This is a genomic window from Nocardioides iriomotensis (genome assembly GCF_004168035.1).
GTDB lineage: Bacteria > Actinomycetota > Actinomycetes > Propionibacteriales > Nocardioidaceae > Nocardioides_B > Nocardioides_B iriomotensis.
On sequence record NZ_SDPU01000028.1, the window covers coordinates 1 to 110,726 of the forward strand.

At 72.2% G+C, this 110,726-nt stretch carries 115 protein-coding genes and 1 tRNA gene (1 of these 116 running past the window's edge); 47 read left to right on the top strand and 69 right to left on the bottom strand.

Annotated features, from left to right (window positions below; genetic code table 11):
- Nucleotides 1-110: 110 nt before the first annotated feature.
- Nucleotides 111-539 carry a D-aminoacyl-tRNA deacylase gene (gene dtd, locus ETU37_RS15125; protein WP_129988187.1) on the top strand — a complete coding sequence of 143 codons (429 nt, stop codon included), beginning with the start codon at nt 111-113 and terminating at the stop codon, nt 537-539.
- A 12-nt stretch (nt 540-551) separates the two neighbouring features.
- On the opposite strand, the gene ETU37_RS15130 is transcribed toward dtd, so the two are convergent.
- The 6 genes from ETU37_RS15130 to ETU37_RS15155 all read right to left on the bottom strand — a co-directional run bounded on the left by ETU37_RS15130 (nt 552) and on the right by ETU37_RS15155 (nt 5,381).
- A complete protein-coding gene (locus ETU37_RS15130; RefSeq protein ID WP_129988188.1) occupies nt 552-1,796 on the bottom strand; it encodes an NADase-type glycan-binding domain-containing protein in 1,245 nt (414 codons plus the stop codon).
- Nucleotides 1,797-1,926: 130 nt separating this feature from the next.
- Entirely contained in the window at nt 1,927-2,223 is a 297-nt protein-coding gene (locus tag ETU37_RS15135; RefSeq protein WP_129988189.1) for a DUF1416 domain-containing protein, read from the bottom strand.
- Entirely contained in the window at nt 2,223-3,071 is an 849-nt protein-coding gene (locus ETU37_RS15140; RefSeq protein ID WP_129988190.1) for a sulfurtransferase, read from the bottom strand. Before ETU37_RS15140 ends, ETU37_RS15135 begins: the two co-directional genes overlap by 1 nt.
- A 62-nt stretch (nt 3,072-3,133) precedes the next feature.
- A complete protein-coding gene (locus ETU37_RS15145) occupies nt 3,134-3,628 on the bottom strand; it encodes a DUF4395 domain-containing protein (RefSeq protein ID WP_129988191.1) in 495 nt (164 codons plus the stop codon).
- 293 nt (nt 3,629-3,921) lie between these two features.
- Nucleotides 3,922-4,884, bottom strand: coding sequence for a CAF17-like 4Fe-4S cluster assembly/insertion protein YgfZ (ygfZ, locus tag ETU37_RS15150; RefSeq protein WP_129988192.1), 963 nt, complete (start codon nt 4,882-4,884; stop codon nt 3,922-3,924).
- On the bottom strand, nt 4,881-5,381 hold the full coding sequence (locus ETU37_RS15155; protein ID WP_129988193.1) for a TlpA family protein disulfide reductase: 501 nt from the start codon (nt 5,379-5,381) through the stop codon (nt 4,881-4,883). The genes ygfZ and ETU37_RS15155 overlap by 4 nt, the downstream gene beginning before the upstream one ends.
- Before the next feature lie 54 nt (nt 5,382-5,435).
- On the opposite strand from ETU37_RS15155, the gene ETU37_RS15160 reads away from it, so the two are divergent.
- Nucleotides 5,436-5,687: a hypothetical protein gene (locus ETU37_RS15160; RefSeq protein WP_129988194.1), complete on the top strand. Its 252-nt coding sequence runs from the start codon at nt 5,436-5,438 to the stop codon at nt 5,685-5,687.
- A gap of 54 nt (nt 5,688-5,741) precedes the next feature.
- On the opposite strand, the gene ETU37_RS15165 is transcribed toward ETU37_RS15160, so the two are convergent.
- Nucleotides 5,742-6,002 carry a MoaD/ThiS family protein gene (locus ETU37_RS15165; RefSeq protein ID WP_240755758.1) on the bottom strand — a complete coding sequence of 87 codons (261 nt, stop codon included), beginning with the start codon at nt 6,000-6,002 and terminating at the stop codon, nt 5,742-5,744.
- Nucleotides 6,003-6,145: 143 nt separating this feature from the next.
- Here ETU37_RS15165 and ETU37_RS15170 point away from each other — a divergent pair, with 143 nt between their 5' ends.
- A complete protein-coding gene (locus ETU37_RS15170; RefSeq protein ID WP_129988196.1) occupies nt 6,146-6,862 on the top strand; it encodes a winged helix-turn-helix transcriptional regulator in 717 nt (238 codons plus the stop codon).
- Here the strand turns inward: ETU37_RS15170 and ETU37_RS15175 are convergent.
- Nucleotides 6,802-7,143: a hypothetical protein gene (locus ETU37_RS15175; protein ID WP_129988197.1), complete on the bottom strand. Its 342-nt coding sequence runs from the start codon at nt 7,141-7,143 to the stop codon at nt 6,802-6,804. The genes ETU37_RS15170 and ETU37_RS15175 overlap by 61 nt on opposite strands.
- 71 nt (nt 7,144-7,214) lie before the next feature.
- Here ETU37_RS15175 and mshD point away from each other — a divergent pair, with 71 nt between their 5' ends.
- Nucleotides 7,215-8,099: a mycothiol synthase gene (gene mshD / locus ETU37_RS15180; protein ID WP_206053964.1), complete on the top strand. Its 885-nt coding sequence runs from the start codon at nt 7,215-7,217 to the stop codon at nt 8,097-8,099.
- Here the strand turns inward: mshD and ETU37_RS15185 are convergent.
- Complete coding sequence (locus ETU37_RS15185; RefSeq protein ID WP_129988199.1) at nt 8,080-9,129, bottom strand: alpha/beta hydrolase; 1,050 nt, start codon at nt 9,127-9,129, stop codon at nt 8,080-8,082. The genes mshD and ETU37_RS15185 overlap by 20 nt on opposite strands.
- A 70-nt stretch (nt 9,130-9,199) precedes the next feature.
- Between ETU37_RS15185 and ETU37_RS15190 the strand changes: the two genes are divergently transcribed.
- Nucleotides 9,200-11,374 carry an RNA degradosome polyphosphate kinase gene (locus tag ETU37_RS15190; protein ID WP_420819113.1) on the top strand — a complete coding sequence of 725 codons (2,175 nt, stop codon included), beginning with the start codon at nt 9,200-9,202 and terminating at the stop codon, nt 11,372-11,374.
- A gap of 3 nt (nt 11,375-11,377) precedes the next feature.
- Here ETU37_RS15190 and ETU37_RS15195 read toward each other — a convergent pair whose 3' ends face one another.
- On the bottom strand, nt 11,378-12,436 hold the full coding sequence (locus ETU37_RS15195) for a hypothetical protein (protein ID WP_129988201.1): 1,059 nt from the start codon (nt 12,434-12,436) through the stop codon (nt 11,378-11,380).
- Between the two features lie 55 nt (nt 12,437-12,491).
- On the opposite strand from ETU37_RS15195, the gene ETU37_RS15200 reads away from it, so the two are divergent.
- The 5 genes from ETU37_RS15200 to pstB all read left to right on the top strand — a co-directional run bounded on the left by ETU37_RS15200 (nt 12,492) and on the right by pstB (nt 17,676).
- Nucleotides 12,492-13,358, top strand: a complete 867-nt coding sequence (locus ETU37_RS15200) for an NUDIX hydrolase (protein WP_129988202.1) — start codon at nt 12,492-12,494, stop codon at nt 13,356-13,358.
- Nucleotides 13,359-13,601: 243 nt separating this feature from the next.
- A complete protein-coding gene (pstS, locus tag ETU37_RS15205; RefSeq protein WP_206053965.1) occupies nt 13,602-14,726 on the top strand; it encodes a phosphate ABC transporter substrate-binding protein PstS in 1,125 nt (374 codons plus the stop codon).
- Between the two features lie 108 nt (nt 14,727-14,834).
- Nucleotides 14,835-15,776, top strand: coding sequence for a phosphate ABC transporter permease subunit PstC (gene pstC / locus ETU37_RS15210; RefSeq protein WP_129988203.1), 942 nt, complete (start codon nt 14,835-14,837; stop codon nt 15,774-15,776).
- The gene (pstA, locus tag ETU37_RS15215; RefSeq protein WP_129988204.1) at nt 15,773-16,870 is read left to right on the top strand and encodes a phosphate ABC transporter permease PstA; all 1,098 of its coding nucleotides are present in this window, start codon (nt 15,773-15,775) and stop codon (nt 16,868-16,870) included. Before pstC ends, pstA begins: the two co-directional genes overlap by 4 nt.
- 26 nt (nt 16,871-16,896) lie before the next feature.
- On the top strand, nt 16,897-17,676 hold the full coding sequence (gene pstB / locus ETU37_RS15220; RefSeq protein ID WP_129988205.1) for a phosphate ABC transporter ATP-binding protein PstB: 780 nt from the start codon (nt 16,897-16,899) through the stop codon (nt 17,674-17,676).
- A gap of 111 nt (nt 17,677-17,787) precedes the next feature.
- On the opposite strand, the gene ETU37_RS15225 is transcribed toward pstB, so the two are convergent.
- The 4 genes from ETU37_RS15225 to ETU37_RS15240 form a co-directional block, all read right to left on the bottom strand.
- Nucleotides 17,788-18,789 carry an inorganic phosphate transporter gene (locus ETU37_RS15225; RefSeq protein WP_129988206.1) on the bottom strand — a complete coding sequence of 334 codons (1,002 nt, stop codon included), beginning with the start codon at nt 18,787-18,789 and terminating at the stop codon, nt 17,788-17,790.
- 3 nt (nt 18,790-18,792) lie between these two features.
- Nucleotides 18,793-19,410 (bottom strand): DUF47 domain-containing protein, encoded by a 618-nt coding sequence (locus tag ETU37_RS15230; protein ID WP_240755759.1) that lies wholly within the window; start codon nt 19,408-19,410, stop codon nt 18,793-18,795.
- 139 nt (nt 19,411-19,549) lie between these two features.
- Nucleotides 19,550-19,729, bottom strand: coding sequence for a hypothetical protein (locus tag ETU37_RS15235; RefSeq protein ID WP_129988207.1), 180 nt, complete (start codon nt 19,727-19,729; stop codon nt 19,550-19,552).
- A gap of 188 nt (nt 19,730-19,917) precedes the next feature.
- Complete coding sequence (locus tag ETU37_RS15240) at nt 19,918-20,121, bottom strand: cold-shock protein (protein ID WP_056863399.1); 204 nt, start codon at nt 20,119-20,121, stop codon at nt 19,918-19,920.
- 307 nt (nt 20,122-20,428) lie between these two features.
- Here ETU37_RS15240 and ETU37_RS15245 point away from each other — a divergent pair, with 307 nt between their 5' ends.
- Nucleotides 20,429-20,962 carry an AMIN-like domain-containing (lipo)protein gene (locus tag ETU37_RS15245; protein ID WP_129988208.1) on the top strand — a complete coding sequence of 178 codons (534 nt, stop codon included), beginning with the start codon at nt 20,429-20,431 and terminating at the stop codon, nt 20,960-20,962.
- A 27-nt stretch (nt 20,963-20,989) separates the two neighbouring features.
- Here the strand turns inward: ETU37_RS15245 and ETU37_RS15250 are convergent, their stop codons facing one another.
- Together ETU37_RS15250 and ETU37_RS15255 are read right to left on the bottom strand one after the other, a co-directional pair.
- The gene (locus tag ETU37_RS15250) at nt 20,990-22,279 is read right to left on the bottom strand and encodes a DUF1501 domain-containing protein (protein WP_129988209.1); all 1,290 of its coding nucleotides are present in this window, start codon (nt 22,277-22,279) and stop codon (nt 20,990-20,992) included.
- 20 nt (nt 22,280-22,299) lie between these two features.
- Nucleotides 22,300-23,787, bottom strand: coding sequence for a DUF1800 domain-containing protein (locus ETU37_RS15255; protein WP_129988210.1), 1,488 nt, complete (start codon nt 23,785-23,787; stop codon nt 22,300-22,302).
- Nucleotides 23,788-23,991: 204 nt separating this feature from the next.
- On the opposite strand from ETU37_RS15255, the gene ETU37_RS15260 reads away from it, so the two are divergent.
- The 6 genes from ETU37_RS15260 (at nt 23,992) to ETU37_RS15285 (ending at nt 28,120) form a co-directional block, all read left to right on the top strand.
- On the top strand, nt 23,992-24,750 hold the full coding sequence (locus ETU37_RS15260) for a hypothetical protein (protein ID WP_129988211.1): 759 nt from the start codon (nt 23,992-23,994) through the stop codon (nt 24,748-24,750).
- A 248-nt stretch (nt 24,751-24,998) separates the two neighbouring features.
- Complete coding sequence (locus ETU37_RS15265; protein WP_129988212.1) at nt 24,999-25,982, top strand: aminoglycoside phosphotransferase family protein; 984 nt, start codon at nt 24,999-25,001, stop codon at nt 25,980-25,982.
- Between the two features lie 155 nt (nt 25,983-26,137).
- Nucleotides 26,138-26,554, top strand: a complete 417-nt coding sequence (locus ETU37_RS15270) for a hypothetical protein (protein WP_129988213.1) — start codon at nt 26,138-26,140, stop codon at nt 26,552-26,554.
- Nucleotides 26,555-26,626: 72 nt separating this feature from the next.
- On the top strand, nt 26,627-26,998 hold the full coding sequence (locus tag ETU37_RS15275; protein ID WP_129988214.1) for a hypothetical protein: 372 nt from the start codon (nt 26,627-26,629) through the stop codon (nt 26,996-26,998).
- Nucleotides 26,995-27,609, top strand: coding sequence for a hypothetical protein (locus ETU37_RS15280; protein ID WP_129988215.1), 615 nt, complete (start codon nt 26,995-26,997; stop codon nt 27,607-27,609). The genes ETU37_RS15275 and ETU37_RS15280 overlap by 4 nt, the downstream gene beginning before the upstream one ends.
- A gap of 1 nt (nt 27,610) precedes the next feature.
- The gene (locus tag ETU37_RS15285; RefSeq protein ID WP_129988216.1) at nt 27,611-28,120 is read left to right on the top strand and encodes a roadblock/LC7 domain-containing protein; all 510 of its coding nucleotides are present in this window, start codon (nt 27,611-27,613) and stop codon (nt 28,118-28,120) included.
- Here the strand turns inward: ETU37_RS15285 and ETU37_RS15290 are convergent.
- The 3 genes from ETU37_RS15290 to ETU37_RS15300 all read right to left on the bottom strand — a co-directional run bounded on the left by ETU37_RS15290 (nt 28,104) and on the right by ETU37_RS15300 (nt 31,574).
- On the bottom strand, nt 28,104-29,210 hold the full coding sequence (locus tag ETU37_RS15290; protein WP_129988217.1) for a glycoside hydrolase family 43 protein: 1,107 nt from the start codon (nt 29,208-29,210) through the stop codon (nt 28,104-28,106). The genes ETU37_RS15285 and ETU37_RS15290 overlap by 17 nt on opposite strands.
- Before the next feature lie 24 nt (nt 29,211-29,234).
- Entirely contained in the window at nt 29,235-31,211 is a 1,977-nt protein-coding gene (locus tag ETU37_RS15295) for an Ig-like domain-containing protein (protein ID WP_129988218.1), read from the bottom strand.
- Between the two features lie 111 nt (nt 31,212-31,322).
- Nucleotides 31,323-31,574, bottom strand: coding sequence for a hypothetical protein (locus ETU37_RS15300; protein WP_129988219.1), 252 nt, complete (start codon nt 31,572-31,574; stop codon nt 31,323-31,325).
- A 103-nt stretch (nt 31,575-31,677) separates the two neighbouring features.
- On the opposite strand from ETU37_RS15300, the gene ETU37_RS15305 reads away from it, so the two are divergent.
- The 5 genes from ETU37_RS15305 (at nt 31,678) to ETU37_RS15325 (ending at nt 36,542) form a co-directional block, all read left to right on the top strand.
- A complete protein-coding gene (locus ETU37_RS15305; protein ID WP_129988220.1) occupies nt 31,678-34,362 on the top strand; it encodes a winged helix-turn-helix domain-containing protein in 2,685 nt (894 codons plus the stop codon).
- 128 nt (nt 34,363-34,490) lie between these two features.
- Nucleotides 34,491-35,177: a hypothetical protein gene (locus ETU37_RS15310; protein WP_129988221.1), complete on the top strand. Its 687-nt coding sequence runs from the start codon at nt 34,491-34,493 to the stop codon at nt 35,175-35,177.
- Complete coding sequence (locus tag ETU37_RS15315) at nt 35,177-35,860, top strand: DUF2306 domain-containing protein (protein WP_129988222.1); 684 nt, start codon at nt 35,177-35,179, stop codon at nt 35,858-35,860. The genes ETU37_RS15310 and ETU37_RS15315 overlap by 1 nt, the downstream gene beginning before the upstream one ends.
- Nucleotides 35,857-36,090 carry a hypothetical protein gene (locus ETU37_RS15320; RefSeq protein ID WP_129988223.1) on the top strand — a complete coding sequence of 78 codons (234 nt, stop codon included), beginning with the start codon at nt 35,857-35,859 and terminating at the stop codon, nt 36,088-36,090. The genes ETU37_RS15315 and ETU37_RS15320 overlap by 4 nt, the downstream gene beginning before the upstream one ends.
- Nucleotides 36,091-36,113: 23 nt before the next feature.
- Entirely contained in the window at nt 36,114-36,542 is a 429-nt protein-coding gene (locus tag ETU37_RS15325) for a hypothetical protein (protein ID WP_129988224.1), read from the top strand.
- Between the two features lie 3 nt (nt 36,543-36,545).
- Here ETU37_RS15325 and ETU37_RS15330 read toward each other — a convergent pair whose 3' ends face one another.
- From ETU37_RS15330 to ETU37_RS15340, 3 genes are all read right to left on the bottom strand, one after another.
- Nucleotides 36,546-37,076 carry a DUF2231 domain-containing protein gene (locus ETU37_RS15330; protein ID WP_129988225.1) on the bottom strand — a complete coding sequence of 177 codons (531 nt, stop codon included), beginning with the start codon at nt 37,074-37,076 and terminating at the stop codon, nt 36,546-36,548.
- A 199-nt stretch (nt 37,077-37,275) separates the two neighbouring features.
- Nucleotides 37,276-38,715, bottom strand: a complete 1,440-nt coding sequence (locus ETU37_RS15335; RefSeq protein ID WP_240755760.1) for a sensor histidine kinase — start codon at nt 38,713-38,715, stop codon at nt 37,276-37,278.
- Nucleotides 38,712-39,419, bottom strand: coding sequence for a response regulator transcription factor (locus tag ETU37_RS15340; RefSeq protein WP_129988226.1), 708 nt, complete (start codon nt 39,417-39,419; stop codon nt 38,712-38,714). Before ETU37_RS15340 ends, ETU37_RS15335 begins: the two co-directional genes overlap by 4 nt.
- A gap of 99 nt (nt 39,420-39,518) precedes the next feature.
- Here ETU37_RS15340 and ETU37_RS15345 point away from each other — a divergent pair, with 99 nt between their 5' ends.
- A complete protein-coding gene (locus tag ETU37_RS15345; protein WP_129988227.1) occupies nt 39,519-40,148 on the top strand; it encodes a DedA family protein in 630 nt (209 codons plus the stop codon).
- Between the two features lie 50 nt (nt 40,149-40,198).
- Here the strand turns inward: ETU37_RS15345 and ETU37_RS15350 are convergent, their stop codons facing one another.
- Both ETU37_RS15350 and ETU37_RS15355 read right to left on the bottom strand, forming a co-directional pair.
- The gene (locus ETU37_RS15350) at nt 40,199-41,974 is read right to left on the bottom strand and encodes an ABC transporter substrate-binding protein (RefSeq protein WP_129988228.1); all 1,776 of its coding nucleotides are present in this window, start codon (nt 41,972-41,974) and stop codon (nt 40,199-40,201) included.
- 182 nt (nt 41,975-42,156) lie between these two features.
- Nucleotides 42,157-42,651, bottom strand: a complete 495-nt coding sequence (locus ETU37_RS15355; RefSeq protein WP_165372544.1) for a DUF2510 domain-containing protein — start codon at nt 42,649-42,651, stop codon at nt 42,157-42,159.
- Between the two features lie 315 nt (nt 42,652-42,966).
- Between ETU37_RS15355 and ETU37_RS15360 the strand changes: the two genes are divergently transcribed.
- Nucleotides 42,967-44,229 carry a sulfatase family protein gene (locus tag ETU37_RS15360; protein WP_165372545.1) on the top strand — a complete coding sequence of 421 codons (1,263 nt, stop codon included), beginning with the start codon at nt 42,967-42,969 and terminating at the stop codon, nt 44,227-44,229.
- Between the two features lie 485 nt (nt 44,230-44,714).
- Here ETU37_RS15360 and ETU37_RS15365 read toward each other — a convergent pair whose 3' ends face one another.
- The 7 genes from ETU37_RS15365 to ETU37_RS23270 all read right to left on the bottom strand — a co-directional run bounded on the left by ETU37_RS15365 (nt 44,715) and on the right by ETU37_RS23270 (nt 53,962).
- Nucleotides 44,715-45,548 (bottom strand): phosphotransferase, encoded by an 834-nt coding sequence (locus ETU37_RS15365; RefSeq protein WP_165372546.1) that lies wholly within the window; start codon nt 45,546-45,548, stop codon nt 44,715-44,717.
- 531 nt (nt 45,549-46,079) lie between these two features.
- On the bottom strand, nt 46,080-47,252 hold the full coding sequence (locus ETU37_RS15370) for a glycosyltransferase family protein (protein WP_129988232.1): 1,173 nt from the start codon (nt 47,250-47,252) through the stop codon (nt 46,080-46,082).
- On the bottom strand, nt 47,249-48,538 hold the full coding sequence (locus ETU37_RS15375; protein ID WP_129988233.1) for a phosphotransferase: 1,290 nt from the start codon (nt 48,536-48,538) through the stop codon (nt 47,249-47,251). The genes ETU37_RS15370 and ETU37_RS15375 overlap by 4 nt, the downstream gene beginning before the upstream one ends.
- Nucleotides 48,535-49,863: a glycosyltransferase family 4 protein gene (locus tag ETU37_RS15380; protein ID WP_129988234.1), complete on the bottom strand. Its 1,329-nt coding sequence runs from the start codon at nt 49,861-49,863 to the stop codon at nt 48,535-48,537. Before ETU37_RS15380 ends, ETU37_RS15375 begins: the two co-directional genes overlap by 4 nt.
- The gene (locus ETU37_RS15385) at nt 49,856-50,968 is read right to left on the bottom strand and encodes a glycosyltransferase family 4 protein (RefSeq protein WP_129988235.1); all 1,113 of its coding nucleotides are present in this window, start codon (nt 50,966-50,968) and stop codon (nt 49,856-49,858) included. The genes ETU37_RS15380 and ETU37_RS15385 overlap by 8 nt, the downstream gene beginning before the upstream one ends.
- A 16-nt stretch (nt 50,969-50,984) precedes the next feature.
- A complete protein-coding gene (locus ETU37_RS15390) occupies nt 50,985-52,844 on the bottom strand; it encodes an ABC transporter ATP-binding protein (protein ID WP_129988236.1) in 1,860 nt (619 codons plus the stop codon).
- A complete protein-coding gene (locus ETU37_RS23270) occupies nt 52,841-53,962 on the bottom strand; it encodes a glycosyltransferase family protein (protein ID WP_165372547.1) in 1,122 nt (373 codons plus the stop codon). The genes ETU37_RS15390 and ETU37_RS23270 overlap by 4 nt, the downstream gene beginning before the upstream one ends.
- A 244-nt stretch (nt 53,963-54,206) precedes the next feature.
- On the opposite strand from ETU37_RS23270, the gene ETU37_RS15400 reads away from it, so the two are divergent.
- The 3 genes from ETU37_RS15400 (at nt 54,207) to ETU37_RS15410 (ending at nt 57,091) form a co-directional block, all read left to right on the top strand.
- Complete coding sequence (locus tag ETU37_RS15400) at nt 54,207-55,400, top strand: phosphotransferase (RefSeq protein ID WP_129988237.1); 1,194 nt, start codon at nt 54,207-54,209, stop codon at nt 55,398-55,400.
- A gap of 223 nt (nt 55,401-55,623) precedes the next feature.
- Complete coding sequence (locus tag ETU37_RS15405; RefSeq protein WP_240755761.1) at nt 55,624-56,418, top strand: alkaline phosphatase family protein; 795 nt, start codon at nt 55,624-55,626, stop codon at nt 56,416-56,418.
- Between the two features lie 600 nt (nt 56,419-57,018).
- A tRNA-Lys gene (locus tag ETU37_RS15410) sits at nt 57,019-57,091 on the top strand.
- Nucleotides 57,092-57,162: 71 nt separating this feature from the next.
- Here ETU37_RS15410 and ETU37_RS15415 read toward each other — a convergent pair.
- The gene (locus ETU37_RS15415) at nt 57,163-57,594 is read right to left on the bottom strand and encodes a hypothetical protein (protein WP_129988239.1); all 432 of its coding nucleotides are present in this window, start codon (nt 57,592-57,594) and stop codon (nt 57,163-57,165) included.
- A 250-nt stretch (nt 57,595-57,844) separates the two neighbouring features.
- Here ETU37_RS15415 and ETU37_RS15420 point away from each other — a divergent pair, with 250 nt between their 5' ends.
- Entirely contained in the window at nt 57,845-59,803 is a 1,959-nt protein-coding gene (locus ETU37_RS15420) for an Ig-like domain-containing protein (protein WP_129988240.1), read from the top strand.
- Nucleotides 59,804-59,817: 14 nt separating this feature from the next.
- Here the strand turns inward: ETU37_RS15420 and ETU37_RS15425 are convergent, their stop codons facing one another.
- The 5 genes from ETU37_RS15425 to ETU37_RS15445 form a co-directional block, all read right to left on the bottom strand.
- Complete coding sequence (locus tag ETU37_RS15425; RefSeq protein WP_129988241.1) at nt 59,818-60,087, bottom strand: hypothetical protein; 270 nt, start codon at nt 60,085-60,087, stop codon at nt 59,818-59,820.
- Between the two features lie 62 nt (nt 60,088-60,149).
- On the bottom strand, nt 60,150-61,391 hold the full coding sequence (locus tag ETU37_RS15430) for an arginine deiminase (protein WP_420819114.1): 1,242 nt from the start codon (nt 61,389-61,391) through the stop codon (nt 60,150-60,152).
- Between the two features lie 21 nt (nt 61,392-61,412).
- Nucleotides 61,413-62,867, bottom strand: coding sequence for a basic amino acid/polyamine antiporter (locus ETU37_RS15435; RefSeq protein ID WP_240755762.1), 1,455 nt, complete (start codon nt 62,865-62,867; stop codon nt 61,413-61,415).
- A gap of 154 nt (nt 62,868-63,021) precedes the next feature.
- Nucleotides 63,022-63,942 carry an ornithine cyclodeaminase family protein gene (locus tag ETU37_RS15440; RefSeq protein WP_129988243.1) on the bottom strand — a complete coding sequence of 307 codons (921 nt, stop codon included), beginning with the start codon at nt 63,940-63,942 and terminating at the stop codon, nt 63,022-63,024.
- Entirely contained in the window at nt 63,939-64,955 is a 1,017-nt protein-coding gene (locus tag ETU37_RS15445; RefSeq protein ID WP_240755763.1) for a proline racemase family protein, read from the bottom strand. Before ETU37_RS15445 ends, ETU37_RS15440 begins: the two co-directional genes overlap by 4 nt.
- An 85-nt stretch (nt 64,956-65,040) precedes the next feature.
- Between ETU37_RS15445 and ETU37_RS15450 the strand changes: the two genes are divergently transcribed.
- The 6 genes from ETU37_RS15450 to ETU37_RS15475 all read left to right on the top strand — a co-directional run bounded on the left by ETU37_RS15450 (nt 65,041) and on the right by ETU37_RS15475 (nt 68,977).
- The gene (locus ETU37_RS15450; RefSeq protein ID WP_129988245.1) at nt 65,041-65,259 is read left to right on the top strand and encodes a three-helix bundle dimerization domain-containing protein; all 219 of its coding nucleotides are present in this window, start codon (nt 65,041-65,043) and stop codon (nt 65,257-65,259) included.
- A gap of 139 nt (nt 65,260-65,398) precedes the next feature.
- Nucleotides 65,399-65,908 (top strand): hypothetical protein, encoded by a 510-nt coding sequence (locus tag ETU37_RS15455; protein ID WP_129988246.1) that lies wholly within the window; start codon nt 65,399-65,401, stop codon nt 65,906-65,908.
- Between the two features lie 10 nt (nt 65,909-65,918).
- On the top strand, nt 65,919-66,380 hold the full coding sequence (locus tag ETU37_RS15460; RefSeq protein WP_129988247.1) for a MerR family transcriptional regulator: 462 nt from the start codon (nt 65,919-65,921) through the stop codon (nt 66,378-66,380).
- Between the two features lie 85 nt (nt 66,381-66,465).
- The gene (locus tag ETU37_RS15465) at nt 66,466-67,512 is read left to right on the top strand and encodes an NAD(P)-dependent alcohol dehydrogenase (RefSeq protein ID WP_420819115.1); all 1,047 of its coding nucleotides are present in this window, start codon (nt 66,466-66,468) and stop codon (nt 67,510-67,512) included.
- A gap of 169 nt (nt 67,513-67,681) precedes the next feature.
- On the top strand, nt 67,682-68,536 hold the full coding sequence (locus tag ETU37_RS15470) for a sigma-70 family RNA polymerase sigma factor (RefSeq protein ID WP_129988249.1): 855 nt from the start codon (nt 67,682-67,684) through the stop codon (nt 68,534-68,536).
- 99 nt (nt 68,537-68,635) lie between these two features.
- A complete protein-coding gene (locus ETU37_RS15475; protein ID WP_129988250.1) occupies nt 68,636-68,977 on the top strand; it encodes an STAS domain-containing protein in 342 nt (113 codons plus the stop codon).
- 18 nt (nt 68,978-68,995) lie between these two features.
- On the opposite strand, the gene ETU37_RS15480 is transcribed toward ETU37_RS15475, so the two are convergent.
- From ETU37_RS15480 to ETU37_RS15495, 4 genes are all read right to left on the bottom strand, one after another.
- Nucleotides 68,996-70,588, bottom strand: coding sequence for a phytoene desaturase family protein (locus tag ETU37_RS15480; RefSeq protein ID WP_129988251.1), 1,593 nt, complete (start codon nt 70,586-70,588; stop codon nt 68,996-68,998).
- Complete coding sequence (locus tag ETU37_RS15485) at nt 70,585-71,031, bottom strand: SRPBCC family protein (RefSeq protein WP_129988252.1); 447 nt, start codon at nt 71,029-71,031, stop codon at nt 70,585-70,587. Before ETU37_RS15485 ends, ETU37_RS15480 begins: the two co-directional genes overlap by 4 nt.
- 177 nt (nt 71,032-71,208) lie before the next feature.
- Nucleotides 71,209-72,234: a YihY/virulence factor BrkB family protein gene (locus ETU37_RS15490; protein ID WP_129988253.1), complete on the bottom strand. Its 1,026-nt coding sequence runs from the start codon at nt 72,232-72,234 to the stop codon at nt 71,209-71,211.
- Between the two features lie 126 nt (nt 72,235-72,360).
- The gene (locus ETU37_RS15495; RefSeq protein WP_129988254.1) at nt 72,361-72,990 is read right to left on the bottom strand and encodes a hypothetical protein; all 630 of its coding nucleotides are present in this window, start codon (nt 72,988-72,990) and stop codon (nt 72,361-72,363) included.
- A gap of 187 nt (nt 72,991-73,177) precedes the next feature.
- Between ETU37_RS15495 and ETU37_RS15500 the strand changes: the two genes are divergently transcribed.
- Both ETU37_RS15500 and ETU37_RS15505 read left to right on the top strand, forming a co-directional pair.
- Nucleotides 73,178-73,420: a hypothetical protein gene (locus ETU37_RS15500; protein WP_129988255.1), complete on the top strand. Its 243-nt coding sequence runs from the start codon at nt 73,178-73,180 to the stop codon at nt 73,418-73,420.
- 278 nt (nt 73,421-73,698) lie between these two features.
- Nucleotides 73,699-75,003 (top strand): HNH endonuclease signature motif containing protein, encoded by a 1,305-nt coding sequence (locus ETU37_RS15505; protein ID WP_129988256.1) that lies wholly within the window; start codon nt 73,699-73,701, stop codon nt 75,001-75,003.
- Between the two features lie 58 nt (nt 75,004-75,061).
- Here the strand turns inward: ETU37_RS15505 and ETU37_RS15510 are convergent, their stop codons facing one another.
- The 10 genes from ETU37_RS15510 to ETU37_RS15555 are packed head-to-tail and all read right to left on the bottom strand — an operon-like array spanning nt 75,062 to nt 80,717.
- Nucleotides 75,062-75,364 carry a gas vesicle protein K gene (locus tag ETU37_RS15510; RefSeq protein ID WP_129988257.1) on the bottom strand — a complete coding sequence of 101 codons (303 nt, stop codon included), beginning with the start codon at nt 75,362-75,364 and terminating at the stop codon, nt 75,062-75,064.
- Nucleotides 75,354-75,593 (bottom strand): gas vesicle protein, encoded by a 240-nt coding sequence (locus ETU37_RS15515; RefSeq protein WP_206053967.1) that lies wholly within the window; start codon nt 75,591-75,593, stop codon nt 75,354-75,356. The genes ETU37_RS15510 and ETU37_RS15515 overlap by 11 nt, the downstream gene beginning before the upstream one ends.
- Nucleotides 75,590-76,363: a GvpL/GvpF family gas vesicle protein gene (locus ETU37_RS15520; protein WP_129988259.1), complete on the bottom strand. Its 774-nt coding sequence runs from the start codon at nt 76,361-76,363 to the stop codon at nt 75,590-75,592. Before ETU37_RS15520 ends, ETU37_RS15515 begins: the two co-directional genes overlap by 4 nt.
- Complete coding sequence (locus tag ETU37_RS15525) at nt 76,356-76,748, bottom strand: gas vesicle protein (RefSeq protein ID WP_129988260.1); 393 nt, start codon at nt 76,746-76,748, stop codon at nt 76,356-76,358. The genes ETU37_RS15520 and ETU37_RS15525 overlap by 8 nt, the downstream gene beginning before the upstream one ends.
- Nucleotides 76,748-77,203 (bottom strand): gas vesicle protein GvpO, encoded by a 456-nt coding sequence (locus ETU37_RS15530; protein WP_129988261.1) that lies wholly within the window; start codon nt 77,201-77,203, stop codon nt 76,748-76,750. Before ETU37_RS15530 ends, ETU37_RS15525 begins: the two co-directional genes overlap by 1 nt.
- A 3-nt stretch (nt 77,204-77,206) precedes the next feature.
- A complete protein-coding gene (locus ETU37_RS15535; protein WP_129988262.1) occupies nt 77,207-77,455 on the bottom strand; it encodes a gas vesicle protein GvpG in 249 nt (82 codons plus the stop codon).
- A complete protein-coding gene (locus ETU37_RS15540) occupies nt 77,446-78,231 on the bottom strand; it encodes a GvpL/GvpF family gas vesicle protein (RefSeq protein WP_129988263.1) in 786 nt (261 codons plus the stop codon). Before ETU37_RS15540 ends, ETU37_RS15535 begins: the two co-directional genes overlap by 10 nt.
- On the bottom strand, nt 78,228-78,632 hold the full coding sequence (gvpJ, locus tag ETU37_RS24035; RefSeq protein WP_129988264.1) for a gas vesicle protein GvpJ: 405 nt from the start codon (nt 78,630-78,632) through the stop codon (nt 78,228-78,230). Before gvpJ ends, ETU37_RS15540 begins: the two co-directional genes overlap by 4 nt.
- A gap of 36 nt (nt 78,633-78,668) precedes the next feature.
- A complete protein-coding gene (locus ETU37_RS15550; RefSeq protein ID WP_129988265.1) occupies nt 78,669-79,856 on the bottom strand; it encodes an SRPBCC family protein in 1,188 nt (395 codons plus the stop codon).
- 6 nt (nt 79,857-79,862) lie between these two features.
- Nucleotides 79,863-80,717, bottom strand: a complete 855-nt coding sequence (locus tag ETU37_RS15555; protein WP_129988266.1) for a histone protein — start codon at nt 80,715-80,717, stop codon at nt 79,863-79,865.
- A gap of 174 nt (nt 80,718-80,891) precedes the next feature.
- Between ETU37_RS15555 and ETU37_RS15560 the strand changes: the two genes are divergently transcribed.
- A complete protein-coding gene (locus ETU37_RS15560) occupies nt 80,892-81,392 on the top strand; it encodes a hemerythrin domain-containing protein (protein ID WP_129988267.1) in 501 nt (166 codons plus the stop codon).
- A 59-nt stretch (nt 81,393-81,451) separates the two neighbouring features.
- Here the strand turns inward: ETU37_RS15560 and narI are convergent, their stop codons facing one another.
- The 5 genes from narI to ETU37_RS15585 are packed head-to-tail and all read right to left on the bottom strand — an operon-like array spanning nt 81,452 to nt 89,567.
- On the bottom strand, nt 81,452-82,177 hold the full coding sequence (narI, locus tag ETU37_RS15565) for a respiratory nitrate reductase subunit gamma (protein WP_129988268.1): 726 nt from the start codon (nt 82,175-82,177) through the stop codon (nt 81,452-81,454).
- A complete protein-coding gene (gene narJ, locus ETU37_RS15570) occupies nt 82,177-82,902 on the bottom strand; it encodes a nitrate reductase molybdenum cofactor assembly chaperone (protein ID WP_129988269.1) in 726 nt (241 codons plus the stop codon). The genes narI and narJ overlap by 1 nt, the downstream gene beginning before the upstream one ends.
- Nucleotides 82,899-84,587: a nitrate reductase subunit beta gene (gene narH / locus ETU37_RS15575; RefSeq protein WP_129988270.1), complete on the bottom strand. Its 1,689-nt coding sequence runs from the start codon at nt 84,585-84,587 to the stop codon at nt 82,899-82,901. Before narH ends, narJ begins: the two co-directional genes overlap by 4 nt.
- Before the next feature lie 46 nt (nt 84,588-84,633).
- Entirely contained in the window at nt 84,634-88,305 is a 3,672-nt protein-coding gene (locus tag ETU37_RS15580; protein WP_129988443.1) for a nitrate reductase subunit alpha, read from the bottom strand.
- 14 nt (nt 88,306-88,319) lie between these two features.
- Nucleotides 88,320-89,567, bottom strand: coding sequence for an MFS transporter (locus tag ETU37_RS15585; protein ID WP_129988271.1), 1,248 nt, complete (start codon nt 89,565-89,567; stop codon nt 88,320-88,322).
- A 162-nt stretch (nt 89,568-89,729) separates the two neighbouring features.
- On the opposite strand from ETU37_RS15585, the gene ETU37_RS23275 reads away from it, so the two are divergent.
- Both ETU37_RS23275 and ETU37_RS15590 read left to right on the top strand, forming a co-directional pair.
- Complete coding sequence (locus ETU37_RS23275; protein WP_165372549.1) at nt 89,730-89,888, top strand: hypothetical protein; 159 nt, start codon at nt 89,730-89,732, stop codon at nt 89,886-89,888.
- 14 nt (nt 89,889-89,902) lie between these two features.
- Nucleotides 89,903-92,365 (top strand): phosphoketolase family protein, encoded by a 2,463-nt coding sequence (locus tag ETU37_RS15590; RefSeq protein WP_129988272.1) that lies wholly within the window; start codon nt 89,903-89,905, stop codon nt 92,363-92,365.
- A gap of 76 nt (nt 92,366-92,441) precedes the next feature.
- Here ETU37_RS15590 and ETU37_RS15595 read toward each other — a convergent pair whose 3' ends face one another.
- Both ETU37_RS15595 and ETU37_RS15600 read right to left on the bottom strand, forming a co-directional pair.
- On the bottom strand, nt 92,442-93,863 hold the full coding sequence (locus tag ETU37_RS15595; RefSeq protein ID WP_129988273.1) for a GntP family permease: 1,422 nt from the start codon (nt 93,861-93,863) through the stop codon (nt 92,442-92,444).
- On the bottom strand, nt 93,860-94,393 hold the full coding sequence (locus tag ETU37_RS15600; RefSeq protein WP_129988274.1) for a gluconokinase: 534 nt from the start codon (nt 94,391-94,393) through the stop codon (nt 93,860-93,862). The genes ETU37_RS15595 and ETU37_RS15600 overlap by 4 nt, the downstream gene beginning before the upstream one ends.
- 185 nt (nt 94,394-94,578) lie before the next feature.
- Here ETU37_RS15600 and ETU37_RS15605 point away from each other — a divergent pair, with 185 nt between their 5' ends.
- Together ETU37_RS15605 and ETU37_RS15610 are read left to right on the top strand one after the other, a co-directional pair.
- Nucleotides 94,579-95,328, top strand: coding sequence for a FadR/GntR family transcriptional regulator (locus ETU37_RS15605; protein ID WP_129988275.1), 750 nt, complete (start codon nt 94,579-94,581; stop codon nt 95,326-95,328).
- Between the two features lie 200 nt (nt 95,329-95,528).
- Nucleotides 95,529-96,125 carry a hypothetical protein gene (locus tag ETU37_RS15610; RefSeq protein WP_129988276.1) on the top strand — a complete coding sequence of 199 codons (597 nt, stop codon included), beginning with the start codon at nt 95,529-95,531 and terminating at the stop codon, nt 96,123-96,125.
- Nucleotides 96,126-96,139: 14 nt separating this feature from the next.
- On the opposite strand, the gene ETU37_RS15615 is transcribed toward ETU37_RS15610, so the two are convergent.
- A complete protein-coding gene (locus ETU37_RS15615; protein ID WP_165372550.1) occupies nt 96,140-96,628 on the bottom strand; it encodes a MarR family winged helix-turn-helix transcriptional regulator in 489 nt (162 codons plus the stop codon).
- A 41-nt stretch (nt 96,629-96,669) separates the two neighbouring features.
- Here ETU37_RS15615 and ETU37_RS23280 point away from each other — a divergent pair, with 41 nt between their 5' ends.
- Nucleotides 96,670-96,819 (top strand): hypothetical protein, encoded by a 150-nt coding sequence (locus tag ETU37_RS23280; protein WP_165372551.1) that lies wholly within the window; start codon nt 96,670-96,672, stop codon nt 96,817-96,819.
- Between the two features lies 1 nt (nt 96,820).
- On the opposite strand, the gene ETU37_RS15620 is transcribed toward ETU37_RS23280, so the two are convergent.
- The 5 genes from ETU37_RS15620 to ETU37_RS15640 form a co-directional block, all read right to left on the bottom strand.
- Nucleotides 96,821-97,567: a sulfite exporter TauE/SafE family protein gene (locus ETU37_RS15620; protein ID WP_129988278.1), complete on the bottom strand. Its 747-nt coding sequence runs from the start codon at nt 97,565-97,567 to the stop codon at nt 96,821-96,823.
- 62 nt (nt 97,568-97,629) lie between these two features.
- Nucleotides 97,630-98,685 (bottom strand): sulfate/molybdate ABC transporter ATP-binding protein, encoded by a 1,056-nt coding sequence (locus tag ETU37_RS15625; RefSeq protein WP_129988279.1) that lies wholly within the window; start codon nt 98,683-98,685, stop codon nt 97,630-97,632.
- On the bottom strand, nt 98,682-99,467 hold the full coding sequence (locus ETU37_RS15630) for an ABC transporter permease (protein WP_129988280.1): 786 nt from the start codon (nt 99,465-99,467) through the stop codon (nt 98,682-98,684). Before ETU37_RS15630 ends, ETU37_RS15625 begins: the two co-directional genes overlap by 4 nt.
- Before the next feature lie 22 nt (nt 99,468-99,489).
- The gene (modA, locus tag ETU37_RS15635) at nt 99,490-100,305 is read right to left on the bottom strand and encodes a molybdate ABC transporter substrate-binding protein (protein WP_129988281.1); all 816 of its coding nucleotides are present in this window, start codon (nt 100,303-100,305) and stop codon (nt 99,490-99,492) included.
- Nucleotides 100,302-100,697 carry a TOBE domain-containing protein gene (locus ETU37_RS15640; protein WP_476703575.1) on the bottom strand — a complete coding sequence of 132 codons (396 nt, stop codon included), beginning with the start codon at nt 100,695-100,697 and terminating at the stop codon, nt 100,302-100,304. The genes modA and ETU37_RS15640 overlap by 4 nt, the downstream gene beginning before the upstream one ends.
- Before the next feature lie 68 nt (nt 100,698-100,765).
- Here ETU37_RS15640 and ETU37_RS15645 point away from each other — a divergent pair, with 68 nt between their 5' ends.
- The 4 genes from ETU37_RS15645 to ETU37_RS15660 all read left to right on the top strand — a co-directional run bounded on the left by ETU37_RS15645 (nt 100,766) and on the right by ETU37_RS15660 (nt 104,955).
- The gene (locus ETU37_RS15645; protein WP_129988283.1) at nt 100,766-101,896 is read left to right on the top strand and encodes a glutamate--cysteine ligase; all 1,131 of its coding nucleotides are present in this window, start codon (nt 100,766-100,768) and stop codon (nt 101,894-101,896) included.
- Nucleotides 101,897-101,967: 71 nt separating this feature from the next.
- Nucleotides 101,968-102,501: a hypothetical protein gene (locus ETU37_RS15650; RefSeq protein WP_129988284.1), complete on the top strand. Its 534-nt coding sequence runs from the start codon at nt 101,968-101,970 to the stop codon at nt 102,499-102,501.
- A 70-nt stretch (nt 102,502-102,571) separates the two neighbouring features.
- Nucleotides 102,572-103,288 (top strand): YcnI family protein, encoded by a 717-nt coding sequence (locus tag ETU37_RS15655; RefSeq protein WP_129988285.1) that lies wholly within the window; start codon nt 102,572-102,574, stop codon nt 103,286-103,288.
- Nucleotides 103,285-104,955 carry a copper resistance CopC/CopD family protein gene (locus ETU37_RS15660; RefSeq protein WP_129988286.1) on the top strand — a complete coding sequence of 557 codons (1,671 nt, stop codon included), beginning with the start codon at nt 103,285-103,287 and terminating at the stop codon, nt 104,953-104,955. Before ETU37_RS15655 ends, ETU37_RS15660 begins: the two co-directional genes overlap by 4 nt.
- Here the strand turns inward: ETU37_RS15660 and ETU37_RS15665 are convergent.
- The 5 genes from ETU37_RS15665 to ETU37_RS15680 all read right to left on the bottom strand — a co-directional run bounded on the left by ETU37_RS15665 (nt 104,952) and on the right by ETU37_RS15680 (nt 110,450).
- Nucleotides 104,952-105,812, bottom strand: a complete 861-nt coding sequence (locus ETU37_RS15665) for a hypothetical protein (protein WP_129988287.1) — start codon at nt 105,810-105,812, stop codon at nt 104,952-104,954. The genes ETU37_RS15660 and ETU37_RS15665 overlap by 4 nt on opposite strands.
- The gene (locus ETU37_RS15670; RefSeq protein WP_129988288.1) at nt 105,809-106,867 is read right to left on the bottom strand and encodes a hemolysin family protein; all 1,059 of its coding nucleotides are present in this window, start codon (nt 106,865-106,867) and stop codon (nt 105,809-105,811) included. The genes ETU37_RS15665 and ETU37_RS15670 overlap by 4 nt, the downstream gene beginning before the upstream one ends.
- Nucleotides 106,864-108,228, bottom strand: coding sequence for a hemolysin family protein (locus ETU37_RS15675; protein WP_129988289.1), 1,365 nt, complete (start codon nt 108,226-108,228; stop codon nt 106,864-106,866). The genes ETU37_RS15670 and ETU37_RS15675 overlap by 4 nt, the downstream gene beginning before the upstream one ends.
- 129 nt (nt 108,229-108,357) lie before the next feature.
- The gene (locus tag ETU37_RS23285) at nt 108,358-108,501 is read right to left on the bottom strand and encodes a hypothetical protein (protein ID WP_165372552.1); all 144 of its coding nucleotides are present in this window, start codon (nt 108,499-108,501) and stop codon (nt 108,358-108,360) included.
- Nucleotides 108,502-108,602: 101 nt separating this feature from the next.
- The gene (locus ETU37_RS15680) at nt 108,603-110,450 is read right to left on the bottom strand and encodes a sensor domain-containing protein (RefSeq protein WP_129988290.1); all 1,848 of its coding nucleotides are present in this window, start codon (nt 110,448-110,450) and stop codon (nt 108,603-108,605) included.
- Between the two features lie 168 nt (nt 110,451-110,618).
- On the opposite strand from ETU37_RS15680, the gene ETU37_RS15685 reads away from it, so the two are divergent.
- Nucleotides 110,619-110,726, top strand: partial view of a DUF5709 domain-containing protein gene (locus ETU37_RS15685; RefSeq protein WP_240755764.1) — the 5' portion only. The gene runs 345 nt beyond the window's last position; only the first 108 of its 453 coding nucleotides appear in the window; its start codon is at nt 110,619-110,621; its stop codon lies beyond the right edge, outside the window.

The window sequence follows — 110,726 nt, forward strand, 5'->3', positions numbered from 1 at the left end:
CGGGTGGGAGTGGGCCTTAGACAAGCCACATCCCATTCGGGGGTTCTCGTTCGTTCAAGCAGGCGCGCTGCTACCAACCTCGTGGCCGGGTACAACTAGCGTCGGGCAGCGTGCGAGCCGTCGTCCAGCGTGCCCTGAGCGCCTCCGTCACCGTCGCCGGCGAGGTCGTCGGCGCGATAGACGGCCCCGGGCTGGTGGTACTGCTCGGAGTGACGCACGAGGACGGTCCGGAGCAGGTGGCGTGGATGGCGCGGAAGATCTGGGGGCTTCGGATCCTGCGCGAGGAGCAGTCGGCGTCCGACCTGGGGGCGCCGGTGCTGGCGGTCTCCCAGTTCACGCTGTACGGCGACGCGCGGAAGGGGCGACGGCCGACCTGGAACGCGGCGGCGCCGGGCGAGGTGTCGCAGCCGCTCTACGAGGCGTTCTGCACCGAGCTCGAGCAGCTCGGGGCAGAGGTGGCGCGCGGGGCGTTCGGCGCGGACATGCAGGTGGCGCTGGTCAACGACGGTCCGGTGACGCTCGTGCTGGACAGCCCGTAGCCGTACCGCCGCTTAGCCTGCGACGCGGCCGATCTGGACCTCGCTGACCGCGATGGTGTTGCGGGGACCGCGGGCGGAGGCGAGCACCTCCATCGTCACCGAGTCGGCCTGGACGGGCTTGATCCGCATCGTCTGCAGCGTGCGGTTGGTGGGGGCGCCGTCGAGCTTCTGCACCACGGTGGTGCCGTCGGGGAACGTCCAGCGGACGCGGGTGATCCGGTTGTTCTCGGCGTACCGGTCGACGCCGCTGCGCGGGTCGGTCTTCGCGTAGCCGGGGACCAGGGCAAGCTCGCCGATCTCCTCGGGCTCGACGAAGGTGAGCGAGAGGGTCTGGCCGACGCCGGTGCCGTTGCACCGCCAGGCCGTGGTCAGGTCGCCGTCGTAGGCGCTGGTCGGCGGGTAGCCGATCTCGTTGCCGGCGGCGTCGACGCTGGAGGGCGCCTGGCACGAGGCGCTGGCGCCGCCGATCGGGGTGATCTCGACCGCGCCCTGGTAGGCGTCCGGCGCCTGGTTCGCGGAGCTGTCGGAGCCGCCGCTGCCGCCGCCCTGGCCGGCGGCGTCGTCGACGCCGTCCTCGACCAGGACGCCGTCGGGCTTGTCGGCGGAGACGTCGGTGTCGCCGAAGGAGCTGGAGACCACCCGGCCGATCAGGTACGCCCCCAGCACCAGCGCGAGCACGAGCCCGCCGAGCAGGGCGGGTGCGAACCAGCCGGGACGCGGCGGGCGGGGCTCCTCGGCGTGCGTCGGCGCATAGGGGACGTCGTCGTCGGACCGGGATCCGCGCCAGATCGGTCCGGTGTCGAAGCCGGGCTCCGGCTCGGGTTCGTAGCGGGCGACGGGGACCAGTTCGGGCTCGGGCTCCGGCTCGGGCTCCCACGCAGCCTCAGGCTCCGCGGGTACGGCGTCCAGCGGGACGACCTGGGTGGGCTCGACGTCGCCGTCGTCCCAGGCGTCGTCGGCGAAGAGCCAGCCGCGCACGGTGGCGTGGGGGTGCTCCGGCTCGGGCTCCGGCTCCGTCCCGGGCTCGCCCAGGAGCTCCGTGGCGAGGTCGACCTCCGGCTCGTCGTCCGGCTCCCACTCGTCCTCGGGCTCGGGATCCGGATCGGGATCGGCGAGCAGCCGGTGCGCGGGTTCGCGCTGCTCCGGCACGTGCCCGGAGGCCTCGAGGAAGGCGCGTTCGTACCCCCGGCGGTACGCCTCGGCGTACTCCGGTGGCAGGTCCGGCGGCAGTCCGCCGGGGACGTGGGGGTCGGACACAGCAGACCAGACTACGAAGGGGCGACGAAGGGGCCAAAACAGTGGTCTACCCGCAGACCGGGACAGCCAACCCCCGCGCGGACGCACGAGACCCCGGTCCGCGCGCGGCGGACCGGGGTCCCGGGGATGCTCAGATCGGGATGGCGACCTCGGCGACGACGCCCTTCTGGGCGACGACCTGCTTGTCGACGGTCTCCGCCTGCGGGGCCAGGGTGCGCAGCGTCCACTCCCCCGGCGCCGCGAAGAACCGGAAGTGGCCGGTCGCCGAGGTGGGCACCTCGGCGGTGAACTCGCCAGTGCGGTCGAGCAGCCGCACGTAGGCGTTGCCGACCGGCTCGTCACCGCGCAGGACCTGGCCCTGGATCACCGACTCCTTGGCCACGTCGATCCCGTCGAGGGACAGGCCGCCCTTGGTCGCGCCGCACATCAGGCCTCACCCGCCTCGTCACCGAGGGCGACCGGGACGCCCACGAGGGAGCCGTACTCGGTCCAGGAGCCGTCGTAGTTCTTCACCTTCTGCTGGCCGAGCAGCTCGCGCAGCACGAACCAGGTGTGGCTCGAGCGCTCGCCGATGCGGCAGTAGGCGATGGTGTCCTTGCCCCAGTCGACGCCGGCCTCGGTGTAGAGCTGCTTGAGCTCGTCGTCGGACTTGAACGTGCCGTCGTCGTTGGCCGCCTTGCTCCACGGCACGTTGGCCGCGGTCGGGATGTGGCCGGCGCGCTGGGCCTGCTCCTGCGGGAGGTGGGCCGGGGCGAGGAGGCGGCCGGCGTACTCGTCGGGGCTGCGGACGTCGACGAGGTTCTGCACGCCGATGGACTCCACGACCTCGTCGCGGAACGCGCGGATCGACTTGTCCTGCTCCTGGGCGGTGTACGTCGTGGCCTCGCGCTTGGGCAGCTCGTCGGTGAGCTCGCGGCTGTCGAGCTCCCACTTCTTGCGGCCGCCGTCGAGGAGCTTGACGTCCTGGTGGCCGTAGAGCTTGAAGTACCAGTAGGCGTACGCGGCGAACCAGTTGTTGTTGCCGCCGTACAGCACGACGGTGTTGTCGTTGCCGACCCCCTTGCCGGAGAGCAGGGCCTCGAACTGCTGCTTGTTGACGAAGTCGCGGCGGACCTGGTCCTGCAGCTCGGTGGTCCAGTCGAGCTTGATGGCGCCCTTGATGTGGCCCTTGTCGTAGGAGGTGGTGTCCTCGTCGACCTCCACCAGCACCACCTTGGGGTCGTCCAGGTGCTCCTGGACCCAGTCGGCGGTGACGAGTGCGGTATCGCGGCTCATGTCTTTCCTTCCTAGCGCCGACCCTCGTCGGCAGTTCTTCTTCTGGTCGTGAGATGTGGTGGTCAGTTGGCCCGGGCCGGCGCCAGCCGCCGACCCAGCAGATAGAGCTCGCAGCCCAGGCAGAAGCCGAAGACCGCGTTGAGGAACGCCGCCGCGAGCGCGAACCCGGTGGCGACCGAGCCGAGGAGCGTGGCGCCCGTGACGTAGCCGACGAGCGCCACGAGCGCGAAGCCGAGACCGACGCCCTGGGCGAATCGCGGCGGGGCCGGGTCCTCGAGCTCGGCCGGGGGCGCGAGGCGCGGACGGACGAGCGTGCGGAACACCCAGGAGTACGGCGTGCGCTGGATGCCGAGCCCGGCGCCGATCGCGAACACGACCGCCTGCGCGGCGACGAGCACGACCGTCAGCGTGGACGGGGCCGCCACCAGGGCGACCGCGAGCACGAGCAGGGTCACGCTCGCGACGAAGCGCGGCCCGCGCGGGTCGATGCCGCCGGAGCGTGACGCATCGCGCGCCGAGCCGGTTGTGCCGGGCGTGCTCGAGGTGCTCACGGTCATGGTCGATCTCCTGCGCCAGTCGGGAGGGCAGGCCCGGGCGGCGGGCCTGCAGGGGGCACGGGCACGGCAACCCCACGACTCATTCTCTAGTGAGTCGCTAGAAAAAGAAAGGTTGCGACGTTCCCGTCAGCGCATTCGACACAGCGCCGAGCGCACGCGGCAGTGGTCGACTGCGCGCCGCTTGGTCAGCATGGTCGTGGACATGACGACAACAGTAGGGCGACCCCGGACCAGCCCACCAACGCTCGTCTCACATCATGGATAGGGGGTCCACTTTGTGGACGTCGGGAGACTCAGCGCAGCTGCGGCCGCACGTGCAGCCCGACCTCGGGGTCGACGACGACCTCCTGCCCCGCGGGCAGCCCGTCGGCGTCGAGGACGGCGTCGACCGGGACGTTGCGCTTGACCATCGCCAGCGCGATCGGGCCCAGCTCGTGGTGCCGGGCGGAGGTGCCGACGAAGCCGACCTGCTTGCCGTCGAGCAGCAGCGGCGCGCCGCGCGCGGGCAGCCGGTTGGCGGAACCGTCGAGGTGCAGCAGGGTCAGCCGGCGGGGCGGGCGGCCCAGCGTGTGCACGCGGGCGACGGTCTCCTGCCCGCGGTAGCAGCCCTTGTCGAGATGCACGGCGGGACCGACCCAGCCGGCCTCGTTGGGGATGGTGCGGTGGTCGGTGTCGAGGCCCAGCCGCGGCTCGCCCCGCGCGATCCGCAGCGCCTCGAACGCCCAGAGCCCGCAGGCCGGTCCCGCGGCCTCGGCGAAGGCGGTGAGCTCGTCGCGGGGGACCAGCACGTAGCCGGAGTACGGCGCGCCGTCGACCCGGGCCTGCGGCCGCCAGACGACCGCGAGCTCGTCGGTCACGTCGGTCACCTCGACGCGCATCATGAAGCGCATCCGGTCCAGCCACTCCACCAGCGCGGGTGCCTCGCCCGGCTCGACGTGCGCGGTGAAGGCCTCGCCGTCGTCGGCGCCGTACAGCGCGTGCTCGACGTGGCCCTGCGGGCTGAGCACCAGCGTGCCGGTCACCTGACCGGGCGCCAGGGCCTCGACGTGCTGCGAGGTCAGCGAGTGCAGCCAGGTCAGCCGGTCGGGGCCGCTGACCCGGACCACGCCACGGTGGGACAGGTCGACGAAGCCCTCGCCCGACTCGAGCGTGCGCTGCTCGACGTTGAACGAGCCGTAGTGCGCGGCGACCGGCGCGTCGGGGCCGTCGCCGGCGACGGCGCCGGGCAGGTCGAGGAGCGGGCTGCGGTAGGTCATCTCGTCTCCATGGTGCCAGGAGGGTCGACCACGCGGGCCAGCGTGGCGAGGACGGCGTCCTTGGTGGGGGCGCCCGCGGCGCGGGACACCTCGCGCCCGCCGTGGTCGAGGATCAGCGTGGTGGGCGTGCGCAGCACGCCGAGCCGCCGGACCAGCTCGAGGTGGTGCTCGGCGTCGATCTCGACGTGCTCGACGCCGGGGACGAGCTGCGCGACGTCGGCGAGCACGCGGCGGGTGGCGCGACACGGCGCGCAGAACGCCGACGAGAACTGCAGCAGGGTGGCCCGCTCGCCGAGCTGGTGCTGCAGGTCGGAGCCGTCGAGCACGCTCGGCTCGCCGGGATCGGACCCGGCGGGCGCGGTGGTCTCGACAGGCGCCGCCGGCCGAGGGCGGATCTGGTGCGTGCCGCGGAAGCGCCCGTCGCGGGCGGCCCGGAGCAGGCCGAACCCGGTCGCGAGCACGAGCACCACGACCAGGACCCACACGCCTTGGCTCATGACGGCGACAACACCGGGCGCGGGCGGGACATTCCGGACCGTAGGCTTCGCCGCATGCTCGCCGACGTCGCCCCGCTCGTCGTGCTGACCGCGCTGGTGGTCGCCGCCGGGACCGCGGACCGCACCGGCCGTGCCGGGGCCGTGGCGCTGGCGCTGCTGTCGGTGGCGTGGCTGCTGGTGAACGGCCCGGTCGAGGGGCTGGTGCTGCTGCGGTTCACCCCGGACCACGGGCTGACCGGGGCGGACCTCGCCGGGCTGGCGGGCCTCGCGCTCGCGGCGTGGCGGTGGCGCTCGACGGGCCTGTAGGTCACCGGGGTCCCCGCGGCGGTGCGAGCGGAGCGAGCAGCGTCGTGGGGTGGATCATCCGCCGGCGAACGGCGGCAGCAGCTCGACGGTGTCTCCGGCGCGGACCTCGACCTCGGTCGGGTCGTGCGCCCCGACCGGGCGGTCCCCCACCAGGACCGAGCACACCCCGACGACGTCGGCCAGCCGCGGCCGGTCGGCGTGCCGGTCGCGGACCTGCTTCAGCAGCACGTCGAGCGTCGTACCGGGGCCGACGTCGAACCGGTCGGACTCCACCCCGGCGGCGGCGCGCGCGGCCGCCCAGTAGCGCACCGTCACCTGCCCGCCCCCGGGGACCGAGGCGGGTGAGGTTCCGGACAGTTCCGGCTGCGGCCCACCCATGTCCGATATCCTGCCGTATCACTGCTCAACGGCGAGCGGGTGCCAGTCCTCTGCCCGGGGCGACACCACTGGGAGGTGCCATGAGCGCACTGCTGCTGTTGACCAGCACGACGCAGCCCTCGGCCGACGTGCTGCCCGCCCTCGCCCTGCTGCCGCACCAGGTCCGCATCCTGCCCGCCGAGGGCAGCGCCCTGCTCGAGGCGCCCGACGTCGACGTCGTCCTCGTCGACGGCCGCAAGGAGCTCGCCCACGCCCGCGACCTGTGCCGGCTGATCCGGACCACCGGCTCCGACTCCCCCGTGCTGCTCATCGTCACCGAGGGCGGCCTGTCCGTGGTGAGCGCCGACTGGGGCATGGACGACGTGCTGCTGCACACCGCCGGCCCCGCCGAGGTCGAGGCCCGGCTCCGACTCGCGGTCGGCCGGCTGGCCGCGCAGCGCGACACCGACGACCCCGAGGCGCACATCATCCGCTCCGGCGAGGTCACCGTCGACGACGCGACCTACACCGCGAAGCTGGGTGGCCGGCCGCTGGACCTGACGTTCAAGGAGTTCGAGCTCCTCAAGTACCTCGCGCAGCACCCCGGCCGGGTCTTCACCCGCGAGCAGCTGCTGCAGGAGGTGTGGGGCTACGACTACTTCGGCGGCACCCGCACCGTCGACGTGCACGTGCGCCGGCTGCGCGCGAAGCTCGGCCCCGACAACGAGACGCTGATCGGCACCGTCCGCAACGTCGGCTACAGGTTCGTGCTGCCGCCCAAGGAGGGCTCGGTCGACAGGGAGACCACGGACGCCTGAGCCGCCTGAGCCGGCTGAGGCGCCTCAGCCGGCTGAGCGGCCTCCGGTGCCTGGCGCTGCTCGGGTACGGCGAGCGCCGGCGGCGCCTCCGGCGAGACCGCAGCGACCGGCGCAACGGGGGCGACCGGGATCGCCAGGATCGGCTCGGGGTCGGGCGTCCGCCCCGTCCGCCGTACCGCCGCCGGCAGGGTGTCCTCCAGCCACGCCATCCACAGCAGGAACCCCAGGCACAGCCACGGGAAGACCAGGACCCCCACGAACATGGTCAGCAGGTCGAGCATCGGTGGCTCCTAGAGTTCGTGCCATGACGGAGGCAGTACGACGAGTCGAGCCTGACGAGTTCCGTTGGTCCATGCCCTCGCCCGTCGCGGGTGAGGTGCACGCGATCGTCGAGGCGGCGGAGCGGGCCGACGGGGCCGCACCGCTCGACGAGGCGGTGCTGCTGCGGCTGCGCAACCACGGCATCGCCGGCGGCGCACTGCTCGTTTCCGACGACCCGCCGGTCGGCTTCGCCTGGGTGCACGACGGCGATCTCGCCGTGGTGGTGCACCCCGACGCCCGGCGGGAGGGCCGCGGGCGCGACCTGGTGGAGATGGCGCTCGAGTCGGCCGACGTGGCCACGGCCTGGTCGCACGGCAACCACCCCGGCGCGGCCCGGCTGGCCGAGGCGTTCGGGTTCACGCGCGAGCGCGACCTGTGGGTGATGCGCCGCTCGCCGCGCGACCTTCCGGAGCTGCCCGCAGCGCCGGACGGCGTCGCCGTGCGGGCGTTCGAGCCGGGCCGGGACGAGGACGCGTTCCTCGCGCTGAACGCGGAGGCGTTCGCGCACCACCCCGAGCAGGGCCGGATGACGCGGGTGGACCTCGACGAGCGGATGGCCGAGGCGTGGTTCGACCCGGAGGGGTTCTTCGTCGCGGAGTCCACGCAGCTCGACCCCGGGCGCCTCGTGGGCTTCCACTGGACCAAGGTGCACGACGGCCCGCCGCCGACCGGGGAGGTCTACGTCGTCGGTGTGTCGCCGACGGTGCAGGGGTCGGGCCTGGGCCGGCTGCTGACCCTCGCCGGGCTGCACCACCTGGCGGGGCGCGGGCTCGGCGAGGTGTTGCTGTACGTCGAGTCGGACAACGCGCCGGCCATCGCGGTGTACTCACGGCTGGGGTTCACCCACGCCGACGCCGACACCCACGTGCAGTACCGGCGCGGACCGGCGGCGACCGTCAGCCCAGCGCCTGCCTGACCAGCGCGGCGATCTCGGCGACCGCGGCGCGCTGGCTGCGGCCGGCCCCGACCACGCAGAAGAAGCCGTGCACGAACCCGCCGTAGCGGCGCAGCGTCACCTCGACCCCGGCGTCGGCGAGCATCCGGGCGTACTCCTCGCCCTCGTCGCGCAGCGGGTCGAACCCGGCGGTGACCACGACGGCCGGGGCGAGCCCGTCGGGGACCTTCTCGGTGAACGCGACCGACACCTCCGGGTCGCGGCGGTCGCCGTCGGCGACGTAGGTGCGGTCGGCGAGGTCGATGAACCGCTCGGTCAGGTAGTAGCCGTCGGCGAACAGGGCCCGGCTCTCCGAGGGGTCGGCCGCGTTGGTGATCGGGTAGACCAGCAGCTGCGCCGCGCAGGGCACCCCGGCCTCGGCGGCCCGTCGGGCGACCACCGCGGCCAGGCAGCCGCCGGCGGAGTCACCGGCCACGCCGATCCGCTGCGGGTCGGCGCCGAACCGGTCGGCGTGCTCGGCCGCCCACTGGTACGACGCCCACGCGTCGTCGACCGCGGCCGGGTAGACGTGCTCGGGTGCGAGCCGGTAGTCGACGGCGAGGACCCGGACCCCGGCCCGCTCGGCGAGCAGCCGGCAGGTGGCGTCGTGCGAGTCCAGCCCGCCGTACATGAAGCCACCGCCGTGGAAGAACACCAGCAGCGGCGTCGTCGCGGGCGCCGCCGGGACGTCGCGCGGGACGTACAGCCGCGCCGGCACCGGGCCGTCACCGCCCGGGACGTCGAGGTCACGGACCTCGCCGATCGGCTGCCGACCACCGCTGATCCGGGTCTGCCGGTCGATCAGCGCCCGCGCCTCGGGGAACGGCAGCGCCTCGGCCTCGGGCTCGCGGAGCAGCGCGCGGATCCGCAGCAGCCACTGCGTCTCGACGTCGAGGGTCTGCCCGTCGACGACGACGGGGCGGCCGGCGAGGAGGCGCATGACGGGCCGCGGCAGCGCCATCAGTCCGCGGAAGGCCGCGGCCTCGGCCCGAGCCAGGAGGGCGTGTGACATAGCGGGCAAACTAGTGGACAGTCGCCGTGATCGTTACCCCTCGTTCACCTGGTGGTGCCACGATGACGAGGTGACCCTGGACAGCCCGAGCCGGCCCCTGAGCGTGGTCCCCGAGGAGACCTTCGACGTCGAGCCGCCGTACGACGCCGTGGTCGGCGACCTGCCGGCCGACCGGTTCCTCGACCGGGAGGTGTCCTGGCTGCACTTCAACCAGCGGGTGCTCGAGCTGGCCGAGGACCCCAACGTGCCACTGCTGGAGCGGGTGCGGTTCCTGGCGATCTTCGCCTCGAACCTCGACGAGTTCTTCATGGTCCGGGTGGCCGGCCTGAAGCGACGGATCGCCGCCGGCGTCGCCGTACCGTCCGCGGCCGGGCTGATGCCACGCGACGTGCTCGAGCACATCTGGGCGACGACCAGCGATCTGATGCAGCGGCACGCGGCGCTGTTCCGCGACCAGATCGTGCCGGCGCTGGCCAAGCAGGACATCGAGCTGCTGCGCTGGTCGGAGCTGACCCCCGAGGAGCAGAAGACCTGCAAGAAGATGTTCAAGGACCGGGTGTTCCCGGTGCTGACGCCGCTGGCGGTCGACCCGGCGCACCCGTTCCCCTACATCAGCGGCCTGTCGCTGAACATCGCGGTGCTGGTGCGCAACCCCAAGACCGGCAAGGAGCACTTCGCGCGGGTGAAGGTGCCGCCGATCTTCGACCGGTTCGTGCCGGTGAGCGAGCAGCGGTTCGTGCCCTTGGAAGACGTGATCGGCGAGCACCTCAAGCGGCTCTTCCCCGGCATGGAGATCCTCGGCGTGCACTCGTTCCGGGTGACCCGCAACGAGGACCTCGAGGTCGAGGAGGACGACGCCGAGAACCTCCTGGCCGCGCTGGAGAAGGAGCTGCTGCGGCGCCGGTTCGGCCCGCCGGTGCGGCTCGAGGTCGAGGAGACGATGGACGACCACGTCCTCGAGCTGCTGGTCTCGGAGCTCGGCGTCTCCGACGCCGAGGTGATGCGGCTGCCCGGCCCGCTGGACCTGCGCGGCCTGCACGACATCGCCGACATCGACCGGGCGGAGCTGAAGTTCGCGGCGTTCGTGCCCAAGACGCACCCGCAGCTGGCCGAGGTCGAGTCGGCGTCGCCGGTCGACGTGTTCACCGCGCTGCAGCGCAACGACGTGCTGCTGCACCACCCCTACGACTCGTTCGCCACCTCGGTGCAGCGGTTCATCGAGCAGGCCGCGGCCGACCCGCGGGTGCTGGCGATCAAGCAGACGCTGTACCGCACCTCCGGCGACTCGCCGATCATCGACGCCCTGGTCGACGCCGCCGAGGCCGGCAAGCAGGTGCTGGTGCTGGTCGAGATCAAGGCGAGGTTCGACGAGCAGGCCAACATCACGTGGGCGCGCAAGCTGGAGCACGCCGGCTGCCACGTGGTCTACGGCCTCGTCGGCCTCAAGACGCACTGCAAGCTCGCGCTGGTGGTGCGTGACGAGTCCGACGGGATCCGGCGCTACGCGCACATCGGCACCGGCAACTACAACCCGAAGACGGCCCGGCTCTACGAGGACTACGGCCTGCTCACCTGCGACGAGGTCATCGCCGAGGACGTCGCGCACCTGTTCAACAACCTCTCCGGCTTCTCGCGCAACGCGTCCTACGACCGGCTCTTGGTCGCGCCCGACTCGGTGCGCAGCGGGATCGTCGCCCGGATCGACCGCGAGGTCGAGCACCACGAGGCCGGCCGGCCGGCGCGGATCCGGGTCAAGGCCAACTCGATCGTCGACGAGGCTGTGATCGACGCGCTGTACCGCGCCTCGACGGCCGGGGTGCCGGTCGACCTGCTCACCCGCGGCATCTGCGCGCTGCGGCCGGGCGTCCCGGAGTACTCCCCGACGATCCGGGTGCGGTCGGTGCTCGGCCGGTTCCTCGAGCACAGCCGGGTGTTCTGGTTCGAGAACGGCGGCGAGCCGAGCGCGTGGATCGGCTCGGCCGACCTGATGCACCGCAACCTCGACCGTCGGGTCGAGGCGCTCGTCGAGCTGCCCACCGCGGCCGCGGCCGAGGAGGTCGGGCACATGCTCGACGTGGCCTTCGACGAGCGCACGGCGTCGTGGTGGCTCGGGCCCGACGGCCAGTGGGTGCGGCACCACCTCGACGACGAGGGGATCCCGCTGCGGGACCTGCAGGAGACGCTGCGCGGGCTGCGGCGACGCCGGCGCGCGACGGTCGCCAAGGCGACGCCCGCGGCACCCTGACCCTCAGCAGGTCGCGAACAGCACCGGCCCGGACGTCAGGTCGCTGAACACGAACTCCGCGTCCGTGGGGGCGAGGTCGAGCACGACGGTGTCGCCGTCGGCCTCGCCGGCCTCGACGGTGAAGCGGTCGGTGAACGAGCCGCCCTGCCCCGGCGCCTCCCCGGCGGCCAGGTCGACCCGCGGCTGCAGGTTGTCCGAGGCCTGGTCGTCGGTCTCGAACTCCAGACCCACCTTGATGCTGCGGTCGGTCTGCTGCGCGACCACTACGCCAGTGACCGGGCTGACCCCGCCGGCCTCGCTGACCAGCCGGTCGGCGACGCGCTGGTCCTCCTGGTCGGCGGAGGTCATCGACAGCGCCTGGCAGGCGAAGTCGGAGGCCCACAGCACGGCGGTGACCGGCTCGCCGGCGACCCGGGCCAGGTCGGGCTCGTCGAGGTCGGAGGCGTTGCCGCGCGCTACCTCGACGGCCTTCGACACCGCGTCGGTGCGGTCCGAGAGCACCAGCAGGTGGTCGTCGGCGAGCACGGCGGCGTTCTGGAAGACCGGGGTGAGCCCGGGGTCGATGGACGCCACCAGGTCGGCCCCGCCGGTCCAGGTGCCACCGGAGCCGATCCCACCGGCGGGTTCGGTGTAGCCGAGCGAGCGCAGCTTCTGCTCGACGCCGCCGAGGTCGACGTCGTCGGCCATCTTGAGCACGGCGACCTGCCCGGACTCGTCCTGCCCGAACGCCTCCCACTCCGCGTCGAGCGGCGAGACGCCGTACCGCTCGCGCATGGCGTTGGTGCTGTCGGCCAGCGCGGAGGTGGTGACGAGATCCTGGTCGAACGCCCGCGACAGGAACGCGTTCACGTCGTCCTCGGACGAGCCCGCGTCGAGGCCGTCACCGTCGGCGGCGTCGCGGACCTCTGCCCAGTCGGTGTACGTCGCCCGCAGCGTCGAGGCCGGCAGCGTGCCGAGCGCTTCCTCGTAGCGGGTCTCGGGCGCGAACACCCGCCAGGCGAAGAACCCGGCGAGCAACAGCACCACGAGGGTGCCCGCGACGGCGACGACGCGTCTGCTCACCTGACGTCCGCCTTCCTGTCGCCTCGGAGCCCGCACAGCGTGTGACACTACTGCCGTGGAAGAGCCCGAGATCATCGCGGCCGGCGCTGTGGTCTCCCGCAAGGGACCGCAGGTGCTGCTGATCCACCGACCCAAGTACGACGACTGGTCGTTCCCCAAGGGCAAGCTCGACCCCGGCGAGCACCTGGTGGCCTGCGCGGTGCGCGAGGTCGCCGAGGAGACCGGCCTCGACGTCCGGCTGGGCCCGCCGCTTGCGCACCTCGACTACAACGTCGGCAACGGCACCCTGAAGAGCAAGCGCGTGCACTACTGGGCCGGCCGCGTCGTGGGCGACCCGGACGTGTCGGGCTACGTGCCCAACGCGGAGGTCGACGACGTCCGCTGGGTCGACCTCGACAAGGCCCGGCAGCAGCTGACCCAGCAGCACGACAAGGACCTCCTCGACGCGTTCGCCGACGTGCGCAGGCGGTCCACCCCGCTGGTCGTGCTGCGGCACGCCAGCGCCCTGTCCCGCAAGGACTTCACCGGCGACGACGACCGCGACCGGCCGCTCGACGAGCAGGGCACCGTCGAGTCCCACCACCTCGTCCCCCTGCTCGCGGCGTACGGCGTCCGGCGCATCCTGTCCTCGAGCTCGCGGCGCTGCTGGACCACGGTGGCGCCCTACGCGCACGTCGCGGGCATCGACCTGAAGGTCACGCACACGCTCGCCGAGGAGGACGCGACGGCGGGCGGCGTGGGGGCCGTCGTCCAGGACCTCCTCACCGACAGGACGCCGACCGTGCTGTGCTCGCACCGGCCGGTGCTGCCGATGGTCTGGGACGCCCTGGGCGTCCCCGGGACCAAGCTGGAGCCGGGCGAGATGCTCGTCGTGCACCACCGCCGCGGCGCCGTCGTCGCGGTCGAGCAGCACGCGCTCTGACGCCCACGAGCGCGTCGCCAGCACCCCCCTCGGCACGCGTGTTTCCGCAGGTCAGCGCGGTCTGTCACGAGCCGACACTCCGGTGTTCACGTGACCGCCGTCTCACGTCCCGCACGAGGTCGCACAAACGGCGGTCAGCGTTCACCCCCCGTTAACCCAGCCCCGAAGGTCGCTTCACCTCGGCTCCCTAACTTCGGCGACGTACTGACCAATGTGTCTCGGAGAAGATCACAGGAGATCGAAGTGAACATCACTTCCCTTCGCCGTCCGGCGGCCATGGGGGCCGCCCTGGTTCTCGGGTTCGGCCTGACCGCGTGCGGCGCGGCCAACGAGGCGACCGGCGACGGCGGCACCGGCAGCGGTGACAACGGCCAGTCGAGCAGCCTGTCCGGCACCCTCAACGGTGGCGGCGCCAGCTCGCAGGAGGCCGCTCAGGGCGCCTGGCGGGCCGGGTTCCAGCAGGCCAACCCCGAGGTGACCGTCAACTACGACCCGATCGGTTCGGGCGGCGGCCGCGAGCAGTTCATCTCCGGCGGCTTCCCGTTCGCCGGCTCGGACTCGTACCTCACCAACGACGAGGGCGAGCTCGACGGCGCCACGGAGCGTTGCGACGGCCAGGCGCCGATCGAGGTGCCCAACTACGTCTCGCCGATCGCCGTCATCTACAACCTCGACGGTGTCGACGACCTGCAGCTGAGCCCCGACACGCTGGCGGGCATCTTCGCCGGCGACATCACCACGTGGGACGACCCGGCCATCGCCGAGGACAACCCCGACGCCGACCTGCCGGCCGAGGACATCAACCCGGTCCACCGCTCCGACGAGTCGGGGACCACCGGCAACTTCACCAACTACCTCTCCACGGTCGCGGGCGACGCCTGGACCCACGGCGAGGTCGAGACGTGGCCGATCAAGGGCGGCGAGGGCGCCAGCGGCACCTCCGGCGTCGTGGCCGCGGTGACCAACGGCGCGAACTCCATCGGGTACGCCGACGCGAGCCAGGCCGGCGACCTGGGCAAGGCCGCCATCGGCGTCGGCGACGGCTTCGAGCTGCCGACCCCGGAGGCCGCGGCCAAGATCCTCGAGGTCTCGCCCGAGTCGGACACCGCGACCGACACCGAGCTCGTCTACGACCTCGACTACACGACCGAGGAGGCGGGCGTCTACCCGATCGTCCTGAGCTCCTACCTGATCGCCTGCCCGTCGTACTCCGACAAGGCCGAGGGCGACCTGGTCAAGGGCTACCTGAGCTACATCGTGAGTGAGGACGGCCAGCAGGCCGCCGCCGACAACGCCGGCTCGGCGCCGCTCCCGGCGAGCATCGCCGAGAAGGCACAGGCGATCGTCGACGGGATCACCGTCGGCTGACGCCGACCGGACCTCGGGTCCGCGTCGCGCAGCCGGGGGTTGCGCGGCGCGGACCCGCCCATGCGGGGCACCACCCGCTGAAGCAGTCGAAGAACGAGAGGGAGTCACGTGACAGTGACCGAGGCGGCACCGAAGCCGCCGGCACCGGTACGACGCACGGGGGACGTCGTCTTCTCGGGTCTGGCCCGGGCGGCCGGGATCACCATCCTGGTCGCCCTGGCCGGCGTTGCCGTGTTCCTGACCATCGAGGGGTTCCCGGCCGTCACGGCCCCCGCGTCAGCGATGGGCGGCAAGAGCGGCATCGTGCTGTACGTGTGGCCGCTGCTGTTCGGCACGCTGCTGGCGGCCCTCCTGGCGATGATCATCGCCACCCCGCTCGCGATCGGCGTCGCGCTGGTCATCTCGCACTTCGCCCCGCGCAAGCTGTCGCGCACGCTGGGGTACCTGATCGACCTGCTCGCCGCCGTACCGTCGGTCGTCTACGGCCTGTGGGGGATCAACTTCCTCGCCCCGCGGATGGTCGGCCTCTACGAGTGGCTCGAGGAGAACCTGGGGTTCCTGCCGTTCTTCACCGGCCCGGCCTCGTCGACCGGCCGCACGATCCTCACCGCGTCGCTCGTGCTCGCGGTGATGGCGCTGCCGATCATCACGGCGATCACCCGCGAGATCTTCGCCCAGACCCCGGTCCTCCACCAGGAGGCGGCGCTGGCCCTGGGCGCGACCCGCTGGGAGATGATCCGGATGACGGTCTTCCCCTACGGCCGCTCCGGCATGGTGTCCGCGACGATGCTCGGCCTCGGCCGGGCGCTCGGCGAGACGATGGCGGTCGCGATGGTGCTGAGCGCGACCGGCGTCATCTCGTTCAACCTGATCTCCAGCACGAACCCCTCGACGATCGCCGCGAACATCGCCCTGCAGTTCGGTGAGGCGTCCGGCCTGAAGGTCAACGTCCTGATCTTCAGCGGCCTGGTGCTGTTCGTCGTCACCTTCATCGTCAACTTCCTCGGCCGGGCCATCGCCGGCCGCGGCTACAAGGGGGAGAGCCGATGAGCACGCCCACCCCGACGACCGAGCGCGAGACCCTCAGCTCGCGCCCTGGCGGCCGGCACGACCTGCCGCTGACGCACCCGACCCTGCCGCGCTTCGCCCCCGCCCTCGTCGGCGTGATGGCCGTCGCGGCCGCCTTGCTCGTCGGGCTGCTGCTCGGCTGGGGCCTCGCCCTCATGACGCTCCTCGCGGTCCTGGTGTACGCCGTCGCCCTGCCCCTCTGGGCGCGGATCGTCGAGGGCACCCGCGCCGCGAAGGACCGGCTGGTCACCACGCTGGTGTGGTCGGCCTTCGTGCTCGCGATGCTGCCGCTGGTCACGCTGATGTTCGAGGTGATCAGCAAGGGCGCGAAGATGCTCACCGCGCAGTTCTTCACCTACTCGATGCGCAACGTCATCGGCGAGGGCGGCGGCATCTACCACGCGATCATGGGCACCCTGCTCATCACGCTGTTCGCGGCCCTGATCTCCGTGCCGGTCGGCATCATGGCGGCCGTCTACCTGGTCGAGTACGGCCAGGGGAAGCGGATGGCCCGGGTCATCACGTTCCTCGTGGACGTCATGACCGGCATCCCCTCGATCGTCGCCGGCCTGTTCGCCTACGCGCTGTTCGTGATCTTCTTCGGCCCCGGTGTGCGGATGGGCTTCGGCGGCTCGATCGCCCTGTCGGTGCTGATGATCCCGATCGTGGTCCGGTCGGCCGAGGAGATGCTCAAGCTCGTCCCCGACGAGCTCCGCGAGGCGTCGTACGCCCTCGGGGTGCCGAAGTGGCGCACCGTCGTCAAGGTCGTGCTCCCCACCTCGCTGGCCGGCATCGTCACCGGCGTCATGCTCGCCGTCGCCCGGGTGGCCGGCGAGACCGCGCCGCTGCTGATCATCGCCGGCGACACCGACTCGGTGAACTTCAACGTGTTCTCCGAGCGGATGGCGACGCTGCCGGTGTTCATCTACTACTCGTTCACCCAGCCCGGCGTACCGCCGGAGTTCGGGGAGGACCGCGCCTGGGGCGCCGCGCTGGTGCTGATCGTCATCGTGATGTCGCTCAACCTCGTGGCGCGCGCCGTCAGCAAGCTCTTCTCCCCCAAGACCGGTCGCTGAACCCGACCCACGAAGGAACAGACACCATGGCCAAGAGCATCGACGTCTCCGACCTCGACATCTACTACGGCGACTTCCTCGCCGTCGAGGGCGTGAGCATGACCATCCGTGCCCGCTCCGTCACCGCGCTGATCGGCCCGTCCGGCTGCGGCAAGTCGACGTTCCTGCGGTCGCTGAACCGGATGCACGAGGTGATCCCCGGCGCCCGCGTCGACGGCAAGATCGTGATCGACGGGCAGAACATGTACGACGCCGACGTCGACCCCGTGCAGGTCCGGCGCAGCGTCGGCATGGTCTTCCAGCGGCCGAACCCGTTCCCGACGATGTCGATCTACGAGAACGTCCTGGCCGGCAACCGCCTCAACAGCAAGCGGATGCCGAAGTCGGAGGCCGACTCGATCGTCGAGAAGTCGCTGAAGGGCGCGAACCTCTGGGAGGAGGTCAAGAACCGGCTCAACAAGCCCGGCTCCTCCCTCTCCGGCGGTCAGCAGCAGCGGCTCTGCATCGCCCGCGCGATCGCCGTCGAGCCGCAGGTGCTGCTCATGGACGAGCCCTGCTCCGCGCTCGACCCGATCTCGACCTCGGCGATCGAGGACCTGATCCACGACCTCAAGAGCGACTACACGATCGTGATCGTCACCCACAACATGCAGCAGGCCGCGCGGGTCTCGGAGGACACCGGCTTCTTCAACCTCGCCGGCGCCGGCAAGCCGGGCCGCCTGGTCGAGATGAACCCGACCAGCAAGATCTTCTCGAACCCGGACGAGCCGAGCACCGAGGCCTACATCAGCGGCCGCTTCGGATAGGTCCTACGCGCTTATCCACAGCGCATCCCACGCAATCCTGTCGCGTCCGGGCCGAAACTTCGGCCCGGACGCGCTGGTTTACCAGCAGATGGTGGTATCCCGACGCGGCGATCAGGGCAGCTGGAACACCAGGTGCAGGATCCAGTACACGACGGCGGCGACGAGGCCGGCGGCGGGGAAGGTCAGCACCCAGGCGGTGACGATCGAGCGGGCGACGCCCCAGCGCACGGCGGAGACGCGCTTGGTGGCCCCGGCGCCCATGACGGCCGAGGTGATCGTGTGCGTGGTGGAGATCGGCGCGGAGAACACGAAGGCGGTCGTGTAGAGCACGCCGGCCGCGATCGTCTCCGACGCGAAGCCGCGGGCCGGGTCGAGGTGGATGATCCGGCGGCCGAGGGTGCGCATGATGCGCCAGCCGCCGGAGTAGGTGCCGAGCGAGATCGCGGCAGCGGCGGAGAAGATCACCCAGATCGGCAGCGGGTCGTCGGCGGTGACGAAGCCGCCTGTGAGCAGCGCCAGGAAGATCACGCCCATCGTCTTCTGGGCGTCCTGCAGGCCGTGGCCGAGCGCCATCGCGGCCGCGGAGAACGTCTGCGCGAACCGGAAGCCGCGGTTGACCTTGTGCGGGTTGCGCTTCCGGAAGATCCAGAGGATCGCCAGCATCAGCGCGAACGCCGCCGCGAAGCCGAACAGCGGCGAGGCCACCATCGGGATGACGACCTTGTCCAGGATGACCGGCCACTTCACCACCGACCCGGACGCGAGGGCGGCGCCGACGAGACCACCGATCAGGGCGTGGGAGGAGGACGAAGGCAGGCCGAAGTACCAGGTGATCAGGTTCCACGTGATGGCGCCGATCAGGCCGGCCATCACCACGACGAGGCCGTGCGGCCCCTGTTCGGGACTGATCACGTCACCGACCGTGTGGGCGACCTCCTGGCCGAGGAACGCGCCGACGAAGTTCATCACCGCCGCCATCAGTAGGGCGACCCGTGGCGTCAGCGCACGCGTCGACACCGAGGTGGCGATGGCGTTCGCAGCGTCGTGGAAACCGTTGGTGTAGTCGAAGACGAGGGCAACGACGACGACCGCGATGACGATCGCGAACTCCACAGGTCAGGACTCCTTGACCGCGATCTGCTCGACGATGTTGGCGACGGTCTCGAACGCGTCGATCGCCGCCTCCAGCGAGTCGACGATGTCCTTGAGCTTGAGCACCTCGAGCGCTTCGTACTTGCCGCTGAAGAGCTTGGCGAGGATCCGGCGGTAGCTCTTGTCGCCGGCGTTCTCGAGGCGGTTGATCTCGATCCAGAACTCCTCGAGGTCCTTCATGGTGCGCAGCCGCGGCATCGCGTCGGCGGTCAGCTCGGCGCAGCGCTGGAGGACCTCGACCTGGTTGGCGAGCTCGCTGGGGAGCCGCTCGACCTCGTAGAGCAGGACCAGATCGACGGCCTCCTCCATGAAGTCCATGACGTCGTCGAGGCCGGACGCGAGGGAGTAGATGTCCTCGCGGTCGAACGGCGTGACGAACGTGGTGTTCACGCGCCGGATCACGTTGTGGGTCGACTCGTCCGCCTGGTGCTCGGCGTCGCGCATGCGCTGGGCGATGTCCTCACGGGCGGCGCCTTCGGCGAGCATCTCGGCCAGCAGCGCAGCACCGTTGACGAGGTGCGAGGCGGATTCGGCGAAGAGGTCGTAGAAGGACGTGTCTGCAGGGCGGAAGCGCAAGGCCACAGCGAACTCCTGGTGAACGGAACAGAACCGTGGGACATGCTAGGTGCAGTGCGGCGAATCCGGTCAACCCGGACCCCTGTCGGCGCGGTGCGCAGGCTCAACGAGGCGCGCAGGTGTGGCGCAGGTCGCGCCCGCGGCGTCAGAAGTCGCGGACCTGTTGGCTCGGGATGGTGGGTGGTTCGATCCCGAGAAGACGGTCGACCTCGTCCTGGTCGAGGGGCGCATCGGCCTCGCTCGCGGCGATGATCAGGTTCGTCGTCAACTCGACCTCGGCGAGCAGCTCCGCGTCCTCCAGCGGGACGTTCAGCTGGTCATCCACGACACCGCTCCCTCCAGGTCTCATGACGACTGTGATTCTCCTGTCAACGAAGAGACGCGGCTCCCGACACGCTCATTGTCGCCGACCGGCTGACGCCTACCCATAGTCATTTGGGACAAAACCAAAGGACCCCGACGGGTAGCCCGTCGGGGTCCTGGTGAGTCTGCGTCGGCCGTACGGCCGAGAGGTCAGACCGGGCGAACGTTCTCCGCCTGCGGGCCCTTGGGGCCCTGGGTGACGTCGAACTCGACCTTCTGGTTCTCATCGAGGGACTTGTAGCCCTGCGTCTGGATCGCCGAGTAGTGCACGAAGACGTCGTCGCCGCCGTCCTCCTGCGCGATGAAGCCGAAACCCTTCTCGGCGTTGAACCACTTAACGGTGCCCTGAGCCATGCTCTGTTACTCCTACTGATGGGGCTTGGAACCGCCACTTCGGCGGCCCCGCAGCAGGTGCGGTGAAACGCCGTGCCCCCTCAAGCGGTGACTCAAGAGACAACGTCGCCGGATCACAAAAACTCCGCGGACGACGACACTTCTGGATGAAGGTGTTGCTAGACCAGTGGAACTTTGCACCTGCTGTGCAGGAGACCCTACCAATGACGGGGCCCTCGTGCCGAGTGCAGATTCGATGCGCGTCTCAAACAGTGGGTGAACCGGATCCCTGCCTGCGGCGTCCACCTGGTGACGAGAGGAGATCCCCGTGAGGGAGAGGCAGAGGGTACGTCGGGGCGCGGTGGTCCTGGTCGCCGTCGCCGCCCTGCTCGGCACCGCCGTCGCGCCGGCGGCAGCGCTGCCCGACTGGCGCACCGGCCCGGCCCGCTGGGACAACCCGGGCGACGTCCGCGGGATGCCGAAGGTCGTCGACCTGCGCTGGGCGGCGCACGACGGCTTCGACCGGGTGGTCGTGGTGCTGCGCGGCGCCCGTCCCGACCTGCTGACGATGCGGCCGGAGGAGCTGACCTACGACCCGAGCGGCAAGCCGGTGCCGCTGAAGGGGAAGCACCTGATGTACCTGATCCTCCGGCCGGCGGCGACGTACACGAACGACGGCAGGAGCCTCTACGAGGGTCGCCGCCTGGTGCGCCCCGGCTTCGAGTCGCTGCGCGGGATCGCGCTCACCAGCTCGTTCGAGGGCGACACCCTGTTCGGGTTCACCTCGCGGACGGCGGCCTACCGGGTGTTCACACTGACGAGCCCGAGCCGCGTCGTCGTCGACTTCCGGCACCCGCGCTGAGGTCTCGCCAGGCTCGACCGGCCGTCGCTAGAGCATGACCCCGATCGGGCGGTAGGCCAGCCCGGGGAACACCGAGGTCGGTGACCGGTCGGGGAACCGTCGGGCGACGACCTCGCCCAGCACGTTGCGGTAGTCGGTGGTGACCTGGAGGTCGCCGTCCACGAGCTTGTCGGTGCCCAGACCGGGCCAGCTGCCGTGGTAGCCGCCGCGGACGCCGCCGCCCATCAGCAGCATCATGTTGCCCCAGCCGTGGTCGAGACCGTTGTTGCCGTTCTGGGTGACCCGGCGGCCGAACTCGCTGATCGTCACGACGGTCACCCGCGACCGGGTCGGGCCGAGGTCGCGGAGGAACGCGTCGACCGCGCCGGCGAAGCCGCGCAGCATGCTCTGCATCCGGCCGGAGTCGAGGACGCCGTAGTCGGCGTGCATGTCCCAGGTGCCGTAGTCGACCGACACCACCTCGGTGCCGACGTCGGCCTTGATCAGCCGGGCGGTGTCGCGGAGCGCGGCGGCGAGGCCGGCGGCCGGGTAGACCTTGGGGTAGGCGCTGTCGGCGCGGTACGGCGTCTCGACCACGGCGCGCAGGTCGTCGGCGGTTCGCAGCGCGGCCCGGGTCGCGTCGCCGAGGGCGCCGGGCGCGTGCTTCCAGGTGGTGCGCAGCTGGCGGCGGCGGCGCGAGAGGAAGTCACCGTCGGCGCCGGCGAGCGACACGTCGGCGAGGCTCTCGGCGGTCAGCGACAGCGCGTCGCCGACGAGCGCGGTCGGGGTGACCGGGTCGCCGAGCCCCACGGCGTCGTACGGCTCGGAGCCGCCGCCGAGGCCGACCATCCGGTTGACCCAGCCGCGCCGGACGGTGGAGGTCGGGTCGGCGTCCTCGATCTCCTCCATCGCCCGGAAGTGCGAGCGGTTGGGCACCTCCATGCCGACCGCGTGCACGGCCGCGAGCTCGCCGGTGGCGAGCAGCCACTCGAGCGGGCGCAGCGCGGGGTGCAGGCCGAACATCGCGTCGGCGCCGAAGAGCGACGCGGCCGGGACCCCGATGGTCGGACGCGCGGCGTAGTAGGCCGGGTCGCCGTGAGGTACGACGACCCCCATCCCGTCCACGCCGCCGCGGAGGCTGATCACCACCAGCACGTTGTTGCCGACCGCGCGGCGGGAGGGCGCGGCGAACGAGACCTGCCGGAAGGCGTCGCCGAAGACGGAGGTCGTGACGGCTGCGCCGGTCGCGGCGGCCAGGCCGGCGAGCACCCGGCGCCGGGACGGGCCGGCGGCCCGCTCGAACTCCTCGCAGCAGCTCGCGGTCGTTTCGGGGTCCATCGTCGAGTCCTCGTGTCTCGTCATCGCGTCATGTGGGCGGGCGAGTCGAGCAGGACGGCGGCGACGCGGACGAAGTCGCCGCGCGCGAGCGGGTGCCGCTTGTCGACCACCTCGTCGGGCTTGTAGCCGGTGGCTTGGCAGACCGCCTTGAGCTGCGTCTTGGTGGACCGGCGGCCGAGCAGGGTGCGCGACAGGTGGTCGACGTACCGGTCGAGGCGCACCTGTTTCGCGGGCAGCCAGCGCTGGGGCTTGCGGTAGTGCACGTCGCGGGCGGGGTGGCCGCCGGAGGCGAGGTCCCAGTGCATCCGGAACGAGCTGAGCATCCGGGCCGCCGACGCCCAGTCGGCGTTGCGCTCGGGGGCGCCGTCGGGTCGCGGCCACTGGAAGAGCGGCAGCCCGCGGTGCTGGTGGGTGATCTGGTGGGCGAAGGCCCTGCCGCTCGTCGGCTTGGTCGCCCGGACCTGGAGGGCGCGGGCGGTGGCGACGAGGTCGTCGACGGGGGTGCGGTACTTCTGCCCGGCCGAGGCCTGGAACTCCGGGCTCGCGACGAGGTGCCGCAGCATCGCGCGGATGTCGGTGCCGCCGGCCAGGTAGACGCCGGCGAGCCGGTCGACGAGCGCGGCGCTCGGGTAGTCGCCGACGAACCGGATCACCAGCTTGGTCGCGATCGTGCGCGCGGTGGCCGGGTGGTTCGCCAGGTAGCGGAGGTAGTCGATCGTGAGCTGCCGGCCGTCCTCGGCGGCGTTGGCGTGGCCGAAGCCGAGCACCTGCACGGGGCCGGTGGTGTGCTGGCGCGGGTTGTAGCGCTGCTCCCAGGTGCCGCGGAAGTCGATCCGCCAGCCGCTCAGGACCACCGCGGAGTCGAGCACCATCTGCTCGGTGTAGCCGGAGGCGCGGCCGACGGTGTGCAGCTCGAGCAGCTCGCGGCCGTGGTTCTCGTTGGGGGCGCCGCGCACCGAGCGGAAGTTGTCGAGGTAGGTGAGCATCGCCGGGTGCAGCGTGCACGCGACGAGCAGGTCCTCGAACCGGCCGAGCGCGTGCTGCCGCACGGTCTGGTCGTAGCCGACCCGGTTGACCCACGCCGTGCCGCCGACGGCGCCGACGTGGAGGTGGTTGGACCAGAAGTCGACCATCGTCTCCAGCACCTGCCGGTTGCTGTGGATGCGGCGCAGCATCGTCCACGACGACAGCCGGTCGGCGTACCCGTAGCCGACCTTGCTCCGGGTGAACTTCACCGCCGGGGTCTCCCACAGCTCGGGGAACCAGCCGTCGATCCAGCCGACCCGCGGGTGCTCGGGCACGCCCGCCGGCTCGAGCTGCCGCTCGAACCAGGCCGTCGGGCCGCCGGCCGCCTGCATCTGCGCCCAGGTCGCCGTCGACCAGCCGCAGCCGAGGCGGTTCATCAGGTGCAGGGCGTACGGCGTCGGCACCTTGGTGGCGCGGTACGGGTTGACGACGTACCGCCGCCGGCGGCGGGCGCCGGTGCGCACCGGCTGCGTGACCGTCATGAGCGGCTCCCCCGAGGGCTCGTCCCGCCCACCCACGGCGCGGGTCGGTGCGGTGCCAGCACTGTAGCCGCGCGGAACCTTTGCCGAGGGGTTTGCCGCTCAGAGCCCGAGTTGGGGTGATTTGGGCGGTAGGCTGCTCGGGAGCGAGCCGCCCTGGTGGGGACCTTTCGGTGGCCGCGACACCTCGAACCGAGGGGTGACGTCATGAGGACGCCGGCGTTCCCGGCTGGGGCACGTCGCAACGGCCTGGCGGTCGTCGCTGCCCTGGCGGTGGCCGCGGTCGCCGTCGGTGTCGCGGCGATCTCCTTCCCGCCCGCCCCGTCCGGCGACGGCGGTCCGGCCGCGACGATGACGTCCGGGTCCGAGCCGTCGACCGGCGCGTCGGTGCTCGAGGTCGACCACGGTCCCGGCGACGACCCGGACGCGGTGGCGGACTGCGCCGGCGACGGCTTCGCCGACGACCCCGCCGGCGTCGAGGTGCTGTACGACGTGGTGCAGGAGGCGCCCGACGGCACGACGCCCGTGCTCGCCCTGCGCAACGACGCCGGCGAGCTGCGGCTGTGCGACATGACCGGCCCCGACGCGCCGGCGGTGCTGCCGCTCCCCCAGTCCGACGCGGCCACGCCGGTCGTCGAGCTGACCAGCGGCGACCGGGTCTGGGACTGCGACGAGACCGTGCTCGCGGGCTTCCGCGCCACCACGTGGCTGAGCACCGAGCCCGCGGTCGCCGAGGTGGCGCAGCGGTTCGTCGTCGACGGCACCCCGGGGCCCCGGTTCAGCAGCACGCCCGTCGGGGGCGTGGCGCACCTCCAGGTCTGGCTCGGCCCGCAGGTCGAGGACGCCCGGATCCACCTCGAGCAGCGTGCGCTGCAGGCGGACGGCAGCCCGGTCGACTCGCCCTGGGCGGGCTCGCAACGGGTGGCCGGCTGCACGGGCACCGACGGCGAGGTGCAGATCGGCTGACGCCCGACGGGAGCGACCCTCCGGCATCCCCCGAGCCGAAGGGCCGCTCTCGCTCCGGGGCAGGTCCGCGTCCGTCGCACCGGCGGCACCGGGACCGCACCGGACCCTGGACCGGCACGGGCGGCGTCGACCGTGAGGACGGACACCTGCTCCTGTTCTGGTTGTCGGCGCTCCGTGCCGGAGCCTTGAGCGCTCCCACGGGTGAAACCTCGTTGCCGCGGGGCCGCCGCGTGGGGAGGATGCGAAGCGTGCCCGTCGACCTGTGGAGCAGCACCGCCTTCCACGAGGAGGCCCGCGCCTGGGTGCAGGAGCAGGCGCGCCCGCTCGGCATCCGGCTGACCGGCGCCTGGGAGCAGCCGCACAACCGGCCGTGGTCCAGCGCGATGTCGTTCGAGTCAGACGCCGGACGGCTGTGGTTCAAGGTCAACGGCCCGGGCATCCGGTTCGAGGCCGCCCTGGTCGACCTGCTCGGCAAGGTCGTGCCCGACCTGGTGCCGGAGGTGCTCGCCGCCGACCACGAGCGCGCATGGTCGCTGACCCGGGACGCCGGGCCGACGCTGCGCTCGGTCGCGCCGCCCGAGGAGCTGTGGGCGTGGTGGGAGGGCATCGTCGTCCGGTACGCCGAGGCCCAGCTCGTGCTCGCCGACCACCGCGACGCAATGCTGGCGGCCGGCGTGTCCGAGGCCTCGCCCGCCACCCTGCCGGCCCAGACCCGGGCGCTCGTCGAGGAGCTCGCCGCCCGGACCCCCGACGACGGCGGGCTCACCCGCGAGGAGGTCGCGGGCCTCGAAGCGCTGCTGCCGGAGTACGACGCGTGGTGCGCGGCGCTCGCCGCGTCCGGCGTACCGGACTCGGCGCAGCACGACGACCTGCACTCCTCCAACATCTGCTGGACCGGCGCGGTCGAGACCGCCCGGGTCATCGACTGGGGCGACACCAGCGTCGGCTCCCCGATCGCGACCATGCTCTGCACGATGAACTCGCTGGCGTTCCACGCCGGGTGCGAGGTCGACGACCCGCGGGTGCTGCGGGTCCGGGACGCCTACCTCGAGCCGTTCACGGCGTACGCCGACCGGGCGGAGCTCGTCGAGCTGGTCACGCTCGCCCGACGTACCGGCGCGGTGACGCGCGCGATGAGCTACCAGCACGCGTTCCACGGCGAGCCGCGGTCGGCTGAGGCCGAGATGGACTGGCCGGTGCGCGGCTGGCTGCTCGAGCTGCACGAGCTCTGAACCCGTCTGGACCAGCCCACGCCGGGAGGCGCCGTGCAGGAGGTCCGGTTCGTGAGATCTGCGCCGCATCGGGTGTTCGCCCACCCGCGTCGGGGTAGGTATGCCGACGAGCGCTGCTCGCCAGATGAGTTCGTTCGCAGTCCCCGGGAGCGCCCATGCCGTCCTTGACCCAGTCCGCACCTCTGGGCCCGTTCGACGTCGAGTCGTCCGCCAGTGTCTTCCGCCGCCTCCTGCTCCGGGTCGCCGTCGTGCTGGGCCTGGCCAGCAGCCTCCTCGTGTGGAGCCTGCTCCCGATGCTGGGCTGCCTGGTGTTCATCGTCTCGTTCGCGATGCTCACCGTCGCCGCGTCGCTGCGCAACCACCGCGGCCCCCAGGCGCTCAGGGCCGGTCTCGCCACCGCGCGGGTCAGCGTCAAGGTGATCGCCGCCGTCGCGATCGTGGACCTCTCCGGCTTCACCGGCGTCCTGCTCGTCGCGTTCTGCGTCGCGCTCTCCGACGAGGCCCGGGCGTTCCTCGCCCGCCACGCCCGGCAGGCGGTGCGGCGGCTGCACGGCGTGCACGCGCGGCGCTGAGCGCGGCCGCTCTCAAGTTCGACCACCCGGAATCCGACATTCCAGACGAACTGCAGTCGTCGAAGGTGGTCGATGTCGAACCTGCCCGCCCTGCTCAAGGACGCCCTGACGATCGAGGGCGCCCTGGGTGTGGCCCTGGTCGACGCCGCGACCGGGCTACCGCTCGGCGCGGCTGACGAGGGCACCGGGCTCGCGGTCGAGGTCGCCGCCGCCGGCGGCACCGACGTGGTGCGGGCGATGCGTCGCACGCTCGACGGCCTGCGGCTCGGTGACGGCGAAGGGATCGAGGACCTCCTCGTCACGACCACGACGCAGCTGCACCTGCTGCGCGTCGTGTCCGGCCACCCCGGACTGTTCTTCTGCCTGGTGCTCGACCGGGACCGCGCCACCTTGGGTATGGCGCGGTTCCGGCTTGCCACGATCGAGAAGGAGCTCGTCCTGTGAGCGCTCCCGTGCACACCGCCCCCATCCCGCTGACCCCCGTGGTCGGCTCCCGCGCGCAGCAGCAGGTCGCGTTCGTCGGCCCGTTCGGGGTCGGCAAGACCACCGCGGTCTTCACGCTGTGCGGCGACTCCGTGGCGAGCACCGACGTGAAGAGCTCGCTGGTGAAGGCCCGGGCCGGCCGGCACGTGAAGCCCACGACCACGGTGGGCCTGGAGATGGGCGAGTGGACCACCCCGGACGGCCGCACCGTCTCCGTCGTCGGCACACCCGGGCAGGAGCGCTTCGACCTGGTACGGCGGTCGGCGATGCCGCGCAGCGCCGGGGTGGTGCTGTGGCTGTTCGGCGACCACGAGCACGCCGGGCTCGACGCGGAGCTCTGGCTCGACTTCATCGCGGCCGAGGTGACGCTGGACAAGATCACCGTCGCCCTCACCCGGCTCGACGGCCAGGATCTCGACGCGGAGCTGGACGCGTTCCGGCAGATCGTCGACCGGTTCTCCCCCGCCATCCCGCTGGTGGCCGCCGACCCGCGCGACCAGGGCGACGTGCAGGCCGTCGTGCTGGCGGCGCTGCGCGGCCCTGCCCTGCAGGTCGTCGAGCAGGCCGGCTGACGTGACAGCCGGCCCGTGGACTGACGCGCTGGCCGTCGACGCCGCCGACGCCGACCGCTCGACGTTCGAGCTCGGTGCCGACGAGGCGCGGGCGTGGCACGACATCACCGACCGGACCGGTGCCCTGCTGGTGCCGGTGCTCGAGCGGCTGGCCGGGGCCCTCCCCTCGGTGACCGGGGTCATGGTCGCGACCGCCGACGGCTTCAACCTGTGCGCGCTCGGCCTGGCCGCCGACCGCGTCGAGCGGGTCTGCGCGATGACCAGCGCGCTGTTCTCGATGGCGACGACGGCGATGCCCGACGACGAACCCGGAGAGGCGGACCTGCTGACGATCGGCAGCGACGAGGCCTGCACCGTCGTGCTGGCCCTGCCCGGGCTCAGCCTCGGCGCCGCCATCCTCTGCGTGAGCGCCCGGCACGAGACGCTCGGCTCGCTGGTCTACCGGGCGCGTGCCGCGGCGGCCGAGATCACCGCGCTCGGTCTCGAGGGCGCCGTCAGTACCGCTTGGTGACCTCGAGGGTGCCGTCGCCGCGCACCTTCAGGGTGGCGACGTACATCCGGCGCTGGTTGCAGCCACCCGCGGCGTACCGGCACGTCGCGGCGTCCTGGTAGCCGACCCGGCCGGAGCGCCAGGCGGAGTACGCCAGCCGCAGCCGCCCCGTGTGGTCGACGAACGGCGTCTGCGCCCCGGGCCCGGCGACGTACCCGTCGGCCTCGATCAACGGGGTGGACCGCACGCGGGTGCACGGGCCGAGCGGCGTCCTGCAGCGGGCGTAGCCGATCGCGTACTTCGCGGTGGAGTACCGGTTGCCGGAGTAGAAGAGGAAGATCCGGCCGCCGACCGCGATCGGCGAGGGCGCCTCGATGACGTTGCCCTCCCAGCTGTCCGCGGTCGCGAGGAGCACCGTGGGCTTCGTGCCCGGGGCGAACGCCAGGCCGTCCGGGGTCATCTCCTGGGCGACCACCTCGGTCGGCTTGCTGCCCGGGACCCCGGCGTTCTTCCAGACCAGGTAGACCCGGCCCCGGTGCCGCAGCCAGGCCGGGTCGATGCTGCCCATCGGGTCCGACGAGCAGTACAGCGGCCCGCTGCTGGTGTCGACGAACGGGCCCGTCGGCAGCGAGGACGTCGCCAGGGAGAGGCAGTGCCGGTTGCTGCCGGCCGTGGTCTGCACGGCGTAGGCGTCGACGTACAGGCCGCCGAGCTTCGCGACCGCGGGCGCCCAGACGCCGGGCTTGCCGTTCGGCGGCAGCTTCGCGGCCCAGGCGGCCGGCGTCGGCATGGCGTCGTTGTAGCCGACCCAGCCGCTGTAGCCCGACTCGAGCGGCCACGCGGCCCGCGCGTTCCACGTGACGAGGTCGGTGGAGGTCATCAGGGGCAGGTTGTTGCCGTCGAGGTTGGTGGCGTAGGCGAAGTGCGTCGAGCCCTCGCGGATGATCGACGGCGCGCCGAACTCGCCGGCGTACGGCAGCCCGGCCCAGAAGCGGTCCGAGCCGGGTGCGGCCGAGGCCGGGGCGACCGGTCCGGCGACGCCCGCCAGGGCGGCGATCGCGGACACCACCATCACTGCCAGGCCTGCGGCCCGGGTCCTGCTGACGTGCACCTGCGAAGCTCCCCCGACAACGGCTCAGACGATCGTGCTCTCCTCCGAGCTATCGGCAGGTGCGGGGACGACCGGAGGAATTGCGGGCCCGGATCCGGCGGGCGGCGGTCCGGGGTGCTCCGGTGCGAGCGGCCGCTCGGCCTCGTGCGCGGCGAGCGCCCGCTCGGCCGCGGCGACGACGTCGTCGCGGGTGCCCGCCTGGTCGGAGGCGGCCAGGGCGATGCAGAGGCGCGTGTGGGCAGGGTCGCCGTACGTCACGCCCGACCAGGTCTTGCGGCTGCTCACCTTCATCATCGTGCGGTCGGCGCCCATGTGCTCCATCTCCTCCAGCTGCGCCAGCGCCCACTCGCGCCGCTTGTAGCCGGAGAACACGACCCGGTCGCTGGTCACCGTCACGTCGCCGTCGTCGACGACCGTCACGTGGCTGCTGCCCTGGCGCTGCCGGACCTCGACCATCGAGCCGGGCACGGTGCAGTAGACCTGCTCCCACGCGCGGAGCTTGAAGGCCGTGAAGCCGGTCGGCCGGATGCCGCGGTCGAGCCGGGCGCGCTGCAGCAGGTCGGCGAGGTGCGTCCGGCGCTCGTCCCAGACCTTCCGGTCCTGCTCGTGCAGGAGGGCGGCGTGCTCGTAGTCGACGAGCCGGTCGTGGTACGCCGCCGCGTCCTCCGCCCGGCGGCGGGCGGTCTCGTCACGCTCACGCTCGCCGGCCGCGGCGGCCTCGCGCATCGCCTCGCGCTCGCGGCGGGCGGCGACCTTCTCGCGCTGGGCGGAGACGATCAGGCTGAGCAGACCCAGCCCGATGATCAGCACGAGCACCGAGCCGGCACCGGCGACCACGTCGCCCGCGCTGATCGGCGTCGCGTCGACCTCGGTCGGGAGGTCGCGGGTCGTCGTGTTGCCCGCCGGATCGGTCGCGGTGACCGAGGCGGTGTATCCGCCCTCCTCGAGCCCGGTCGCCTCGACCCGGCGCGGACCGTCCCCGGCGGCGAAGGAGCCGTCGGCGACCGTGTCGCCGGTGCCGTCCCGCAGCTGCCACGTGACGTCGCTGCCGGGCTCGGCCGCGATCCGGGCGGCCCAGGCCTCCTGGCCGCCGAGGTCCTCGACGGCCAGCGGGGGTGCCGCGGTGTCGACGGTGAACGGGGCGAGGCGGGTGACGCCGCGCCGGCCGGAGTCGTCGGTCAGCCGGACCCGGGCGCCGGGGTGGGCGCCGTCGGCGAGCTCGAACGAGGCGCGGGCGGTGCCGTCGTCACCGAGCACGACCCGGCGGGAGCCGGCCCGGGGAACCGTCACGACCGCCCGCGCACCGGGCGTGCCGGTGACCGCGACGGTCTGGTTGGCGTCGCCGGGCTCGCTGGTCAGCGCGGCACGGACCTTCAGCCGCGGCACCGCGACCAGCACGGTGCGGTCGACGAACCGCTGGTTGCCGGCCTCGTCGGTCAGCCCGACGGAGAGCACGTGGCTGCCGTCGGCGAGCGCCGCCGTCACGTCGAGGGCCCCGCCGGGGCTGGTGCCGTCGGCGACGGGAAGGCCGTCGACGGTGACGGAGTACGACGTGCCGGGGTCGGTGGTCAGCGAGAGCCGGGTGCGCGCGTCGGCCGGCGTCGCGCGGGCGACCCGGACGCGCTTCACGACCGGCGGGGTCGCGTCGGCCTCGACCCGCACCGTCGTCGGCCGGCTGGCGACGCCGGAGTAGTCCGTCGCGCTGACGTCGTAGCGGTGCCTGCCGGTCGGCGCGGTCAGCTCGATCCACTGCACGCCGCCACCGGCGTAGGCCGTGGCGACGACCGTCTCGCCGTCGTGCACCTGCACGGTGGTGCCGGCTGCGGCGCTCACCGGGATGCGGACGAGGCCGGCCGGCCCGGTCTCGGGCACGCCGACCTTCGGGCTCGCCGGCAACGTCGGCACGTCGGCCGCGTACGCCGTACCTGCGCCGGCGAGGGCGGTTCCCACCACCACGATCGCCAGCCCTGCCGCTGCCTGCCCCCAGGCACGAACGGGCATCCTCGAGCTCCCCAACTACATCGTCCTACCCCACGTCCGCCACCCGAGTGACCCGGTCGACGCTAGTCGCCGTGAGGGCGGCCGTCGGGGATATCCCGACGTGTCGCGGTGTCAGGCTGCGGGGTTGTCCGGATGCTGATCGTCGAGGACCTCGACGTACAGGAATCCGTACTGCGCGCGGGCGTAGCGGGTCGCGGCCGGGACGTCCTGGAACGTGACCGCGTGCGACGACGGGGTGGGCGCGTCGCAGTCGCTGGGGTGCAGGACCACGGCCCAGCCGCCGTCGGGGGCGCGCAGGATCGTGCAGATGGGTACGGCGTGGGCGCTCGGCGCTCCGGCCAGGACGACGGTGCGGCTGGTCATGGGTCCTCCTCCCGAGGAACGGGTGCACGAGGTGTTCGTGCTGGAGGGACCATCGGCTTGCCTTCTCCGGACCTGACCCGTCCGCCGTACCTATGCTGCGGGCGTGCCGACCACGGTGCTCGCCACCAAGCTGATCGCTCCGTCGCCCCGACGGAGGCTGGTGGCACGCCCACGGCTGCTGCGGCTGCTCGACGCGACGATCGAGCCGGGCCACCGGCTGACCTTGGTCTCGGCGCCGGCCGGGTTCGGCAAGACCACCGCGGTGTCCGAATGGTGCGCGCGGCTGGCCCCGGCCGGGGACGAGGCCGCCCCGGCGTCCGTCGCCTGGGTGTCGATGGACGAGGGCGACAACCAGGCCGGACGGCTGCTGGCGTACGTGCTGGCCGCGCTGGCGCGAGCGGGCCTGCCGGTCGACCCGGCCGAGGGCGACCCGGACGTCGCCGCGGTCCTGCCGGCGCTGGTCAACGACGCCGCGCAGGCCTGTGCCACCGACCCCGAGCACGCGTGGGTGCTGGTGCTCGACGACTACCACGCCGTCACCGACCCCGGGACGCACGAGGCCGTCGCCTTCCTGCTCGAGCACCTGCCGCCGCAGGTCCACCTGCTGCTGACCACCCGGGCCGACCCGCCGCTGCCGCTCGCCCGGCTGCGCAGCCGCGGCCAGCTGGCCGAGGTGCGCGCGGCGGACCTGCGGTTCAGCCCGGACGAGGCGCAGCAGTTCCTCAGCGACGTGATGGACGTCGACCTCGACGCCGCCGCGGTGACCGCCCTCGACCGCCGGACCGAGGGCTGGGCGGCGGGGCTGCAGCTGGCGGGTCTGTCGCTGCGCGACCTTGCCGACGCGTCCGCGCAGGAGGCGTTCGTCGCGGACTTCGCCGGCAGCAACCGGTTCGTCCTGGACTACCTCGCCGACGAGGTCCTCGCGCGGCAGCCTCCCGAGGTCCGAGCGTTCCTGCTGCGCACGTCGGTGCTGCAGGCGCTGACCGGCGACCTGTGCGACGCGGTCACCGGCCAGGCCGGCGGTGCGGCGACCCTCGAGCAGCTCGAGCGCGGCAACGTCTTCGTGGTGCCGCTCGACCCGGCCCGGAGCTGGTACCGCTACCACCACCTCTTCGCCGACGTCCTGCGCGGGCGGCTGCTCGCGGAGCACCCCGACGAGGTGCCGCGCCTGCACCTGCGGGCGAGCGACTGGTACGACGCGCACGGGCACGTCGAGGAGGCGGTCCGCCACGCTCAGGACGCCGGCGACCACGAGCGGGCGGGACGGCTGATGGAGGCCGGCCTGGGCGACGTCCGCCGGGCGCGTCGCGACGACCTGCTGCTGGCGTGGCTGGGGTCGCTGCCGGACGCCGTGGTGCGGCACAGCCCGGTGCTCAGCGTGGCCGCGGCCTGGGCGCAGATGATGCACGGCGACCTCGACGCGGCCGAGGCCCTGCTCGACGTCGCCGACGCGCTGCTGCGGGCCGGGCGCGCCGATCCGGCGCTGCGTGCGACCTGGCCGGACACCGAGGACCTGCGGACGATCGGCGGCGCGATCGAGCTGTACCGGGCGTCCGTCGCGCAGGCACGCGGGGACGTCGACGGCACGCTGCGGCACGCGCGAGCCGCGCTGGACGCCGCCGGCCCCGAGGACCACTTCATCCGCGGCGGCGGCGCCGGGTACCTCGGGCTGGGCCTCTGGGCCGCGGGCGACGTCCGCCAGGGCCTCGAGACGTTCGGCCTCGCGGTCGAGAGCCTGCACGCAGCGGGCAACCTGGTCGACGAGCTCGACGCGACGATCGAGCTGGCCGACATGTGGCTCTCCGCGGGACGTCCCGGGCGGGCTCGCGCTCTCTACGACGACGCGCTCCGGTCCGCGACCTCCGGCGGCCCGCCGTACCCGCGGGCGACGGCGGACCTGCACGTCGGGCTCGCGGGGCTGGACCTCGAGGCCGACGACCTCGCGGCCGCCGAGGCGCACCTCGAGGCCGCCCGGGTGCTGGCCGAGCGAGCGGCGATCACCGAGAACAAGTGGCGCTGGTACGCCGTGTCCGCACGGCTGCGCTCGGCCGTCGGCGACCACGTGGCCGCGCTCGACCTGCTCGACGAGGCCCGGGCGCGCTACCGGCCGGGCTTCTACCCCGACCTCCGGCCGCTCCTGTCGCAGAAGGCCCGGGTCCAGCTCGCCGCCGGCGACCTCGCGGCCGCGGAGGCCTGGGCCGTCACGGCGGCCGTCGACACGGCCGCCGAGCCGACGTACCTCCACGAGCACGCCGAGCTCACCCTCGCCCGGGTCGCGCTGGCGCGGCGCGCGGACGACCGGGCGCAGTGGCCGTCACGGCTGGCGCTCCTCGAGGCGGCCGCCGCGGAGGGGGGCCGGGCCGACAGCGTGCTGGAGATCCGCGTCGTCCGCGCCCTCGCCGAGCTGGCGCTCGGCACGCCGGACGACGCCCGCGGCACCCTCACCCTCGCGCTGGCCGAAGCCCCCGAGCCGGACGCCTACGCCCGGCTGTTCCTCGACGAGGACCCCGCCCTCGTCGCTCTGGTCCCGGCGCTCGCCGCGCGGCTGCACGGGGAGCGACCGACCTCCGCACCGGCGCTCCTCCAGGGTCTCCCGGACCCGCTCAGCGAGCGCGAGCTCGACGTGCTGCGGCGGCTGGCCGGCGAGCAGACCGGACCCGAGCTGGCCCGCGAGCTGTACATCTCGCTGAACACGCTGCGCACGCACACCAAGCGGATCTTCACCAAGCTCGACGTGAGCACCCGGGCGGCGGCCGTCCGACGCGGCCGGGAGCTCGGCCTCCTCTGACCCGGCCGGGCCGCGGCTCACCACCGGGAATCACATCATGTGGTGACGCCCGGCCCCGGTCGCGCGACCTACGTTCCCGTCATACCCGCGGCGCCCGCCACGGACCGACCGGAACCGAGGAGACGGCCATGACCATCACCACCACCTTCCTGACCCGGGCCGCCGGCGTCGCGGCCGCCACCGCCGGACTGCTCTTCGTGGGCGTGCAGATCGGCCACCCGCACCTGGACGTCGACAGCATCACCACCACCGAGGTCGTGGTCCGCAACAGCCTGAAGGTCGTGATGGCGACCCTCGCCCTGGTCGGCATCACCGGCATGTACCTCAGCCAGGTCCGCCGGAACGGCGTCCTGGGCCTGGTCGGCTACGTCGTGCTGGCGGCCGGCTACCTCAGCATCATGGCCACGACGGTCATCGCCGCCACGGTCCTGCCGGCCATCGCCGCCACCGACCCGTCGTACGTCGCCGACGTCCTCACCGTCTCCACCGGCGGGCAGGCCGCGGGCGACATCGGCGCGCTCGCGACCATGCACCAGCTCCAGGGCTTCGCCTACCTGCTCGGCGGCCTGCTGTTCGGCATCGCGCTGTTCCGGGCCCACGTCCTGACCCGCTGGGCGACCGTGCTGCTCGCGGTCGGTGGCGTGGTCAGCATCGCCCTCTCGGTCATGCCGGACGCGTTCTACCGGCTGCTCGCCTACCCGAACGGCATCGCCATGGTCGCGCTGGGCATCTCGCTCTTCCGTACCGCGGGCCGCGAGCTCGACTCCGCCGCTCCCGACGCCGCCGCTGCCGTCACGACCCCTGCGAGCGCGTGATGACCACCGGGTCGCGGCGCGGGTGGCTGGTCCCTCCGGCGCTGATCGCGCTGTCGGTGATCCCGCTGGTCTCCGGGGCGTTGCGGCTCGTCGAGGTCGCGGGTGGGCCGGCGCTGATGCCGGACAACCCGCGGGTGGACGCCTCGCCCGTCCCGGTCGTGGTGCACGTGCTGGCCGCCGCGGTCTACGCGTTGGTGGGGGCGTTCCAGTTCCCGGCCCGGCTGCGGCGGAACCACCGCACCTGGCACCGGCGCGCCGGCCGGGTCCTGGTCGTGGCCGGTCTGCTCGTCGCCGGCTCGGGGCTCTGGATGACCCTCTTCTACGCCGGCGCCCCCGGCGGCTGGCTGCTCTGGGCGGTGCGGCTGGTCGTGTCGTCGGCGATGGGCACCGCTCTCGTGCTCGGGTTCACCGCCATCCGCCGGCGCGACCTGCCCTCCCACCGCGCGTGGATGATCCGCGCGTACGCGCTCGGGCTGGGCGCCGGCACCCAGGTGCTCACCCAGGGCCTCGGCCAGGCGGCGTTCGGGACCGGCGAGCTGAGCACCGCCCTGTCGGTCTCCGCCGGCTGGGTCGTCAACGCCGCCGTCGCCGAGGTCGTCATCCGTCGCAGCCCCCGCCGGTCCGGCCCGTCGCGGCACCCGGGCACCTCGGCCCGCATCCTGGCCCGCACTGCGGAGCGATGACGATGCCCGGCGAGCGCTACGAAGTCCGTGTCGCCGGCCACCTCGACCCGTGCTGGTCGGCCTGGCTGGGCGACGCCGCCGTCGGCCACGACGCCGACGGGACGACCACCCTGCGCGTCACCGTGGCCGACCAGGCCGGGCTGCACGGCCTCCTCGGCCGGCTCCGCGACCTCGGCGTGCCGCTGCTGGCCCTGCAGGCCCTCGACCTCCCGCCGCGCGACGACCCCTGATCCGACGTACGAAAGGAAGCGCCATGTCCACCACCTCTCTCGCCGACACCGGCCGGCGACCCGCCACTCCCGGCCTGTCCCGGACCCGCCTGCACGTGCTGCGTGCGGGCTACCTGTTCGTCGGTGTCGGCCTGGCCGTCGTCAGGTGGCCGCTGCTGCCAGGTGTCGCGGAGCTGCCGCTCTACGAGGGAGTGGTGCTCTGCATGCTCACCGCGATGTCGCTGCTGGCGCTGCTCGGGCTGCGGCACCCGGTCGCCCTGCTGCCCGTGCTGCTGTTCGAGTCGCTGTGGAAGCTGCTGTGGCTCGGCCTCGTCGCGCTCCCCCGCGCGCTGTCCGGGCGGCTCGACGCGGCCACCACCGAGATGCTCGTCAACTGCTCGCTGGTCGTCGTCGTGCTCGCCGTCATCCCCTGGGGGTACGTCGCGCGCACGTACCTGCGCGCGCAGCGGTAGGCGTCAGTCGCCGTCCCCTGCGGCGTCGGCAGCCCCGCTCGTGCCGCCCGACGTGACCTGGTCACCCCACGCGGCACGCGCGCCGCTGTCGCCGACCCGGTAGACCTGCACGCTCGCCGCCGCGGCGGACAGGACGGCCAGGACGGTGACCACGCGCAGCGCCGCGCTCGCACCTCCCCAGGTGACCCCGCCCTCCGACCGGGAGGGACTGGTCGCGGCTCCACGCCGGTCCAGCCACACCAGCCCGGCGGCCAGCACCAGCAGCGGCAGGGCGAACCAGAGCAGCTGGTCGCCGAGCTCCGCGTGCAGGCCGGGGTCGCCCACGCGCTCCTCGAGCGCCTCGCCGCTCGACGTCGCGATCGGGATGAACACGACCGCGAGCGCCGCGCACGCCACGACCAGGACCCCGTAGCGGGCCCGCCAGGCCGGCTGCACCGCGATCGCGAGGGTGCCCAGGGCGGCGAGCGGCAGCAGGACGACGACGGCGTGCACGACCAGGGGGTGGAGGGGGAGGCCGTTGACGAGGTCGAACATGCGGGACTCCTGTTCTCAGGTGAACCGGGGGTGCACCCCGCCTGACCGGTCTCGGGGGGACTCACACGGAGCAGGCGGGGTGCGGACCTCGGTCGGCCTCGTCGGCAGGGGCCGGGTCGGCCGAGATCGGGGCGTGACCGGGATCTGTCATGCACGGCAGGCTAGGAAGCCGTTCATGAAGGGAAGATGAAGCCGCAGGTCAGGGCACCCGCGGCAGCACGACGGAGACGGTCATCGCGCTGCTGTGGTCGCACGGCCCGTCGAGCGCCGGCACCGCCGGGTGGTGCACGCCCGCGTGGCACAGCCGCAGCTCGCCACCGGCGCCGCGCACGATGTCGTCGACGAGGGCGAGCCCGAGTCCGCTGCCCGGTCGGCTGCGCGCGTCCGCGGCGCGCGCGAACCTCCCGGTCGCGTTGCCCAGCAGCTCGGCGGGCATCCCCGCACCGGCGTCGGCGACCTCGAGCACCACCCAGTCGTCGGTCGCGCGCACCCGCACGCGCACGGGTGGTTTGCCGTGCACGCGGGCGTTGTCGAGCAGGTTGCCGAGGAGACGTTCGGCATCCATCCCCGTCAGGGGTACGACGACCGGTCCCGGCGCGGCCTCGACCAGCACGTCGCCGAGGGCGTCGACACCCGCGAGCAGGCGGTGCTCCACGCCGTGCCGGGCCGTCGCTGCGAGGTCCGTCGTGGCCGCGGCCCCGGCGGGGCGGGCCTGCTCGTGCGAGGACAGCGTGAGCAGGTGCTCGGCGAGCGCGGCCAGCCGGGTGACGTCGACCTCGAGCTCGGCCAGCACCGCCTCGTGCTCCTCGACGGAGCGGCTGCGGCGACGGGCGAGCTGGATGCGTGAGGTGAGCAGCGTCAGCGGCGTGCGCAGCTCGTGGCTGGCGTCGTTGACGAACCGGCGCTCGCGCTCGAGGGCGTTCTCGAGCGTGTCGAGCATCCGGTTCAGGGTGTGCCCGAGCCGGGTGACCTCGTCGTCGCGGTCCTCCGGCACCTCGAGCCGGAGCCCGGAGCGGCCGGCCGCGATGTCGCTGGCCCGGCGGCGGTAGCGCTCCACCGGCGCCAGCGCGGCGTGGGCGAGACGCTCCCCCACCACACCGGCGACGACGAGCGCACCGAACCCGGCGACCAGCAGCTGGAGCAACAGCTCGCGCAGCGCCTCGTCGCGGTGGTCCCGGCGGATCGCGACGACCAGCGCCGTGTCGTCGGGCTGCAGGGTGGTGACCCGCGCCCGGAACGGCGCCTTCGCCGCCGGCAGGAAGCGGCCGGTGTCCACGGTGACGCTGCCGTCACCGGCCGCGGCCAGGTCGCCGGGCGTCACGAGGGGGACCGCCGGTGCGTTCACGCCGCTGGCCACGACCGAGCCGTCGGGTCTGAGCACCTGCCAGGCGACGCCGGTGGCGTCCGCGGCCTGGCGGTCGTCCACCGAACCGTCCGCCGCGACCAGCGGGCGCAGCGTCCCGGTCGCGGTGGCGAGCTCACTGTCGAGGTCCCGGTCCAGGGCGTACTCGACCCGCCAGTAGACGAACGCGCCGGCGGCCGTCAGCAGCACGGCCATGGCCGCGGCGAACCCGGCGACCAGACGCACCCGCAGCGGCAGCCGTGCGGCCCAGCGCCGTGACTCCCGCGGTGGCCTCACGCGGCCCCGTCCGCCGGGTCGACGCGGTAGCCGGCGCCGCGCAGCGTGGTGATCGTCGAGGTCCCGAACGGCCGGTCGATCTTGGCGCGGATCGCGGCCAGGTGCACGTCGATGACGTTGCTGCGCAGGTCGGTCTCCCCGTCCCACACCTCGTCGAGGATCGTGAACCTGCTGACCACGCGGCCCGCCCGCGAGACCAGCAGGTAGAGGATGTCGAACTCGCGCGCGGACAGCTCGACCTCCACGTCACCGCGGCGCACGCGGCGGGCGACCGGGTCGACCACCAGGTCACCGGCCGGGTCGGGCACCGTGACGACGTCGACCTCGCCGCTGTCGTACGCCGTACGGCGGCGGAGCGCGCGGAGCCTGGCCAGCAGCTCGTCGAGGTCGAACGGCTTGGCGAGGTAGTCGTCGGCACCCGCGTCGAGCCCGGTGATCCGGTCGGTGACCTGGCCGCGGGCGGTGAGCATCAGGATGGGCGTGCGCACTCCGGCGTCGCGCAGCCGCCGGGCGACGGTGACGCCGTCCTGGCCAGGCAGCATCCAGTCGAGGAGGAGCACGTCGTACGGGAGCCCGCCGGGCAGCGCGCGGCCGTACGCCGACGTCCCGTCGTGCACGGTCTCGACGTGCCAGCCGGCCTCGTCGAGGCTCTGCTCGAGGAGCGCCGCCAGGCGGACGTCGTCCTCGGCCACCAGGACCCGCACCGCACACTCCCTTCGCGTTCGTCGTCAACGTCTGTCTCCACTGTGCACTGCCAGGCACAGCTTCATCCTGGCTTCAGGTTTCCGGCATAGCGTCATGACATGACCCACCTCCTGGCGTCACTCGTCCACCAGTTCGGCCTGGTGACGCTGTTCGCCGCGGTCGCGCTGGAGGCGATGGGTCTCCCGGTCCCGGCCGAGACCGCGCTGGTGCTGCTCGCCGCCTACGCGTCCCACGCCCACCTCTGGAGCCCGTGGGCGGTCTTCGGCGTGACGGCGACCGCGGCGGTGCTCGGCGACAACGCCGGCTACCTGGTCGGACGGTACGGCGGGTGGCCGCTGCTGCGCCGGTACGGCCACCTGGTCCGCCTCGACGAGCGACGCCTAAAGACCGCGCGCTACGTCTTCGCGCGGCACGGTGGGCCGGTCGTCGCGGGCGGCCGGTTCGTGGCGGTGCTCCGCACGACCGCCGCGTTCCTCGCCGGCGTCAACCGGATGCCGTGGCCGCGGTTCCTGGCCTGGAACCTGATCGGCGGGCTCGCCTGGTCGGCCACCTGGACGGCGCTGGCGTTCACAGCCGGGCACCAGATCGGCGCCGGGCACAGCGCTCTGGGCTGGACGACACTGGCCTTCGCGAGCGCCGTCGCCGTCGGTTCGTTCGTGTGGCTGCGTCGGCGCTGGGCCCGTCTCACCGTCGCCGCCGAGGCGGCGTACCCGGGCCCGCTGCGCTGACGACAGCGCCGGTGAAGGCGGGTGGTGGTGCCGCCTTCACCGGGAGTCGGTCACTGGATGACGTACATGATCGAGAACGTCGGCATCCCGCGCACGTTGTCGTTGTACATGCCGCCGACCTTCGAGCCGTGGATGATGGCCGAGCCGGAGTAGCCGGTGTTGACGGCCGGGTAGTACTTCGTCTCCATCGTCTTGTCGAAGTCGCCCCAGGCCGAGGCAGCCTCTTCGGGGCCCAAGGTGTCCAAGATCCGGTCCTGCTCCTTGTCCATCTCCTTGACCTTGAAGTTGGCCGGGTTGGGCATCCCCTCAAGGCCGACCAGGCGGCCCGCCCACTGGGCCGGGAACCACGAGCCGCCCGTCGGCCAGTCCGAGCACCAGCCGGTCGAGCGGATGTTGATCGGGCTGTTGTAGTCCGTCCGGTCCGTGCGGATCGTCTCCACGCTCGACGCGATCGGAGTCGCCTTGAAGCCGGCCTCCTCGAGCCCCTTGACGATGGCGTCCTTCTGCGCGACCAGCTGCTCGTCGTCGCTGGCGAAGAGGAACTTGATCTCGTAGCCCTCGGCGCCGGCCTCCTTCAGCAGGGCCTTCGCCTTCTCCGGGTCGTAGGTCTGCCCGTCCTGCCCCGGCAGCGCCTCGTACTCCACCCGGCCGGCCGTGCCCGGCGGCAGGATCGCGGTGCCCGGGACGCGGGTGACACCGACGATCTCGCCGGCGGCCTTCCACGAGTCGACGTACGGGTAGGCCCAGCCGAGTGCCTGGCGCACCTTGAGGTCCTTGATCTTGGTCATGTCGAGGTACCACATGTTGGTGCAGGGCGTCGTCCCGACGACCAGGCGGTCCTTCTCGGCCTGCATCTGGCGGTACGAGGAGGCCGAGACGTTGTCGTAGGTCAGCGTCGTCTCCGCGGAGCCGTTGTCGTTGATGATGATGTTCTCGAGCTTCGCGGTGTCCTGGGCGAACCTGAAGTCCCAGCCGTCCACGGCCTGGATGCGGCCCGGGTCGGTGGCGGGGTCCCACTGGTCGTTCTTGACCAGGGTCAGGCTCGAGCCCGCCTTGTAGTCGGCGAACTTGTAGGGCCCGGTGGCCAGTGGGTGCTGGCCGTAGTTCTCCGGGTTGTCCTTCGCCTCCGGGATGGCGGTGAACTGCGGGAAGGACGCGTAGTAGTCCATGTCGGAGAACGGGCGACGCATCTTGATCGTGACGTCGTTGCCGCTCACGGTGACGCCCTTGTAGTCGTCACCGTCCTGGAACGGTCCCTTGTACTTGTCGCCGTCGAGGAAGAACGTCGTGTTGTACGTCGGCCCGTCCGGCAGCTCCTCGATCGCGAACGAGCGCTTGATGGCGTAGGCGATGTCGTCCGCGGTCACGTCGGTGCCGTCCTCGTACTTGAGGCCGTCACGGAGCGTGAACGTCCACTCCGTGTTGTCCTCGTTGGGCCGACCCAGGTCGGTGGCCATGTCCGGGATCAGCTGCATGTCGTTGGTCTTCTCGTTGTACGCGTACTGCGTGAGCGAACGGGTGACCAGGTCGGACATGATCGCGGTGGAGTCGGTGAAGTAGGCCTGCGTCGGGTCGAGCGTCGTCGGAGCGACCGCCGTCAGGACGGTGAGCGTGCCTCCTTGAGCGGCGTCGTCCGGTATCGGGACCGGTCCCTCGCGCTCGGGGTCCTTGAACGAACCGGCGCCGCCCCCCTCCTGGAACGTCTGATCCGCCGACGGCGTGTCACCGTCGTCCCCACCGCCGCCACACGCGGCGAGGGCGAGGACCGCGAAGACGGACGGGACCGTCATGGCTGCTCTGGTGCGGCGGCGCGCTGTCAGTGTCATGGACGCTCCTAGCCGTGGTCGAGAACGAGGTCGTGAGCCGAGAGCACCATGCGCGCTGATAACGAATCAAGGCTCAAACCCCTTGCCTGGAAGGCGAAATGAGCCGGATGCGGCTTGCGCGAAGTACGTGCCGGCACCGGCCGCTGGGGTGCGCGACCTGACCGAAGTGCCGAGGCTCAGGGTCAGACACCGGGCTCGGGCGGTGGGTAGGGCCTGGCGATCGACGGCGGGCGCAGGGCGGGGTGGCCGCTCCAGGTGTACTCGCCCTGCGGAACCGAACCACCGGATCTCCGGCAGGCGGTGAGCAACCGGTCGTGCTCGGCTGCGACGGCCGGCTTCGTGCGCTGGCTGGCCGAGGCGTCCTCGGTCAGCGCGGCCAGCTCCTGGCACGGCAACGGCACGGCCTGCACGGCAAGGAGTGACCCGACGGTCCCGGTCACGGCCAGCGCGGCCGCGACCAGGAGGAGCTGCGGCGACCGGGGCCTGGTCTCGGCGCTCGACGGTCGGCCCACGTCGAACCGCACCTCGGACGGGGACATCAGCTCCTCCGACACGGACGTCGTCCCGCCGGGCCACGGTGAGTGTCCCGACGCGTCGGCAGCGACCGGCTCGTCCCACGACCGGCCGTTCCAGAACCGCACGGCGCTCGGGTCCTCCGGGTCGGCGTACCAGCCCATGGGTGCCACCGGTGGCGGTGGCTGCGGCCGCGGGGACGCCGCGCCTGGACGGTCTGGACGGAGGGCGGTCGCCTCCTCGGAGCGAGCCGAGAGCGGCCTCGACCGAGGCACCTGGTCAGCGCCGGCCCCCCAGCTGGGTTCTGCCATCAAGCGTCCGTCGTCGTTGCCGCACCTCGCGCGGGTGTCGCCCCTCCCACTCTGCGCAACCGCCCGTCACGCCCGCCATGGCACGAACGGCGTGGCCCAGACGGGTCAAGGACACGCTGGTTTCGTCACGGTTCGTTCACCACCGGGCCGGCACCTAGGCTCGCCGACGTGGACTCACGCCCCAACGTGCTGTGGATCATCACCGACGACCAGCCCCGACGGTCGTTGAGGACGATGCCGCACACCATGCGACTGCTGGTCGAACCCGGTGTCCGCTTTCGCCACGGCTACACCGCGGTGCCGTGGTGCGGCCCGGCGCGCGCCTCGATGCTGACGTCGATGTACCCGCACAACCACGACTGCTTGACCAACGTGACGCTGCCGAAGTTCGTCGACCAGGGGCTCGACCAGGACACCGTGGCGACGCGGATGAAGGACGCGGGCTACCGGCTCGGTTACTTCGGCAAGTACATGAACGCGCACCGCTCGATGCCCGAGTACGTCGCCCCTGGCTGGGACCGGTGGGTCGTGCGGATCACCGCCAAGCAGCTGCCGTACAACATCGACGGTCGCGTGGTCGACGTCGCCGAAGACCAGCAGACGTCCGATGCCTACGCCGGCAGGCAGGCCACCGAGTTCCTGCGGACCAACACGCAGCGACCGTGGTTCGTCGTGTTCGCGCCGACCAGCCCGCACAGCCCCTACACCCCGTCACGCCGCCACCGGCACGACTTCGACGACGTGTCCTGGGACCCGCCGGCCCTCAACGAGAAGAACCTCGAGGACAAGCCGGCGTGGATGCGCGCGCTGGAGCCGCAGGACCGCGAACGGATGCGGCGCCACTGGGAGGGAAAGCTCGAGGAGCTGCGAGACCTCGACGACCAGATCCGGGAGCTGGTGCGCGCACTCCGCGCCACCGACCAGCTCGACAACACCGTGATCATGCTGGTCTCGGACAACGGGTACATGCTCGGCGAGCACCGGCTGTTCCGGAAGGAGCACCCCTACGAGGAGTCCGCCGGCATCCCGTTCGTCGTGCGCGGGCCGGGCTTCCAGCCAGGGCGGAGGGATGCCCTGGTGAGCCAGGTCGACCTCATGCCGACCACCCTCGAGCTGGCCGGCCTGGAGCCCGACGAGGGACGGGAGCTGGACGGCCGGTCGATGCTTCGTCCTCTCACTAGCGGCGACTGGTCGGGGTGGCGACGTCGGCTGCTCTGCGAGAACCCGCACCTCGACTGGGCGCTGCTCCGGGAAGGCCGGATGGCGTTCATCCGGCACTACGAGCGGGGCGGTCGGGAGCTCTACGACCTCGAAGACGATCCGCACCAGATGCGGTCCCTGCATCGGACGACGGACACCGAGCCGTACCTGACGAGCCTGAACGCGCTCCGAGGCGCGGCGGGGCTCGAGCTCCGCGCTCTCGAACGCTGACCCTGTGGAAGCTTCGCTCGCGAGGTCAGTCCTGGCCCGGCTACGGAGCACCTCGGCCGACCGGAGCGCCAGCGCGTCGAGCGCCGATCCCACCGGCGACAATGCAGTGCCACCTCGCCGGAATGTCGGCCGCAGACGGCCGGCCGCAACCATTCGGATCTCGAGAGGAACGCTGAACGTCGTCGGCGGGAACGCGTCGACCACCTCGTCGACCGCGTGCAAGCGGGCGCGCGTCGCGGGACGATTTCCTTCATCAGGATGGCGGGGGTCAGCCTGCCGTGCCTGACCAGTCGACCGCGCCACGACCCAGGTCACGCGCCCGCACCCGACCGAGGTTCTTCGTCACCACGCCACCACCGTCACTTCCGGCCAACCAGCTAGCCACGACCTGACCTCTTGGCCCGGGTTCATGCCTGCAGCCCACTGTTGCTGGGGTGCGTACTCGTGGAGGTACTCCGCCGGCGTGCGGTCGTTGCCGGCGTGCTTCACGGCCGCAGCAGTGACCTCATCTCCGCATGCCGTCCGAGGGCCGCCGCGAGGTCCGACTGCCAGCCGGGTGAGTGCCGGCGAAGGTGGCGGTAGCAGCGGTTGAGGAACTCGACGTCCGCACACGTCTCCAGCAGCGCCGCGTCGATCTCGGTCCCCGAAGCGCTGGAGTACGACGACAGCAGTTCCGACGCGACGCCCCGCGCGATACCGCGAGGGAGGTCCCGCAGTGCGAGCTCCGCCAGAAATTCGGCGAGGTCCACCTCAGGGGGGCCGTGCGTCATCGAGTCGAGGTCGACCAGCACGGGTCCCTGCTCGGACCACACGAGCTGAGCGAGGTGGAAGTCGCCGTGCAGCGTGCACAACCGTTCGGGACCGGCTTCGGCGCGTCGTCTCGTCGCCGCAGCCACCAGGTCGTTGACGGCCGGGCCGACCGCCGGGTGGGCACGGCTCAGCTTGGTCGCCTTGCTGTGAGCTTCCGCCAGCAGGCCGTCGACGTCGACCCGCCCCCTGACCGGTACGGCCGATGCGTGCAGTGCCGCCAGCATTGGCCCCACCGACACGGTGGCGTCGGGCAGCTGGGCGGGGTCGACGGCTTCCGTCACGGGGCGTCCGGGGACCCCGCGAGTCCACAGCACCTCTCGTACCGGATCGGCTGCCAGCGGTTCGGCGATCCGGAGCTCGGGCGGCAGGTTGGACCGGGACCACAGTGCCTGGTGCCGGGATGCGATCGGGGCTGTGCCGTCGGCGAGGTGCTTGGCGAAAACGGCCGGTGCACCATCACCGTCGACCTCGAGACGCAGCGTGGCGCTGGCCTCCGGCTGGTAGCGCACGACCGTCGTACGCATCTCCCCTGGCGATGACCCGAGAAGCTCGCGGACGGCGGGGGGAATGAGTCGGACGACCTGCTGGGGTGCCACCAGGGCCGGGAGTGTTGGGAGCCGCGGGTCCTCGGGGAACCGCCACACGACCAGGTCGAGCTCGTGAAGGTAGGTGCACCGACCAGCGCCGCGGGTCGCCCGGTCCTGCTGCCAGACCGCCCGGGCGGCGGTTCCGTCGGGGAAGCCCTTGACGTACAGCCTCACCGGTTCGGCGCCGTCCGCGATGACGAGGTACGTCGCCCAGCCGCGACACCGCTGCGACGCCGGCCGGAACGGATGCGTGAGCCGCCCATCGAGCAGCTCGACCGCGGCCACGTCTCCCGGGAGTCCGAGCGTTCCGCTGTGACGCGCCAGGACGTCGGTCAGCCACGTGACGTCAGTCAGGTTCGGGAGCCACACGAGCGGCGCCCCTCATTCTCTCGGGTCCGACCACCGCGCCGAACCTGCAAGCCGGCGTGGTGTGGCGCGCCTCCGCCCTTCCAGTCACGGTGCGGGCTCCACGTCCCGCGCCAGGCACAGGCTCTTCAGCAGCTCCGGGGTCCGCGATCGCCCGTCCAGGTCGAGCGGGAGCGCGAGGGGTGTCCAGTTCACGGCGTCGCGTACGGCGGCCGTGAAGGTCCGAGCCGAGAGGATGCTCGGGTCGAGGACGCGCACCGCGCCGAGCCTCTCGAGCTTGACGGCCCGGGCGGGCTGCTCGTCCTCGCGTCCCTCGCCGTAGGGCACGACGACGGCCGGCGTCGTGCAGCCGAGGATGTCCATGACCGTGTTGTATCCCGCTTGGCTCACGGAGACGGCCGAGACGGCCATCTCGGCTCCGAGGTCCGGGAGGTAACGCATCACCTCGAGCCCCCTCGCCGTCGATGCACGTCGACTGAGCTCGGTCACGACCGGGTCGGGGAGGAACGGTCCCGTGACGACTACCGTGCGTAGCCCATGCTCGTCGAGCAGGTGTGGGGCCGCTTCCGCGGCCGCCCGGAACAGGGGCGCGCCGACCCTCCCTCCGCCGGCCGACACGAGCACCCGCCGCTGCGGCTCGATCGCGCGGTCGTGCGACCTGGGCGCACGGACGAAGCCGGTGTAGTGAACGGGCACGCGCAGCGGGATGGTCGGACGGAACGTCTCCTCCAGGGTCGCGAACCGGGCGTCCGCATGGACCAGCACCGCGTCGAAGTACTCGTTCGCGAGCTGGCTCGCCCGGTCGTCGTGGCCCAGCTGGTTGCGGCGGCTGTGGACCAGGATGTCGCGCAGGCTGCACGCGACGAAGGGTCTCCTGCCCGGGGAGTGCGCAGCCTCCAGGAGCGGAATCAGCTCGGTCTCGAACTTCCTGCGCCCGAACGGGAAGAGCTCGATGAGCAGCACGTCGGGGGCCGTCCTGCGGAAGGATTCCTGGATCATCGCCACGCGCAGCCGGAGGGCCTCCTCGACGCCGTACCGCTCGTCCCGGCTCACCAGCGCGTAGTCCGCGTCGAGTCCCAGCGGCGGCAGGTGCACGACGTCGATGGCTTCAGGCTCGGCGAGCTCTGCGGGCCAGGGTCCCCCGTTGAGCAGCGTGACGTCGAAGTCGTGTGCCAGGCCCTCGGCCAGGTTCATCGCTCGCACCAGGTGGCCGAGACCCGTCGTCTGCTGGCAGTGGAAGAGCACGCGTGGTCGCGTCATGTGTCGCCCACCTTTCGTTGCTTCACCCAGCGCAGCGCCGTCACCAGGACCCGCTCCAGGTCGGCGATCGCGGCGGCGTCGACGCGGTTGATCGCCCGGACCGCCCGCTCGGCGAGGAGGGCCGCGGCCGCGTACCAGAGCAGGTCGGCCCGCGACAGCCTGCGGTCGTAGGCGCCCAGCAGAGACGCCGCGGCGGCCCGGGCGGTGTCGGGGTCGAAGACGTCGTGGGGCCGTGGACACCAGAACCGTGCCAGCATCCCGCCGAGGTCGGCGGCCGCGGGGCCGGCGCCCGCCTCGTCGAGGTCGATCAGGCTGACGGCGTCGTCGAGCACCAGCACGTTCTTGGCGTGCACGTCGCCGTGCAGCAGGACGTCGGGACCGCGCGCCGGCGCGGTCCTCAACAGCTCGTCCCTGAGCTGTCGGGCGACCGATGCCAGGTCCGGGCGAGCGGCACGGACCAGGTCGGCCGCCGGCACCAGCTCGTCGGGGTCGAACCGCGTGAACCGCGGGAGACCGCCGGCGGGTTGGGCGTGCAGCACCGCCAGGGCGGCGCCGAGTGTGGCCATCGCACCCGGGTAGGCGGCCCAGGGCACTTGGTTGAGCGGACGGCCGGGGGCGGCCGAGAACAGCGCCATGTGCTGCGCGGGCAGGTAGCCGATCCCCTCGGGAAGTCGAAGGACCCCGTGCTGGTCGATCCCGCACCCAGCGGCGCGCAGGAGGGCGACACTTCGGCGGCCTGCGTGCCCCGGCTGCACCTTCGCGTAGCCGACCGTCGCGCCGCACGGGTCCGCGCACCGGACGGTGGCTGCCCTCTCCGGCTTGTACGCCTTCAGCTCGCTCTGCGTCCACACCTTGCCGAAGACGCCCCGCAGCTCGGGCGGCGGACCGGTCAACCGGTCCAGGCCGACCAGCTTGCGGTCCTGCGGGAAGACCCAGAAGACCGTGCTCGTCACCTGGTCGAGCAGCACCGACCCTGGTCCGGCGCCCTGACCGATCGCGACCTCACGGGCACGCAGGAACTCGCCCGCCGCCCTGGGCTCCGGGAACATCCGCGAGCTGACCAGGTCCGTGCCCGCTCCACGGTGCAGCCGGAAGGTGGCCCGAAGGCTCTCGCCCATGCGGTACTTCACGCGCAGCAACGAGCAGCCACCGGTGCGTGGCGCCGCCGCCTGGTCGAGTAGGTCGTCGAGCCGGGCGCTGACGACGTCGGCGTCGAGCAGGTCGTCACGGTGCGGCAGCACCGGGTCCGGCGGCAGGACGGCCGTCGCCTCTGCGGAACTGCTCATGAGGTACCTCCTGACGCGATGCCGGTCAGCAACGAGGCCATCCGTTCGGCGGCCGTCGCGGCGTCGAAGCGTTCCGAGACCGTGGCGCGTCCTCGCTCCGCGAGGTGCCGTGCCAGCGCGTGGTCCTTGACCAGTCGGTGCAGCGCATCGGCGAGGTCGACGGGACGGTCGGGTGCGACGAGCATTCCGTTCTCGCCGTCGCGTACCAGCTCCGTGATGCCCGGGAGGCCCGTGGAGACGACGGGTACGCCGCAGGCCATCGCCTCCACCAGCACGTTCGGGATGCCGTCGCGGTCTCCGTCCTCCAGCACCCGGCACGGCAGCGCGAACACGCTGGCCCGCTGGTACTGGGCGAACAGTCTGGTCTGGGTCATCGGCCCCAGCAGGGTCATGCGCTCACCCAGGCCGGTTGCGGCGACGCGGGCGCGCACCTGCTCCTCGTGGTCACCGGGCGCACCGACGATGACGGCCTCGAAGTCCACGTCGCGATCCCGCAGCACCGCGCAGGCGTCCACGAAGGTGTCCAGGCCCTTCTTCCGCACCAGACGCGCGACAGCGAGCAGCCGCACGCGCGCAGGCTCGACCCGCGGCCACGCCGCCGCGACCAGAGGCTCGAAGTCGGCGTTCAGGCCGTGGAAGACGACGTGCACAGGCGTCGCCGACCCGTACGACTCGAGGTGTTGCCGGTTCGTGTCGGTGCACGTGACGACGAACGAGGCGGCGTCCATCTTGCGCCGCAACAGGCCGGCGGGGTTGAGCTCCGGGGTCCAGATGTCCTTCGCGTGCCCGGTGAAGGAGAACGGGAGCCCGGTGATCGTGCCAGCCAGCCAGGTGACGGTGGTCGATCCGTGCGCGAAGTGGGCGTGCAGGTGGCGCACGTCGCCGGCGTCGTCGATCCGGTCGGCCAGGTCCACGGCGAGGAGGAGCTCCTTGACGTAGAGCTTGCGCGGCGGGGCGAGGAAGCCGCGCCTGGCTCGGACCGCCTGGGCGAACGCCTGCGTCGCAGCGCGTGTCAGGCCCGCTGGATGGCGACGCGCCGTGCGCAGCAGGGGGGTCTTGAAGTGCCCCAGGTTCTCGCCGAGCCAGCGGCGCAGGGTGGTGGCCGACAGGGACGTCGTCTGCCTCAGGTAGTCGGGCTCAACGCGCAGGCGTCGTACGACGTCGTGCTGCATCTCCTCGTCCGCCGCCCTCATCACGTACAGGCGCAACGGCACCCCGAGACGCTCCAGCCGGTACATCTCGCTGGTGATGAACACCTCGGACAGCCGGGGATACCCCTTCAGCACGTACGCCACTCGCCCCGTGGCCCCTGCGTGGTCACGCATAGGCGGTCTCCCGCGCCCCAGCGTGCAGGACCGCCAGCCGCTCGACGAACCGACGGGTGCACGTCGCAAGGTCGAAGTGCTCCTGCACAAACTGTCGCCCTGCGGACCCGAGCTCGGCGCGAAGCCGAGGATCTCTCAGCGTGGTCAGCCCCTCGGCGAGCGCACCGACGTCAGCCGGAGGCACCACGAGGCCGCTGCCGGCGGCGTGCACGGTGGCACCGAGGACGGAGACGTCGGAGGCGACCAGCGGCCGGCTGCACGCCATCGCCTCGAGCGTGACGTTCGGCAACCCGTCGCGGTCCCCGCCGCGGTCCACCACCGAAGGCACGGCGACCAAGTCGCACCAGGCGTACTCGTCGGGCAGCTGCTCGTGGGACCGGCGCCCGGCCAGCTCCACCGTCTCCCTGAGCCCCTGATGGACGATCGACTCCTCGAGGGCCGTCTGCTCGACGCCGGTGCCGACGATCCGCAGCCGTACGGGGAACTGCAGCCGGGCGACGGCGTCGAGCAACGTCGAGAACCCCTTCTTCTCGACCAGCCGACCGACGGCCAGCACCCGGAGCCGCGTATCGCCGCCCGGGTGGTGGCGCGGCGCGAAACGTGCGAGGTCCACACCGTGCGGGAGCAGGGACACTCGCGCACCAGGAACGTCGACGTACCGCGCCACGTCGGCGTTGCACGCCACCACGCCGGCGGCTTGCCGAGCGCGACGGGACAGCAACGGCGGGGGAACCTTGCGGGCGTCCAGCGCGTGCACGCTGAAGCTGTAGCCCACCCCGAGGTCACCGGCCGCGCGGGCCGCGACCTCGGTCGGAAGGTGGGCAAAGTAGCCGTGGACGCCGTCGACGTCGGCGTCCCGCAGGTCCTCGACCAGCGAGGTCGCCTGGTGGGCGACGTCCGCCGCAGGCAGCATCCGGAGCAGCGGGAGCACCTCTTCGACGCCCGGCTGTGGAGTCTGCCCGTCGCCCGGCTTGGTGGCGTAGACGCGAGCCAGCATGCCTTCCCGGGCGAGGGCGACCAGTTCCCCCACGGCGAAGGTCTCCGACGTCCGCGGGAAGCCGCTCATCACGACCGCGATGCGCGCCCTCACGCGTCGCCCGCCCACCGCGCAGATCCTTCGATCACGGGTTCTCCGCCGTCCTGTCGTCGGGCACGAGCGCGTCGCGCAGCGTGGACGGGTCGAGACCCTCCAGGTCATGTCGTTGCTGGGCGGAGGTCAGTAGACGGAAGGCCGAGTCGCCGCTCAGGAGCTGCTCCGGAGCGCCGTACTCGACGATCCTTCCGTCGACCATCACGGCGACGTGGTCGGCCTTGCGCGCCAGCTCGACCGAGTGCGTGATCAGGATCGTCGTGCGTCCCTCGACCAGGCTGTTGAGCCCGGCCATCACCAGCGCCTCACTCGCTGCGTCCAGACCGGTGGTCGGCTCGTCCAGGACGAGGACGGGAGGATCGCGCAGCAGGACGCGCGCGATGCCGATCCGCTGGCGCTGACCGCCGGACAGCCCGATGCCTCCGGGGCCGAGCAGGGTGTCGAGGCCGTCGGGCAGTGCGTCGATGAAGGAGAGTGCGCCGGCGGCCCGGGCGACGTCCCTGACGGTCGCAAGGTCGGCGTCGGTGCCGTAGGCGATGTTGTCCCGGACGCTGCCGCTGAACAAGATGGTGTCTTGCAGCAGCACACCGACCTGGTCGCGTACCCAGCGCAGGGACAGCTCCCGGGCGTCCTGGCCGTCTACCCGCACCGACCCGTGGCCAGGGTCGTAGAAGCGTGCGATCAGCGCCCCGACGGTCGACTTCCCGGCGCCGGACTTGCCCACGAGGGCCAGCCGCGACCCGGCCGGCACGTGCAGGGTGACGCCCTGCAGGGCTGGTTCCCGTTCCTCGTTGTACCGGAAGCTCACGTCGTGCAGGTCGATCGTGCCCACGGCTCGGCGATCGGGCGTCCAGCCGTCGGTCCCGTCCCCGAGCTCCATGTCGAAGGACAAGATCTCCGCGATGCGCTCGAGGCGCGCGAAGGCTCGCGCGGCTCGGGTGGACTGCTTCGCGATGTCCTTGAGCGGTTTGTAGAGCTTGTTGGTGTACGCCACGACCACGACGAGGTCGCCGGCGCTGATGCGCCCGTCGGCCACAGACAGCACACCGAGGGCGAGGACCAGCGCGGTTGCAACCGCTCCGAGCACGTCCACGAGCGCGCCGAACCGAGCTTCCACGCGGGAGCTCTGGACGCCGATCTCCAGCCGCTCGGCGCTGCGCACCTGGACCCGGTCGTTCTCGAACCGCTCGGTGCCGAAGGCCTTGATGACCTGGATGGCCGATAGCGCCTCGGTGGCCATCGACGCGATCTCGCCCTCCTGGGCCCGTTGCGTGCGCGCCATCTGCCGGATCCGCTTCTGGTAGTGCGTGCTGGTCGCGAGGAGGAGTGGCGTGACCAGGAAGGCGACGAACGCCAGCGGGGGATCGATCCACAGCATCACCGCGAACATCCCGACGAGCACGAGCGCCGAGGACGCCAACGTGCCGAGGGTCTGCGCGAACAGGTCACCGACGGCGTTGACGTCGCCGGTGACCCGGGCGACGAGGTCACCGGTCGGACGGGTCGAGTGGAACACCAACGACAGCCGCTGCAGGTGCTCGTACGTCGCCGTCCGCAGGTCGTGGACGATCTGCTCGCCGGATCGGTCCAGCCAGAAGTCGGAGTAGTAGGTGGCCAGAGCGTCAACCGCCGCGATGCCGAGCACGAGGGCTGCGAGACCCAGCAGCAGGGACACGTCGCCCCGGCTGAGCTCGAAGCTCACGCCGCGGCCGGTCACCAGCTGGTCGATCGCGATCTTCAGGGGCCACGGTGCTGCGAGCTGGGCGAGGGTGAGCGCCACCGTCGTGGCGGCGGCGCCCGCCAGCGCGCCCCAGTGCCGCCGCACGTGACTGGTCAGCAGCCTCAGCGCGGGGTGCCGCGGAGGCGCGGAGGCGGTGGTTCGCCGACTCATCGCACACTGCCTGCCTTGGTGAACGCGTGCAGTCGGCGCGCGGCACGGAGCGCACCGTCGAGCCGAATTCCGGCGGATGCGAGGGCACCGTTGGACAGGTGGCGGGGTTGCTGCAGGAGGAGTGCGACCTCGGCGGGATCCGTGCCCGCGTGGACGACATCGGCCAGCCGCAGGTCGTTGAGCCGTTCGGCCCGGATGGTCTGCTCGCGGCGCGGATGGCGCCGAGGCATCAGGATGGGACGCTGCCCGGCAGCGAGCGCCTCGAGGGTCGAGTTGTACCCGGCCATGCACAAGACCGCCTGAGCGCGGGAGAACCACGGCCCGCTCGCGCCCAAGGGGCTGACGACGCGCACGCGACCGTTCGCCAGGTAGCTGAGCCGACGCATCGCGTCGTCGCCGGCGTACGGACCGGGAGAGAACAGCCCGACCATGTCGGTGCGTCGAGCGAGGACCTGGGCGCCCATCTCGAAGACGGCGGCTCCATCGCCACCGCCACCTGCGGCGACGACCAGGAGGTTGTGCTGCACACGGTTCGGACCGAGCCTCTCGACGACCCAGCCGCAGTAGTGCAGCGGAATGCCGAGTCCGTACTCGACCTCGTGGTCGACGAAGTGCCGGGCACCGTAGACCAGCACGTCGTCGTACACGTCCTCGACGTGTGCCCAGCCGAGTCCCCGGATCTCCTCGCGGACGATCGTCGGCTCGTCCAGCACATCCCGCAGCCCGAGCACGATGGCGGCGCCGCAGCGCCGCGCCAGGTCGAGCCCGCTGCGCAGCTCGCCGGCCGTTCCGTACGGATGGCGGTCCACGATCACGACGTCGGGCCGCTCGTGTTCGACCACCTCCTTGAAGATGCGCTCGCGCTCGCGCACGGCGTCCCAGAACGGAAGTCTCTCGTGACGGTAGGAGCCGTCCGCCGACTTGAGCATCGGCGGGACGCGGTGTACCCGCAGCCGTGCGTCCTGTCGCAGCCAACGGGGGCGCACGTCGATTCCAGTGACCAGACTGACCTGCGCGGCGGGATCGGTGTCCAGCACTGCTCGCGCGATGAGGCTGTTGCGACGCACGTGACCGAGACCGTATCCATCGTGCGAGTAGAAGAGATGGCGCCCGACCAAGGGTTGCCCCCTCGTGAGTTGCCCCCCCGTGATGCGGCCTTTGCCCGGGATTCCGAAGGACGAGACGCTCGCTATCCGAGAAAGCGTTTCTCTAGCGGCTCTTAGATCACTTTGAGGATGCGCCGACGGTCACGTTGGAGTCACCATCCATTGGTACTAACAAACATCGAGCATCCTTCCCAGCCCCAACGGGCTATCGCTGGGCGACGCGGGACAGGGGGTGCCGGGCGGCGAGGAGGGCCCGATGACCGGTGGAGGTGGACCGTACCGGGACAGGCTCGAGATCCTGGCCAGCGACGGGGTGATCGAGGGGCATCTCGACGCCTGGGCATCGCGGCAGCGGTCCGACGACGGCCTCGGGTCGTGGCGTCGTGTCTACGCCAAGCTGCGGCCGCAGCGCTCACCGTGGGCCGTCCTCGTGTACCAGGCCGTGGGCGGGGGTACCGTCCAGGTCCGGTTGCTCGAGACCACCGACCGGCGGGCCGATGTCTCAGATGCTGTCCGGCAGGTCGGCGGCCTGGGCCCGTTGGAGATCGTGCCCTGCGAGGAGGACCGGGCGCTCCCCGGGCTCGCGGCCGTGCTGGCGTCGCTCGAGAACCCACGCGTCGTGCGCTACCACCCGGGCAACCGGTGCACCGTCCGCGGCGGCGCAGGGTCGGCCGCGCGTTTCGTCAAGGTCTTCGCCGATCCCGTGGACGACCAGGTGGAGGTGCGCGCGAGGTGGGACGCCTCGGCGTCGGGAGCGCTGTCCTTCGCGGTGGCCGAACCGCACGGCTGGGACGAGGAGTCGCGGTCGAGCTGGTACGGCATCGTTCCGGGCCAACCGGCCTTACCACGTCTGCTCGGAGCTGACGGTACCGAGCTCGCACGTCAGGTCGGGGCGTCGCTCGGCGAGCTCGCGGTGGCGGGGCTGGAGCCGCGGAGGAGCGATGACGCGACGAGTCAGCTGGCCCGCACCGAGCTGGCGCTGGCGCGGGCGGCCGCGGCCTCGCCTGCGCTGGCGCCCGGCCTGCGCAGAGCCTCCGACGCGCTCACCCGCGCCCACGCCCGGCTGGCTCCTCGCCGGCTGGCCCCGGTGCACGGCGCAGCGCACCTCGGCCAGTGGCTCGTGGACGACACGGGACGCCTGGGTCTCGTGGACTTCGACCGGTACGCATGGGGGGAGCCGGAGTTCGACCTGGCCACGTTCGTCGCGGAGCTGCGAGCCTCGGCCTCGTCCCGAGGAGTGGCTTCGGAGCAGCTGGAGGACGCCGTCCTCGACTCCTTCCGCGCCGTCGCGGGCGAGGTGGACGCAGAGCGACTGGCGCTTTACACGATGCACAGGCGGCTGACGAGAGTGGTCCAAACAGCCTGCGAACTGCGTCCTGACGCCGAGGAGCGAGCCGCGCGACGGCTCGAGGAGCTCCTGCCGCAGCTGGACCGCCTGGTCACCACCTGATCGAGGGGTTCTTCCTCTGCACTTGTGTGCGATTGCGCCGACGCGGTTGGTCGGCACACGATTGATGGAGGGGGCGATGGGAGCGTCGATGCGTCACCGAGTGGTCATGGTCATCCTGCTCCTCCTCTGCTGCGCCTGCACGCGCTCGTCCCCAGGACTGACGTCGGCTCAGCCGAGCATGAGTCCGGGCACCGCGCCCACGTCGGCGCGAGGGTCGCTGGCGGTGCGTGCCCGCCCGGTCAAGAAGCTGCTGGTCTTTATCGAGGAGAACCACTCGCTCGACCAGATGAAGGTCGGCATGCCGCACACCTACGCTCTCGCGCGACGGTTCGGCTACGCCACCGACTACCACGCAGTGACCCATCCCTCGCTGCCGAACTACCTGGCCATTACTGGTGGCCAGACGTTCGGAGTGACCGACGACGACCCACCCGCCAGCCATCCGGTCCAGGCCGCCTCCGTCTTCGGGGCAGCGCTGCGCAACGGCCGGACGGCGGCGGCGTACGCCGACGGCATGCTCAAGAACTGCGCGGTCGAGGACGGCGGGGACGGCTACGCCGTGAAGCACAACCCTTGGGCCTACTTCGTGACCGAGCGGCCGGGGTGCCAGAGGTACGACGTTCCCCTCGATGCACTGGCAACCGACGTGGCCGCGGGCAGCCTGCCCGATGTGGGGCTGGTGACGCCCAACCTGTGCCACGACGCACATGACTGCGGGCTCGACGTGGCCGACTCCTGGTTCGCCGGCTGGATGAAGCGGATCTTCGCCGGACCGGACTGGAGGTCGGGCCGACTCGCTGTCGTGCTCACGGCCGACGAGGACGACAGGTCCGGGGACAACACAGTCCTGACGGTGGTCATCCACCCGAGCCAGCACCACAACGTGGTCAGCGCCCCGCTCAACCACTACGCCCTCACCCGGTTGTACGCCGAGGTCGCCCACACGACGCCGCCGTTCAAGGCCGCCGACGCGCCGTCACTGGCGGACAGCTTCGGACTGCGGATCGCGAACAAGTGAGCGCCGCTCTGTCCGGAGACACAGCGGGCCCGACCTGCCGCAGACCAACGGGTGTTTTGCCCTGCTGACGGCATGCGCTGCGGCAACCGGATCCGGCCGCTGACAAACAAGCTTCTGGGATCGGCCAATGACAGAGTGGGGCACATGAGGTCTCGGTCAGCCGAGTCGCTGAGGATCGGCCGTTCGACGCTTTCCACGCCGACGATTGCGACTCATTGATCAAGGTCAGGTCAGTCGGTGCCGTCCGAACTGGTTGGCGCAGTAACGCCAATTGGGACACACCCACTTAGGCCCCTTCAACAGGGACCCATGACATCCGGAGCCGGTGCGCGGGGGGATGCTGGCGACGTCGGCTCGGCTTCCAATGGCGTCACCCTCGGCGCCGCCTTCGTCGGCTGGCTCACCTTCCCAGGCCTCAACCGCACCAACGCGGTCAGTGGAACAACATCGTTGTCATCCCTAGGAATCTGCCTACCCGCTCCATCGGGGCAGTTCGCCGGGCGAGGATGCCACCGCCTCGGCGGCTCTCGGGACCTGCAACAATGCGCTGACGTCGGGCGATACTCCGAAGGATCATTCGGATGAAGGTCCCCATGTCCCGGGCCTCTAGCTCAACTGGCAGAGCAGCGGACTTTTAATCCGCGGGTTGTGGGTTCGAGTCCCACGGGGCCTACCCGAGGAGTTGTATCGCTGCGGTCGATGCTTGACGGGCGTTCAGTCTGCGAGGGCCGATCCCTTCACTCGTCACGTTCCCGAGTCATGTGCGACCCGCGTCGCCAGGAGGCACGCAACGAGCAGGGCTGCCGTTGCCGGAATCATCAGGACGCCGATCGACAGCAAGGCCAGCAGGTTGAAGAGGGCCAGGAAACCGGTCGCGGTCCACGCGACGATCAGAGAGACACGGTGGACGCCGCGCCGCAGAGCGGCCAGCACCACCAGGGCGGCCAACAGAGGGACCGCCATCGCGACCGCTCCGGCCAGGCCGTTGACCTCGACGACCGTCTGGGTGATCGGCACGGGGCCCGGAGAGATGCCGGTGTCCGTCCCCGACGAGACGTAGGTCGCCGTCCCGTAGACCGGGAGCAGGAAAGCGCTGATCACGAGCGCCACGGCCCAGGTCGCCGCCGTGGCCACAGCGAGCCACATGCCTCTGGTCGGGGCGGTCGGCTTCACCACTGATTCCCCTCCACCCCAGAGAGCGTCCCATCGGCCGGGTTCGGCTGTCATCGACCCGGCGAAGTCCTGGCGGGCCCTCGCCCGTCCGAGCTCGTAGTCGGGTGCTACCCCCCGTCAGGGTGGTTCCGACATGGCCCAGCTCCGGGGAAGCCGGACCAGTTGCCTAGCCCACTGAGATGAGATTGCCTCGAAGCAGTGGCCTCGGAGCAGATCTGCCTCGACCGTGTGTAGGGACGGTGGGAGGTGAGGGGTGAAGAGGTTCTCCATCGCGCTCCTCGCAGGGGCCGCCGCGGTCGTGGCCGCGGTCGGTTTCGTCCCCCAGGCCCACCCCGTTCCCGCGGCCGCCGCCAAGGCGTTCCCCGGCGCGGAGGGGTTCGGTACCTCGACGCCGGGCGGCCGGGGCGGCCAGGTGTGCACGGTGACGAACCTGAACGACGCCGGCCCGGGCTCGTTGCGGTCGTGCGTGGACATGGCCGGACCCCGCTACGTGGTGTTCCGCACCGGCGGGACGATCGTGCTGGAGACCCGGCTCAACGTCGTCCAGCCCTACCTCACGATCGCCGGGCAGACGGCGCCCGGTGGCGGCATCACGCTGCGGATGGACCCCGTGTCCCCCACCGACCTGGGCACCATGGACGTGCTGACCCATGACGTGGTGATCCGGTACCTGCGCTTCCGCCCCGGCAACGGCACCACGGGCAAGGACAGTGACGACGCCCTGGCCATCGTCAACCCCGGCGTCTACAACGTCGTGGTGGACCACTGCTCGTTCAGCTGGGCGGTCGACGAGAACGTGAACACCTACGACGGCTCGACGGACGTCACCGTGAGCAACTCGATCATCGCCGAGGGTCTGAACAACGCCGGGCACCCGCTCGGCCCGCACTCCAAGGGCTTCCTGGCGGGCGGTATCGACGCGCACAACGTCTCGATCCACCACAACCTGTTCGTGTCCAACGTGGACCGCAACCCGCAGGTGAGCGGCGTCTCGGTGGCCGACGTCCGCAACAACGTCGTCTACAACTACGGGGACGGGTCGGGCAACGGCGTCACGCTGGAGTCGTCGAGCAAGGGCGCGCCCCGGGTGAATTGGGTCGCGAACTTCTACAAGCCGGGCCCGGGCAGCCCCCCGGACCGTGCGGAGTTCGCGACGTACAACGGCAGCACCGGCCCCACCGAGCAGTGGTACGGCGAGGGCAACGCGCGCTGGACCGCGGGCGGGATCCTCCCGGCCCGCGTGGCCCCGTCGATCGGCCAGGTGGGCACGCCGTTCCCGGCGGCGCCCGTCACGACCACGTCGGCGGCCCAGGCCTACACCGACGTGCTCGCCACAGCGGGCGCCTCCCGCGTCCGCGACGCCGTCGACGCGCGGCTCGTCGCCGAGGTGGTCAGCGGCGGCGGTTCCTTCAAGGACACCGCCGGGCCCTACCCGGACCTCGCCGCGGGCACCGCCCCGGTCGACAGCGACGGCGACGGCATGCCCGACAGCTACGAGAGCGCCAAGGGCACCAACCCGAAGGTCGCCGACGCCACGGGCGACCTGAACGGCAACGGCTACGACAACATCGAGGACTGGTTCAACTCGCTGCTGAGCACCAAGCCGCCGGCCGGCACCATGGCCATCGACGCGGGTGCCGCGCGCACCCGGCTTGCCGCGGTCACGCTCGACCTGGCCGCCCCGGACCCGGCCCCGGACCTGATGCGATTCAAGAACGACGGTGACGGCTGGTCAGCGTGGGCGCGCTACGCACCCACCACGAGCTGGAAGCTGCAGCCGGGCGACGGCAACCGCACCGTCTGGGCCCAGTTCGAGGACGCGAACGACCGGCAGTCGGCGCCGGTGTCGGACGACATCGTCCTCGACAGCACCCCACCCGAGGTGAAGAAGGTCAAGCCGGCCCGGGGCGCCACCGGGGTCCGCAGGGACGCCAGGATCACGCTGAAGCTGACCGAGGCGCTCGACCCCGCGTCGGTCGACCGTCACTCCGTCGTGCTCAAGGAGGCCGCGTCGAAGAAGGTCCGCGCGAAGGTCACCTACCTGCCGGGCAAGCACAAGATCGTGGTCAAGCCGAAGTCGAAGCTGGCCGCAGAGACCACCTACAAGGTCAAGGTGAGGACGACCGTCGAGGACCTCGCGGGCAACCCGCTCGATGCGACGAAGCCCGGACACCGGTCCCACGCGTTGACGTGGAAGTTCCACACGCGCTGACGAAGCGGGCCGCCTCAGCCATCGCCGCGGATGTACCGGGCCGCGTCGAAGTCGGGATCCCCGTGCAGGTCCTCCTCGGTGTCGCTCGCCGCATGCTCGTCCAGCCACACGATCGCGGCGTCGTAGTGACGACTCGCCACCAGGACGAGCGCGATGAGGTTCGCCTCTTTGCAGGTGAAGTACGGACCGACCCGTCCGGCCGATCGTGGCCGCCCGAAGATGAGGGCCAGGCCGCCCAGCGCCTCCTCGAGGTCGCGGCCTTCGTCCCGTCCGGCGCGAAGCATCCGGATCAATGCTGGGTCTGCGCCCATGCCGCGGCAATACCCGCGCGGACCAACACCATGCCTCAGAAGTCCACGGCGTCGCGGATGATGGGACAGGTCATGCAGTGCCCACCACCGCGACCGCGGCCGAGCTCGGCGCCGACGATCGTGATGACCTCGATGCCCGCTTTGCGCAGCAGCGTGTTGGTCAGGGTGTTGCGGTCGTAGGTGAACACCACCCCGGGCTCCAGAGCGACCGCGTTGTTGCCGCTGTCCCACTGCTGCCGCTCCGACTGGTACACGTCGCCGCCGGTCTCGATGACCCGCAGCCCGTCCAGACCCAGCGACCGGGCGACGACGTCGACGAACGGGGTCCGGTCCTCGTCGATCACCTCGACGCCCGACGCCGCGTCGGACGGCAGCAGGGTGAAGGTGTGGATCGCGTCGACGATGGTCGGGTACAGCGTGACGACGTCGCGGTCGGCGAAGGTGAACACCGTGTCCAGGTGCATCGCGGCCCGCAGCTTGGGCATGCCCGCGACCACCACCCGGTCTGCGGCCTCCTGCGCGAAGAGCGCCGCCGCGACCTGGGTGATCGCGTGCCGGGAGGTCCGCTCGCTCATGCCCATGAGCACGACGCCGTTGCCGACGGGCATGATGTCGCCGCCCTCGAAGGACGCGTGACCCCAGTCCTGCTCGGGATCTCCCCACCAGACCGTCGAGCCGACGAAGTCGGGGTGGAACTCGTAGATCGCCTTGTAGATCAGCGTCTCGTCCTTGCGGGCCGGCCAGTAGAGCGGGTTCATCGTGAGCCCGCCGTACAGCCAGCACGTCGTGTCGCGCGTGTAGAGCGTGTTGGGAAGCGGCGACAACAGGTACTCCTGCACCCCGGTCGACTCCCGCGCCAGGCTGAGGTACGGCGTGCGGTGCTCCTCGGGGAGGTCCTGCGTGGAGAGGCCGCCGATGAGGATCTCCGCCAGCCGGCGCGAGTCCAGGGTCTCGAGGTAGGCGCGCGTCACGTCGACGAGACCCATGCCGACGCGGTTCGGCACGATCTTGCGGTCCAGCAGCCAGTCCCGCGCCCCCGGCACGTCCATCGTCTGCGCCAGCAGGTCGTGCAGCTCGACCACCTCGACCCCGCGCCGGGTGAGCTTGTTGACGAAGTCGGCGTGGTCGCGCTGGGCGTTCTCGACCCACATCACGTCGTCGAAGAGCAGCTCGTCGCTGTTGGTGGGCGTGAGCCGGCGATGCGCGAGGCCGGGCGCGCAGACCAGCACCTTGCGCAGCCGTCCGACCTCGGAGTGCACGCCGTACGACGCGGACACGGCCATGGTGGTTCCTTCCGTTCAGAGGGCGATCCGCCCGGTCAGCAGACCCGCGACGCCGATGACGCCGCCGGAGGCGATCAGCACGAAGAGCCCGATCTCGGCGGGCGTGAAGAGGCGGCGTCCGTGCTCGCTGCGGGCCTTGACGTAGAGCAGCGTGGCCGGCGCGAGAAGGACGGTCATCAGCAGCACGAACTTCATCCCGGCCGCGTCGAACAGGAAGATCGTGTACGCCGTGGCGGCGCCGGCGACGATCGTCTCCCGGCGCCGCACGCCCGCGGAGACCCCCTCGTAGGCCTCCCCGGTGAGGCCGAGCTTCAGGGCGTACGCCGCCGCGAGCAGGTAGGGCAGCAGCGCGAGGCTGGTGGACAGGTCGAGCATGAAGTTCAGGGCGTCGTTCACGAACAGGGTGAGGGCGAGCAGCGCCTGGACGCCGAGCGAGGTGACGACCAGGGCGGTGATCGGGGTGCCGGCGTCGTTCTCCTGGCCCAGGAACTGCGGGAAGTCGTCCTGCCGCGCCGGGATGTACATGACTTCCGCGGCCATCAGGGTCCAGGCGAGGTAGGCGCCGAGGACGGACACGATCACCGCGACGCTGATGAACCACTCGCCCCACTCGCCGACCACGGACGCGAACACGCCGACCATGGACGGCTGCCGCGTGGCCGCCAGCTCGGGCTGTGCGACGACCGAGTAGCTCGACAGCGTGACGAGCGCGAAGATCGACAGCACGCTGAGGAAGCCGAGCACGGTCGCCCGGCCGACGTCCTCGCGACGCTTGGCGTAGCGCGAGTACACGCTCGCGCCCTCGATGCCGATGAACACGAACGTCGTGATCAGCATGGTGTTGCGGACCTGCTCGTTGAGCGTGCCGAGGTCGCCGTACCCGTAGGCCGTCCAGTTGTCCGAGAAGACGCCGGCGTCGAAGTTCACGAACAGGACCACGATGAAGACCAGGATCGGGATGATCTTGAAGATCGTGACCACCCGGTTGATGACCGCCGCGTCCCGGACCCCGCGGGCGACGAGGTAGTGGAACAGCCAGACCCCGACCGTGGAGACCGCGACAGCCAGGAACGTGGCCCCGTCGCCGAAGCCCTCGAAGAACGCACCGACGGTCGCGGACATGAACACCCAGTAGAAGGTGTTGCCGGCGACCGTGCTCGCCCAGAACCCGATCGCGGAGTTGAAGCCGGCGTAGTCGCCGAAGCCCGCCTTGGCGTAGATGAAGACACCGGAGTCCAGCTCGGGCTTGCGGATGGCCAGGTTCTGGAAGACGAACGCCAGCATGAGCATCCCGGTGCCGGCCACCGCCCAGGCGATGAGCGACCCGAGGATCCCGGTCGCGACGCCGAACCGGGCCGGGAGCGAGAAGACGCCCGCGCCGACCATGCCTCCGACCACCAGCCCGGCGAGCGTCGGGACGCTCATCGTCCGGGTGGTCACGCTCGAGGAGGTCTCGGTCTGTGCGCTCATCCCTTCACCCCCGAGGGGTCGTCCGGCCACGAGGCACTGCGGCGGAAACTGCGGCGTCTCTCAACCATGTCCCGGGGCGACGCACCCGCGCCATAGCCCGGCCGGCACGCTCCCTTGGTCCACGCGGGCCATGCCCGCGCGTGACTGGGCCGCCTCAGCGCGACGGAGACCTGTCGACGACGGCGCGGGCGACCACGAGGTCCTGCCACGACATCCCGACGCTCTTGAACACCAGGGGGCGTCCGGTCGGCGCCACCGCGGTGCCGGCGACCAGGTCCCGCAGCGGCACGAGGTCCTGCTCGGCGAGGGCTCCCTCGGCGACCGCCATGACGACGTCCCCGGCCTCGCGCAGGGCGGTCGCGCGGTCCTCCACGACGACGGTCGCGCGCGCCATCAGGGCGGCGTCGAGCTCGCGAGCGTCCGGCTCGTGCGACCCGACCGCGACCACCACGGTGTCGTCGCGCAGCAGCGACGAGTCGAGCACCGGGGTCCGGGCGGACGTGGCGCACACGACGACGTCGGCACCGCGCAGCGCGTCGTCGGCGGCCGCCGTACCGAGAGCGAGGGCGTCGACGGGTGCGCGCCCGGGGTCGCGCACGAGGTAGCTGGTGCGCGCGACCCGGCGGACCGCCGCCAGCGTCTCGGCGTGGGCCACCGCCTGTGGTCCGGCGCCGACCACGACCAGCCGCAGAGGGTGGTCGGGAAGGTGGTCGAGGACGGCGGCGACCGACACCGCCGGCGTGCGCAGCGTGGTCAGCGCGGTTCCGTCGAGGACCGCCCGCAGGCTGAGCGTCTCGTGGTCATAGAGCAGGTAGACCGCCTGGATCCGCGGCAGGCCGCGCGCGGGGTTCGCGGGCGCCACCGTCACGACCTTCACCCCGGCCGCACCGGCGTCCCGGCCGTCGACGGGACGGGTCTGCGACGGCATCAGGAGGAACTGGCCCGCGTCGAGGTCGACCGGGATCCGCTGCGGATCGAGAGCGGGGTCCAGCCCGCCGAGGAGTACGCCGCGGATGGCGTCGACGGCAGCGGCGGGACCGAGCGCGGCGACGGCGGCGGAGTCGAGGAACCTCACCGCAGCACGAACCCCGGGACCAGCGGGTCGTGCGCGTCCACCGAGAACACGTGCTCGCCGGTGCGGTAGGCCATGCCGGTCACCTGCGGCACGACGGCGGGGCGCCCGTCGACGTCGACCTCCTCCACGACCCGGCCGACGAACGTGCTGCCGACGATCGAGTCGTGCCGGAGCCGGGTGCCCCCAGCCAGCCGACCGTCGGCGGCCAGCACCGCGATCCGCGCGGCGGTCCCCGACCCGCACGGCGACCGGTCGACCTCGCCGTCGGCGAACACCGCGACGTTGCGCTGGTGCACCTCGCCGGGGCCGTCGCCGAGCTCGTCGAACCAGACGGTCCCGTAGACGCCGTCCAGCCGCGGGTCGGTCGGGTGCCGGGCGTGCTCGCTGTCGTCGAGCGCCCACTTGATCTCGCGGCCGATCCGGATCAGCTCACCCAGGTGCTCGGGCTCCACCGAGAGGCCCACGTCGGCGGCCGGCAGCGTCGCGTAGGTCGCGCCGCCGTACGACACCACCACCTCCACCTCGCCGCACGAGGTCGTCACGGGGACGCCGCGCGCGACCACCCAGCTCGGCACGTTGACGAAGTCGACCGCCACCACGCGGCCACCCTCGCGGTGGACGCGCGCGGTGACCCGCCCCGACGGCACGTCGACCAGCACGTCCACGCTGCCGGTCGGCGGCGCCGCGACGCGACCGGTCTCGACGGCCCACACACCGAGCGCGATGGTGCCGTGACCACAGGCGGTCGAGAACCCGTCCTTGTGCCAGAAGAGCACGCCCAGGTGCGCGCCCTCGTCGTCGGGCGGTACGACGAACCCGCCGTACATGTCCGCGTGGCCGCGCGGCTCGGAGCAGAGCAGGGCGCGCAGCGTCTGGACGTCCGGGTCCTCGATGGCACGGGCCCGGCGCTCCGCGACCGTGTCCCCCGGCAGCGGCACGGGCGGGTCGGCGACGATCCGGAACGGCTCACCCGCGGTGTGGTAGTCCGTGGTCGCGATGCTCGGGGGCAGCACGCGGCCATCGTGACACGGCCGGGGCGGCGTGGTGTTCACCGAATGTTCACTTGAGTGCGGGGCTCGCCGGTGGTCACCATCGATCATGACCCTCACCGTTCACGCCGGCCACGACGAGGAGACTCGCATCGCCGACGTGCGGAACCGCTTGACCCAGCGGTTCCCGGACCTCGACCCGGCACTGGTGGTCCGCGCCGTCGACGAGGCGCACCGTGAGCTCGCCGGCGCCACCGTCCGCGACTTCGTGCCGATCCTCGTGGAGAAGCACGCCCGCGACGTCCTCGAGCAGGCACGCCGCGGCTGACCGCGACGTACGAGCTGCACGCGCTCGCGGCCGTCCCGCAACCACATCGTGCGTCGAGCAGCCCTGGGGCGAGGGACGTTCGGCCGTGGTCACCGTCTCCTCCGAGGACGACGATCGGAGGTGAGACGAGGAGCGTGCGATGAGCATCGACATGGTCGTTCCGCTGACCTGGCTGGCCCTCGGCACCGTGATCGTGGTGAGCAGCCTCCGTGCCCGGCGCAGCCGGCGTGCCTACCTGGTGGGCGTGGTGTCGGTCAGCGGGCTGTGGGTGGTGGCGGGCGCCCTGGTCAACGCCCTCTTCCTCAGCCGCGGCGACGACTACTCCGGGTTCGCCGACGGCGCACCGGTCGCGTGGGTGACCGACACGTGGGAGTCGCTCGTCGTCCCGCACCACACGTTCTTCATCGGGCTACTGATCGCCTTCGAGGCGGTGGTCGGTGCGCTCGTGCTGGTCGCGGGCCCGGCGCGGCAGGCGTCATTGCTGCTGCTGGTCGCGTTCAACGTCGCCGTCGTGTCGTTCGGCCTCGCCTACCTGGCGTGGACCGTGCCGATGGTCCTCGCGCTCACCCTGCTGTGGCGGGCCGGACGCCAGCCGCAGGCAGAAGACGGTCCCGCGCGGTCTTTGACTTCGAGTACTCGAAGTTCCTAGCGTCGACGACGTGAGTGCACGTACCGCCCAGCACGCCTACACGATCCGGGAAGCCGCGACATTGACCGGCCTGCCGGCCAGCACCCTGCGCTACTACGAGTCCATCGGCGTGATCGCACCGATCAGCCGGGGGGCGAGCAGCAAGCACCGGGTGTACGACGAGGACGACCTCGACCAGCTCATGTGGGTCGCCTGCCTCGCCGCGACCGGCATGTCGGTCGGTGACATGCGCCAGTACATGGCGAACGGGCAGCTGGGTCCCGGTGCCGCCGCTGAGCAGATCGACCTGCTCTCGGCGCAGCAGGAGCGGCTGGAGCAGGAGGCCGAGAGCCTCGCGCTGCGCCGGCGGTACGTCGCCCTGAAGATCGACTACTGGCACGCGGTCGACGCGGGCGACACCGCCCGCGCCGAGCTGCTGAGCGGCGAGGCCCGGGTCCTCGCCGACGAGCTCCAGCGAGCCCGGAAGCAGTAGTCGCCCACGCACCACGACCGCGGACCGCACGGCCCGCCGTCCTGGCGCGCCCATGACCGACCCGGACCACACCAGAGACAAGGAAATCCTCATGCAGGTCAACGCCTACGCGGCACCCGCCGCCGGCCTTCCCCTGGCCCCGACCACCATCGAGCGCCGCGACGTCGGGCCGAACGACGTCCTCATCGAGATCCAGTACGCCGGCATCTGCCACTCCGACATCCACACCGTCAACGGCGACTGGGGCCCCCAGCCGTTCCCGGTCGTGCCGGGCCACGAGATCGTCGGCACCGTCACCGAGGTCGGCACCGGGGTCACCCGCCACCGGGTCGGCGACCGCGTCGGCGTCGGCTGCATGGTCGGCTCCTGCGGCGAGTGCGCGAGCTGCCGCAACGGCGACGAGCAGTACTGCGTCGACGGGATGGTGCCGACGTACGCCGGCACCGACCGCGACGGCAGCACCACGCAGGGCGGCTACTCCACCCACGTCGTCGTCGACGCCGACTACGTCCTGTCCGTCCCCGAGGGTCTGGACCCGGTTGCGGCCGCACCGCTGCTGTGCGCCGGCATCACGACCTACGCGCCGCTGCGGAAGTGGAACGCCGGCCCCGGCACCAGGGTCGCGGTCGTCGGGCTCGGCGGCCTGGGGCACATGGCGGTCAGGATCGCCCACGCGCTGGGCGCCGAGGTGACCGTGCTGTCGCAGTCGCTGAAGAAGCAGGAGGACGGACTGCGCCTGGGCGCCGACGCCTACCACGCCACGTCCGACCCGGCCACGTTCGAGCAGCTGGCCGGCCGGTTCGACCTGATCGTCAACACCGTCAGCGCGCACATCGACGTCGACGCCTACCTCGGGCTGGTCGCCGTCGACGGGACGCTGGTGAACGTCGGCGCCCCCGCGGAGCCGCTGAGCCTCAACGTGTTCTCGCTCATCGGTGCGCGCCGCTCCTTCGCCGGCTCGATGATCGGCGGCATCGCACTCACCCAGGAGATGCTCGACTTCTGCGCCGAGCACGGGATCGGCGCCGAGGTCGAGGTGATCCCCGCGGAGAAGATCAACGAGGCCTACGAGCGCGTCCTCGCCTCCGACGTGCGCTACCGCTTCGTGATCGACACCAGCACCCTGGTCTGACCGGAGCGGGGGCGCCCGGCCCGGACGGATGACCGGGCGCTCCCGTGGTGCCGGCAGCACGATCCGGAGCCCCTCTCGGGTTTCAACCGGACCAGCCTCCGGGTAGGACCCCAGGACACGAACCGCTGCAGAAGATCGGCGGTGACGCTCGAACCTGGGAAGAGCTGTCATGGCCATCCACGCTGCCGAAAGCGCCTCCGCGCCCGTCGGCCCGTCCACCCCGAACACGCCCGCGGCCGACCCCGATCGGGGCACCCGCGAGCCCACCACGGCCGTGTTGCTGCGGCGGGCGCAGGACGCGACCGACGAGGTCGAGCGCAGCCGCCTCCTCGAGGAGGTCGTGCTCCTCAACCTCGGCCCGGCGCGGCGTCTCGCCCGCCGGTACGCCGGACGCGGGGTGGCCGTCGAGGACCTCGAGCAGGTCGCCTACACGGCTCTGGTGCTCGCGGCCCGACGCTTCGACCCGACGTACGGCTCGGAGTTCCTCGCCTACGCGGCGACGTGCATCAGGGGCGAGCTCCGCAAGCACTTCCGGGACCACGCCTGGATGGTCCGGCCGACCCGGCAGGTGCAGGAAATGCAGCCGCGGATCAACGCGGCGCGCGAGGAGCTGGGGCAGGAGCTGGGCCGCTCGCCGCGGCCGACGGAGCTGGCCGAGCACCTCGGCGTGGGGCTCGACGTCGTCATCGAGGCGCTCGCTGCCGACGGGTGCTTCTCGCCCTCGTCGCTCGACCGCCCGTTCGCCGAGGAGGGCTCGGCGTCGCTGGCCGACTCGCTGCCCGCGGAGACCGACGAGTGGCAGGCCGTCGAGGCACGGCTGCTGCTCGAGCCCCTGGTGGCGCGGCTGGACGAGCGCGACCGTCGCATCGTGGAGCTGCGCTTCGTGCACGAGCGCACCCAGCAGGAGATCGCCGACGACATCGGCGTGACCCAGATGCACGTCTCGCGGCTGCTCCGCCGGATCCTCGCCGAGCTGCGCGAGCAGCTGGAGCGGCCCGGAGCGCGCGGGATCACCCACGGCTGAGCGGCGCGACCGCGCAAGAATCGCCAGACCGGCCGGCAGGTGACACACTGACGGCCGGGGCTCAAACAGCGGGCACCGACCTCGCGTCCAGGAGCCCCCATGCACCTCGAGCTGAAACCTGTGTCCGACGACTGTGTCCACGTGAGCATCGAGGGCGAGGTCGACCTGGAGAACAGTGACGACCTGCGCGAGGCGCTCATCCTGGCGAGCGCCCAGGCGTCACGGATCGAGCTGCACTCGGCGGCCCTGACCTTCATCGACTCCGCCGGGCTGTCCGCGCTGATCGCGGGCCACCGCGCCCTCGTCAGCCGGTACGGCGCGGCGGCGACGATCGTCGTCGTCGACCCGCCGCAGCACCTGCAGCGCCTGCTGCAGGTCGTCGGCCTGACCGACCTGTTCCCGAGCGTCACCGCGCAGGACTGTCCGGCGCTCGAGGTCTGACGACCGGCGGGCTCCGGTTCAGCGGCGGCGCAGCAGGCCGCGGACCCGGTCGTGCGCAACGGCCGCGCGAGCGGCGTTGCTGCCGCACGCGCCGTGCACGCCTCCGCCGGGATGGGCCGAGGCCGACGCGAGGTACAGGCCGGGGACGGGCGTCTCGGCCCGGCCCAGCCCGGGCACGGGACGGAACACCAGCTGTTGGTGGAGCTGCGACGTGCCGCCGTTGATGGCGCCGCCGATGAGGTTGGCGTCGCGCGCCTCGAGCTCGCGGGGTCCGAGCACCCGGCGCGCCACGACCCGGTCGCCGAAGCCGGGCGCGAGCGACTCGACCCTGTGCTGGACCCGGTCGGCGAAGCGTTCGAGGTCGTCGTGGTCCCACACGCCCCGAACGCCGCCGTCGCCCGCGTCGCGGGTGGTGTGCTGCGGCACGTGCGTGTAGGCCCACATCGACTCCGTGCCCGTGGGTGAGCGAGTCGGGTCGGCGGTGGTCATCTGCCCGGCGAGGAGAAACGGCCGCGCCGGGACGGCGTTCGCCGACACCTGCCCGAGCGCCTCGGTCATGTCGTCGACCGAGTCCGCGACGTGGACGGTGCCCGGCGCGTGCGGCGGTGGCGACGCCCACGGGACCGGGCCGTCGAGGGCCCAGTCGACCTTGATCGTCGACGGGTCGAGCTCGAAGCGCCGCATGCCGCGTCGCACGCGGGCGGGCAGCTGCTCGTCCGGGAGCAGCCCGCCGTACAGGTGCGGGGCCGCCACGTCGGCGAGCACCGCCTTCCGCGCGCGGTACGCCCGGCCGTCGGCGGTGCGGACGCCGGCGGCCCGACCGTCGTCGACGTCGACGCGGACGACCTCGGCGTTGCAACGGACCTCCCCGCCCAGGCTCTCGGCGCGACGGACCAGGGCCTCGGCGAGCCGGCCGGCGCCTCCTTCGGGAACGGGGTAGCCGACGGTCTGCCCGAGCATGCAGAGCAGCCAGCCCATGAGCCCGGAGCCGGGCGCGTTCAGCGGGATGTCGGCGTGGCCGGCGTTGCCGGCGATCAGCAGCCGGGCGTGCTCACCGCCGAACCGCTGCTCGGCCAGCCGCCGGGCGGGGGTCAGCAGGTCGCGCACGAGGTCGAGCCCGCCGGCGGACCGCAGCCGGGTGAGGGCGGAGACCCCGGCGCGCACGGGCGGGAACGGGGTGAGCAGCGCGCGGACCACGGCGTCGCCGATCCGGTCCCACTGCTCGCAGGTCCGCAGCCACGCGTCGCCGTCCCCGGCGTGGTGCTCGTCGAGCAGGGCGGCGGTGACGGAGCGGTCGCGGTGCAGGGTGGCCCAGGTGCCGTCGGGCCGCGGGTGACCCACGACCGCCGGGGCGTGCCGCCAGCGCAGGCCGTGCTCCTCGAGGTGGAACGCCTGCACCAGCGGCGACGCGGCGGTCAGCGGGTAGAAGGCGCTGAACGTGTCGTGGACGTAGTCGGGGTGGACGTCGCGGTCGCTGCGCACCGCGCCGCCGGGCGACGGCTGCGCCTCCAGCACGAGGACCGACCAACCGGCGTCGAGCAGGTGGTTGGCGGCGACCAGCCCGTTGGGCCCGGCCCCGACGACCACGGCGTCGTACGACTCGGCGGTCATGCCGTGGCGTGCCGCCCCTCGGCGATGAAGCCCAGGCGGCGCAGGCTCTCGATGTTGCGCCAGCCCAGCAGCAGCGCCTCGGCCGGTGCCGGCACGAGCGTGCCGGGTCCGGAGACCGCGGTCTCCTCGAGCACCACCTCGCAGCGGCCGTCCTCGACCGGCGAGAGCTCGATCACGACCTGCGCCTCACCCAGCGGCCAGCCGCGGGCCCGGAGCTCCATCCGGTGACCGTGGTCGACGGCGATCGACTCAGTGGTGTCGTTGATGACCAGGGGCCACACCCCGGCGGAGTGGTGCAGGCGGCTGCCGGGCGAGGGCCACGTGTCATCGACGTCGCGCATGCGCGTCGCGCCCACGACCCACATGGGGTACAGCCAGCCGTCCGACAGCACGGCCCACACGGCGTCCGGCGTGGCGTCCACCACGCGCACGGTCCGACTCATCTCATCTCCCTCGGCTCTCGCGGTGCGCCGGCTGCAGGACGGGCGCACGTGCTGGCCGACCGTCCTCGCGTCCGCCACGGCCTGTCGGTACCCGCTCCGCCCCGAGCCACTCCGTCCCGACGCCACCGATCTGCAGGGATGCTCACGGCGCCTGGGACTGGCCGCGCACGGGTGGGGTCACCGTTCGTCGTCCGCCTGCTGCCGGATCTCGCGGGCCCGGCGCGCGTCCTGCTGCTGGCGGCGCCGGGCCTTCTCGATGCCGGTGTCGTCGCGCAGCTCGAGCTGAAGCGCCTTCTCGGCCGGTCGGCCGTTGCGGAGCTCGCGCACCCGCTCGAGCTCGGCGTTGAGCTCGGCGCCGTACAGCAGGGCCATGTTGGTGATCCACAGCCACAGGAGCAGCACCACCATGCCGGCCAGCGAGCCGTAGACCCGGTTGTACGACGCGAAGTTCGACACATAGACGGCGAAGAGCGCCGAGGCGGCCACCCAGCCGAGCACGGCGACCAGTCCTCCCGCGCCGATCCACCGCAGCCGCGGCAGCTTCACGTTCGGCGTCGCGTAGTAGAGCAGGCACACGGCCAGCGAGACGACCACCAGCACGACGGGCCACTTGAGGATCCGCCAGGCGACCAGGCCGGCGTCACCGAGGCCGATCGCCTGGCCGAGCGCGTCGGCGACGGAGCCGGACACGACGAGCCCGACGGCGACGAGCGTGGCGAGCACCAGCAGGCCCGCGGTCACCAGCGCGAGGTAGGGCCGCAGCCGCCAGAAGGGCCGTCCCTCGCCGACGCCGTAGATCTGGTTGAGCGCCCGGCCGAACGCGCCGACGTAGCCGGACGCCGTCCAGAGCGCTGTCAGCAGGCCGAGCACGAGGGCCAGGCCCGCGACCTGGCGGGCCTCGGCGAGCGTGGTGACCGGACCCTCGACGGTGCTGACGGCGGAGTCTGCGCCGACCTGCTGGAGCAGGTCGAGGAGCGACTTCACCGTGGCGGGACCGTCACCGACGAGGCCGATGAGCGAGAGCATCGCGATCATGGCCGGGAAGATCGACAGGACGCCGTAGTAGGTCAGGGCGGCTGCCTTGTCGGGACAGTCGTCGTCGACGAACTCCTGGCCGGACCGCCTGAGGACGAACCAGAGCTCACCCACCGCGCCGTCCGTCCTGGCCATCCACCAGGTGCTCGCGTCCACCGAGATGCGCATGACAGCCCTCCCCAGGCTCAGTCCCCCGGCACCTGTCCCGTGCCCGAGACGCCGGCCGGCAAACGGCGAAGGACCCGCGGCAGGTGCCGCGGGTCCTCCGTCCGACGTACGTCAGGCTTCGACTCCCTAGGTGCGGAGCAGCGCCAGGATCGCGTTGAGGATCTGCGACACCTGGGTGAGCAGCCCGCCCTGGTCGAGCAGCCCGGTGATGGCGCACAGCAGGTTGCCGAGCAGGTTGCCCGCGCCCGACACGGCGACGATGTTCAGCACGACGCGGTCCAGGTGCACCTGGAGACCCAGAAGGTCGAGGTCGAGCGGCGCCAGGACCAGGCTGAGGACGTCGCACGTGGCACGCGCCAGGGGCGTGGCGCCGTTGGCCGTCGCGACCGGCATCGACACCTTCTGCGAGACGGTGTCGAGCACCCTGCCGTTGCCCTTGACGAGGTCGGCCTGCAGCTTGCCGACGGCGACCAGCTGGCCGCCGACCGTCTTGAACTTCTTGGGCTTGAAGACGCCCTCCACCGTGCCGTTGTTCCCGAACGAGCCGACGACGCGCGACTTCAGCTTGCCGAACTCGTTCTTGTAGACCGGCCCCGTCGTGGCGGCGCTGGTGCTCTGCGCCGTCGCGCCGGCGATTGTGGGCGCGGCGGCCGCGTGCGCGGACGTGGCGACGAGACTGGCCAGCACGGCGGCCACGACCGTCAGGACGATGCTGGAGCGCGTCCCCCTCCAGGAGTGCCCGATCAGCTCCCTCATGTGTTTCCTCCCTCTCCCGTGACGGCCCCGTGCCGCCACCCCGCCGTCGTGCCCCGTTGCCGGATCGCCAAACGAGAAGTTGTCCAGGTGCTGGTACGACGCGCGGCTCGGCGGCGAGCCGTTAGATCTCGCCGCGTTGGGTACGGGGAGGCGACGCAACAGAGGAAACAGGGGAAGGGAGACCCGCATGGCCCAGGAGCAGACCCAGCCGACCGACCCGACCGAGATCGTCCGCAGCCGCTTGCTCGCCACGTTGATGGACAAGGTGAGCGAGGACCCGTACCCGTCGACCACGATGCTCGACACGATCGAGGAGCTGCTCACGCCGGACGACGTGGACGACTACACCGACCTGCTCCTGTCCAAGATCGAGGACGACCGGTTCCCGAGCATCCCGATGATCTACCGGCTGCGCGAGCTGGCCGTCTAGGCGTTGCTCCTTCGGCGCACGGGTTGGGGTGGCACCTGCTCGGCTGCGCCCGTCGCGGGACTGCCGAGGGGGAGCGGCGGACGAGGTGATCGAGGTGTCACAACGCGGGCGTCCGGCTCGAGGTGCGACGCGGTGACCGGGTCCCGGCAGGCCGGCATCGTGCGCACCGATGCGCTGGCCCGCGCGGTCACCCGGGGGGAGCGTCCTCGTCACGAGAACCCGGGTGGGCGGGGGTAAGCACGACCGAGAACTGTCGGTGCTCGGTGGTCGAATGAGTCATGGCAGCGACCCCGGCACCCGAGCAGGCGGACTCCCCCGCCGCGGTGCTGGCTGCCGTCCGCGCGGCGCGCGAGGCGGCTGATCGTGAGGAAGCCCGGATCCTGGCGCTGGCGGTGGACTGGGCGGCTATGCACTCCCCCGACAGTCTCGACCCGCTCGGCGCCGCACGGCCGCTCACCCTGGCCGGCCCGGGGACACCCGCAGTGGACGAGTTCTGTGTCGCCGAGCTCGCCGCCGCGCTCCGGATCAGCACCGACGCCGGGCGGTCGTTGCTGGCCGAGGCGGTCGAGCTCGCTCACCGGCTCCCCCAGACCTGGCGGCGGGTCCGCGCCGGTGACCTGCCGGCCTGGCGGGCCCGTCGGGTCGCCCGCTCCACCCTTGCGCTGACGGGCGAGGGTGCTGCCTTCGTGGACCGGCACGTCGCCTCCTTCGCTCACAGGGTCGGGCTCGCGCAGCTCGACCGGCTGGTCGAGGAGGCCCTGGTCCGGTTCGAGCCCGACCTCGCCGACGCCCGCCGCCGCGCGGCCGCCGACGGTCGGCACGTCACGGTGCACACCGACCAGGTCGGCTACAACGGCACCGTCCACCTCGAGGGCGACCTCGACCTCGCCGACGCCCTCGACCTCGACGCTGCCCTGATCACCGGAGCGGCTCGGCTGGCCGACCTGGGCTGCACGGACTCGCTCGACGTGCGCCGCGCGCACGCGCTCGGTGAGCTCGCCCGCGGCACCGACCCGACGCTGGAGTTGCCGGTCCCCGGTCGCGAGGTCGTGCTGCACGTCCACGTCACCCCGGACGCGATCACCGACCAGCCAGGCACCCATCTCGCCCGGGTCGACAACACCCGTTCCTTCGTCGACGCCGACCAGGTCCGCACCTGGTGCGGCACCCCCGGCACCACCGTCACCGTCCGGCCAGTGCTCGACCTCGACGAGCACATCAGTAGCACCGCCTACGAGACCCCCGACCGGCTCGCCGAACAGGCCAACGAGGTCGACGAGACCTGCGTCTTCCCCTGGTGCTCGCGACCGGCGTGGTCGGCCGACTGCGACCACGTCCACCCGCATGCCGAGGGCGGGACCACCTGCTCCTGCAACATCGCCCGGCTGTGTCGCCGGCACCACCGGCTCAAGACCCACACCGCCTGGCACTACACGGTGCTCGAACGCGGCAGCTACCTGTGGACCAGCCCGCACGGACTGGGATTCCTCCGCGACCGCACCGGAACGACCGACGTCACTCCGGGATCAGGGCCGCGACGCGAGACGACCGTCGGCCACCTGCTGCTCGTCCCGGACCCGTAGCCACCGTGCCCCGACACCCCGCTGCCGGCGGCGGGTTCGGCACGTCCACGGCGGCCCGCTACTCCGACAGGAGTGTCCCGAGCGGGCCCAGGTCGATGTTGAGGTCGGCCGTGGTCAGGTCGTACTTGCCCTTGAGCTCCTCCATGGCGTTCTCCAGGTGCATGAGGCCGAGCCCCAGCTCCTCGACCTGCTCGTCGGTGAGGTCGCCCTCGTCGACGCGGCGCAGGGCCTGCTTCTCCATCAGCTGACGCACCAGCTCGATGATGGTGAGCACCAGCTTGAACAGGTCGCGCTCGACCGACTCCGAGTCGGTGGCGAGCCGCTGCGGCAGGATCCGGTGGGCGGGCAGGTCATCCGTCACCGGATTCCACTCCTTCCGCCGGCGCGTTCCCCAGCATCGGCGCGGCTCGCATCTCGGCGCGCACCGAGGTGATCAGGGCGTGCAGCCGGACCTGCACCAGATCGACACCGGCCAGCGAGATGGTCACGTCGCCGGCGAGCACGACCCCGGCGCCGAGCAGGCGGTCGAGCAGGTCCACCAGCGCGACCTGGCCGCGCGGCTCGACCCGGTCGGGAGCGGAGGTCGTCACGCCTCCTCCAGGGTGGCGAAGGAGTACGGCGGCCACGGACCCGCCACGAGCACCTCGGCTCCCTCGGCGGCGCCCGCGAGCTCCTGGGCGACACCGGCGAATTTGTCCGCGTCCTCGTCGTCCACCAGGAACGCGGCGTTGAGGGTCATCGTGCCGGTCAGCCCGGACAGCCGCGCGTCCTGCGGCCTGAGCCGTCGACCGGCGACCGCGACCTCGGCCAGGCCGTGGTAGACGTCGTCGGCGCGACGCAGCGCGGCATCCTCGTCCTGGGCACGCTGCTCGGTCTCCTGCCGCTTCCGCAGGAGGTACGCCGCCCCGGCGCCGGGACTCGTCGAGTCCCCTCGCTCGCCCCCCGACGTCGCCGGCGCCCGGTCCCTCTCCACGACCTTGACGCTCCACTCGGCGCGCCCCTCGACCCGGTCGAGCGCGGCGACGAGGCCGTCGTGCCACTCGTCGAGCCGGCGGCGTACACCCGCGTCGGCCAGGCACACCGTGGCCAGCCGCAGCGGAGCCGTCGGACCGAGCTCGGCCACCGCGCGCACGACGTCGTCGTGGCCGCGCGCGACCCGCTCGAGCCAGGCGAGGTCCTCGAGGTTCTTCCGGAGCGCGTCCTCGTCGAACTCGTCCAGGTCGACGTCGCTGACGACCGCGTCGAGCCCGCGGTGCGGGACAACCTCCAGCGGAGCGTCGTCGAGGCCCGTGCGGCCGGCGAGGTCCGCGGTCGTCACACCGCGGGTCACGGCGTACAGGTAACGGGCGCGGTCAGCCACTGCTCCGCCTCCGCGACGACGACGAGGACTTGCTCTCCTCGGTCGTGGTCGCCGGCTCCTGGCTCGACCCCGACTCCAGCGCCTCGAGGCGCTCCCGGAGACGGCGGTTCTCGTCGGCGAGACCCTGCTCGCTCGTGGTGAGCATCGGGTCGTTGCGCCACCAGTCGATGCCCATCTCGGCCGCCTTGTCGACGGACACGATGAGCAGCCGGATCTTCACGGTCAGCAGCTCGATGTCGAGCAGGTTCACCCGGATGTCGCCGGCGATGATGATGCCCTTGTCGAGCACCCGCTCGAGCACGTCGGCCAGGCTGGACGGGTTGGAGTACCCGGGTCCGGAGGCGGGAGCGGCGTACCCGCGAGCGGGAACGGCAGGCTCGCTCATCAGGACCTCCCATCCTCCGGCGTCCCTCGGACGTAGCGCCGGAGCCTACGGTAGCCGTCGATCTCCCCGTCCTCGTCGAGGGTCAGCTCGTAGGTCGCGAGCACGTCGGTGGTGTCCGGGATCCGACGAACCTCCAGCACGTCCACCTCGACCACCCATCCGTCGTCGGTGCGCTCCAGGGCCGTGATGCCCTCGACGTCACGGCCGGTGAGCTCCACGAGCCGCTGGGCGGCCTCCGCCGCGATGGTCATGCCGGAGCGGCGGCGCGGCGCGCTCGCGCGCGGCGCGGAGCTCTTGGCCGGGGCCTTCTTCGCGGCCTTCTTGGCCGGTGCCTTCTTGGCCGACTTCTTCGCCGGAGCCTCCTCGGCGGTCGACTTCTTGGCGGTCGACTTCTTCGCCGGGGCCTTCTTGGTGGCCTTCGTGGCGGTCTTCTTCGTCGCCTCGTCGGTGGCCATCGGTCATCCTTCCCGGCTCGGTCGCGTGCGCGCGACCATGAGCCTCTCGACCAGCTCGTCCTCGAGCCTGGTCGCCTCGTCGTCGGTCAGGTCCCCCGCGGTGCGCGCCCGGTCGACCGCCTCGATCTGCTCACGGATGCGGGCCGGGTCGTACAGCTCGTCCTCCGCCTGCTCGCGGATCTGCTCGGCCACCCACACGACGCCGCGCACCGGGGCCAGTGGCAGGCCGAGGATGCCCGTGATCAGGCCCACCAGTCACCGTCGACGAAGTCGTACGGCGGCACCGGCCCCATCAGCTGGAACCTGGCCCGCTCGTGCATGGCCTCCGCGAGCCCCTCGAGTGCGTCCTCGAGCTCGGCGCGCCGGGCGTCGTCGACGAGGAGCGCGACGTCGAGCAGGTGGTCGACGTCGCCCCGGTCGCGCAGGTCGTAGGAGACGACGTGCGGCAGGACGAGCCCGAGCACCATGTCGGCGTCCTGCGCGCGCTTGCGCTCGAGCACCTGCGACACCAGCTGTCCGAGACGGACCCGGTCACCGTGCGCGACGTCCTCGGGCACGCCTCTCGTGCGCTCCCGCAGGCGTGCCACGTCGGCGTCCTCCGCCACGACCTCAGCGAGCACGACGTCCTCGTGGTAGGTCACCCGCAGGTTGAGCTGCGTGCGGTCGCGCAGCGCCTCCAGCAGGCCCGCCCAGCGCTCGCCCTCGGGGCCGAGGAGCTCGTGCGTCACGGTGTCCACGTCGCCCAGGATCGAGCCGAACTGGACCGGCACCACCGGCCCCGTCTCGGCCAGAGCCTCGAGGACGCGGCTGTGCGCCATCACCTCGGCGCGACGACCGGGCGGCCGTTCGAGCGCGACCGGGCTGACCGCCGCCGCCACGTCACCGTGCGCGACGAGACGGACCGGCACGTCGTCCAGCCCGGCCAGGCCGGGCGGGACACGCGCGTCCCCGGCCTCCACGATGCCGTAGACGTAGACGCCCGTCGTGGAGGTGTCGATCTCGTCGGCGACGAGCACGGCTCCGCTCACGCCTCTTCTCTCCGGCGGCTGCGCGAGGACTTCTTGGCGGGCCGGCGACCCTCGTCGTCGTCACCGCCGGTGAGCGCCTTCTTGGCGCCCTTGACCGCGCCGCCGACCTTCTTGGCGGCGCCGGACTCCTGCAGGTCACCGATGGCCTCGGTGAGGTCCTTGCCGCCCTTCTCGTACAGGTCGAGGCGGTTGGTCGCCTCCGCGAAGCGCAGGTAGGTGTCCACGCTCGCGATGACGATGCGGGCGTCGATCGTCAGCAGCTCGATGCCGACGAGGGAGACGCGCACGTAGGCGTCGATCACGAGGCCCTTGTCGAGGATGACCTCGACCACGTCGGCGAGGCCGCTCGGGGCGGGGCGTTCCAGGTAGCCGCCGCTACGGCGTTGGCTGGCGACAGTCATGTCAGAGTCGTCCTTCCGGTGCAGGGGGTACGTCGGTCATCGGGCCCGGCGACGTCGCCGCGGCTTCTCCTCGGGCTCTTCCTCGGGCTCTTCCTCGTCCTCGGGCTCCTCCTCGGCGTACTCCTCGTCCTCAACGTACTCGTCCTCGGGCTCGTCCTCGGCGTACTCCTCGTCCTCGGGCTCCTCCTCGGCGTACTCCTCGTCCTCGGGCTCCTCCTCGGCGTACTCGTCCTCGGGCTCCTCCTCGGCGTACTCCTCGTCCTCGGGCTCCTCCTCGGCGTACTCGTCCTCGGGCTGCTCCTCGGCGTACTCGTCCTCGGGCTCGCCGTCACCCTCCTCAGACTCGTCGTACTCCTCGTCGGGGCTCTCGTCCTCGGCCTGCTGCTCCTCCTCCACGACCTCCTCGTGGCTGCGCACGACCTCGCTGTCGTGGATCTCGCCGCGCCAGCCCTCGACCTCGTCGGTGTCGCCCTGCAGCAGGGAGACCATCACGTGGCGGCGGAAGTGCTTGAGCTCGAGCCGGGCGCGACGGCCTTGCGCGCGCCAGAGGTTGCCGGTGCGCTCGAAGAGACCCTGCGGGTAGTACTCGAGCACGACCAGGACGCGGGTGAGGTCGGGCGTGATCTCGTGGAACGTCACCGCTCCGTCGACGTGCCCCTTCTCGCCCTGCGAGCGCCAGACGATCTTCTCGTCGGGCACCTGCTCGATGATCGTGCCCTGCCACTTGCGGTGGGACCAGAAGACCTGGGCGCTGAACTCGACCTTCTCGTCCTCCTGCTGGTCGACGCCCTTGACCTTCTTCATGAAGCCCGACCAGTCCTGGAACTGCGTCCACTGGTTGTAGACGAGCGAGATCGGCGCGCCGATGTCGATCTCCTCGATGATGCTGGTGGAACGCGTGCCCTTTCCGCCCTTGTTGCCACCGCCCCCGCCGATCTTCTCCTTGACCTTGTCCTTCACCCCGCCGAGGCCACCCACGAGGGCGCCCTTGACGGGGCTGCCACCCGTCGCGCCCTCCTTGGCGGCCTTCTTGGCGGCCTTGCCCACGACACCGCCGCCGTCGGCGACGTCGGTGAGCCGGCCGGTGAGGTCGGTCAGGCGCTGGCCGGCGGACTCGACGGCCTTCTCGCCGAGCATGCCGAGGCCGGAACGGATCTCGTCCTTGAGACGGTCGACGGGCAGCTCGTCCAGCACGCCCTTGAGTCCGGTGTTCTTGTCAGCCATGTCGGGTCACCGCTTCCTCGTCGAGCCGCTGCGCGATGCGGTGCGCTTGCTCGTGCTGCTGGAGCTCGACTTCTTCGCAGGCGCCTTCTTGGCCGCGGTCTTCTTGGCCGGAGCCTTCTTGGCCGTCTTCTTGGCCGCGGAGGTCGTCTTGGTGGCCGTCTTCTTCGCCGGCGCGGACTTCTTCGCCGCCGCCGTCTTCTTGGTGGCGGTCTTCTTCGCCGGTGCCGCCTTCTTCGCGGCGGTCTTCTTCGCGGGCCTGCTCGCGCTCGAGGCGGCCTTCTTTGCCGTCTTCTTCGCGGCGGCGGACTTCTTGGCCGCGGTCTTCCTGGCGCCACTGCTCGAGGGCGCGGACCGCTTCGACGGAGGTCGCTTCCGGGGGGACCGGCGGCGCGGCCTTTCCTCGGGCTCCTCCTCGGCCTCGTCCTCGGCCTCGTCCTCGGGCTCCTCGAGCTCCTCGGGCTCCTCGTCCTCCTCGGCCTCGTCCTGCTCGCCCTCGTCCTCCGCCTCGTCGTAGTCGTCGTACTCGTCGTCGTACTCGTCGTCCTGCCCGGGACCGAGCGCCAGGCGCTCGGAACGGTCGCGGATCGTGTCGCTCAGGCTGTCCATCCGCGAGTTCGCCGTGGCGATCGCGGCGGACCGGGCGGCGTCGAACAGCTGTCCGCGGACCTGGTCCGACAGACGTGACAGCTCCTCGTTGCCGTCGATCAGCTTCTGCGCCTGCTGGAGCAGCGCGCGAGGATTGGTGGCGATGCGTTTGCCGGCGATCATGCTCCCGACGGTGATGGCCAGCTTCAGCTTCTTGCGGCGCCCGAGGAGATAGCCACTGGCTACTCCGAGCGCGACTTTTCCTGCAGCACTCATCGTTCTCCCTCCGATTCCTTCCCGAACGTCGGCGTACCCGGACCACACCCCAGCAAACGTGCGCACTGGACAGTGCCCGGTGGGAAGCGACCACCGCGGAGGTCTGCGAATGCGGTTCTACGCGGCTGGGTACGGGCCTCCGGTAAGTGTTCCTGGGGGGTCGGGGAGGCCGACGTGAGCAATGACGCCATCGTGCTGCTGCGCGAGGACCACAAGGAGATCCGGGAGGTCTTCAAGCAGTTCCAGAAGGCCGAGGACGGGTCGAGCACCGCGCGCCAGCGGCTCGTGGACCGCATGATCGAGCTGCTGACCGTGCACACGTACATCGAGAACGAGGTCATGTACCCACGGGTCCGCGAGCTGCTGCCCGAGCTCGAGGACGACGTGCTGGAGTCGTACGAGGAGCACCACGTCGCCGACGTCCTCGTCCTCGAGCTGGCCTCGATGAAGGCCGACGACGAGCGGTTCAACGCCAAGACGACGGTGCTCATCGAGAACGTCACGCACCACATGAAGGAAGAAGAGGACGACTGGTTCCCGAAGGTCCGCGAGGGCCTCGGCCGCAAGGCCCTGCAGGAGCTGGGCGACGCGCTGCTGAAGGCCAGGAGGAAGGCCCCGCGCCGCCCGTCGGACCCCAGCGCGCTGAAGAAGGCCGTCGACGCGTTCATCACCTGACGACGGGCTGCTCCTCGGCCGTCACGTGTCGGCAACGGGTGAACGGGCCGGTCGTCGCGTCAGCCGACGCGCTCCCAGCCTCGACGCTGCCGGCGGCTGCCCAGCTTCGGGTCCCGGCTGCGGTAGACGATGTACGGCCGGGTGAGGTAGCCGACCGGCGCGCTGAACACGTGTACCAGCCGGGTGAACGGCCACAGCGCGAAGAGGCCGAACGCGACCAGCGCGTGCAGCTGGAAGCCGATCGGGGCGTCGGCCATCAGCGAGGCGTCGGGCTGGAAGGCGAGGAACGAGCGGTACCAGACCGAGACGCCCTCGCGGTAGTTGTACTCGCCGCCGACGGTCAGGATCGACCCGGCGATGGTGTTCCACATGCCCAGCACGATGACCACGGCCAGGAACGCGTACATCACCTTGTCCATCACCGTGGTGGCGGAGAAGACCGGCCCGACGGTACGCCGGCGGTAGATGAGGATCGCCATGCCGACGACCGCCATCAGGCCGGCGACCAGGCCGCCGATGACCGCGACCACGTGGTAGGTCTCGTGGCTGACGCCGAGCGCGTCGGTCCAGGACTGCGGCACCAGCAGGCCGAGGACGTGCCCGCCGACGACCCCGAGCATCCCGAAGTGGAACAGGGGTGAGCCCAGCCGGAGCAGCCGGTCCTCGTAGAGCTGGGACGAGCGCGTGGTCCAGCCGAACTTGTCGTAGCGGTAGCGCCAGAAGTGCCCGACGACGAACGTGGCGAGGCACAGGTACGGGACGATGACCCAGAGGAAGACGTCCATCAGCGGTCCCCTCGCGACGTAGATGTGGTCGGAATGGTCGGCATGGGCAGCGCGACCGGTCCGGCCGGGGCGGCGGGACCGGCGTCGAAGCCCGGGGTGGCGTACGGCGTCAGCCCGACCTCCTCCTCGGGGGGCCCCTCGGCGGCGAGGCGCCGGACCGCGTCGTGCTCGTCGCCGCGCAGCGGTGGCAGCGTGGCGACGACGGCCTCGACGGCGCCGCTCCACCGGGAGCCACTCTCTGCCAGGGCGAGGCGCAGCAGCTCGAGGCCGGCGCGGTGGTCGAGGATCAGCCGGCGGCCGGCGTCCTGGTCGATCGTCGCGGCGAACTCCAGCACGACGCACAAGTGGTCGGGCAGCTCGTCGTCCGTCGGGTCGAACCCCGCGGCGAGGTAGGTCTGCTTGAAGCGCAGCAGCGCCACCCCGCGCTTGCGCGTGTCCCCGTGCGCGAAGTAGGTGAGGAACAGGTTGTGCCGCCGCCGGCTGTCGAACGTCTCGACGTAGTCGGCCGCCAGGTCCTCGACGGGCGTGCCGTCCAGCGCGTCGACCGTCGCCAGCAGAGGCCCCCCGACGCGCTCGGGCAGGACCGCGACGGCCCGCCGGGCGAGGTGGAGCCGGTCCGGGAGGGACTCGTCGGGGTAGTCGAGCAGCAGGGACGCGGACTGCCAGGCGAGCGTCAGCTGCTCGGCGGTGAGCACGTCGCGGCGTGCGCCCAGGCGGATGCTCATCGCTGGTCAGCCCCGTCCGGGTGCTCGGGGGAGCCGGCGTCGTCGGGACGTGGCGGGAACAGGCCCCGCGGGCTGCCCTTGCCGTCCCAGTTGAGCAGGTTGACCCGCGCGGTCTTGTCCGCCGGCGCGGCCAGGCTGTCGGCGGTCTGCCGGTCCTGGAGCATCTGGAAGTTCTCCACCGCGATCGGCGTGAGGGCGCCGGACCCCTCACCGAACGGTCCCGACATCCCCGGACCGCCCTCGTAGTCGAGCGCGCACTCCGTCGCGATCTCCTCCAGCGAGTGCGCCTGCTCGGCGTGCGCGGGCGGGATGACGTACCGCTCGTCGTACTTGGCCAGCGCGAGCAGCCGGTACATGTCGTAGACCTGCTCCTCCTCCATGCCCACGGACGCGGGGATCGAGGCGTCGGGGTCGCGGCCGAGGTTGATGTCGCGCATGTAGGCGCGCATCGCCGCGAGCCTCTTGAGCACCCGCTCCACCGGCGCGACGTCGCCGGCGGTGAAGAGCTCGGCAAGGTACTCGACCGGGATCCGCAGGGCGTCGATCGCCGCGAACAGGTTGCCGGAGTCCTCGGCGTCCTCGCCGGTGTCGCGGACGACGTCGACCACGGGCGACAGCGGCGGGATGTACCAGACCATCGGCATCGTGCGGTACTCCGGGTGCAGCGGGAGCGCCACCTTGTAGGTGTTGATGAGCGCGTGGACCGGCGAGCGCTGCGCGGCCCGGACCCAGTCGTGCGGGATGCCGGCGCGCTCGGCCTCGCGCACGACCTCGGGGTCGTTCGGGTCGAGGAGCACCGAACGCTGTGCCTCGTAGAGGTCGTGCTCGTCGGGCGTCGACGCCGCCGCAAGAACCCGGTCGGCGTCGTACAGGACGAGCCCGATGTAGCGCAGCCGGCCGACGCAGGTCTCGGCGCAGACCGTCGGCAGACCGACCTCGACGCGCGGGAAGCAGAACGTGCACTTCTCCGCCTTGCCGGTGCGGTGGTTGAAGTAGACCTTCTTGTAGGGGCAGCCCGAGACGCACATCCGCCAGCCGCGGCAGCGGTCCTGGTCGACGAGCACGACGCCGTCCTCGGTGCGCTTGTAGATCGCACCGCTGGGGCAGGACGCGGCGCAGGACGGGTTCAGGCAGTGCTCGCAGATCCGCGGCAGGTAGAACATGAACGTCTGCTCGAACTCCATCCGCACCTGGTCGGAGACCTTGCGCAGCACCGGGTCGTTCAGGGCGGTGGCGGCGGAGCCGCCGAGGTTGTCGTCCCAGTTGGACGACCACTCGATCTTCATGTCCTTGCCGCTGATGAGCGACTTGGGCCGCGCGACCGGGGTGTGCTCCTGTGCGGGCGCGTCGGTGAGCGTGGCGTAGTCGTAGGTCCAGGGCTCGTAGTAGTCCTGGATGGACGGCATCTTCGGGTTGGAGAAGATCGTCGCGAGCTTGCGGAGCCGGCCGCCCGCCTTCAGCGCCAGCCGGCCGCGCTTGTTGAGCTCCCAGCCGCCCCGCCACTCCTCCTGGTCCTCGTAGCGGCGGGGGTAGCCCTGTCCCGGGCGGGTCTCGACGTTGTTGAACCAGACGTACTCCGTGCCGGTCCGGTTGGTCCACGCCTGCTTGCACGTCACCGAGCAGGTGTGGCAGCCGATGCACTTGTCGAGGTTCATCACCATCGCCATCTGGGCCATGACCCTCATCAGTAGGTCACCTCCGCCACTCGGCTGGTCGAGCCTGTCGAGACCACTAGTAGGTCACCTCCTGCGAGCGCTTGCGGATCACGGTCACCTCGTCGCGCTGGTTGCCGGTGGGACCCAGGTAGTTGAACGCGAAGGCCAGCTGCGCGTAGCCGCCGATGAGGTGGCTGGGCTTGACCAGGATCCGGGTCAGCGAGTTGTGGATGCCGCCGCGCTTCCCCGAGGTCTCGGCGATGGGTACGTCGATCAGCCGGTCCTGCGCGTGGTGCATGTAGACCGTGCCCTCGGGCATCCGGTGCGACACGATCGCCCGCGCCACCACGACGCCGTTGCGGTTGACGGCCTCGATCCAGTCGTTGTCCTGGACGCCGACCTTCGCGGCGTCGCGGTCGGACATCCAGATCGTCTGGCCGCCGCGGGAGAGGGCGAGCATGAACAGGTTGTCCTGGTACTCCGAGTGGATGGACCACTTGTTGTGCGGGGTCAAGTAGCGCAGCGTGACGCCGAGCTCCCCGGTGCTGCCGAGCTCGGGCTCGGCGAAGAGCGCGCCCATGTTCAGCGGGGGCCGGTAGACCGGCAGGCTCTCGCCGAGCTCGGTGATCCAGTCGTGGTCGAGGTAGAAGTGCTGGCGGCCGGTCAGCGTGTGCCAGGGCTTGAGCCGCTCGACGTTGATCGTGAACGGCGAGTAGCGGCGGCCGCCGGTCTCGGAGCCCGACCACTCGGGCGAGGTGATCACGGGCACGGGAGCCGCCTGGGTGTCGGCGAAGGTGATCTGCTTCCCCTCGTGCTCGGCGGCCAGGTCGTGCAGGGCCGTGCCGGTGCGCATCTCGAGCGTCTTGAAGCCCTGGGTCGCCAGGTGCCCGTTGGTGGTGCCGGACAGGGCGAGGATCGCCTCGCAGGCGTGCACGTCACGCGCCAGCGACGGCCGGCCCGCGGCCGCGCCGCCGCGCACGGTGCCGTTCTTGGCGCGCAGGTAGTCGATCGACGCGGTGACGTCGTACGTCACGCCCTTCGTCGTCGTGCCCAGCTTGTCCAGCAGCGGACCGAGCGCCTGCATCTGGTCACCGACCGCGGCGTAGTCACGCTCGACGGTGACGATCTTCGGCATCGTCACCCCGGGCACCGGGTCGCACTCGCCGAGCTTCCAGTCGCGGACCACGCCGTGCGGGTTGGCCATCGCGTCGGGGGTGTCGTGCAGCAGCGGCACGGCGACGACGTCGGTGCGGGTGCCGAGGTGCCCGGCGGCGAGCTCGCTGAACTTCGTCGCGATCGTCTGCCAGGCGTCCCAGTCGGTGCGGGTCTGCCACGGCGGGGCGATGGCGGGGTTGAACGAGTGCACGAACGGGTGCATGTCGGTGGTGTTGAGGTCGTGCTTCTCGTACCAGGTGGCCGCGGGCAGCACCACGTCGGAGAACACGGTCGTGCTGGTCTGCCGGAAGTCGAGGCTGAGCAGCAGGTCGAGCTTGCCGTCCGGCGCCTCGTCGTGCCAGACGACGTCGCGCGGTCGCTGGCTCTCGCCGGCCTCGGTCGCGCGCAGCGAGCTGTCGGTGCCGAGCAGGTGCTTGAGGAAGTACTCGTTGCCCTTGCCCGAGGAGCCGAGCAGGTTGGCCCGCCAGATCGCCAGCACGCGCGGGAAGTTCTCCGGGGCGTCGGGGTCCTCGGCCGCGAACCGGAGGGAGCCGTCGCGGAGCCGGTCGACGACGTGCTCGGCGACGGGTCGTCCGGACTCGTTGGCCTCGTCCGCGAGGTCGAGCGGGTTGCGGTCGAAGGTCGGGTACGACGGCATCCAGCCCATCCGGGCGCTCTTGGCGATCACGTCGGCGGTGCTGAGCCCCGCGAGCCTGCCGGTACCGGTGGCGGCCGCGACGGTGTCGGCGGAGAAGGTGTCGTAGCGGAACTGGTCGGTGTGCAGGTACCAGTACGCCGTGTGGATCATCTGCCGCGGCGGGCGCTTCCAGTCCAGGCCGAACGCGAGCTGCGCCCAGCCGGTGATCGGCCGGCACTTCTCCTGGCCGACGTAGTGCGCCCAGCCGCCACCGTTGACGCCCTGGCAGCCGGTCAGCGTGGTCAGGCCGAGGAAGGCGCGGTAGATCGTGTCGGAGTGGAACCAGTGGTTGGTGCCCGCGCCCATCAGGATCATCGAGCGGCCGCGTGACTCCTCGGCGTTGCGGGCGAACTCCCGCGCGATCCGGGCGGCGGCCGCGGCCGGGACGCCGGTGACGGCCTCCTGCCACGCCGGGGTGTACGGCGCGGTGGCGTCGTCGTAGGACGAGGCGTAGTCGCCGGCGAGGCCGTCCCGGCCCACGCCGTACTGCGCGAGCATCAGGTCGAAGACCGTCGTCACCAGCCGGTCGCCGACCTGGCGCACGGGCACCGCGCGGCGCAGCGAGCCCGGCGTGCCGTCGACGTGGTCGAAGCGCGGCAGCTCGACCAGCACGGACTCGGCGCCGGGCTCGAGCAGCGAGAGCAGCGGGTCGACGTCGCCGAGGTCGAGGTTCCAGCGGCCGGCGCCGGTCTCGCCGAACCGGTGGCCCAGGGCGCCGTTGGGGACGACCGGCTCGCCGCTTCGACCGTCGAGCAGGACCGGCTTGAAGTGCGCGTTCTCGACGTCCTCGTGGGTGAGCAGGTCGGCGGCGGTGAGGAACTTGCCCGGCCGGTGGGCGTCGCCCACCGCGTCGAGCGTCACGAGGTAGGGCAGGTCGGTGTAGCGCTTCGTGTAGTCGGTGAAGTAGGGCGTCTGCCGGTCGACGAAGAACTCCTTGAGCACGACGTGGCCCATCGCCATCGCCAGCGCGCCGTCGGTGCCGGGTGCGACCGCGAGCCACTCGTCGGCGAACTTCACGTTGTCGGCGTAGTCGGGCGAGACCACCACGACCTTCTGGCCGCGGTAGCGGGCCTCGGTCATCCAGTGCGCGTCGGGCGTGCGGGTGACCGGCACGTTGGAGCCCCACATGACGAGGTAGCCGGCGTCCCACCAGTCGCCCGACTCCGGGACGTCGGTCTGGTCGCCGAACATCTGGGGCGAGGCGACCGGCAGGTCGGCGTACCAGTCGTAGAAGGACAGCATCGAGCCGCCGACCAGCGACGTGAACCGGGCACCCGAGGCGTGCGAGACCATGGACATCGCGGGGATCGGCGAGAAGCCGGCGACGCGGTCGGGGCCCCACTTCTTGATCGTGTGCACGTAGGCGGCCGCCACCATCTCGACCGCCTCGTCCCAGGTGGCGCGGACGAGGCCGCCCTTGCCGCGCGCGGCCTTGTAGGCGCGGGCGCGCTGCGGGTGGTCGACGACGTGCGCCCACGCGGCGACCGGGTCGCCGTGCTGCCGCTTGCCCTCGCGGTACATGTCGAGCAGCACGCCGCGGACGTAGGGGTAGCGCACCCGGGTGGGCGAGTAGGTGTACCAGGAGAACGCGGCCCCGCGAGGACACCCGCGGGGCTCGTACTCCGGCTTGTCGGGACCGACCGACGGGTAGTCGGTCTGCTGCGTCTCCCAGGTGATGATGCCGTCCTTGACGTACACCTTCCACGAGCAGGAGCCGGTGCAGTTCACGCCGTGCGTGGAGCGCACCACCTTGTCGTGGCTCCACCGGTCCCGGTAGAAATCGTCGGCCTGTCGGCCACCCGTCCGGGTCAGCGTGCGCAGGTCGTCGGAGACCTCGCCGCGCCTGGTGAAGTAGCGCCGGCTGCGGACCAGCGCGTCGGTCAGGGACCCGTCCATGCCCGGCTCGTTGCTCACGTGGCGGCTTCCTCCTTGGTCGGGGCGGACCCGGCCTGGTGGGCACGGGCGGTACGGCGTACGACGGTGAGCGTGAGGAGCAGGGTCAGGGCGGACGTGATCGCCAGCAGCCAGAGGCCGATCGCGTAGGACTCGGTCCGGCCGTACACGTAGCCCATGATCAGCGGCGGCACGAACCCACCCAGGCCGCCGGCGGCGCCGACGAGGCCGGTGACGCCACCCACGCGGGCGGGGTCGGTGACCGCGGCGATGAGCCCGAAGGTCGCACCGCTGCCCGCGCCGAGGGCTGCCGCCATCACCAGGAACGCGACCGTGCCGACGAGGAAGAGCGGCGGGGTGCCGGCGGAGATGGCCGCGCAGACCGCCACGACGGAGAAGACGCCCGCCAGGACCGGCACCGCGCCGAGCCGGTCGCTGAGCCACCCGCCGACGGGGCGCATCAGCACCGCGACGACGACGAAGCCGGCCATCCGGTTCGCCGCGTCGGCGGGCTCGAGACCGTGCGCGGTCTTGAGGTAGGCGGGCAGGTAGACGGAGAAGGCGACGTAGCCGCCGAAGGCCACGGCGTAGAGCACGCAGGCTTGCCAGGTGATGGGCAGCTTCGCGTTGGCGACGAGCCGGCTCGCCAGCGAGGTCGTCGGCACGGTGCGGCCGGGCGCGTCGCGGAGCAGGACCCAGGCGGCGATGCTGTAGACGGCCAGCACGGCGGCGGTGATCAGGAAGGGCGCGCGTTCGCCGACCTCGGTGTAGAGCTTGACGGTCGTGAGCGCGCTGATCGCGGTGCCGCCCATGCCGGCGCCGAACACGCCGATCGCGAGGCCGCGACGCTCCGGCGGGAACCACGCGTTGACGAAGGGCACGCCGACCGCGAACGCCGTACCGGCGATGCCGAGGAAGAACCCGCCGATGATCAGCAGCGTGTAGGAGTCGAGGGCGAAGAAGGCGATGAAGAGGATCGGCACGATCGTCGCGGCGGAGACCAGCGGGAACATCACCCGGCCGCCGAACCGGTCGGTCAGCGCGCCGACGATGATGCGCCCGAGCGACCCGACGAGCACCGGCACCGCGACGAGCAGGGCGACGTCGGACTCGGTGAGCTCCCCCAGCGTGCCGGTGTCGCGGAACATCGGACCGAGCGGGCTGATCAGCGCCCAGGCCCAGAAGTTCACGGCGAAGCCGATGGTCGCCATGACCAGCATCAGCACCGGCGACCTGGTGTCGGCAGTCGTCCCCCGAGACGTCATCTGTGCTCCTGACATCGGTGATGCCCTTCCAGTCATACGAAGCAACGCGGCCTTTGTCCATCCTCGGAACCGGCGAGTCGTCGGGACAGGGACCTTCGGCCCGTCCCGGGGGCCGGTCCGACCGTTTGCCGGGCGGGCCGACGGGTCGGCGCCGCGTCGTGCATGCTGCTCGACGGGCAGGCCGACGCCCTCACGCCGGACGCGGCCGGGCACGGGCTCGCCACCGTCGAGACGCGGGTGGTCGACGGCCGCGGTGCCCTGACCCTGTTCGAACGCGTCGCGCGGAGGCAGGATCGGGACCAAGGAGCCCGGCCGACCTGAGGAGGACCGCAGCGATGCAGACCCACGAGCCCGCCGAGCCGCTCGCCGTCGCGACCCGCAGCACGATCGAGGGGTCACCGCTGGAGCCGGACGAGCTGGCCCGGATCGACGCGTGGTGGCGCGCCGCCAACTACCTGTCGGTCGGGCAGATCTACCTGATGGGCAATCCCCTGCTGAGCGAGCCCCTGCTGCCCGAGCACGTGAAGCCGCGCCTGCTCGGCCACTGGGGCACGACGCCGGGACTCACCTTCGTCTACGCCCACCTCAACCGCGCGATCGCCCAGCGCGACCAGGACGTCCTGTACGTCACCGGGCCGGGGCACGGCGGGCCGGGGCTGGTGGCGGCGGCCTTCCTCGACGGCACCTACTCCGAGGTCTACCCCGAGATCACCGACGACGAGGAGGGGCTGCGGAAGCTCTTCACGCAGTTCTCGTTCCCCGGCGGCATCCCCAGCCACGTCGCGCCGGAGACGCCCGGGTCGATCCACGAGGGCGGCGAGCTCGGCTACGCGCTGAGCCACGCGTACGGCGCCGCGTTCGACAACCCGGACCTGGTCGTCGCCGCGGTGGTGGGCGACGGCGAGGCCGAGACCGGCCCGCTCGCGACCAGCTGGCACTCGAACAAGTTCGTCGACCCCCGCCGCGACGGCGCGGTCCTGCCGATCCTGCACCTCAACGGCTACAAGATCGCGAACCCCACCGTGCTCGCACGCATCCCCGAGGACGAGCTGCTCGCGCTGATGCGCGGCTACGGCCACACGCCGTACGTCGTCGAGGGGTCCGCCCCGGAGGAGATGCACCAGGCGTTCGCGGCGACGCTCGACCACTGCCTCGACGAGATCCGCGACATCCAGCAGCGAGCGCGCTCCGCCGGCGACGGCCACCGGCCGCAGTGGCCGATGATCGTGCTGCGCTCGCCGAAGGGCTGGACCGGACCCGCGTCGGTCGACGGGCACCGGGTCGAGGGCTCGTGGCGGTCGCACCAGGTCCCGTTCGCCGACGCGCGCAAGGACGACGGCCATCGCGACGTCCTCGAGCAGTGGCTGAGGTCCTACCGTCCGGAGGAGCTGTTCGACGCGACCGGCGCGCTCGTCCCCGAGGTCGCCGAGCTGCACCCGAGCGGGGACAAGCGGATGAGCGCGACCCCGCACGCCAACGGCGGCCTGCAGCAGAAGGACCTGCGGCTGCCCGACTTCCGCGAGTACGCCGTACCGGTGGAGGCGCCCGGCACCGGGGCGGTCGAGGCCACCCGCGTGCTCGGCGGCTTCCTGCGCGACGTGATGAGCCGCAACCTGTCGTCGTTCCGGATGTTCGCGCCGGACGAGAACTCCTCCAACCGGCTGCAGGACGTCATGGACGTCACGCCGCGCACCTGGAACGCCGAGCGCTGGCCCGAGGACGACCACCTCGCCCCGGACGGCCGGATCATGGAGATCCTGTCCGAGCACACCTGCCAGGGCTGGCTCGAGGGCTACCTGCTCACAGGGCGGCACGGCCTCTTCTCGTGCTACGAGGCGTTCATCCACCTCGTCGACTCGATGTTCAACCAGCACGCGAAGTGGCTGAAGACGACCAACCACATCCCGTGGCGGCGGCCGATCTCCAGCCTCAACTACCTGCTCACCTCGCACGTGTGGCGGCAGGACCACAACGGCTTCTCACACCAGGACCCCGGCTTCATCGACCACGTGGTCAACAAGAAGGCCGACGTGATCCGGGTGTACCTGCCGCCGGACGCCAACACGCTGCTGTCCGTGGCCGACCACTGCCTGCGCAGCAAGCAGTACGTCAACGTCGTGGTGGCCGGCAAGCAGCCCGCACTGCAGTACCTCACGATGGACCAGGCCGTCGTGCACGCCACCAAGGGCATCGGCATCTGGGACTGGGCCAGCAGCGACCAGGACGGCGAGCCCGACGTGGTCGTCGCGTGCGCCGGCGACGTACCCACGATGGAGGCGCTCGCCGCGACCGACATCCTGCTCGGGCACTTCCCGGACCTGCGCATCCGCTTCGTCAACGTGGTGGACCTGATGCGGCTGCAGGACCACGAGGAGCACCCGCACGGCCTGCGGGACCCGGAGTTCGACTCGCTGTTCACGAAGGACCGGCCGGTGATCTTCGCCTACCACGGCTACCCGTGGCTGATCCACCGGCTGACCTACCGGCGCACCAACCACGACAACATCCACGTCCGCGGCTACAAGGAGGAGGGCACGACCACCACGCCCTTCGACATGACGGTGATGAACCAGCTCGACCGCTACGACCTGGCGATGGACGTCATCGACCGCGTGCCGCGGCTGCAGGCCCGCGCCGGGCACGTCCGCGAGTCCCTGCGCAACAAGCTCATCGAGCACCGGATCCACGTGCGTACCCACGGCGAGGACCTGCCGGAGGTGCGCTCGTGGCAGTGGACGCGGTCGCCCGGGCCGGAGGTGCGCACCGGCGACGCGGCGCGGGAGACGCCGGAGGGCTGACGACGACCGGGCCGGGACCGGCGGACCGCCCGCGGCGACGCGCTGGTCGCCGCGGGCGGTCCGTCCGACGGCCGGGTCAGACCACGAGGCCGAGCATCAGCACGAACACCAGTCCGCTGACCGACAGCGCCGTCTCCATCAGCGACCACGTCTTGATGGTCTGGCCGACGGAGAGGGCGAAGTACTCCTTCACCAGCCAGAAGCCGGCGTCGTTGACGTGGCTGAAGAACACCGAGCCGGCGCCGATCGCCAGGACGACCAGCGAGACCTCGCCGGCGGGCAGGCCCTCGACCACGCCGAGCATCAGCGCGGAGGCGGTGATCGTCGCGACGGTGGCCGAGCCCGTGGCGAGCCGGATCAGCACCGCGAGCACCCAGGCGAGGAGCAGCACCGAGACGTCCGCGCCCTTGGCCCAGTCGGCGAGCAGCGTGCCGATGCCGGTGTCGACCAGCACCTGCTTGAAGCCACCGCCGGCGGCGACGATGAGGATGATGCCGGCGATGCCGGGCAGCGACGACTCCAGCACCTTGGAGATCGTGGGGAAGCTCATCCCGCTGCCGCGGCCGAGGAGGAACATGCCGGCGACGACGCCGATCAGCAGGGCGACGAGCGGCGTACCGATGATGTCGAAGAAGACCCGGACCGGAGCCGTGTTGTCCTCGACCAGGATGTCGACGAGCGCCTTGCCCATCATCAGCACGACGGGCAGGAGCACGGCGACGAGCGTGATGCCGAAGCTCGGCCGGCGACCCCGGTCGGCGAGCTCGTCGGCGTCGAAGCGGGTCGGCGCCGGGACGACCACCCAGCGGCCGGCGAGCGTGCCGAACAGCGGGCCCGACACAACGATCGTCGGGATCGCGACGATCACGCCGAAGACGAGGGTGGTGCCGAGGTCGGCCTGGAGGTTCTCGATCGCGGTGAGCGGGCCGGGGTGCGGCGGGACCAGGCCGTGCATCGCGGACAGGCCGGCGAGGGCGGGGATGCCGATGGTGATGAGCGAGAGGTTCGCGCGCCGCGCGACCAGGTAGATGACCGGCATCAGCAGGACCAGCCCGATCTCGAAGAACATCGGGAGGCCGATGATCGCGCCGACCAGGGCCATCGCCCACGGGAGCATCCGCGGCGACGCGTGGCCGACGATCGTGTCGACGATCTGGTCGGCGCCGCCGGAGTCGGCGAGGAGCTTGGCGAACATCGCGCCCAGCGCGATCAGCACGCCCACGCCGGCCGCCGTGGCGCCGAAGCCGGTCGCGAACGAGGTGAGCACGTCGACCCGGCCCTCGGGCGTGGCGTCCGTGGTGATCAGGTCCTGGCCGGCCAGGACACCGACGGTGATCGCGCCGAAGATCAGCGCGAGGAACGGGTGCACCTTGCCGACGGTGATCAGCAGGACGATCACGCCGATGCCCAGCAGGGCGGCGACGATGAGCTGCCACCCGTCGGCGATCGGAGCGACCGGCTCCGTCGACGCGGCGAACGTGGCGGTCAGGGGGGTCATGCGTTCTCCTCGGGGGCGACGGGTTGGCTGACGAACTGGTCGACGATGGCGTCCACGCTGAGGCCGACGTCGAGGACGACGCCGTGCTCGTCGTCGGCGAGCGGCTCGAGCGTGGCGAACTGGGAGGCCAGCAGCGAGGCCGGCATGAAGTGGCCGGGCCGGCTGGCCTGGCGCCGCTGGATCACCTCGGGGCTGCCGTCCAGGTGCAGCAGCTGCAGCCGCGGGGCGTGCCGCCGGAGCTGGTCGCGGTAGCCGCGCTTCAGGGCCGAGCAGCTCATCACGCCGCCGCGCTCGTCGTGGGCGGCGAGCCACGCGCCGATGGTGTCCAGCCAGGGGCGGCGGTCCTCGTCGGTGAGCGCCTGGCCGGCGGACATCTTCGCGATGTTGGCGGCCGGGTGCAGGTCGTCGGCGTCCGCGAACGGGACGCCGAGGCGCTGCGCGAGCGCGGCGCCGACGGTCGACTTGCCGGATCCGGAGACGCCCATGACGACGAGCAGCGGCGGCGCGGCCTGCTGCGGAGGTGCGGGCATCGGGGTCTCCTGGCTCGGTCGGTGCGGCGGGGCGGTGGCGGCGGGCCGTGACAGCGGCACAACGGGAACAGCGGTACCCGGGTGACGACCGCCACAGTCTGGACGCAAAGATATGATCTTTGCAAGACCCTGCTCCGAAATCATCGGATCTTCCCTGAGCGGGATCCGGCTGGGAGGATGGCCGCATGACGGCGACCGACCCCACGACTGCGACGCAGTCGGAGGCCGTCCGCCCGCACGGCGCACTGCACGGCGACGTCCTCGACTCCCTCGGCGCTCGGATCGTCGACGGGTCGCTGGCGACCGGCACGGTGCTGACCCTGGAGGGCATCGCCCGCGAGTACGCCGTGTCGATGTCGGTCGCCCGCGAGGCGATCCGGGTGCTGCAGTCGATGTCGCTGGTGGAATCCCGGCGCCGGGTCGGGGTGACCGTGCAGCCCCGGGAGGCCTGGCACGTCTTCGACCCGCGGGTGATCCGCTGGCGCCTCGACGGCGACGACCGCAGCGCGCAGCTGCTGTCGCTCAGCGAGCTGCGCAGCGGCTTCGAGCCGGTGGCCGCCGCCCTCGCCGCGTCGCGGGCCACGCGCGAGCAGTGTTCGGCGCTGGCCGCGGCGGTGAGCGACATGGCGGTGCACGGCCGCACCGGCGACCTGGACGCCTACCTGGTGGCCGACGTCGCCTTCCACCGCGCGCTGCTCGAGGCCAGCGGCAACGAGATGGTCCGGGCCCTCGGCGACGTCGTGGCCGAGGTGCTCGCCGGCCGCACGCACCACGACCTGATGCCGGCGCGGCCCAAGGAGGTGGCGATCGCGTTGCACGACGACGTGGCGCGGGCGATCCGCAACGGCGACGCGGCGACCGCCGAGCGGGCGATGCGCGCGATCATCGACGAGGCCGCCGGCGCGATGCGCGAGCAGTTCGACGACGCGGACTGACGCTCGACCCCGTCCCGACAGTCAGACGTCCCCCGCCGCCGGAGCGGCGCCGTCACATCGTCGTTTTGATTGCGATATAGCAACTATTACCCTTCCGGCATGGCCTGCGCCGCCTCGTTCGTGAGACGACGGGGCCAGGCACGTCCGTGTGCCGCACGAGAGAACACGTGAACCACGAGACCCGGAGGGGGACCCTCACCATGCGAAAGAAGATCGCGCTGGGATGCGCGGCAGCTGCCGCGACCGCCCTGCTCGTCACGAACCCGATGGTCGCCGAGGCCGCGCGCATGATCACCAGCGCCGACATCGTCAACGGCACCATCCAGTCACGCGACATCGACAACAAGTCCCTCAAGGCCAAGGACCTGGCGCCCCAGTCGGTCAAGAGCTGGAACATCGCCAACGGCACGGTGCGGACCGGCGACGTGAAGGACGGCTCGCTCACGGCCGACGACTTCGCGGCCGGGTCGCTGCCCGTCTCCGCCTACGCGCGGGTGACCGCCGGAGCGAACGGCGCGACGCTCGACGCCGAGCGTTCCAAGAACGTCGCGTCGGTGACGCGGACCGGGGCCGGCACCTACTGTCTGGAGCTGGCGCCCGGCGTCGACCGAGGGGTTGCTGTGCTCGCGTCACGCGAGGGCGGCACGGCCAACTCGGGCACCGACTCGGCGGCCTGGTCCGGCGCCTGTGGCACGAACGGCGTGCAGGTGATGACCGAGCGGCTGACCAGCGGCACCGGCGGTGCGATCGGCAGCACCCCGGTTAACGACATCTCGTTCATGGTGCTGGTCCCCTGACCGGTCGCGCAGGCTCAGCCGGGGTCCGGTCCCCTCGCGGGACCGGTCCCCTGCAGCGCGGCCTCGGTGAACCGGTCCAGGGCAGCCACCAGGTTGCGGCGATCGTCGGCGGTGAGCCGGGACATCACCGCCTCGATCCGCTCCCGGCGGAGGTCCATCGCCTCGTCGTAGAGGGTACGGCCGCGCGCGGTGAGCGTGACCAGCACCTGACGCCGGTCGGCGTCCTCGCGCCGGCGTTCCACCAGGCCGGCGCTCACCAGCCGGTCGACGATCCGGGTGGCGTTCGACGCGTGCACCGCGAGGTCCTCGGCGATGGTCGAGACGTGGCACCCGTCCGCGGAGGCGAGCACGAGCACGCGCCACTGCGGCATGGACACCGGGGGCTCCACCTGCGCCAGGGTCGTGGCGATCAGCGAGCCGAACACTCGCGACGCGCGCACGACGACGTCGACCTGCGCGGCGGGCAGCGCACGGCGCCGACCGCGATCGCTCGTCGGGACCACGGCGACCACCTCCGTCGGCAGTATGGCGGGGTGGGGTGAGCATGGCCACGCGGGGAGCCATGCTCGCCTTCGCCGTCCTCGCCCTGGCGATGGGGGCGATGTGCCTGGCGGCATCGCTCATCGAGGTCGCCGTCGGCTTCCTGGCCGCCGCCGTCGGGGTGGTGTGGCTGCTCGTGCGGACGCGGGACTGAGCTACCGCGCCAGCCAGACGGCGAGGCCGAGGCCCATCAGCCCGATGACGACCCGCAGGCCACGCTCGGGCAGCCGCCGGGCGATCCGCGGGCCGGCGACGCCGCCCACGAGCATCCCGAGCGAGATCGGCACGACGGCCGCCCAGGACACCGGAGCCACCACGACGTACAGCGCGGTGGCGACGAGGTTGCCGACCCCGGTGACCAGCGTCTTCATCGCGTTGCTGACGTGGAACGAGTCGGAGTAGCGCAGCGACAGGAGTGCCAGCACGATGATGCCGGCGCCGGCACCGAAGTAGCCGCTGTAGACGCCGGCACCGGTGAGCGCGACCCCGAAGGTACGGCGGTCGCCGCGCCCCTCGCCGCGACGCCGCCGCTCCGCCCACCTGCGCACGGTGTCGCGGAACAGCAGCAGCACCGCGCCGAGAGCGACCAGCCACGGCACGACCGCCTCGAAGGTCGAGGCCGGCGCCGCGAGGAGCAGCACCGCCCCGAGCGCCGCGCCCACCCCGGCCACGGCGCCCAGCACGGCCACGCGCCGGCCGTGCCCGCGCAGCTCGTCACGCGCGCCGACGAACGAGCCGACGCCGACCGCGGTCATCGCCGTGGTGTTGGAGACGTTGGCGGCGAGCGGCGGGAGGCCGAAGGCGAGCAGCGCCGGGTAGCTCACCAGCGACGCGAGGCCGGCCACCGTGCCGACGATGCCGGCGCCGATCCCGGCGGCGACGAGCAGCACGAACGCGATCACGTCAGCGTTCGCTCCGGCCCATGGGCTCGATTCTCCCGCGCCGCGCGGGGCCGGTCCACGCGTCAGGACGTGTAGACGGTCACATCCGTCGCCTTCACCGAGAACAGCACCCGGTCGCCCGGCGCGAGCCCGAGGTCCGCGACCGCCTGCGGCGTGACGTCGGCCATCAGGTCGACCCCGTGCACCCGGATCAGGTCGCCGCGCGGCTCCAGGTCGGTGACGGTGACGGGCAGCGCGTTGCGCGGGCTGCCGCCGGGCGGCTCGCGGAAGACGCCGACCGACGCCGGCCGGAAGATCGCGGCGACCCACGCCCCCTCGGCGGGCTTCTCCCCGACGGCGAGGCCGGCGACGCGGAGCCCGCTGCTGGAGTGCACGGACCCCTCGCGCCAGCGCCCGGCCACCAGGTTGAGCCCGGCGACCCGGGCCGCGAACGCGCTGCGCGGCTGCGCGAGCACGTGCCTGCTGGGCCCGGTCTCGACGACGCGGCCCCCGTCGAGCACGTAGACCCGGTCGGCGAGGAGCAGCGCGTCGAGGACGTCGTGGGTGACGACCAGGGCGGACTGCCCGGACAGCACCCGCTTGAGCATCTGCCGCAGCGCGGGCGCGACCGCGACGTCGAGCGCGGCCATCGGCTCGTCGAGCAGGAGCAGGTCGGGCTCGGCGGCCAGCGCGCGGGCGATCGCCACGCGCTGGGCCTGGCCGCCCGAGAGCTGGGCCGGCCGGCGGTCGGCGAGCTCGGTCGCGCCGACCCGGTCGAGCCAGGTGGCGGCGGTGCGGGCGGCATCCGCGCGCGACCGGCCGCGGGAGCGGGGTCCGAAGGCGACGTTGTCGGTGACGTCGAGGTGCGGGAACAGCAACGGGTCCTGGGCGAGCAGCGCGATGCGGCGGGCGTGCGGCGCCACGAACGTGCGGGTGTGGCCGGCGCCGACGTCGGTGAGCGTGCGGCCGGCCAGGGTGATCCGCCCACGGTCCGGCCGGAGCAGGCCGGCGACCAGGGCGAGCACGGTGGACTTGCCGGCGCCGTTGGGTCCGAGCAGCGCGACCACCTCGCCGTCGCCGACCTCGAGCTCCAGGTCGAGGTCGCGCTCGTCGACGGCGGCGGTGAGCGCGAGGCTCATGTGGCCCGTCCGCGGGCGAGACCGATGACGAGGACGGCCACGACGACCAGCACGAGGGAGAGCGCGACGGCGGCGTCGGCGTCGGTCTCGCGCTGGAGGTAGATCTCCAGCGGCAGCGTGCGCGTCACGCCTTGCAGCGACCCGGCGAAGGTGATCGTGGCGCCGAACTCCCCCAGCGCCCGCGCGAACGACAGCACCGCCCCCGAGACCAGCCCGGGCAGCACCAGCGGCAGCGTCACCCGCCGGAAGACCGTCGTGGGCGGGGCGCCGAGGGTGGCGGCGACGACCTCGTAGCGCTCGCCGCCGGTGCGCAGCGCGCCCTCGAGCGAGACGACGAGGAACGGCAGCGCCACGAAGGTCTGCGCGAGCACGACGGCCGTGGTGGAGAAGGCGATCTGGATCCCGAGCACCTCCAGCGACTCGCCGAGGAGCCCGCGACGGCCGAAGGTGTACAGCAGTGCGATGCCGCCCACGACCGGGGGCAGCACGAGCGGCAGCAGGACGAGCGACCGGACCAGGCCCTGCCCCCGGAAGGAGGTGCGGGCGAGCAGCACGGCCATCGGCACGCCGAGCAGCACGCACAGGACCGTGCTGGCGGCCGACGTGCGCAGGCTCAGCTTCAGCGCCTCGAGCGAGCTCTCCGAGGTGACCAGGGTGAGGAAGTCCGGCCAGTCGACGCGCGCGACGATCGCGACGAGTGGGAGCACGACGAACAGCGCTCCCGCCGCCGCCGGCACGAACAACCAGCGCGGCAGCCCGACCTGGCGCTGGTGCCTGGCCAACGGTCTCCTCGGGTGCTGGGGGTCAGGGTGCTCCGAAACCGTAGCCGTCGAGGACCTTCTGCCCCTCGCCGCCGGTCACGAGGTCGACGAACTCCTGGGCCAGGCCGGCGTGCTCGCTGTCGCCGACGGTGGCGATCGGGTAGACGTTCACGACCGAGTCGGCCTCGGGGAAGGTGATCCCCTCGACCGCGTCGCCGGCGGCGGCCACGTCGGTGACGTAGACCAGGCCGGCGTCGGCCTCGCCGCTGGTCACCTTGTTGAGCACGTCGGTCACCGACTGCTCCTCGCTGACCGGCTTCAGCTCCACCCCCGCGTCCGCGGCCACCTGCTGCGCCGCCGCGCCGCACGGCACCTCGGGCGCGCAGACCACGAGGTTGAGGTCGCCGCCGAGGTCCTGGAGTGACTCGACCCCGGCCGGGTTGTCCGGGGGTACGGCGATCTCCAGGGTGTTGGTCGCGAACTCGACCGGGTCGGAGCCCTGGAGGTCCTCGCCGGTCAGCTTGTCCATGTTGGCCTGGTCGGCGGAGGCGAACACGTCGGCCGGTGCGCCCTGCTGGATCTGCGCGACGAGGTCGGAGGAGCCGGCGAAGCTGAGCTCGACCGTGACCCCGTCGTGGTCGGCCTCGAACTGGTCGGCGAGGTCCTCGAACGCCGCGGTCAACGACGAGGCGGCGAAGACGGTCAGCGTGACGGGCTCGGCGCCGCCGCCGTCACCCGTGGCACCGCCGGCGGCGCCGTCGTCCGACCCGCAGGCCGCGAGCAGGGTCGCGGTGGCGACCAGGCCGACCAGGCCGACCAGCCGGGGCAGCCCGACCGTCGTACGCGGGTGCTTCCTCATCCCAGGCCCTCCGCGGTGTCGACGATGACGTTGGTGGACTTGATGACCGCGACGGCGACCGACCCGGGCTCGAGGCCGAGGTCGCGCACCGCCTCGGAGCTCATCAGCGACACGACCCGGAACGGGCCGCACTGCAGCTCGACCTGGGCCATCACGGTGTCGGTGCGGATGTCGGTGACCAGGCCGACGAACCGGTTGCGGGCCGAGCTGGCCGTCCCGTCCGGCAGTGCCGGCGGGTGCGCCTGGCTACGGGCCACCTGGGCGACCTCGTAGCCGTCGACCACCTTGCGGCCGGCCTCGTCGACGGTCGCCGCGAGAACGCCGTTGTCGACCCAGCGGCGCACGGTGTCGTCGCTGACCCCGAGATAGGTCGCGGCGTCACGAATTCTCATCTGCGGCACGAGAGTGATGATAGAGCCGCATCTGCGGAGGCGCTAGACGGGGATGCCACCATGGACACGTGCGCGTCGACTTCACCGGCTCCCCGCGTCCCACCGTCGGCGTGGAGTGGGAGTTCGCGCTCGTGGACAAGGTCACCCGCGACCTGTCGAACACCGCCTCGGAGCTGTTCGAGGCGGTCCACGAGCGCGAGGCGTCGGTCGTGGACGAGTCCAAGCTGCACAAGGAGCTGCTCCGCAACACAGTCGAGCTCGTCACCGGGATCTGCGACAACGTCGGCGAGGCGGTCGACGACCTCGCCACGACGATGCGGGTCGTGCGCCGGACCGCCGACGCGCTGGGCGTGGACCTGTACGCCGCCGGGACGCACCCCTTCGCGCAGTGGTCGCTGCAGCTTCTCACGCCCGGCCACCGCTACGAGGAGCTGATCGCGCGCACCCAGTGGTGGGGCCGCCAGATGCTGATCTGGGGACTGCACGTGCACGTCGGCGTGCGGCGCCGCGACCAGGTGCTGCCGATCGTGTCCTCGCTGCTCAACCACTTCCCGCACCTGCAGGCGCTGAGCGCGTCGTCGCCGTTGTGGAGCGGGCAGGACACCGGGTACGCCAGCAACCGGGCGATGATGTTCCAGCAGCTGCCGACGGCGGGGCTGCCGTTCCAGTTCCAGACCTGGGCGGAGTACGAGGGGTACGTCGCGGACGCCTTCCGCACCGGGGTCATCGAGCACATCAACGACATCCGCTGGGACATCCGGCCCTCCCCCGCGCTGGGCACCGTCGAGGTGCGCGTGTGCGACGGCGTGTCCAACCTGCGGGAGCTCTCGGCCCTCACGGCGCTGACGCACTGCCTGGTCGTCGACCTGGAGCGGCGGCTCGACGCGGGCGAGGAGCTGCCGACGATGCCGCCGTGGCACGTGCAGGAGAACAAGTGGCGCGCCGCCCGCTACGGGCTCGACGCCGAGATCATCCTCGACGCGGCCGGCAACGAGCGGCTGGTCACCGACGACCTCGACGACCTCCTCGAGCGCCTCTCGCCGCTGGCCCGCGAGCTCGCCTGCGAGGAGGAGCTGCGGCTCGTCGCCGAGATCCCCAAGACCGGCGCGTCCTACGAGCGGCAGCGGCGGGTGCTGGCGGAGAACGACGGCAACCTGGTCGCCGTGGTCGACTCCGTGGTCGCCGAGCTCGAGGACTGACCCGGGTCCACCAAGGCTCGGGTCCGCACCCGATGTCGACCGATCGGGTCGAGTTCGGGAGAATGGCCGGCATGACCGGCCGCCCGCCCGCGCCCCGCGCGGCTGCGGCGCGCGTGCCGGTCGCGGTCGCCGAGGTGGTCGGGTTCACATGGCTGGCCCACGTCGCCGCCGGGGGCGCGACCCCTGGCACCGGCCACCTGCTCTCCGTCGCTGCCGCCGTCGGTCTCGTGGCCGTGGCGCTTCGGCACCGGCGCGTCCGGCTTCCTGTCGCGGTCGCCGGGGCGGTGCTCGCGCAGGTCGGGCTGCACCTGGCGTTCACGCACGCCGCGGACATGCCGATGCACGGCGAGCACGTGCTCGCCTCCCTCGACGGCGGCATGCTGCTCGCCCACGCCGTCGCCGCGGTCGTCACCGCGCTCGCGCTGGCGTGGCAGGAGCAGGTCGTGGTCCGGCTCGCCGGGCGCCTGCTGCCGCGTCTCCTCGCGGCTCCCCCGGCAAGGCCCGCGCGCGTGGCCGCGACCGCCGTACCCCCACGGCCGGCGGCCTCGCTCCGGCACGCCGCCGCCGCTCCCCGTCGTGGACCTCCGGTCGTGGTGCCGGCCTGACTGCTGCCCCGCAGCGCCACGCCGTTCCGCCCCCACCGACCCCTTCCCTTCACCCGAAGGAGCTCCACGCATGTCCTCACGCACCCTCGCGCGCCTCGGCGCGCTCCCCCTCGCCGCCGGCCTGCTGGTCGCCGGCGCCGGCGCGGCGGCCGCCCACGTCACGGTGACGCCGTCGCTGACCTCGGCCGGCTCGTACTCCGTGCTCACCTTCTCGGTGGGCCACGGCTGCGACGGCTCGCCCACCACGAAGATCGCCATCCAGATGCCCGAGCAGGTGCTCGCGGTGACGCCGACCCGCAACCCCGAGTGGGAGGTGGAGAAGCAGATGGCCACCCTCGACGAGCCGGTCGAGGACGCCCACGGCAACGAGATCACCGAGCGGGTCGACCAGGTCGTCTACACCGCCAGGACCCCGCTGCCCGACGGCTACCGCGACACGTTCGAGCTGCAGCTGCAGCTGCCCGACGCGGCCGGCGAGACGCTGACCTTCCCGACGATCCAGACCTGCGAGAAGGGCGAGACCGCCTGGATCGAGACGCCGTCCGCGGGACAGGACCCGGAGTCGCTGGAGTCGCCCGCGCCGAGCTTCACGCTCGACGAGGCCGAGGTTGCCGACGAGGCCGACGCCGAGCCGGTCGCGGCGACCGCCGACGAGACCGACGAGACCGAGGAGACCGAGGCGGCCGACGACGGGGCCGACGCGCTCGGCATCGCCGGCCTCGTCGCGGGCCTGCTCGGCCTCGCCGCCGGTGTCGCGGCGCTGGTGCTGGTGCGCCGGCGCGCGTGACCCGTTCGACGCGCCCCTCGCGGGGACGGCTCGCCACCGCGCGGGTCGTCCTCGCCGGCGTGCTCGCGCTCGTCGCGGTCGTGCTTGCGGCCGTGCCCGCGAGCGCGCACGCGAGCCTGGTCTCGACCGACCCGGCCGAGGGTGCGGTGCTGCCAAAGGCGCCCGAGCGGATCACGCTGACCTTCGACGAGCCGGTCTCGCTCTCGGCCACCGGCGCCCGGCTCTTCGACGCGGCCGGCGACGAGGTCGAGATCGAGGCCGCCTCCCGGGACCGCGTGGTCACCGCGGCGATCGGGGCGGACCTCGCGGACGGCACGTACGTGCTGAGCTACCGGGTCGTGTCCGCCGACTCGCACCCGATCGCGGGGTCGCTGAGCTTCTCGGTCGGCGCCCCGTCCGAGACGGTGGTGCCGCCGTCCGCCGGGACGGCGCCCGGGGACGTCGCCGTGCGGGCGGTGCTCGGTGCCGTGCAGGGGGTCGGGTACGCCGCCCTGCTGCTCGCCGCCGGTCTGCTGGTGTTCCTCGCCTGGCTGCTGCCGACGGGCCCCGGCCAGGAGGTCGCCCGCGCCCGCTCGCTCCGGGTCGCCCTGGTGGCGTGCACGGTCGCGGTGGTGGCGCTGATTGCCAGGGTCCCGCTGTCGGTGCTGTACCAGCAGGGGCTGGGCCTCTCCGGTCTCGACAGCGCGCTGCCGTGGACGTCGTGGGTGTCGGGCGACGGGCTGATGGCTCTGCTCGCCGCTGCCGGCCTCGGGGCCGCGGTCCTCGGCACCACCCGCCGCCTGCGGTACGTCGCGGCGGCCGGCTCCGCGGTCGCCGTCGGGGGTCTCGCGGTCGTCGGGCACACCCGTTCATACGGCCCGGTGCTGCTCGTCGTGCCCGCGGACGTCGCGCACGTGGCGGCCGCGGCGGTCTGGCTCGGCGGCCTCGTCGGGCTCGCGATCTCCCTTCCCACGCTGGCGAAACGCGACCGCGTGGCCGCCGAGACGATCGGCCGGTTCTCGCTCCTGGCCGGCGGGCTCCTCGCCGTCGTCGCGGCCGCTGGGCTGGTGCTGGGCTGGCGGATCATCGGCTCGTGGTCCGGCCTGGTCGGTACGGCGTACGGGCTGGTGCTGCTGTTCAAGACCGGGATCGTCGGGGTGGTCGCGCTGGTCGCCGCGTGGAACCGGTGGGTGCTGGTGCCGCGGGTCGTCGAGGCCTCCGGCTACGGCCCGCGGCTCGAGGCGGCCCGGATGCTGCGTGGCGCGGTGCGGACCGAAGCCGGGCTGCTCGTCGTCGTGCTGCTGCTGACCGGCTTCCTGGTGAACCTCGTGCCGCGGCCGGCGCCGTCGTTGGCGGCGGCCGAGCGGACCACCGTCACCGCGGTCGCCGACGACGTCAAGGTAGTGGCGCACGTCGGCCCGGGCCGGGTCGGCCGCAACACCGTGCACGTGCAGGTGCAGGACCTCGCCGGCGAGCCGGTGGAGCCCTACGCGACCCCGACCGTCGCGCTCGAGCGGGACGACGTCGACCTCGGCACGCGTCCGCTGCGCAACGTCGACTCCGGCACCTACGTGAGCGAGGTCGTCGTGCCGCAGCCGGGCACCTGGGAGGTCCGGGTGAGCGTGCGGACGTCGGAGTTCGACAACCCGGTGCTCACCCTGGACCTCGACGTCGAGCCGGGAGGCTAGGCGGCGACCTCGACCGGGATCGGCAGCGTGTGCAGGAAGTCGTCGACGCGGACCTGGAGGAACAGCACGTAGGTGCCGGCCTCCGGCATCTCGGCGTGGAACTGGAGGTCGAGGCCGGGCGCCTCGCCGCGGTCGTCCGGGCCGGGCGCGCCGAGGGGGTGCATGTGCACCGCACCGCCGGTGCCGGTGTGGAAGCCGGTGAGGTGGGCGGTGGTGCCGAGGTACTGGCCCAGCGACGGCGTCGCCCCGTCGGGCCGGGTGAGCCGAATCGTCAGCTGCTGCTGGGCTCCCGCCCGCAGTTGCGTGAGCACGTCGGCCTCGACGCCCCAGTCGCCGCCCTCGCCGGTGGCCTCCGGGACCGGCGCGGGCTGCCAGTCGCCCTCGACCTCGACCCGGTCGCCGAGCAGGACGTGGTCGCCGTTGCCGCCCTCGTCGCGGGCGACGAACTCCGCGACGAGCCGGTAGTCGCCGGGCTCGGGGAGCGTGAGCGTGCCGCGCCAGGTGCCGTCGTCGTCCATCTCGGGATGCACGTGCCGGAACACGGCGAGGTCGTCGCGCACGACGTACACGTGCATCTTCTTGGTCTGCTCGGCGAGGAACCGCGTCTGCGCCTCCTTGCGGAAGCTGTCGATTCGGAAGCTGAGCTCGCCGGGCTCGCCGACCCGGCCGGGCAGCACGACGTCGGCGAGCGTGTAGCCGACGTCGTAGCGCTCGGTGCCGTCGCCGACCGCGAGCGAGACGCGCGCCGAGCCGTGGTCGTGGCTGGGTGCGGCGGACGGGTCGGCCTGCGGGGTGGCCTCGCCGCCCGTGCACGCGGCCAGCGCGACGAGCGGCACGACGCCGAGCAGCCGCCTCACAGCGGGTCGGCCTCCTCGTCGGCGTGCGCGGCGTCGCGGATCTCGCCGACGAGCTCCTCGAGCACGTCCTCCAGCGCGACCACGCCGAGCACCTCACCGTCGTCGCCGACGACGCGGCCCATGTGGGCGCCGCGGGCCTGCAGCGTGCGCAGCGAGTCGTGCAGCACGTCACCGGGCCGGACCGTCGCGAACGAGCGGATCCACTTGTCGTCGACGGGCCGTTCGCGCCGCTCGGGCTCGGTCTCGAGCACGTCCTTGACGTGCAGGTAGCCGAGCAGCTCGCCGGCCGCCGAGGCGACCGGGAACCGGGAGTAGCCGGTGTCGGCGACGACGTCCTCGATGTCCGCGCCGGTCGCGCCCTGCGGCACGGTGACGAGCCGGTGGCGCGGCAGGAGCACGTCGGTGACGGTGCGCTCGGTGAAGCCGAGGGCGCCGGAGAGCCGGTCGTACTCGTCCTCGCGGATCGCGCCCTCGCCGCGCGACTCGACGACCATCGACGCGACCTCCTCGCGCGTGAACGCGGAGGCGACCTCGTCCTTGGGCTCCACCCGGATCAGCCGGAGCACGCCGTTGGCGATGGCGTTGAGGGTGACCACGACCGGGCGCAGCACCTGGACGATGAACCACATCGGCGGGCCGAGCACGAGCGCGGCGCGGTCGGGGCCGGCGAGGGCGATGTTCTTCGGGACCATCTCGCCGAGGACGACGTGCAGGTAGACGACGACGGCCAGCGCGATCACGAACGAGACCGGGTGCAGCAGGCTCTCGGGCACGCCGAGCGCGTGGAACGCCGGCTCGAGCAGGTGCGCGACGGCGGGCTCGCCGAGCGCACCGAGCCCGAGCGAGCACATCGTGATGCCGAGCTGGGCGCCGGCCATGACGAGGGAGACCTGCTCCATCGCCTTCAGCGTGCTGCGCGCGGCGCGGGACCCCTGGGCCGCCCGCGGCTCGATCTGGGTACGGCGGGCGGAGATCAGCGCGAACTCGGCGCCCACGAAGAAGGCGTTGAGCGCGAGCAGGACGACCGCGACGAGCAGCGCGAGGTAGTCGCTCACCGGTCGACCTCCGGGCGCTGCACCTCGCGTGCGACGAGCGCGACGCGGTCGATGCGCAGCCCGTCGAGGCGCTCCACCCGGAGCTCGGCCTCGCACGGCGGCAGCGGCTCGCCGTCATCGTCGGCATGCGGCGGCAGCGGCACGACGACGACGTCGCCGACCTCGGCCATCCGGCCGAGGCGCTGCATCACCAGGCCCGCGACCGTGTCGTAGTCGTCGTGCTCGGGCAGCTCGATGCCGGTGGCGGACTGCACCTCGTCGGGGCGGAGCATGCCGGACACCGAGACGGTGCCGTCGCGGCGGCGCCGGGCCAGCGACCCGAGCCGGTCGTGCTCGTCGGCGATGTCACCGACGATCTCCTCGACGACGTCCTCGAGCGTGACGACGCCCGCCGTACCGCCGTACTCGTCGACGACGACGGCCATTTGGAAGCCCTCCTCGCGCAGCAGCGTCAGGAGCGGGTCGAGGCGCAGGCTCTCGGGCACGACGGTCGGGTCGACCATCACCTCGCCGACCGTCACCTCGTGGCGCCGGACGGCCGGGACGGCGACGGCGTTCTTGACGTGCACGGCGCCCACGACGTCGTCATCGCTCTCGAGCACCACCGGGAACCGGGAGTGGCCGGTGCGCCGGGCCGCCTCGACGACCTCGACGACGGGAGCGGACGCGCGGACGCTGTCCATCCGCACCCGCGGGGTCATGATCTCGCCGGCCATCCGGTCGGCGAAGCTGATCGACCGCTCCATGAGGACGGCGGTGCCGGCGTCGAGGGTGCCCTGGGACGCCGAGCGCCGGGCGAGCGAGGCGAGCTCGTCGGCGTTGCGCGCCGACCGCAGCTCCTCCTGCGGCTCGATGCCCAGACGGCGGACGATCGCGTTGGCGGAGCCGTTCAGGGCGCGGATGGGGATGGCGACCGACGCGGTGAAGCCGCGTTGGAAGGCCTGGGTGGCCTTGGCCGTGGCGAGCGGCTTGGCGATGGCGAGGTTCTTGGGGACGAGCTCGCCGAACAGCATGGTCAGCACGGTCGCGAGGGCCAGACCGAGGCCGATCGAGACCGGCCGCACCCATGAGGCGGGCAGGCCCGCCGCCTCGAGCGGGCCGTCGACGAGCTGGGCGATCGCCGGCTCAGCGAGGAAGCCGATGGCCAGGTTGGTGACGGTGATCCCGACCTGCGCGCCGGACAGCTGGGTGGACAGCGCCCGCAGCGCGGACTGCACGCCTTGGGCGCCGCGGTCGCCTGACTCGGCGGCGCGGTCGACGCTGGCACGGTCGACGGTGACGAACGCGAACTCGGCGGCGACGAATCCGCCGCAGGCGGCCACGAGGAGGAGGGAGAGGGCGAGGTACAGGACCTCGGTCATGACGCGTCACCGCCGGTCAGGGGACGGTGACGCTCCGGACTGTCGCAGTCCATGGCGGGGGGTGGGCCTTCCGGCTCGGGTACGACGAACTCACCCGAGGGTACTGAACGCCTCCCAGGCGACCGGCGGCTACGGCCCGGCGACGTGCGCGCGGGTCCCGGTGTCCCCGGCCTGCACGGAGCCGGTCAGGCCGCCGGCGGCGAGGAGCGCGACGACGAACAGGACGGTGAACGCGATCAGGACAGGGCGTCGCGAAGGAGTGTGGTGAGGCACAGGTGTCTTCCGGTGGTGGTGCGGTGCGGGGGACGAAGGGCAACCGTAGGGTCTCGGGACGCGCCCGCGCACGGGGTTGCGGGCGAGATGGCCCGGACGGACTACGCGGGACGGACGGAGAGGAAGGTGTAGCGGTCGCGGCCGGAGTTCTTGGCCACGTACATCGCGGCGTCGGCGGCGGACAGGAGCTCGCTGGCGCTCGTGTGCATCGGCTCGACGGTGGCTCCGCCGAGGCTGACGCTGACGTGGCCGCGGGTGTCGTCGTGGCCGCGCACCTCGGCCCGGATCCGCTCGACGACGTCGGCCGCGACCAGCTCGGCGGCCTTGCGGTCCCCGTGGGGCAGCAGGATCGCGAACTCGTCGCCGCCGAGCCGCGCGACCAGGTCGGTGGAGCGCATCCGCCGGGAGAGCACCCGGGCCACGTCGCACAGCAGCTGGTCGCCCACGGCGTGCCCGAGGGTGTCGTTGACCTGCTTGAAGTGGTCGAGGTCGAGCATCAGCACGGCCCCGCGGGCGCCGTACCGCCGGCAGTCGTCGACGTGCCGCTCGAGCTGCTGGTCGAACCGGCGTCGGTTGGCCAGGCCGGTGAGCGGGTCGTGCTCGGCGAGGAAGGCGAGCTGGCGCTCGTAGCGGTACCGCTCGGACACGTCGACGACGTTGGTGAGCACGAGGTCGCCGGAGCCGACCGCCGGGTCCGCGCCCGGGAGCACGGTGCTGCCGAGCACGACGTGCAGCTCCTCGCCGTCGGCGCCACGCACCGACCACTGCGTCTCGCCACGCCGGTCGGGTGCGGACAGCACCCGGTGCAGGTGCTGCTCGACGGTCGGGTCGTCGGGCGAGAACGAGCACCCCGACAGCCGGCGGCCGAGCAGCTCCGCACCGCCGAGCAGCCTGACCAGGGCCGGGTTGACCTGGACGACGACACCCTGCGGGTCGAGCAGCGCGATGCCCTGCGGGGCGTCCTCGAACAGCCGCTCGGCACGCTCCTTGGCCTCGGTGATCGTGCGCTCACGCAGCCGCTCCTGGCTGACGTCGCGGACCATCAGCAGCGCCTGCCGCCGGCCGGTAGGTGACGGCAGCGGGCAGGCGAGCAGCTCGTGCTCCGCGTCGCTCACGAGCACAGGCACCGGGGGCGCGTCCTGACCCGCGAACGCCTGCGCGAGCAGCCGGTCCATCGTGCCGGGGGCGTCGCGGTCGACCATGTCCGTCAGCCTCCGGCCCGCGCCGTCGCGCAGCCGCCGGGCCAGTGCGCCGGCGCCGGTGACGACGGTGATGCCGGTGCCCTCCTCGACCATCACGACCGTGGTGTCGGGCAGGTGGTCCATGAGGATCCGCCAGCGCTCCTCGGCGAGGGAGAGCGCCCGCTGCGAGCGGGTCGAGGCGGTGGCGTCGATCGCGACGCAGAGGTAGCCGCTGACCTCGTCGTCCTCGCCGCGCAGCTCGGTGACGGCCATCTGCGCGAAGACCTGCTGGCGGTCGGCACGGACCAGGGTCCAGATCCGGCTCTGCGACCGCCGGCGGGCCAGCCGGGCGAGCACGGGGAAGCCGACCGTGACGCCGAGCTCGTCGGCGACCTCGCGCAGCTCCCGCCGTACGAGCAGGAAGGAGGTGAGCTCCTTGCCGACGACGTCGGCGGCGCGGTAGCCGAGCTCGTGCTCGGCGCCGGTGCTGAAGGAGGTGACGACGCCGTCCGGGTCCGTCGTGATCAGGCTGCTCAGCGTGGCCCCGCGCATGATCCCCTCGACGCGGGTCGCGGCCTCGCGGCTGCGCCGGGTCTCCACCTCGAGCCGGCGCACGACACGCAGGTGCAGCGCGACCAGGGCCGCGAGGACCAGCACCGCCACGGCGACGTGCACGACGCGCAGCGGGTACGGCGGCAGCAGGAGCACGACCGCCCCGAGGGCCGCGAGAGCGACGAACGGGATGCGCAGGGCAGGGCGCAGGCCCATCACTCCCCACCTCCCCCAGGTGCCGCACGCTCGACGACGGCGCGCGTGTCGGGTCTCCCCGCGGGCAGCGTAGGCCAGCAAGGACGGGCGCTTCAGGCTTTCGGCCGGACGTTTACCCGGGGCGGTGGTGGACGTGTGCCACCTGGACGAGGGGGTACACGTGCGGCCATGAGCGAATCGCCTGGAGGAATGCCCGACCCGGACGCCGCCGAGACCTACCACGACGCGAGCATCGACGACGAGGACCAGCTCCAGTTCGAGGACTCCCTGGTCGAC

Bases quoted from the DNA above. Each gene is read 5' to 3' on its own strand.
- ETU37_RS15135 (WP_129988189.1), bottom strand. From the start codon at position 2,223: ATGTGCGGCGCGACCAAGGGCGGCCTGTCCCTCGACGGGATCGACGTG.
- ETU37_RS15140 (WP_129988190.1), bottom strand. From the start codon at position 3,071: ATGAGCCGCGATACCGCACTCGTCACCGCCGACTGGGTCCAGGAGCAC.
- ETU37_RS15145 (WP_129988191.1), bottom strand. From the start codon at position 3,628: ATGACCGTGAGCACCTCGAGCACGCCCGGCACAACCGGCTCGGCGCGC.
- ygfZ (WP_129988192.1), bottom strand. From the start codon at position 4,884: ATGACCTACCGCAGCCCGCTCCTCGACCTGCCCGGCGCCGTCGCCGGC.
- ETU37_RS15155 (WP_129988193.1), bottom strand. From the start codon at position 5,381: ATGAGCCAAGGCGTGTGGGTCCTGGTCGTGGTGCTCGTGCTCGCGACC.
- ETU37_RS15160 (WP_129988194.1), top strand. From the start codon at position 5,436: ATGCTCGCCGACGTCGCCCCGCTCGTCGTGCTGACCGCGCTGGTGGTC.
- ETU37_RS15170 (WP_129988196.1), top strand. From the start codon at position 6,146: ATGAGCGCACTGCTGCTGTTGACCAGCACGACGCAGCCCTCGGCCGAC.
- ETU37_RS15175 (WP_129988197.1), bottom strand. From the start codon at position 7,143: ATGCTCGACCTGCTGACCATGTTCGTGGGGGTCCTGGTCTTCCCGTGG.
- mshD (WP_206053964.1), top strand. From the start codon at position 7,215: ATGCCCTCGCCCGTCGCGGGTGAGGTGCACGCGATCGTCGAGGCGGCG.
- ETU37_RS15185 (WP_129988199.1), bottom strand. From the start codon at position 9,129: ATGTCACACGCCCTCCTGGCTCGGGCCGAGGCCGCGGCCTTCCGCGGA.
- pstA (WP_129988204.1), top strand. From the start codon at position 15,773: ATGAGCACGCCCACCCCGACGACCGAGCGCGAGACCCTCAGCTCGCGC.
- pstB (WP_129988205.1), top strand. From the start codon at position 16,897: ATGGCCAAGAGCATCGACGTCTCCGACCTCGACATCTACTACGGCGAC.
- ETU37_RS15240 (WP_056863399.1), bottom strand. From the start codon at position 20,121: ATGGCTCAGGGCACCGTTAAGTGGTTCAACGCCGAGAAGGGTTTCGGC.
- ETU37_RS15250 (WP_129988209.1), bottom strand. From the start codon at position 22,279: ATGGACCCCGAAACGACCGCGAGCTGCTGCGAGGAGTTCGAGCGGGCC.
- ETU37_RS15255 (WP_129988210.1), bottom strand. From the start codon at position 23,787: ATGACGGTCACGCAGCCGGTGCGCACCGGCGCCCGCCGCCGGCGGCGG.
- ETU37_RS15260 (WP_129988211.1), top strand. From the start codon at position 23,992: ATGAGGACGCCGGCGTTCCCGGCTGGGGCACGTCGCAACGGCCTGGCG.
- ETU37_RS15270 (WP_129988213.1), top strand. From the start codon at position 26,138: ATGCCGTCCTTGACCCAGTCCGCACCTCTGGGCCCGTTCGACGTCGAG.
- ETU37_RS15275 (WP_129988214.1), top strand. From the start codon at position 26,627: ATGTCGAACCTGCCCGCCCTGCTCAAGGACGCCCTGACGATCGAGGGC.
- ETU37_RS15295 (WP_129988218.1), bottom strand. From the start codon at position 31,211: ATGCCCGTTCGTGCCTGGGGGCAGGCAGCGGCAGGGCTGGCGATCGTG.
- ETU37_RS15300 (WP_129988219.1), bottom strand. From the start codon at position 31,574: ATGACCAGCCGCACCGTCGTCCTGGCCGGAGCGCCGAGCGCCCACGCC.
- ETU37_RS15310 (WP_129988221.1), top strand. From the start codon at position 34,491: ATGACCATCACCACCACCTTCCTGACCCGGGCCGCCGGCGTCGCGGCC.
- ETU37_RS15315 (WP_129988222.1), top strand. From the start codon at position 35,177: ATGACCACCGGGTCGCGGCGCGGGTGGCTGGTCCCTCCGGCGCTGATC.
- ETU37_RS15320 (WP_129988223.1), top strand. From the start codon at position 35,857: ATGACGATGCCCGGCGAGCGCTACGAAGTCCGTGTCGCCGGCCACCTC.
- ETU37_RS15325 (WP_129988224.1), top strand. From the start codon at position 36,114: ATGTCCACCACCTCTCTCGCCGACACCGGCCGGCGACCCGCCACTCCC.
- ETU37_RS15330 (WP_129988225.1), bottom strand. From the start codon at position 37,076: ATGTTCGACCTCGTCAACGGCCTCCCCCTCCACCCCCTGGTCGTGCAC.
- ETU37_RS15345 (WP_129988227.1), top strand. From the start codon at position 39,519: ATGACCCACCTCCTGGCGTCACTCGTCCACCAGTTCGGCCTGGTGACG.
- ETU37_RS15350 (WP_129988228.1), bottom strand. From the start codon at position 41,974: ATGACACTGACAGCGCGCCGCCGCACCAGAGCAGCCATGACGGTCCCG.
- ETU37_RS15355 (WP_165372544.1), bottom strand. From the start codon at position 42,651: ATGGGCTGGTACGCCGACCCGGAGGACCCGAGCGCCGTGCGGTTCTGG.
- ETU37_RS15370 (WP_129988232.1), bottom strand. From the start codon at position 47,252: ATGACGCGACCACGCGTGCTCTTCCACTGCCAGCAGACGACGGGTCTC.
- ETU37_RS15375 (WP_129988233.1), bottom strand. From the start codon at position 48,538: ATGAGCAGTTCCGCAGAGGCGACGGCCGTCCTGCCGCCGGACCCGGTG.
- ETU37_RS15380 (WP_129988234.1), bottom strand. From the start codon at position 49,863: ATGCGTGACCACGCAGGGGCCACGGGGCGAGTGGCGTACGTGCTGAAG.
- ETU37_RS15390 (WP_129988236.1), bottom strand. From the start codon at position 52,844: ATGAGTCGGCGAACCACCGCCTCCGCGCCTCCGCGGCACCCCGCGCTG.
- ETU37_RS15400 (WP_129988237.1), top strand. From the start codon at position 54,207: ATGACCGGTGGAGGTGGACCGTACCGGGACAGGCTCGAGATCCTGGCC.
- ETU37_RS15425 (WP_129988241.1), bottom strand. From the start codon at position 60,087: ATGCTTCGCGCCGGACGGGACGAAGGCCGCGACCTCGAGGAGGCGCTG.
- ETU37_RS15435 (WP_240755762.1), bottom strand. From the start codon at position 62,867: ATGAGCGCACAGACCGAGACCTCCTCGAGCGTGACCACCCGGACGATG.
- ETU37_RS15450 (WP_129988245.1), top strand. From the start codon at position 65,041: ATGACCCTCACCGTTCACGCCGGCCACGACGAGGAGACTCGCATCGCC.
- ETU37_RS15455 (WP_129988246.1), top strand. From the start codon at position 65,399: ATGAGCATCGACATGGTCGTTCCGCTGACCTGGCTGGCCCTCGGCACC.
- ETU37_RS15470 (WP_129988249.1), top strand. From the start codon at position 67,682: ATGGCCATCCACGCTGCCGAAAGCGCCTCCGCGCCCGTCGGCCCGTCC.
- ETU37_RS15475 (WP_129988250.1), top strand. From the start codon at position 68,636: ATGCACCTCGAGCTGAAACCTGTGTCCGACGACTGTGTCCACGTGAGC.
- ETU37_RS15480 (WP_129988251.1), bottom strand. From the start codon at position 70,588: ATGACCGCCGAGTCGTACGACGCCGTGGTCGTCGGGGCCGGGCCCAAC.
- ETU37_RS15485 (WP_129988252.1), bottom strand. From the start codon at position 71,031: ATGAGTCGGACCGTGCGCGTGGTGGACGCCACGCCGGACGCCGTGTGG.
- ETU37_RS15490 (WP_129988253.1), bottom strand. From the start codon at position 72,234: ATGCGCATCTCGGTGGACGCGAGCACCTGGTGGATGGCCAGGACGGAC.
- ETU37_RS15495 (WP_129988254.1), bottom strand. From the start codon at position 72,990: ATGAGGGAGCTGATCGGGCACTCCTGGAGGGGGACGCGCTCCAGCATC.
- ETU37_RS15500 (WP_129988255.1), top strand. From the start codon at position 73,178: ATGGCCCAGGAGCAGACCCAGCCGACCGACCCGACCGAGATCGTCCGC.
- ETU37_RS15505 (WP_129988256.1), top strand. From the start codon at position 73,699: ATGGCAGCGACCCCGGCACCCGAGCAGGCGGACTCCCCCGCCGCGGTG.
- ETU37_RS15525 (WP_129988260.1), bottom strand. From the start codon at position 76,748: ATGAGCGAGCCTGCCGTTCCCGCTCGCGGGTACGCCGCTCCCGCCTCC.
- ETU37_RS15530 (WP_129988261.1), bottom strand. From the start codon at position 77,203: ATGGCCACCGACGAGGCGACGAAGAAGACCGCCACGAAGGCCACCAAG.
- gvpJ (WP_129988264.1), bottom strand. From the start codon at position 78,632: ATGACTGTCGCCAGCCAACGCCGTAGCGGCGGCTACCTGGAACGCCCC.
- ETU37_RS15550 (WP_129988265.1), bottom strand. From the start codon at position 79,856: ATGGCTGACAAGAACACCGGACTCAAGGGCGTGCTGGACGAGCTGCCC.
- ETU37_RS15555 (WP_129988266.1), bottom strand. From the start codon at position 80,717: ATGAGTGCTGCAGGAAAAGTCGCGCTCGGAGTAGCCAGTGGCTATCTC.
- narI (WP_129988268.1), bottom strand. From the start codon at position 82,177: ATGGACGTCTTCCTCTGGGTCATCGTCCCGTACCTGTGCCTCGCCACG.
- narJ (WP_129988269.1), bottom strand. From the start codon at position 82,902: ATGAGCATCCGCCTGGGCGCACGCCGCGACGTGCTCACCGCCGAGCAG.
- narH (WP_129988270.1), bottom strand. From the start codon at position 84,587: ATGAGGGTCATGGCCCAGATGGCGATGGTGATGAACCTCGACAAGTGC.
- ETU37_RS15580 (WP_129988443.1), bottom strand. From the start codon at position 88,305: ATGGACGGGTCCCTGACCGACGCGCTGGTCCGCAGCCGGCGCTACTTC.
- ETU37_RS15585 (WP_129988271.1), bottom strand. From the start codon at position 89,567: ATGACGTCTCGGGGGACGACTGCCGACACCAGGTCGCCGGTGCTGATG.
- ETU37_RS23275 (WP_165372549.1), top strand. From the start codon at position 89,730: ATGCTGCTCGACGGGCAGGCCGACGCCCTCACGCCGGACGCGGCCGGG.
- ETU37_RS15590 (WP_129988272.1), top strand. From the start codon at position 89,903: ATGCAGACCCACGAGCCCGCCGAGCCGCTCGCCGTCGCGACCCGCAGC.
- ETU37_RS15595 (WP_129988273.1), bottom strand. From the start codon at position 93,863: ATGACCCCCCTGACCGCCACGTTCGCCGCGTCGACGGAGCCGGTCGCT.
- ETU37_RS15600 (WP_129988274.1), bottom strand. From the start codon at position 94,393: ATGCCCGCACCTCCGCAGCAGGCCGCGCCGCCGCTGCTCGTCGTCATG.
- ETU37_RS15605 (WP_129988275.1), top strand. From the start codon at position 94,579: ATGACGGCGACCGACCCCACGACTGCGACGCAGTCGGAGGCCGTCCGC.
- ETU37_RS15610 (WP_129988276.1), top strand. From the start codon at position 95,529: ATGCGAAAGAAGATCGCGCTGGGATGCGCGGCAGCTGCCGCGACCGCC.
- ETU37_RS23280 (WP_165372551.1), top strand. From the start codon at position 96,670: ATGGCCACGCGGGGAGCCATGCTCGCCTTCGCCGTCCTCGCCCTGGCG.
- ETU37_RS15625 (WP_129988279.1), bottom strand. From the start codon at position 98,685: ATGAGCCTCGCGCTCACCGCCGCCGTCGACGAGCGCGACCTCGACCTG.
- modA (WP_129988281.1), bottom strand. From the start codon at position 100,305: ATGAGGAAGCACCCGCGTACGACGGTCGGGCTGCCCCGGCTGGTCGGC.
- ETU37_RS15640 (WP_476703575.1), bottom strand. From the start codon at position 100,697: ATGAGAATTCGTGACGCCGCGACCTATCTCGGGGTCAGCGACGACACC.
- ETU37_RS15650 (WP_129988284.1), top strand. From the start codon at position 101,968: ATGACCGGCCGCCCGCCCGCGCCCCGCGCGGCTGCGGCGCGCGTGCCG.
- ETU37_RS15655 (WP_129988285.1), top strand. From the start codon at position 102,572: ATGTCCTCACGCACCCTCGCGCGCCTCGGCGCGCTCCCCCTCGCCGCC.
- ETU37_RS15675 (WP_129988289.1), bottom strand. From the start codon at position 108,228: ATGACCGAGGTCCTGTACCTCGCCCTCTCCCTCCTCCTCGTGGCCGCC.
- ETU37_RS15680 (WP_129988290.1), bottom strand. From the start codon at position 110,450: ATGGGCCTGCGCCCTGCCCTGCGCATCCCGTTCGTCGCTCTCGCGGCC.